Source organism: Photobacterium obscurum, from assembly GCF_026191635.1.
GTDB lineage: Bacteria > Pseudomonadota > Gammaproteobacteria > Enterobacterales > Vibrionaceae > Photobacterium > Photobacterium obscurum.
Map to the genome: position 1 here is coordinate 346030 of NZ_JAKRRW010000001.1, position 115343 is coordinate 461372.

At 48.1% G+C, this 115343-nt stretch carries 103 protein-coding genes, 1 tRNA gene, 1 pseudogene, 1 riboswitch and 1 other annotated feature (1 of these 107 running past the window's edge); of the genes and pseudogenes, 41 read left to right on the top strand and 64 right to left on the bottom strand.

Annotation, left to right across the window (positions count from 1 at the left end; genetic code table 11):
- From MD588_RS01485 to MD588_RS01520, 8 genes and pseudogenes are all read right to left on the bottom strand, one after another.
- Nucleotides 1–1664, bottom strand: partial view of a chemotaxis protein CheA gene (locus MD588_RS01485; protein ID WP_265694990.1) — the 5' portion only. The gene continues 562 nt to the left of window position 1, outside the view; only the first 1664 of its 2226 coding nucleotides appear in the window; the start codon lies at nucleotides 1662–1664; the stop codon falls past the left edge of the window.
- 67 nt (nucleotides 1665–1731) lie between these two features.
- Nucleotides 1732–2043, bottom strand: a complete 312-nt coding sequence (locus MD588_RS01490) for an STAS domain-containing protein (protein ID WP_265694991.1) — start codon at nucleotides 2041–2043, stop codon at nucleotides 1732–1734.
- 14 nt (nucleotides 2044–2057) lie between these two features.
- Nucleotides 2058–2426, bottom strand: a complete 369-nt coding sequence (locus MD588_RS01495) for a response regulator (RefSeq protein ID WP_265694992.1) — start codon at nucleotides 2424–2426, stop codon at nucleotides 2058–2060.
- Between the two features lie 348 nt (nucleotides 2427–2774).
- Nucleotides 2775–3068: pseudogene (locus MD588_RS26095) on the bottom strand (methyl-accepting chemotaxis protein); the annotation flags it as partial.
- A 1007-nt stretch (nucleotides 3069–4075) separates the two neighbouring features.
- Nucleotides 4076–4525, bottom strand: coding sequence for an L-alanine exporter AlaE (locus tag MD588_RS01505; protein WP_265694994.1), 450 nt, complete (start codon nucleotides 4523–4525; stop codon nucleotides 4076–4078).
- An 839-nt stretch (nucleotides 4526–5364) separates the two neighbouring features.
- Nucleotides 5365–7968, bottom strand: coding sequence for a hypothetical protein (locus tag MD588_RS01510; RefSeq protein WP_265694995.1), 2604 nt, complete (start codon nucleotides 7966–7968; stop codon nucleotides 5365–5367).
- A gap of 44 nt (nucleotides 7969–8012) precedes the next feature.
- Complete coding sequence (locus MD588_RS01515) at nucleotides 8013–9299, bottom strand: OmpP1/FadL family transporter (protein ID WP_265694996.1); 1287 nt, start codon at nucleotides 9297–9299, stop codon at nucleotides 8013–8015.
- Between the two features lie 577 nt (nucleotides 9300–9876).
- Nucleotides 9877–9964 (bottom strand) — tRNA-Ser (locus MD588_RS01520).
- A gap of 280 nt (nucleotides 9965–10244) precedes the next feature.
- Between MD588_RS01520 and MD588_RS01525 the strand changes: the two genes are divergently transcribed.
- Nucleotides 10245–10820 carry a UPF0149 family protein gene (locus MD588_RS01525; protein WP_265694997.1) on the top strand — a complete coding sequence of 192 codons (576 nt, stop codon included), beginning with the start codon at nucleotides 10245–10247 and terminating at the stop codon, nucleotides 10818–10820.
- A gap of 131 nt (nucleotides 10821–10951) precedes the next feature.
- Here the strand turns inward: MD588_RS01525 and MD588_RS01530 are convergent, their stop codons facing one another.
- The 19 genes from MD588_RS01530 to aspS form a co-directional block, all read right to left on the bottom strand.
- A complete protein-coding gene (locus tag MD588_RS01530) occupies nucleotides 10952–11806 on the bottom strand; it encodes a bile acid:sodium symporter family protein (RefSeq protein WP_265694998.1) in 855 nt (284 codons plus the stop codon).
- A 93-nt stretch (nucleotides 11807–11899) separates the two neighbouring features.
- On the bottom strand, nucleotides 11900–12961 hold the full coding sequence (gene nadA, locus MD588_RS01535) for a quinolinate synthase NadA (protein WP_265694999.1): 1062 nt from the start codon (nucleotides 12959–12961) through the stop codon (nucleotides 11900–11902).
- A 130-nt stretch (nucleotides 12962–13091) separates the two neighbouring features.
- Nucleotides 13092–13841 (bottom strand): tol-pal system protein YbgF, encoded by a 750-nt coding sequence (ybgF, locus tag MD588_RS01540; protein WP_265695000.1) that lies wholly within the window; start codon nucleotides 13839–13841, stop codon nucleotides 13092–13094.
- 16 nt (nucleotides 13842–13857) lie between these two features.
- Nucleotides 13858–14394 carry a peptidoglycan-associated lipoprotein Pal gene (gene pal / locus MD588_RS01545; RefSeq protein ID WP_265695001.1) on the bottom strand — a complete coding sequence of 179 codons (537 nt, stop codon included), beginning with the start codon at nucleotides 14392–14394 and terminating at the stop codon, nucleotides 13858–13860.
- A gap of 37 nt (nucleotides 14395–14431) precedes the next feature.
- Nucleotides 14432–15778, bottom strand: a complete 1347-nt coding sequence (gene tolB, locus MD588_RS01550) for a Tol-Pal system beta propeller repeat protein TolB (RefSeq protein WP_265695002.1) — start codon at nucleotides 15776–15778, stop codon at nucleotides 14432–14434.
- A 13-nt stretch (nucleotides 15779–15791) separates the two neighbouring features.
- Nucleotides 15792–16877 carry a cell envelope integrity protein TolA gene (gene tolA / locus MD588_RS01555; RefSeq protein WP_265695003.1) on the bottom strand — a complete coding sequence of 362 codons (1086 nt, stop codon included), beginning with the start codon at nucleotides 16875–16877 and terminating at the stop codon, nucleotides 15792–15794.
- A gap of 13 nt (nucleotides 16878–16890) precedes the next feature.
- A complete protein-coding gene (tolR, locus tag MD588_RS01560) occupies nucleotides 16891–17337 on the bottom strand; it encodes a protein TolR (protein WP_265695004.1) in 447 nt (148 codons plus the stop codon).
- A 6-nt stretch (nucleotides 17338–17343) separates the two neighbouring features.
- Nucleotides 17344–18030, bottom strand: a complete 687-nt coding sequence (gene tolQ, locus MD588_RS01565) for a protein TolQ (RefSeq protein ID WP_265695005.1) — start codon at nucleotides 18028–18030, stop codon at nucleotides 17344–17346.
- A complete protein-coding gene (ybgC, locus tag MD588_RS01570) occupies nucleotides 18027–18434 on the bottom strand; it encodes a tol-pal system-associated acyl-CoA thioesterase (RefSeq protein WP_265695006.1) in 408 nt (135 codons plus the stop codon). The genes tolQ and ybgC overlap by 4 nt, the downstream gene beginning before the upstream one ends.
- Before the next feature lie 301 nt (nucleotides 18435–18735).
- Nucleotides 18736–19041, bottom strand: coding sequence for a cyd operon protein YbgE (gene ybgE / locus MD588_RS01575; RefSeq protein ID WP_265695007.1), 306 nt, complete (start codon nucleotides 19039–19041; stop codon nucleotides 18736–18738).
- Nucleotides 19034–19144, bottom strand: coding sequence for a cytochrome bd-I oxidase subunit CydX (gene cydX, locus MD588_RS01580; RefSeq protein ID WP_265695008.1), 111 nt, complete (start codon nucleotides 19142–19144; stop codon nucleotides 19034–19036). Before cydX ends, ybgE begins: the two co-directional genes overlap by 8 nt.
- Nucleotides 19145–19155: 11 nt before the next feature.
- Nucleotides 19156–20292, bottom strand: a complete 1137-nt coding sequence (gene cydB, locus MD588_RS01585; RefSeq protein WP_265695009.1) for a cytochrome d ubiquinol oxidase subunit II — start codon at nucleotides 20290–20292, stop codon at nucleotides 19156–19158.
- A gap of 17 nt (nucleotides 20293–20309) precedes the next feature.
- Nucleotides 20310–21896, bottom strand: coding sequence for a cytochrome ubiquinol oxidase subunit I (gene cydA / locus MD588_RS01590; RefSeq protein WP_265695010.1), 1587 nt, complete (start codon nucleotides 21894–21896; stop codon nucleotides 20310–20312).
- A 1009-nt stretch (nucleotides 21897–22905) separates the two neighbouring features.
- Nucleotides 22906–23919, bottom strand: coding sequence for a Holliday junction branch migration DNA helicase RuvB (ruvB, locus tag MD588_RS01595; protein WP_265695011.1), 1014 nt, complete (start codon nucleotides 23917–23919; stop codon nucleotides 22906–22908).
- Nucleotides 23920–23931: 12 nt separating this feature from the next.
- On the bottom strand, nucleotides 23932–24552 hold the full coding sequence (ruvA, locus tag MD588_RS01600) for a Holliday junction branch migration protein RuvA (protein ID WP_265695012.1): 621 nt from the start codon (nucleotides 24550–24552) through the stop codon (nucleotides 23932–23934).
- A gap of 100 nt (nucleotides 24553–24652) precedes the next feature.
- Nucleotides 24653–26110 (bottom strand): methyl-accepting chemotaxis protein, encoded by a 1458-nt coding sequence (locus tag MD588_RS01605; RefSeq protein WP_265695013.1) that lies wholly within the window; start codon nucleotides 26108–26110, stop codon nucleotides 24653–24655.
- A 168-nt stretch (nucleotides 26111–26278) separates the two neighbouring features.
- Nucleotides 26279–26800: a crossover junction endodeoxyribonuclease RuvC gene (gene ruvC, locus MD588_RS01610; protein ID WP_265695014.1), complete on the bottom strand. Its 522-nt coding sequence runs from the start codon at nucleotides 26798–26800 to the stop codon at nucleotides 26279–26281.
- A 50-nt stretch (nucleotides 26801–26850) separates the two neighbouring features.
- Nucleotides 26851–27594: a YebC/PmpR family DNA-binding transcriptional regulator gene (locus MD588_RS01615; protein WP_265695015.1), complete on the bottom strand. Its 744-nt coding sequence runs from the start codon at nucleotides 27592–27594 to the stop codon at nucleotides 26851–26853.
- A gap of 104 nt (nucleotides 27595–27698) precedes the next feature.
- Nucleotides 27699–29483, bottom strand: a complete 1785-nt coding sequence (gene aspS / locus MD588_RS01620) for an aspartate--tRNA ligase (RefSeq protein WP_265695016.1) — start codon at nucleotides 29481–29483, stop codon at nucleotides 27699–27701.
- Nucleotides 29484–29801: 318 nt separating this feature from the next.
- Here aspS and MD588_RS01625 point away from each other — a divergent pair, with 318 nt between their 5' ends.
- The 9 genes from MD588_RS01625 (at nucleotide 29802) to MD588_RS01665 (ending at nucleotide 38894) form a co-directional block, all read left to right on the top strand.
- Entirely contained in the window at nucleotides 29802–30689 is an 888-nt protein-coding gene (locus MD588_RS01625; protein ID WP_265695017.1) for a DUF72 domain-containing protein, read from the top strand.
- Between the two features lie 206 nt (nucleotides 30690–30895).
- A complete protein-coding gene (gene cmoA, locus MD588_RS01630; protein ID WP_265695018.1) occupies nucleotides 30896–31624 on the top strand; it encodes a carboxy-S-adenosyl-L-methionine synthase CmoA in 729 nt (242 codons plus the stop codon).
- A gap of 16 nt (nucleotides 31625–31640) precedes the next feature.
- The gene (gene cmoB, locus MD588_RS01635) at nucleotides 31641–32615 is read left to right on the top strand and encodes a tRNA 5-methoxyuridine(34)/uridine 5-oxyacetic acid(34) synthase CmoB (protein WP_265695019.1); all 975 of its coding nucleotides are present in this window, start codon (nucleotides 31641–31643) and stop codon (nucleotides 32613–32615) included.
- A gap of 88 nt (nucleotides 32616–32703) precedes the next feature.
- A complete protein-coding gene (locus MD588_RS01640) occupies nucleotides 32704–33477 on the top strand; it encodes an ATP-dependent zinc protease family protein (protein ID WP_265695020.1) in 774 nt (257 codons plus the stop codon).
- 14 nt (nucleotides 33478–33491) lie between these two features.
- Nucleotides 33492–34997: an inactive transglutaminase family protein gene (locus MD588_RS01645; protein WP_265695021.1), complete on the top strand. Its 1506-nt coding sequence runs from the start codon at nucleotides 33492–33494 to the stop codon at nucleotides 34995–34997.
- Nucleotides 34998–35000: 3 nt separating this feature from the next.
- The gene (locus tag MD588_RS01650) at nucleotides 35001–35975 is read left to right on the top strand and encodes an alpha-L-glutamate ligase-like protein (RefSeq protein ID WP_265695022.1); all 975 of its coding nucleotides are present in this window, start codon (nucleotides 35001–35003) and stop codon (nucleotides 35973–35975) included.
- 112 nt (nucleotides 35976–36087) lie between these two features.
- The gene (locus MD588_RS01655; RefSeq protein ID WP_265695023.1) at nucleotides 36088–37242 is read left to right on the top strand and encodes a MalY/PatB family protein; all 1155 of its coding nucleotides are present in this window, start codon (nucleotides 36088–36090) and stop codon (nucleotides 37240–37242) included.
- An 81-nt stretch (nucleotides 37243–37323) separates the two neighbouring features.
- Nucleotides 37324–37833, top strand: a complete 510-nt coding sequence (locus MD588_RS01660) for a VC2046/SO_2500 family protein (protein ID WP_265695177.1) — start codon at nucleotides 37324–37326, stop codon at nucleotides 37831–37833.
- Nucleotides 37834–38204: 371 nt separating this feature from the next.
- Entirely contained in the window at nucleotides 38205–38894 is a 690-nt protein-coding gene (locus tag MD588_RS01665) for an SDR family oxidoreductase (RefSeq protein WP_265695024.1), read from the top strand.
- A gap of 98 nt (nucleotides 38895–38992) precedes the next feature.
- On the opposite strand, the gene adhE is transcribed toward MD588_RS01665, so the two are convergent.
- Entirely contained in the window at nucleotides 38993–41695 is a 2703-nt protein-coding gene (gene adhE, locus MD588_RS01670; protein WP_265695025.1) for a bifunctional acetaldehyde-CoA/alcohol dehydrogenase, read from the bottom strand.
- Nucleotides 41696–42416: 721 nt separating this feature from the next.
- Here adhE and MD588_RS01675 point away from each other — a divergent pair.
- Together MD588_RS01675 and MD588_RS01680 are read left to right on the top strand one after the other, a co-directional pair.
- Entirely contained in the window at nucleotides 42417–43055 is a 639-nt protein-coding gene (locus tag MD588_RS01675; protein WP_265695026.1) for a YchE family NAAT transporter, read from the top strand.
- 150 nt (nucleotides 43056–43205) lie between these two features.
- Nucleotides 43206–44024 carry an ion transporter gene (locus tag MD588_RS01680; RefSeq protein ID WP_265695027.1) on the top strand — a complete coding sequence of 273 codons (819 nt, stop codon included), beginning with the start codon at nucleotides 43206–43208 and terminating at the stop codon, nucleotides 44022–44024.
- Between the two features lie 106 nt (nucleotides 44025–44130).
- Here the strand turns inward: MD588_RS01680 and glpQ are convergent, their stop codons facing one another.
- Nucleotides 44131–45216 (bottom strand): glycerophosphodiester phosphodiesterase, encoded by a 1086-nt coding sequence (gene glpQ, locus MD588_RS01685; RefSeq protein ID WP_265695028.1) that lies wholly within the window; start codon nucleotides 45214–45216, stop codon nucleotides 44131–44133.
- Between the two features lie 433 nt (nucleotides 45217–45649).
- Between glpQ and MD588_RS01690 the strand changes: the two genes are divergently transcribed.
- Nucleotides 45650–48769, top strand: coding sequence for a cadherin repeat domain-containing protein (locus MD588_RS01690; protein WP_265695029.1), 3120 nt, complete (start codon nucleotides 45650–45652; stop codon nucleotides 48767–48769).
- A 232-nt stretch (nucleotides 48770–49001) separates the two neighbouring features.
- Here MD588_RS01690 and cysS read toward each other — a convergent pair whose 3' ends face one another.
- On the bottom strand, nucleotides 49002–50384 hold the full coding sequence (cysS, locus tag MD588_RS01695; RefSeq protein ID WP_265695030.1) for a cysteine--tRNA ligase: 1383 nt from the start codon (nucleotides 50382–50384) through the stop codon (nucleotides 49002–49004).
- Between the two features lie 361 nt (nucleotides 50385–50745).
- On the opposite strand from cysS, the gene MD588_RS01700 reads away from it, so the two are divergent.
- Complete coding sequence (locus MD588_RS01700) at nucleotides 50746–51243, top strand: peptidylprolyl isomerase (RefSeq protein ID WP_265695031.1); 498 nt, start codon at nucleotides 50746–50748, stop codon at nucleotides 51241–51243.
- A gap of 42 nt (nucleotides 51244–51285) precedes the next feature.
- Nucleotides 51286–52014 (top strand): UDP-2,3-diacylglucosamine diphosphatase, encoded by a 729-nt coding sequence (gene lpxH / locus MD588_RS01705; RefSeq protein ID WP_265695032.1) that lies wholly within the window; start codon nucleotides 51286–51288, stop codon nucleotides 52012–52014.
- 59 nt (nucleotides 52015–52073) lie between these two features.
- On the opposite strand, the gene MD588_RS01710 is transcribed toward lpxH, so the two are convergent.
- Nucleotides 52074–52967, bottom strand: a complete 894-nt coding sequence (locus MD588_RS01710) for a sulfite exporter TauE/SafE family protein (RefSeq protein ID WP_265695033.1) — start codon at nucleotides 52965–52967, stop codon at nucleotides 52074–52076.
- A 231-nt stretch (nucleotides 52968–53198) separates the two neighbouring features.
- Between MD588_RS01710 and MD588_RS01715 the strand changes: the two genes are divergently transcribed.
- From MD588_RS01715 to hisIE, 11 genes are all read left to right on the top strand, one after another.
- A complete protein-coding gene (locus tag MD588_RS01715; protein WP_265695034.1) occupies nucleotides 53199–54425 on the top strand; it encodes an EAL and HDOD domain-containing protein in 1227 nt (408 codons plus the stop codon).
- 3 nt (nucleotides 54426–54428) lie between these two features.
- Nucleotides 54429–54962 carry a YchJ family metal-binding protein gene (locus tag MD588_RS01720; protein ID WP_265695035.1) on the top strand — a complete coding sequence of 178 codons (534 nt, stop codon included), beginning with the start codon at nucleotides 54429–54431 and terminating at the stop codon, nucleotides 54960–54962.
- A gap of 212 nt (nucleotides 54963–55174) precedes the next feature.
- The gene (locus MD588_RS01725) at nucleotides 55175–55357 is read left to right on the top strand and encodes a hypothetical protein (RefSeq protein ID WP_265695036.1); all 183 of its coding nucleotides are present in this window, start codon (nucleotides 55175–55177) and stop codon (nucleotides 55355–55357) included.
- A gap of 281 nt (nucleotides 55358–55638) precedes the next feature.
- Nucleotides 55639–55777: a sequence feature (His leader region), on the top strand.
- A 37-nt stretch (nucleotides 55778–55814) separates the two neighbouring features.
- Nucleotides 55815–56711, top strand: coding sequence for an ATP phosphoribosyltransferase (hisG, locus tag MD588_RS01730; RefSeq protein WP_265695037.1), 897 nt, complete (start codon nucleotides 55815–55817; stop codon nucleotides 56709–56711).
- Nucleotides 56712–56715: 4 nt separating this feature from the next.
- A complete protein-coding gene (gene hisD / locus MD588_RS01735) occupies nucleotides 56716–58038 on the top strand; it encodes a histidinol dehydrogenase (protein ID WP_265695038.1) in 1323 nt (440 codons plus the stop codon).
- A 3-nt stretch (nucleotides 58039–58041) separates the two neighbouring features.
- Nucleotides 58042–59094 carry a histidinol-phosphate transaminase gene (gene hisC / locus MD588_RS01740; RefSeq protein WP_265695039.1) on the top strand — a complete coding sequence of 351 codons (1053 nt, stop codon included), beginning with the start codon at nucleotides 58042–58044 and terminating at the stop codon, nucleotides 59092–59094.
- Nucleotides 59095–59113: 19 nt separating this feature from the next.
- Nucleotides 59114–60199, top strand: coding sequence for a bifunctional histidinol-phosphatase/imidazoleglycerol-phosphate dehydratase HisB (gene hisB / locus MD588_RS01745; protein WP_265695040.1), 1086 nt, complete (start codon nucleotides 59114–59116; stop codon nucleotides 60197–60199).
- The gene (gene hisH, locus MD588_RS01750) at nucleotides 60199–60840 is read left to right on the top strand and encodes an imidazole glycerol phosphate synthase subunit HisH (protein ID WP_265695041.1); all 642 of its coding nucleotides are present in this window, start codon (nucleotides 60199–60201) and stop codon (nucleotides 60838–60840) included. Before hisB ends, hisH begins: the two co-directional genes overlap by 1 nt.
- A gap of 42 nt (nucleotides 60841–60882) precedes the next feature.
- A complete protein-coding gene (gene hisA, locus MD588_RS01755; protein ID WP_265695042.1) occupies nucleotides 60883–61617 on the top strand; it encodes a 1-(5-phosphoribosyl)-5-[(5-phosphoribosylamino)methylideneamino]imidazole-4-carboxamide isomerase in 735 nt (244 codons plus the stop codon).
- 19 nt (nucleotides 61618–61636) lie between these two features.
- Complete coding sequence (gene hisF, locus MD588_RS01760) at nucleotides 61637–62410, top strand: imidazole glycerol phosphate synthase subunit HisF (protein ID WP_265695043.1); 774 nt, start codon at nucleotides 61637–61639, stop codon at nucleotides 62408–62410.
- Nucleotides 62407–63033 carry a bifunctional phosphoribosyl-AMP cyclohydrolase/phosphoribosyl-ATP diphosphatase HisIE gene (hisIE, locus tag MD588_RS01765; protein WP_265695044.1) on the top strand — a complete coding sequence of 209 codons (627 nt, stop codon included), beginning with the start codon at nucleotides 62407–62409 and terminating at the stop codon, nucleotides 63031–63033. Before hisF ends, hisIE begins: the two co-directional genes overlap by 4 nt.
- 70 nt (nucleotides 63034–63103) lie before the next feature.
- On the opposite strand, the gene MD588_RS01770 is transcribed toward hisIE, so the two are convergent.
- Complete coding sequence (locus MD588_RS01770) at nucleotides 63104–63682, bottom strand: thymidine kinase (protein ID WP_265695045.1); 579 nt, start codon at nucleotides 63680–63682, stop codon at nucleotides 63104–63106.
- Nucleotides 63683–63840: 158 nt separating this feature from the next.
- Complete coding sequence (locus MD588_RS01775; RefSeq protein WP_265695046.1) at nucleotides 63841–65442, bottom strand: Na+/H+ antiporter NhaC family protein; 1602 nt, start codon at nucleotides 65440–65442, stop codon at nucleotides 63841–63843.
- A gap of 97 nt (nucleotides 65443–65539) precedes the next feature.
- Nucleotides 65540–65722, bottom strand: a riboswitch (Lysine riboswitch).
- Between the two features lie 371 nt (nucleotides 65723–66093).
- Between MD588_RS01775 and MD588_RS01780 the strand changes: the two genes are divergently transcribed.
- Nucleotides 66094–66489 carry an H-NS family histone-like protein gene (locus MD588_RS01780; protein WP_265695048.1) on the top strand — a complete coding sequence of 132 codons (396 nt, stop codon included), beginning with the start codon at nucleotides 66094–66096 and terminating at the stop codon, nucleotides 66487–66489.
- A 380-nt stretch (nucleotides 66490–66869) separates the two neighbouring features.
- Here the strand turns inward: MD588_RS01780 and MD588_RS01785 are convergent, their stop codons facing one another.
- Entirely contained in the window at nucleotides 66870–67841 is a 972-nt protein-coding gene (locus MD588_RS01785; protein ID WP_265695049.1) for a lytic murein transglycosylase, read from the bottom strand.
- Nucleotides 67842–67850: 9 nt separating this feature from the next.
- Nucleotides 67851–68132: a YcgL domain-containing protein gene (locus MD588_RS01790; RefSeq protein ID WP_265695179.1), complete on the bottom strand. Its 282-nt coding sequence runs from the start codon at nucleotides 68130–68132 to the stop codon at nucleotides 67851–67853.
- 223 nt (nucleotides 68133–68355) lie between these two features.
- Between MD588_RS01790 and minC the strand changes: the two genes are divergently transcribed.
- Genes minC through minE form a run of 3 tightly spaced genes read left to right on the top strand, consistent with a single transcriptional unit; the run spans nucleotide 68356 to nucleotide 70122 of the window.
- Nucleotides 68356–69018, top strand: coding sequence for a septum site-determining protein MinC (gene minC / locus MD588_RS01795; protein WP_265695050.1), 663 nt, complete (start codon nucleotides 68356–68358; stop codon nucleotides 69016–69018).
- A 21-nt stretch (nucleotides 69019–69039) separates the two neighbouring features.
- Complete coding sequence (minD, locus tag MD588_RS01800) at nucleotides 69040–69852, top strand: septum site-determining protein MinD (protein ID WP_265695051.1); 813 nt, start codon at nucleotides 69040–69042, stop codon at nucleotides 69850–69852.
- A 6-nt stretch (nucleotides 69853–69858) separates the two neighbouring features.
- A complete protein-coding gene (gene minE, locus MD588_RS01805; protein WP_265695052.1) occupies nucleotides 69859–70122 on the top strand; it encodes a cell division topological specificity factor MinE in 264 nt (87 codons plus the stop codon).
- 81 nt (nucleotides 70123–70203) lie between these two features.
- Here minE and rnd read toward each other — a convergent pair whose 3' ends face one another.
- From rnd to MD588_RS01845, 8 genes are all read right to left on the bottom strand, one after another.
- Nucleotides 70204–71325, bottom strand: a complete 1122-nt coding sequence (gene rnd, locus MD588_RS01810) for a ribonuclease D (protein WP_265695053.1) — start codon at nucleotides 71323–71325, stop codon at nucleotides 70204–70206.
- 129 nt (nucleotides 71326–71454) lie between these two features.
- Complete coding sequence (gene fadD / locus MD588_RS01815; protein ID WP_265695054.1) at nucleotides 71455–73140, bottom strand: long-chain-fatty-acid--CoA ligase FadD; 1686 nt, start codon at nucleotides 73138–73140, stop codon at nucleotides 71455–71457.
- Between the two features lie 124 nt (nucleotides 73141–73264).
- Nucleotides 73265–74182 carry an alpha/beta fold hydrolase gene (locus tag MD588_RS01820; RefSeq protein ID WP_265695055.1) on the bottom strand — a complete coding sequence of 306 codons (918 nt, stop codon included), beginning with the start codon at nucleotides 74180–74182 and terminating at the stop codon, nucleotides 73265–73267.
- 12 nt (nucleotides 74183–74194) lie between these two features.
- Nucleotides 74195–74749 (bottom strand): Slp family lipoprotein, encoded by a 555-nt coding sequence (locus tag MD588_RS01825; protein ID WP_265695056.1) that lies wholly within the window; start codon nucleotides 74747–74749, stop codon nucleotides 74195–74197.
- A gap of 55 nt (nucleotides 74750–74804) precedes the next feature.
- Complete coding sequence (locus tag MD588_RS01830) at nucleotides 74805–75086, bottom strand: hypothetical protein (RefSeq protein ID WP_265695057.1); 282 nt, start codon at nucleotides 75084–75086, stop codon at nucleotides 74805–74807.
- A gap of 127 nt (nucleotides 75087–75213) precedes the next feature.
- Nucleotides 75214–75915 (bottom strand): tRNA (adenosine(37)-N6)-threonylcarbamoyltransferase complex dimerization subunit type 1 TsaB, encoded by a 702-nt coding sequence (gene tsaB / locus MD588_RS01835; protein ID WP_265695058.1) that lies wholly within the window; start codon nucleotides 75913–75915, stop codon nucleotides 75214–75216.
- A 15-nt stretch (nucleotides 75916–75930) separates the two neighbouring features.
- Nucleotides 75931–77874 carry an ATP-dependent DNA helicase gene (locus tag MD588_RS01840; protein WP_265695059.1) on the bottom strand — a complete coding sequence of 648 codons (1944 nt, stop codon included), beginning with the start codon at nucleotides 77872–77874 and terminating at the stop codon, nucleotides 75931–75933.
- A gap of 108 nt (nucleotides 77875–77982) precedes the next feature.
- Nucleotides 77983–78429, bottom strand: a complete 447-nt coding sequence (locus MD588_RS01845; RefSeq protein ID WP_265695060.1) for a group I truncated hemoglobin — start codon at nucleotides 78427–78429, stop codon at nucleotides 77983–77985.
- Nucleotides 78430–78611: 182 nt separating this feature from the next.
- On the opposite strand from MD588_RS01845, the gene purU reads away from it, so the two are divergent.
- A complete protein-coding gene (gene purU, locus MD588_RS01850) occupies nucleotides 78612–79445 on the top strand; it encodes a formyltetrahydrofolate deformylase (RefSeq protein WP_265695061.1) in 834 nt (277 codons plus the stop codon).
- 115 nt (nucleotides 79446–79560) lie between these two features.
- Here the strand turns inward: purU and MD588_RS01855 are convergent, their stop codons facing one another.
- Nucleotides 79561–80142 (bottom strand): VOC family protein, encoded by a 582-nt coding sequence (locus MD588_RS01855; RefSeq protein WP_265695062.1) that lies wholly within the window; start codon nucleotides 80140–80142, stop codon nucleotides 79561–79563.
- Nucleotides 80143–80578: 436 nt separating this feature from the next.
- Between MD588_RS01855 and argS the strand changes: the two genes are divergently transcribed.
- Both argS and MD588_RS01865 read left to right on the top strand, forming a co-directional pair.
- Nucleotides 80579–82309: an arginine--tRNA ligase gene (argS, locus tag MD588_RS01860; protein WP_265695063.1), complete on the top strand. Its 1731-nt coding sequence runs from the start codon at nucleotides 80579–80581 to the stop codon at nucleotides 82307–82309.
- Nucleotides 82310–82499: 190 nt separating this feature from the next.
- Nucleotides 82500–83522 (top strand): GGDEF domain-containing protein, encoded by a 1023-nt coding sequence (locus tag MD588_RS01865; RefSeq protein WP_265695064.1) that lies wholly within the window; start codon nucleotides 82500–82502, stop codon nucleotides 83520–83522.
- A 116-nt stretch (nucleotides 83523–83638) separates the two neighbouring features.
- On the opposite strand, the gene MD588_RS01870 is transcribed toward MD588_RS01865, so the two are convergent.
- On the bottom strand, nucleotides 83639–84244 hold the full coding sequence (locus MD588_RS01870; RefSeq protein ID WP_265695065.1) for a DUF924 family protein: 606 nt from the start codon (nucleotides 84242–84244) through the stop codon (nucleotides 83639–83641).
- Nucleotides 84245–84484: 240 nt separating this feature from the next.
- Here MD588_RS01870 and MD588_RS01875 point away from each other — a divergent pair, with 240 nt between their 5' ends.
- Complete coding sequence (locus MD588_RS01875; protein ID WP_265695066.1) at nucleotides 84485–84913, top strand: HIT domain-containing protein; 429 nt, start codon at nucleotides 84485–84487, stop codon at nucleotides 84911–84913.
- 100 nt (nucleotides 84914–85013) lie between these two features.
- On the opposite strand, the gene MD588_RS01880 is transcribed toward MD588_RS01875, so the two are convergent.
- From MD588_RS01880 to znuA, 6 genes are all read right to left on the bottom strand, one after another.
- Nucleotides 85014–85256: a FeoC-like transcriptional regulator gene (locus MD588_RS01880; protein WP_265695067.1), complete on the bottom strand. Its 243-nt coding sequence runs from the start codon at nucleotides 85254–85256 to the stop codon at nucleotides 85014–85016.
- Nucleotides 85253–87526: a Fe(2+) transporter permease subunit FeoB gene (feoB, locus tag MD588_RS01885; RefSeq protein WP_265695068.1), complete on the bottom strand. Its 2274-nt coding sequence runs from the start codon at nucleotides 87524–87526 to the stop codon at nucleotides 85253–85255. Before feoB ends, MD588_RS01880 begins: the two co-directional genes overlap by 4 nt.
- Entirely contained in the window at nucleotides 87526–87753 is a 228-nt protein-coding gene (locus MD588_RS01890; protein WP_265695069.1) for a FeoA family protein, read from the bottom strand. The genes feoB and MD588_RS01890 overlap by 1 nt, the downstream gene beginning before the upstream one ends.
- A gap of 858 nt (nucleotides 87754–88611) precedes the next feature.
- A complete protein-coding gene (locus tag MD588_RS01895; protein WP_265695071.1) occupies nucleotides 88612–92454 on the bottom strand; it encodes a hybrid sensor histidine kinase/response regulator transcription factor in 3843 nt (1280 codons plus the stop codon).
- Between the two features lie 149 nt (nucleotides 92455–92603).
- Entirely contained in the window at nucleotides 92604–93959 is a 1356-nt protein-coding gene (gene mepM / locus MD588_RS01900) for a murein DD-endopeptidase MepM (protein WP_265695072.1), read from the bottom strand.
- Nucleotides 93960–93961: 2 nt separating this feature from the next.
- The gene (gene znuA / locus MD588_RS01905; protein WP_265695073.1) at nucleotides 93962–94855 is read right to left on the bottom strand and encodes a zinc ABC transporter substrate-binding protein ZnuA; all 894 of its coding nucleotides are present in this window, start codon (nucleotides 94853–94855) and stop codon (nucleotides 93962–93964) included.
- Between the two features lie 92 nt (nucleotides 94856–94947).
- On the opposite strand from znuA, the gene znuC reads away from it, so the two are divergent.
- Together znuC and znuB are read left to right on the top strand one after the other, a co-directional pair.
- Nucleotides 94948–95724 carry a zinc ABC transporter ATP-binding protein ZnuC gene (znuC, locus tag MD588_RS01910; protein WP_265695074.1) on the top strand — a complete coding sequence of 259 codons (777 nt, stop codon included), beginning with the start codon at nucleotides 94948–94950 and terminating at the stop codon, nucleotides 95722–95724.
- Entirely contained in the window at nucleotides 95717–96502 is a 786-nt protein-coding gene (gene znuB / locus MD588_RS01915) for a zinc ABC transporter permease subunit ZnuB (RefSeq protein ID WP_265695075.1), read from the top strand. Before znuC ends, znuB begins: the two co-directional genes overlap by 8 nt.
- 101 nt (nucleotides 96503–96603) lie before the next feature.
- Here znuB and MD588_RS01920 read toward each other — a convergent pair whose 3' ends face one another.
- From MD588_RS01920 to sdhC, 9 genes are all read right to left on the bottom strand, one after another.
- Nucleotides 96604–96915 carry a VF_A0006 family four-cysteine protein gene (locus tag MD588_RS01920; RefSeq protein ID WP_265695076.1) on the bottom strand — a complete coding sequence of 104 codons (312 nt, stop codon included), beginning with the start codon at nucleotides 96913–96915 and terminating at the stop codon, nucleotides 96604–96606.
- A gap of 98 nt (nucleotides 96916–97013) precedes the next feature.
- Complete coding sequence (gene sucD / locus MD588_RS01925) at nucleotides 97014–97886, bottom strand: succinate--CoA ligase subunit alpha (RefSeq protein ID WP_265695077.1); 873 nt, start codon at nucleotides 97884–97886, stop codon at nucleotides 97014–97016.
- On the bottom strand, nucleotides 97886–99052 hold the full coding sequence (sucC, locus tag MD588_RS01930; protein WP_265695078.1) for an ADP-forming succinate--CoA ligase subunit beta: 1167 nt from the start codon (nucleotides 99050–99052) through the stop codon (nucleotides 97886–97888). The genes sucD and sucC overlap by 1 nt, the downstream gene beginning before the upstream one ends.
- A gap of 134 nt (nucleotides 99053–99186) precedes the next feature.
- Entirely contained in the window at nucleotides 99187–100404 is a 1218-nt protein-coding gene (odhB, locus tag MD588_RS01935) for a 2-oxoglutarate dehydrogenase complex dihydrolipoyllysine-residue succinyltransferase (protein ID WP_265695079.1), read from the bottom strand.
- Between the two features lie 31 nt (nucleotides 100405–100435).
- On the bottom strand, nucleotides 100436–103246 hold the full coding sequence (gene sucA, locus MD588_RS01940) for a 2-oxoglutarate dehydrogenase E1 component (RefSeq protein ID WP_265695080.1): 2811 nt from the start codon (nucleotides 103244–103246) through the stop codon (nucleotides 100436–100438).
- A gap of 114 nt (nucleotides 103247–103360) precedes the next feature.
- Nucleotides 103361–104074 (bottom strand): succinate dehydrogenase iron-sulfur subunit, encoded by a 714-nt coding sequence (locus tag MD588_RS01945; RefSeq protein ID WP_265695081.1) that lies wholly within the window; start codon nucleotides 104072–104074, stop codon nucleotides 103361–103363.
- A gap of 15 nt (nucleotides 104075–104089) precedes the next feature.
- Nucleotides 104090–105856: a succinate dehydrogenase flavoprotein subunit gene (gene sdhA / locus MD588_RS01950; RefSeq protein ID WP_265695082.1), complete on the bottom strand. Its 1767-nt coding sequence runs from the start codon at nucleotides 105854–105856 to the stop codon at nucleotides 104090–104092.
- Complete coding sequence (gene sdhD, locus MD588_RS01955; RefSeq protein WP_265695084.1) at nucleotides 105857–106204, bottom strand: succinate dehydrogenase, hydrophobic membrane anchor protein; 348 nt, start codon at nucleotides 106202–106204, stop codon at nucleotides 105857–105859.
- On the bottom strand, nucleotides 106198–106578 hold the full coding sequence (sdhC, locus tag MD588_RS01960; protein ID WP_265695085.1) for a succinate dehydrogenase cytochrome b556 subunit: 381 nt from the start codon (nucleotides 106576–106578) through the stop codon (nucleotides 106198–106200). The genes sdhD and sdhC overlap by 7 nt, the downstream gene beginning before the upstream one ends.
- Nucleotides 106579–106987: 409 nt before the next feature.
- On the opposite strand from sdhC, the gene MD588_RS01965 reads away from it, so the two are divergent.
- Entirely contained in the window at nucleotides 106988–108277 is a 1290-nt protein-coding gene (locus MD588_RS01965; protein WP_265695086.1) for a citrate synthase, read from the top strand.
- A 127-nt stretch (nucleotides 108278–108404) separates the two neighbouring features.
- On the opposite strand, the gene MD588_RS01970 is transcribed toward MD588_RS01965, so the two are convergent.
- The gene (locus MD588_RS01970) at nucleotides 108405–109163 is read right to left on the bottom strand and encodes a Nif3-like dinuclear metal center hexameric protein (protein WP_265695087.1); all 759 of its coding nucleotides are present in this window, start codon (nucleotides 109161–109163) and stop codon (nucleotides 108405–108407) included.
- Nucleotides 109164–109359: 196 nt separating this feature from the next.
- On the bottom strand, nucleotides 109360–109566 hold the full coding sequence (locus MD588_RS01975; RefSeq protein ID WP_265695088.1) for a DUF2517 family protein: 207 nt from the start codon (nucleotides 109564–109566) through the stop codon (nucleotides 109360–109362).
- Between the two features lie 132 nt (nucleotides 109567–109698).
- Here MD588_RS01975 and MD588_RS01980 point away from each other — a divergent pair, with 132 nt between their 5' ends.
- On the top strand, nucleotides 109699–110493 hold the full coding sequence (locus MD588_RS01980; RefSeq protein WP_265695089.1) for a DUF1853 family protein: 795 nt from the start codon (nucleotides 109699–109701) through the stop codon (nucleotides 110491–110493).
- Between the two features lie 130 nt (nucleotides 110494–110623).
- Here MD588_RS01980 and pgm read toward each other — a convergent pair whose 3' ends face one another.
- Together pgm and seqA are read right to left on the bottom strand one after the other, a co-directional pair.
- Entirely contained in the window at nucleotides 110624–112270 is a 1647-nt protein-coding gene (gene pgm, locus MD588_RS01985; protein WP_265695090.1) for a phosphoglucomutase (alpha-D-glucose-1,6-bisphosphate-dependent), read from the bottom strand.
- A gap of 35 nt (nucleotides 112271–112305) precedes the next feature.
- Nucleotides 112306–112845 (bottom strand): replication initiation negative regulator SeqA, encoded by a 540-nt coding sequence (gene seqA / locus MD588_RS01990; RefSeq protein WP_265695180.1) that lies wholly within the window; start codon nucleotides 112843–112845, stop codon nucleotides 112306–112308.
- A gap of 102 nt (nucleotides 112846–112947) precedes the next feature.
- Between seqA and MD588_RS01995 the strand changes: the two genes are divergently transcribed.
- The 3 genes from MD588_RS01995 to fldA all read left to right on the top strand — a co-directional run bounded on the left by MD588_RS01995 (nucleotide 112948) and on the right by fldA (nucleotide 114832).
- Nucleotides 112948–113712 carry an alpha/beta fold hydrolase gene (locus tag MD588_RS01995; protein WP_265695091.1) on the top strand — a complete coding sequence of 255 codons (765 nt, stop codon included), beginning with the start codon at nucleotides 112948–112950 and terminating at the stop codon, nucleotides 113710–113712.
- 133 nt (nucleotides 113713–113845) lie between these two features.
- Nucleotides 113846–114067 (top strand): DUF2788 domain-containing protein, encoded by a 222-nt coding sequence (locus MD588_RS02000; protein ID WP_265695092.1) that lies wholly within the window; start codon nucleotides 113846–113848, stop codon nucleotides 114065–114067.
- Between the two features lie 237 nt (nucleotides 114068–114304).
- Nucleotides 114305–114832, top strand: coding sequence for a flavodoxin FldA (gene fldA / locus MD588_RS02005; protein WP_265695094.1), 528 nt, complete (start codon nucleotides 114305–114307; stop codon nucleotides 114830–114832).
- Nucleotides 114833–115343: the final 511 nt, after the last annotated feature.

Below are 115343 nucleotides of genomic sequence, written 5' to 3' on the forward strand. Positions count from 1 at the left end.
AGATCGCTCACTGACGTTTTGGTGGTTAAGCCAGCTTCCAAAATCAGCCTCAATACCTCTTTCTCGCTCAATTGCTGTTCGGCTTTGATTAGTCCATTCTCAATGGCTTTGGCCCTTACTTTTACCGGATCAATACCACCACCATCATCACCGACCTCGATCACAATGCTGCCTGAATCGTAATACGCCCGTAGTGTGATTGTGCCGGCCGGCTCCTTGCCTTTTTCCAGCCTCTCCTCTTTCGCTTCAATACCGTGATCAATCGCGTTCCGTACCAAGTGCATCAGGGGATCGTTAATTTTTTCCACTACGCCCTTATCGAGTTCGGTTTCCCCTCCCTCGATTTTCAATCGAATCTCTTTATCCAAGTCGCGACTGATCTCACGTACCACACGATGGAAGCGTTTAAAGGTGTCATCTATCGGGATCATTCTCAGGTGCAGCGACAACCCTCTGATCTCCTCCACCAGCAAGGAAACAACGGCACTCGACTCCACCAGTTCGGGGTTACCACTCCGCCGAGCCAGCAAGCTGGTATTCGCACCGGCAATCACCAGCTCGCCAACCAGATTAATCAGTTGATCCAGCTTTTGGGCATCAACCCGCAAGCTGCGGTTTTCCTGACGTTTCAGCTCCTTCGCCTTGGCCGGTTTACTGTTCGGAATAGCAGCAACAGGAGGGAGTGGCTGTTCCTCATTAGCTCCGATATTCCTCGCCGATTCCGGCTCAGTAGCTGGCATTACCGGCACAGTGGTCTGTTTTGCCATACCCTGCGCATCCGTGATCCGAGCCAGTTCATCTTGCGTCAGGGTACCGCACCACAACAGAGCCGAGCCAAGATCGACAGCTTCATCCTCAAGGTCATTCATTAACTGTACGTATTGCTGAAGCTTTCCATGGGGGGGAATTAAGTGTATCTGGCACTCGTCGGCAACAAACTCAAAGACTGACATGATAGTCGAATGATCTGCATCACTATCGAACTGAAGCTCCAGGCCGAGGTAACAGGACTCGGGATCCATTTCACTACTGTCGGGCAAGGTGTGAAGCAAGGAGACAAGTTCAACAACCTCCCCCAAAGAAGTCAGATAACGGAGAAAAGAGAGGGGATCCATACCATTTCGTAACACATCCTTACCAAAGCGTATCGAAAGGTGCCAGTAAGCATTGTCAACACCTGGGCCAGCCGATGTCTGGGCAAGCTCCTGGGAACCTTCGACATACGGCGTTACCGTATTTTCGGCAGAGGCTGCCCCAGCCTGATTCAACGGGCTCGTTGTCCCAGCTAACCGCACTAATAAGCCCTGCCCGCGTTGTTCCAGCTCCTGGGATCGTTCCGCCCTATCATTGCCTAGCTGTTCAATCAAGCTTTCAATATGATCTCGACAATCTAACAAGGTGGAAATCAGTCCATCATCACACAGTCGTTCACTGGCTCTGACCTGCTCCAGCACATTTTCCACGGTATGAGTAAAAGCGACGATGCCATCAAAGCCGAATAATCCGGCCGATCCCTTAATGGTATGAGCTGCCCGAAATACCAGATTAATCATCTCACTATTGTCTGGCGCAGCTTTTAGCTGGTTTAATGCCGATTCCATCTCCTGAAGCAAATCCAGGCTCTCGTCGACAAACATCGCCTGGGCATGTTCCATCTCTTCCATTTCCCCTCCTTGATACCAATCGGGCAACTATCCCAATTGGTATTAACCGGCAATGAAAAGCGGCTCACTATACGAGTTGCAAGTTAAGCTGCCTTTCGAGTCGCAACAAAGTAATCGCTTCCATGGCGGCCGTACTGGCACCGACAATAACAAACGCCCTGCCAGCCTTTGTCGCCTCTTGATGGCACAGCCATAACAGCTGCAAGCCTGCCGTATCCATTTCACTCACTTCTGTCAGATCAAGCGAGAGTAGTTGAGCGTCATGCAAGTAAGCCAGCAAACGAGGCTTTAACTCTGCAACACTATAAATAGACATTTCGCCGCTCAGGCTCAGCCTGCACTCAGGTCCTACCTGTTCCTGTGCAATGGTGATATCCATCCGTTGTCCTCACCTCAAGGTAAAATCAGTTTGGCCACCGCATCGAGCAACTGAGGAGGCTGAAACGGCTTCACAACCCATGCTTTAGCTCCCGCAGCTCTGCCTTCTTGTTTCTTATTATCCTGCGACTCAGTGGTCAGAATAATGATTGGCGTAAATTTATAACGAGGCATCTTCTTCACCTCTTTCACGAAGGAAATGCCATCCATTCTTGGCATATTGACGTCGGTAATGATCAAATTGAGTTTCTGACCGTCCAATTTATCAAGGCCATCAATACCATCTTTCGCTTCAATCACCTGATATCCGGCGCCCTTAAGGGCAATACCTACGACCTGGCGGATCGGAGCCGAGTCATCCAAGATCAAAATTGTTTTTGCCATAACACTCTCCGAGGTTTAAAAGAAAGTTATCTCGGTATCATGTGAGGAAGCATCGGCCGCCTCGTTTTTTTCATGATTAAGATGCTGTTCCTGAGCCACATAATCCTGCTTCATCTCATTGAGCCAGTTGGTGACATCAAGCCGGTGTGCTTCGTCATCATTATGCTGCGCTGACTCATAGCCAATGATCTCTGCCTGCAGCTTGTCCAGGTTCGTTTCTACTTGGGTCATAATTTGGCTGGCGCGATCCTGAAACTGCAAGGAGACGATGATGCCGGAGATTTCCTGCTGGATATCCCGGTTTTTATCCTGTAGCAGCGAGGTGGAATCACTCAGTTCGGAAGCCAACCGATTAAAGTTAGCCAGGATAGATTCAATATTGGTTACGGAAGCCGCTTCGGCCTTGGCATCTTGGTGTGCGCTCTGCTCTGCGATATTCACTGTATCGGCCATTGCCTGGTTGATCATCGAGACCTTGTCACGGATATGTTTGCCGGTTTCCCCGGATAGCTGCGACAATTTACGTACTTCACCAGCCACCACAGCAAACCCCCGCCCCTGATCACCGGCCCTCGCCGCCTCTATTGCTGCATTCAACGCCAGTAAGTTGGTCTGCTCAGCAATATTGGCGACATCTATAGCCATTTTGTCGAGCTCTTCGGTGTAACTGGCTAAGTGCCGAACCTGAGTCAACATCTTTTCTTTGGTCTCCATCGTAGAACGAAGCAGAGTAATGACTTGATTCAGGTTCTCTTCACTGTCGCTAAGCACTGCAATCACCCCATGCTGGCCGTTATCTTGCCCTGTCACATGCCGTGACTCTGTCACCGCCTGATCCAGTTCAGAAATAATCTCCGAAAAACGCTGCGATAAAGCCGTGATCTCGGTTTCAGTCTGTAGCCTTACTGTACATAGCTGCCGTTGCCATATCGGCAATACCTGCAGACAAAGCTCAACCAAGCGTGTCAATTGCTCTTGCATATGCTGCTGTTTACACTGGAATTCATCTTTTTGCTGCTCGCAGGCTTGCACCACAGCAGCCTCATGCCCGGATTGCAAAAATCGGGCTGCAAGATAGCCTGCAACAATCAAAACACCGCTAACAAAATAAGCGACTTGGCTTGCACGGTCTAAAAGCAGCAGCCCAACAGCTGCAACACACGTCAATCCGATCGGTACCCAAAAAAAACGGCTTTTTTCCATAAAGCCCCACTTCCCTGATAAAGAATGAATGCCCCTAAAGGGCTAATGAAGTATAGGCAGATGTAATTTGTGAAATTTCAATAATTTCTGAAATGAATAAGATATAGCTAAAAAATTTGACAAGCTTCAAACTATGCAATTATTCGAATATGATTTTTTTAATGTCATATATAGCAGAGTAAAATCTTATCACGCTTAATATTCAACCAGTCTCATATGATTTTATATGCCCTTCAATCTTTCTCTCTTTAATCACCAAACAACCTCAAGCGACAATATTCAGTGAGATATCAGCATGTCCGGTTCAAGAAAAAACAATAGGAACCACGAATCCTTTTCAACGACAGTTGACGAAAATGTGCCTACTGTCCTTACAGCCGCAAATAGCAAAAAGGCTCCCAACCGATTGGGAGCCTTTCAAATACTGGCAGTATTGACGGGGGGACTTAAGCCTGCTGGTAATAGCCCGGCACACGGAACATACGGCGGCATAAATCCAGAAACTGACCGTAAACTACCCCCAACATACCTGAAACAAAAGCATTACTGGTGACTGCTGTGATGATTTGATCTACATCGGCGCCCACAACCCATAAGATTGCTGCATATACCGGGGATTGAAACAACACATAGGCGACCATATCAGACAGCCCTTTCATCCAGCTGGTTGGCGACAGGCGGTGGCCTTGACGAATAACATAATCACGGAATACACCATATGGCCAGGCAATCGCAATATTAACTGGTATCGACAAGGTTCGCGATGCTAAAGACTGCTCAAATGTCATTCCCGACACGAACACCTCAATCAACATGCCGGTAATAAAACTGAAAATCACCATTGCAAAGGTGTCAGCCGCCGCATTTCGCACATTGAATTGACCTTTAACAGACATACCGCAAACCTCCAAAACCAGAAAATAAGGCCAGAAAAAAGAATATATTTAGATACTTTCACTGGCTAAATCACATATAGCCAGTTGATTTGCGTATTAGAACAGGTTTTAACCAAAATAAGACACCAAAGTTTAAATTAAATTGTAAATTTATAACTGGTTTTAGCGGTTAAACTGGAAGAATAAACTATCTAGGCGGCAGTGACGTGCCTCATGCTGGATTTACACTCAAGAACGCAGTGAAAAACACAAGTAAAACGGCAAGGATAGCGCTTATATCGGCCATTTAGCTTTAGGTAATAACCGAATTTGAATTAACAGGTAACAAAGAGGCGATTTTTATGCATAAAAGCCACTACAGCAGCCATGTGAAGCAAACACAATATACATATGTAAACAACTGAAATAAAACAATTAAACATACAAACAACCCATCAAAGAAAGCTCTAAACTATCACCGTAAAACTGGCAATTAAAACCACTTTTCCATCCACTTTAAAAGATATCTTCAATAAATTTATTGCTTATAGGCATAATCAAGAACATCAATGATAAAAGTCTACATAACTGGCTATTTTCACCCTCCATAAAATTGCTACAATAATTTAACCTATTGATTTTTAGCCACACAACACAACATTTCCAACACCAAAAAAACATACAAAAATGAAACATAATTACAGATTATCAATATTAATGAAGTCGAATCATCGCTCCCCTGATACGTATCTAGCCCAACGGTTTCCTTTGGGTATACGAAATGCCTAGCAATAACCCAAAAAGCCCCGGCAAATGGCCGAGGCTTTGAGCGGATTCCTGTCAGGAATTAGTGCTGGGTGTTACTTTTCAATGACAGTCAGATCCACCGGTGCAACACGATGAGAACCTGGAACATAAGCGCCATCAGTTAGGGTGTACTTCACAAAGGAGGCAGCCTGCACCGCCAGCTCAGTGGCTGCGCCATCGACCGAGCTATAGTCCGCATTTCCTTCCGTTTCCGAGCTCGTTAACGTGCCCGCTCCAATGTTATGGGTTCCGGTTAAAAAGCGCGTATATGAACGCTCTGTACTGTTAAGCGTATTCTTTAAACCATACGTTTCCTCCAGTGGTGTTGCCCCTGCCAGCGGAAACTCAGTAGTATTGAGAGAGAAATATGGCTTAAGTGAAGAACCGTTAAAGCAACCCAGCTCTTGAGTGGCAACTGAACCAGCCTCCATGCTAGCCGAGTTACAGACTTCATACGCTGTCTGGCCATCCAGCTCTACTTTAATTGGAACCGTTTGATCGCCTGTCGTCAGATAACTTCCCGGGATATCTTGTAATCCCGGCTGCTCAGAGATACTGCCGGTCACTGAAAATGACAAGATCGGCGTGTCTTGCAACGCATCGGCGTAGTTAAGCGGGTCAACCGTATCGACAACCGCCTGCATCAGATATTGGAACTCACTAAGGAACTCCGGCGATAATTGATCTGACTGCTGTTTATAGGCTTGCGGATTTTGCTCAGCGTATTCGCGGACCGCGGTCAAGTCTTGCTCAATACCCAGCTCCTTGGCCATCCGCAAGCGATACTCTGGCATCGCCTTGATAGCCGGCGGCACTTCACTATGGCCCAGCCATACCGAATTCATCAAAATCCCACCTATACCTCCACCGGGATTGGCAAGAATACTGCCGTTCAAGGCTTGGTCGCTACCTGCCACAATACCACTGAACGAAGCCCCGGCAATTGAGCCCATTGAATGGCCCATCACATAGACATTATCGGCGTCCAAAGGCTCAACCTGCTCTTGGCCTTCACTATCGACATAAGTCAGATCACCAACAGAAGCACGTAGGTTGATCAGGTCAGCAATACTCTGGCGCAGGTTGTCCCGCGATGTTAGCAATGCGTCGGCTTTCAGGAAGTTCTTAACATCAGCTTGCTCGTGCCCCGGGAACAAGCCTCGCAACGACTGGCTGACGTTGATGTCATAGCTTTCATCACCATCGATATCGACTGCCCGCGTGTTGTGAAGTGGGTGATCAATAGCAATCACTGCATAACCTTGGTTGGCCAGTTCAGCCTGAACAAAGTTATCCAGCAGTAGCATACCGCCATTGCCAAACTCTTTAGCGGCGGTGATCCCGTGCGAGAAGATAACCACCGGCCAACCGGCTTCCGGCATCGGATTTCGCTCACGATTCGGTAATACCACCTGAACCGCCAGTTCCTGCTCGCCTTGCGAAACTGGGGCCGGTTTCAGGCCTTCAGTAACATCCCATACACTATACAGCGATGGGCACTTTTCACTTGTGTAGCGGTAGCTCTCAAAGTAGCTTTCGTGTTCTGCAACCTTGATCCCATCAATCCCAAACCAGAACTCCGCTTCATCCTGGCTAGACAAGTCAGCCTGACAGTTGCTGGCGGTAATTTTATTCGAATCCGCGAGGTAATAAGGCAGCGTGATCGTGGCCTGTAATTTCCTCACACACTCGACAACGAAGCCGTCTCCGCGGTCAGTAACGCAGAAATTAGGGTCAATATCAGGGACACCAATGACGCCGCCAATGATCTTGCCAACAATCGTATCTAGCATTTCTGGCGGCAGTACGGCACCGGCCAGGTGGTTATCCGGTGACTCGGCAGATTGAAAACCAGCAGGTTGATGTCCACGCTTAGGCAGTAGATTTTTTAGCACTGCACCAATTTTCTGGGTCTTGAAACCGGCAATATACAGCACACTGTCAGGAGTAATGGACTCGTCATTAAGTTCGGTAAACAAGCCATCGACTTTTTCTTTATAGCTCGCTAGACGAGGGGTGCCTTGCGGCTCGTTTAGCAAAGACTCAAACGCAGGAGAGCGCTTGACCACCTCGCCTGCTGTCGACTTCAACCCCTTGGTAACCGCGAGTACATAGGCCGTGTTCCCAGCCAAAGGCTTTAGGGGAAGGATCTGTAGATGATTAAACTCAGTGACCCTTACGGTAAAGTCCTTGTCATAGCGAAGTTCAGAATAGCCCGGAAAAGGAAGCTGACGCTTGGCAAAAATTCGGATGCTTTCAGCAAAAGTATCGGTATCTAGCTGGCTGCCATCACCAGACATTGGAATAGTAAACGGTGCCGTCGTTGACCAGCCGCTGAGATCTTCCAACGAGCACTTGGTTCCATTAACGATGTTCTCTGGAAGCTCGTTGTCACTATCACTTTCGCCACAACCGTAAACCGTCAGCTTGGTATTTTCCGAGCCGTCCTCACCAATAAAATACAGATCATTGGGCATCGGAATATTTCTGTCATTGGCTATTTCTTTGGTATTTTCCAGGCCAAATGAAAACTGAAGATTCGCAGGCTGTAATTGCTTGCCATTGCCGTCACTGTCGTCATCCGATGAACCGCAGGCCACAAGGGCAGAAGCTGACAGCGCGATCAGCACTGCGTTCGATATTGTTTTTAGTTTCATAGCTATCTCTCTGTTCATACTCTGCTCTCAGGCAGAGCAAAGCATTACTTGAAGGTATAGGAGTACTGAATGGCGTAAATCATCGCGGTACAGTTGGTGGTTTTGAAGAACTTGCCTTCCTCTTCAATCACATCACCAGTTTCGCCTTCGAGGTAGGTCAAACCGAAATCGATATTATGCCGGTCGCGACGGTAGGACATACCAGCCGAATACCAAATCCGATCGGAGTCAGGAATACTGGCCGTGACATGTTTATCCGTTGGCGTTTCGTCAAAGGCAACACCGGAACGAATCGTCCAGTTGCCATTAATTTGGTAAGTGGCGCCGAGGGAGTAGCGGTTAGAATCTTTCCAACCCTCTTCCTTTTGCAGGCAGACTTTATCGTTTTCGCCTTTCGAGCTGCATTCGTTACCTTTCGAGGTGGCAAGAATTTCTTGGAATGAACTCCAGCCTGTACGCATCCAACTGTAGTGAACAGCAAACTGATCGGTCAGCTGATGATAACCTGATACCTCGAGGATCGATGGCAGATTAAGAGTCAGCTCACCATCGACGCCTTCGACGTAGTCCAATATATTATCTTCGGTATTGAGCTGAACCCCATTAAATTCCCCCTCCATATCGATATCAGAGGCTCCCGTATAGGCAATCCCCCAGCGGTGGTTGTCATTCAGCTTATATAGCGCACCCACTTTATAGCCAAAGCCAATACCGTTACCTTCAAGGTTGGCAAATACATCCGTTTCGCCACCTGTGACCATTTTGGCAATGCCAGAATGGCGATTGAGTTCAGCCTGCGCCAACAGCAAACTTGCACTCGCTCCAACAACGAACTGCTCGTTCAGCTCATAGGCCAGGCTGGTGTTGAGGTTAATCACGGTAACCGAGGTGTCACCGGCAATTGTTCCGAATTCCTCGTTCACCTCGTCACTGAATTCCGACGCAAGGCCAAAGTCAGCGTAGGAGCCAAAACCAATAGTGACCTTGTCATTAAGCGGATGACTTAAATAAAAGTTGGGAACAAAAGCTGGTGGCGCAGCTTCATCTTCAATCGCATCGACAAATTGGCCATTGCTGAACTCCATCTGAATATCGGGATCGATGTAAGCAAGGCCTGTCGTTATATTGGTTTCTTTTAACAAACTAAGCGAAGCGGGGTTTCGAGCCAGGGCCGCCGCATTATCAGCTATTGCGGCCTCACCAGAAAAGGCCCTCCCCAGCCCTGATGCTGAGTGCTCGACAATCTGAAATCCAGCTGCAGAAGCATTTCCACAGCCTCCACTTAGCACACCGGCTATTGCCACTGCTACGGCTAACTTATGCTTTTTCATTAAGACACCAACCCTAATCAACTGCTTCATTATTTCAGCTTGCCTTTTTGGCGATCTCCAATCGCTATGGCAAACCCGATTTGGCGCCAAATTTACAGAACGGCAACCCATATATCAACATACATGTTTGTAAATTGTTAAGTGGACAATTCCAACTACCATGGTTAACCCACTGTTTTAAAAGGAAAACACAACCATACCAATTGCAACTTTAAATCTTTTACTCTACTCCAAGGTAATGTTTTACAACAATTAAACGTACAAGGAACGGTAAAATACAAGTGCTTTAAATCTATAAATGAAAGAGAAAAACGGGCAGGCACAGAGCAGAAAAAATTTTGAAATCATCCGGTGATATTTACTGTCAAAGTCCGTAAATAGCTCAAGCAATCGCCAAATAGAGAACGGCCTATCGCCAATAGAGTGTGACTGAGCAGCTAGAAACATTTTCCAGTTGTACTAGGTAAGCGTACAGGGGGGGACTTTCAGGGAGCAGTGGAATGCACAGATATTGCTAACTTCTGTATGTCAGATACGAAAAAACCCGTCGAAATCGACGGGTTCTCTCTAAATTCGATGGCGGTGAGGGAGGGATTCGAACCCTCGATACGTTGCCGTATACACACTTTCCAGGCGTGCTCCTTCAGCCACTCGGACACCTCACCATCTGTTGTCTAGCACCGGCTTAGCCTGCGCATCAACGGAGCGTTACTATAGTGACCAAGACGCTTCTGGTCAATAAAAATCACCAAAACAGCAATCAAACGTTCAATATTACAGCGATATAGCTACTTAACTCGATAAAACACCTAGCTAAGCTGTGCAGAAGGATCCAGACTGATACAATAGCCGCATAGCTACTATTCTATCGATTCCTGTTAACGATTACGTTGCAACAGCCGTGTTGATATTAGCAAAACCCAATTACTGAACTGAGATTGAACTATGTCTTCACAATTGAGTGAGTTACTACAAAACCCGCAACTGGCCGATCAGTTATTATCTGAAGCGCAAACACGCGGCTTTGTTACTGCAATGGCCGCAGCCCCGCACCTGCTTGACCCTTCTGAGTGGCTGGCCTTCCTTTGGGGCGGTGACGAAACATCACCATTTGCAAGCCACGAAGAACTTGAGACTTATGCCAACGAAATCGTGAACATGTGGAACGAAACCCGCGAAGCATTGTTAACAGGCCAATGGCAGTGGCCTGAAGGCTGCGAGCTGGATGACAAAGAACTGGTGTCCGAACCTACCCGCCAACTCGCTGAAGGCGTTCTTCAAGGCTGGCAACTCGCTCGTGACGACTGGGAGACGATTATGCCAGAGGAAAGTGAAGACAATGCGCTACTTGGTGGCGTACTACTTTGCTTCAGCCTGCTTTATGATCCAGAAAATGCAATCGACGCCCTATCGCAAGAAGGCGCTGATGGTCTGGCCCAATTCGAAGAAATCTTTAGCTCAGTACCAACGATGCTGTGTGGCCTGACACTTCGCGCCAACGCCTTGGTACAAGACCAGTAACGCCTAGCCAAAGGCTGTGAAAGCAGTATATTTCACAGCCTTTGCTTTATTTACCCAAGTGACTTCAAGATAGGTTCCCTTAAGGCGAACCTAATGGGGTATATCGCTCTTGCTTGCAATAATGAATACTATCAGGCTCTGGCCAATTGACGTCGCTGGTAGATATAAATCATCGCAAACGCCGGTAGGTTCATCAGTAAACCATAAAGCAATGGTGTCAACGCCAATTCAGGACGTTGCATCTGGACGACAGCAACAAAGATTGCGGTCCCCGCATTCTGCACCCCCACCTCAATTGCCAGCGTCTTGACTAAGGCTGGATCTCCGCGCACGATTTTTGCGACCAAAACACCCAGCCACATACCGCTCAGGCACAAGCTTATCGCAGCAACTGACGCCACAGAAAATAGCTGATGGAACACGCCGGTATTTGCGGCTACGGTTACCATTACAGTCAGAAACAATGCCCCCAGCGCAGAGCGCCCAGCTAACCGGGAAAATCGTTCAAACCTCTCCCCTACAATCCAGTGCTTTACAGCCATCCCAATCAAGACTGGAAGAAGTGTGACGACAGCCAACTGTATAATTGCCGTTTGTAACGGGAAGATAAGCTGCGCGTCAGGAACCACCAGCGAGAGCATCAACGGCAGGCTAAAAGGAATGATCAAACTGCTTACAGCAGTCATGGTGATCGAAAGCGCCGAGTCACCGCCACACATATGGGATATCGCATTGGAAGAGGCCCCTCCGGGTGCAAGGGCCAGCAACCATAAGCCAATAGCTACGGGCTCAGGCAAGGCAAATAGCCATGTCATCAAAAAAGCAAGCAACGGGAGCCCAAGCAGCTGGGCACTCAGGCCAAGCAACACCCTCCCCGGAAATTGCGCCACCCGTTTAAAGTCCGCAACCGTCAGGGTAATCCCCACACAAAACATCATCCATGCGAGTGCAGCAGGTAAAGCCACCGTCAACATTGTCTGGCTCATTGTTCTAATCCAAATGAGTATAAAACCAAAGCAAATAAAAATGGCGACCTGCTGGTCGCCACTCACAATTCATCAACCTATCGACAAAATAGATTAAGCGTTACCTTTAACCTTCAGCTGCAGTGATGCCGCAAAATCAAGCATACGGTTCAAGGGGATCAAAGATTTCTCGCGTAGTGACTCGTCAACAAAAATTTCATGTTGTTCGCCACCTTCACGGAGAGCCTGCTCAATCGCTTTCAGACCATTCATTGCCATCCACGGACAGTGGGCGCAGCTACGGCAAGTTGCACCGGCACCGGCGGTCGGTGCTTCGATAAGCTCTTTCTCTGGCACCATCTGCTGCATCTTGAAGAAGATGCCTTTATCAGTTGCTACGATCAACTGCTTGTTCGGCAAGGTTTTTGCGGCTTTGATCAACTGGCTGGTCGAGCCAACAGCATCAGCTAAGGCGACAACACTTGCCGGGGATTCAGGGTGGACCAGAATAGCGGCATCCGGGTAGATATTCTTCATGTCCCGTAGTGCCTTGGCTGAAAACTCATCGTGGACAACACACTCGCCCTGCCACAACAGCATCTCTGCCCCCGTCTGTTTCTGGATATAAGAGCCAAGATGACGGTCAGGTCCCCAGATAATGTCTTTACCTTCACTATCTAGGTGCTCAACAATTTCCAGCGCAATACTGGATGTCACCACCCAATCGGCACGCGCTTTTACCGCTGCAGACGTATTGGCATACACGACGACGGTATGATCGGGGTGAGCATCACAAAATTCAGAAAACTTGTCTGCAGGACAGCCAAGATCCAGAGAGCACTCCGCTTCCAGCGTCGGCATTAGCACGCGCTTTTCGGGAGTCAGGATTTTTGCCGACTCGCCCATAAAGCGCACGCCACAAATCACTAAGGTTTTGGCGGGATGCTGGTTACCGAACTTGGCCATTTCCAAAGAATCACCGACAAAACCACCAGTCTCTTCCGCCAGTGCCTGGATTTCAGGATCGGTGTAGTAGTGAGCAACCAATACCGCGTCTTTTTCCTTTAACAGGGCGTGGATTTGCTCTTTGTATGCTTGTTGCTCTTCAGCAGTCAGTGGCATCGGTTTTGGTGGAAACGGGTATACCATTTCAGAGGGATCAAATGTTAGGCTCATCGTTCAGTTGCTCTATCAGCTCGTCCTTACTAATCCGGGCATTATACACCGCAAACGTTCAAATATACACGGATCAAAAAAGGCCGGAAATTCCGGCCTTTTCAATTACTGGCAAACCTTTAACCATCAACTATTTAAGCTGCTTGAGTTTTTTCTCTGCCTGACGCGAACTGGTTGACTCTGGGTAAGCCGAAATCACTTCTTGGTAAAATTTCTTGGCTTCGTCATTTTTCTTGCTACGCTCGGCAATGATACCGAGTTTCAACAAGGCATCAGCTCGCTTGTTCGAGTCTGTGACGCTGGCAACAGCCTTGAACTGCTCGGCGGCTTCCGTCAATTGATTCTGGGTAAAGAACAATTGGCCAAGCCAGTAATGGGCATTTGCCTTGTAGGCTGATTCTGGATAGGTCTTTAAGAACCCGGTGAAAGCGGTAATGGCTCCCGCGTAATCTTTCTCTTTTAGGATAAGATTAACGGCAGACTCATAGGCTTCGTTCTCGCTGACATTACTGGTATAGGTTTCGGTCGAGGACTTATCGGCAGCGGGCGCTTCGGCCTGCTTTGCCTGTGGCTGACGACTAAGTGCATCAACCTCGCGGTACAATTCACGCTGACGCTCAAGCATCTGACCGAGGTCATAGCTGTTGCGCTCAACGATTCCGCGGAGTTCATCCATTTCAGATGCCAGCATATCCAACTGACGCTGCATATCCAGCTGCACCTGATTTCGAGCCTCAATCATACGCTCCAATCGCTCAAGGCTATCGCCCTTCGCACTGCCACCGTTCAATTCGGTGACAGGAGCAGGTGCGGCGACCACCTGGGTCGCCGCACCAACCAGCAACATCAATGCGAGGCTTCGCATCTTGCTACTGCTCATAATGTTTACCTATTAATTAGTAAACTAGAACCGAACGACGGTTCTTAGCGTAATCAGCTTCAGTGTGGCCAAGAACCAGAGGCTTTTCCTCACCGTAGCTAACAATAGAAATCTGGCTTGCAGATACGCCTAGTGCCTGAAGGTACTTAGCAACTGCGTTTGCACGGCGCTCGCCTAGTGCGATGTTGTACTCAGGCGTACCACGCTCATCCGCGTGACCTTCAACAATTACGTTAACCGTCGTGTTATCACGCAGGTACTCAGCGTGTGCTGTTAGCATGTCCTGGTAATCCGGTTGGATTTCAGCGTTGTCAAACTTGAAGTAAATTGTTTGCTCTTGACGTAGCTCCTGGCTACGTAGCTCCTGCTCAGACAGTGCAGCAGAACCTGATTCTACTGGTGTTGCAACTGTAGTTTGCTCGGTAGTTGTACCTGTACCAGTAGTAGTTTCAGACGCCGCTGAGCTATCAGTGCTTTCTGTTGAGCTACATGCCGCAAGAGTGATCATTGGCAGCGCAATTGCCAGCCCCTTTAAAACTTTGTTCAGTTGCATTATTTTTTTCCTTTTATATCGCTAAATACGGTGAACGTTATAAGAACGGTCCCCAAGATGGAGCCCGTACCCGCCCGTTCGTCGCAGGTAATCGTGCCTTAAAGCGCCCGTCAATCGACACTAACGACAGCTCATTTGACTTGTTATTGACTGAGCTGTAAATCACCATACCGCCATTGGGTGCGATGCTTGGCGATTCATCCAAAAATGTCTTCGTTAAAATTTGAAGAGCTCCGGTTTTCAGATCTTGTTTGGCAATGTTATACCCAGAATCGGATCTGTGTACCATTACCAGGAACCGTCCATCTGGCGTCAATTGACCACCCAGGTTCTGACTTCCTTGCCAAGTCAGGCGATCAGTCGAACCGTCAGCTAAATTTACTCGATATATCTGAGGTTTACCACCTCTGTCTGAAGTAAAGATCATAGACTGACCATCTGGATCCCAAAAAGCCTCGGTATTGTTAGCTCTACCACGGGTAATTTGAGTCATTTTCTTGGTTTGAAGATCCTTCACATAGATCTGCAAACTGCCGCTTTTCGACAAAACCATGGCCAGCTTTTTGCCGTCAGGCGAAAAGCGCGGCGAACCATTGTGGCGTGGGAACGAGGCGATCATTTCACGGCTACCTTTGTAGATATCCATGATGAAAATCTGCGCCTGCTGGTTCTCGAAACTCACATAAGCCAGCTTGCTGCCGTCTGGCGACCAAGATGGCGACATCAATGGCTGTTGAGATTTCAATACCAATCGCTCGTTGTAACCATCGTAATCGGCAACGCGCAGCTGGTACGGATACTTAGCTTTATCATCGATAACCACATACGCAATACGAGTTAAAAAGGCTCCCTTTTCACCCGTTAGTTTTTCATAAACCACATCAGAAATTCGGTGTGCATACTGACGTAACCGACTTTCTTTTACCGTGGCGCGGTTATTTACCAAAAGATGATCTTTGGTCAGTACCAGCTCGCCGTTTTCCAATCCTCGGCTCTCACCGCTGGTGAGTTGACCACGAACCACATCGACCAGTTGGTAGTTGATCACATAGTTGCCATCAGCGTTCAGGCTTACCTTACCGGTCACCAGCGCATCCACTCCCAACGATGTCCAGGCGTTGTAGTCCACCTGATCTTCGCTATAAGGCGTTTGCGGCATCTTGCTTGTCGTCAGCGGGCTGAATTTACCACTACGTCGCAAGTCGGAGGCAATCACGGCTGAAAGGTCCGTCGGCATTTTGCCTTCGCCTTCCCACTGAAACGGCACCACACCAATAGGGCGAGCCGAATCAATACCTTCAGTGATCACCAACTCCAATTCAGCTCGTGCGATTTGACTAAAACTCAGAAGAGCAAGACACAAGCCCATTATCCAACGTTTCATAACAACTCCTTCATCATTGCGGGCTTACTATTAATCGAATATTGCGAAGCTTTTCGACCACAGCCGGGTCTTCCGGCATCGGGAACTGGCTCACTTTAACTACCGCAGCTTTCGCTGCTCGGCAAAGCGCGCCGTCTCCCCCATCATTCGACGCATCCAGTACGAGGCCATTGGCAGATAAGCGCATACGTATCAGACACTCTTTGCCAATGAACCCCTGATCCACCAGCAAGTTCTGCTGGATCATCTGAGTATAGATGGCACCATAACGCTGGGTTTCGTCAGCAATAAACTGGCCACGGGCACCGCCACGCTGCTCAGTTTCAGCTTCCAGACCCGCAAACATATCATTCAGCGCCGCTTCTTGCTGGCGTTGTAATTCACGGGCTTCGGCGGCTTTTCTTTCCGCTTCTTTACGGGCGGCTTCTGCCTTACGCGCTTCTTCCTCAGCTTTCTTCTTCGCGGCTATTTTGGCCTTACGCTCTTCCTCTGCTTTACGCGCTGCCGCCTCTGCCTGACGTTTGGCTTCTTCAGCCTTGCGCTTGGCTTCTTCGGCTTCACGTTTTTGAGCTAGTTGTTTTTTACGCTCAAGCTCAGCCTGACGCGCCGCTTCCTGCTTAGCTTTGCGCTCTGCTTCCGCTTTTGCTGCTTTTTCACGAGAGATCCGTGCCGCTTCATCCGCACGACGTTTCTCTTCTTCGGCTTTACGCTTTGCCGCGGCAACTTTCTTTTGTTCCGCCGCGACCCGCTTGCGTTCGACTTCAGCCGCACGGGCTTCTTTTTCGGCTTTGAGCTTATCGGCCTTTAACTGGCGCAGCCTATTCTCTTCCGCCTGACGCTGCTGTTCGAGTGCCTCGGCTTGCTGCTCAAGTCGCTTCAGCCGATCTTGCTCGGCCTTCTTGGCGGCATCACGCTGCTGTCGGATCTGTTTAGCTTGTTGGTTTACCAATGCGGGATCGACCACAACCGCTTTGATCATATTGCCTTGCGGTTTAGGCTTATTCATCGAGAAATCCGTTCCCCATAACAGTGCCGCTACCAGTAAACCATGAAGAAGTAACGAAATGATGATGGCAGCACTGTAATTGTTTTTTTTCATCCTGCTAGCCTGCCTACTGCTCTAAAGGTTCTGTCATAAGACCAACAGACCCCACTCCGGCCTGATTCAAGGCATCCAGCGTTTCGATAATATAAGCGTATGGCGCTCGGCCGTCGCCCCCCACCAATACTGTCGATTTAGGGTTAAGCTGCAGCTCTGCCCTTACGCGGGTCAATAAATCGTTCAGACGAAGGCCGCGAGTCATCTCACCATTGTCTACGCTCAGGCCAAGCCTGCCGTCTTGGTCTACTTCAACAATGATTGGTGCATTGCTGTTCTCATCACCGACCAGTTCAGCCGCTGTCTTGGCTGTCTGGGTTGACGGTAACTCAACATCCACCCCCTGGGTGACAAAGGGCGCAGTCACCATAAAGATGATCAACAGCACCAGCATTACATCGATATAGGGAACGACGTTGATCTCCGCGGTCATCTTGCGCTTTTTCGGTTGATAAGCCATGGCTTATTACTCCTGTGAAGCGGCAAATGCCTGACGGTGTAGAATGCTTGAGAACTCTTCCATAAAGGTTGCGTAAGTATGTTCCAGCTTAGAGACTTGGTTCGTTAGCTTGTTGTAGAACATCACGGCAGGAATCGCGGCAAACAGACCCATCGCCGTAGCGACCAGTGCTTCGGCAATACCCGGCGCAACCATCGCTAGCGTTGCCTGCTTAACGGCGCCCAAGGCAATAAAGGCATGCATGATACCCCAAACGGTACCGAACAGGCCGATATACGGGCTGATCGAACCAACGGTAGCAAGAAACGGCAGGTTAGTTTCCATATCATCGACTTCACGGGAAAGTGCTACGCGCATCGCTCGTCCCGTACCTTCCATCACCGCTTCTGGTACCTTGCCATTGCTACGGTGCAGGCGGGCAAACTCTTTGAAACCGGCATGGAAAATTTGCTCCGAACCTGTCAGATTATCTTTCCTAGCCTGTACTTCCTGATAAAGCTGGGACAAATCAATGCCTGACCAGAAACGGTCTTCGAAACGCTCAGCCTTGGCTGCCGCATTCGAAAGAACCTGGGAGCGCTTGATGATCATCGCCCAGGAAATGACAGACATACCCAGTAGAATTAGCATCACGATCTTTACCAGCAGGCTAGCCTGCAAAAAAAGATCTAAAATCGATAGTTCAGCAGTCACTTAGATATCTCCGACTTAATATTTTCTGGGATCTGAATAGGTTTCATGGTTTCAGGGTGAATACAGGCTACCTGAACAGTAGCTTTACACAAGGCTTGGCCGGCATTGTTAACTAAAACCTGACAAAATTCGATAGAGGCTCTGCGAATATTTTTCGGCCACGTTTTGACGACAAGCTGCTCATCGAGTCTGGCACCACGGTGGAAATCAATATCCATATGGCGAACCACAAAACTCACATGATCGGCAAACAATGCCTGTAAACTGACACCGCGGCTACGGAAGAGTTCCGTCCTAGCCCGCTCAAAAAATTTCAAGTAGTTGGCATGGTATACAATCCCACCAACATCCGTATCTTCGTAATATATCGTGATTGGCCATTCAAAGGCATTTTCTTCGGTCATCAATCATCCACACAATCACACTAGGCAGCACAAACCGCTGACCTGTCTTTCTTCTAGGGGCTTACTATACCGAAGTTGATAGGCATTATGAAATATCACATTTACTAACTCTCACAAAACCGTTGAATTTTTGACAGGCTTGTCATTTCGCGCCCCAAAAAAGTGAATAAACATTGCAATTGTATTCATGCTTATACCTAAAACTAATACCAAACTGAACAATAAAAAAACAGCCCACTACCGACAGGTAATAGGCTGTTTCAATATCATTTCGTGCCAGTTGCTATTTCAGCGATTGCTGTTAATAGAACAAGCGTAGCCACATAATATAAGACAGTATCGGCAATGCAAAATACGGGGTGAAAAACACCTGCCAGTACCAACGGTGCGGCACAAAACCAACACCGAAGATCATTGCTGTACATGTTGCCCATATTAGGGCTGGCGAGATTACAGGTCCAAATCCGCCAATCGCCTGAGCGAAGAGTGTGGGCTCCCAAACCACCAGTCCTGCAGCTGCCATTGACATGATAAGCGCAGCCATACGGAGCAAACCAAAGTCTACCAACTGGTGAACACGCTTCACCCAGAGATCGAGATTACTCACCGCTCTCTTTATCCATATTTTCTGTCGCTTCTAGCCACAGTGCGTTGATGATACCGAATGAGCAAGCTAGTAGCACACCCAGGATCCAAGCGAAATACCACATAGTTTGTCTCCTTAGTACAGTGAGTTCTTGTTGTCTTCGATATATTGGTTATCAAGACGGCCAAACATCTTGTAGTAACACCAAGAGGTGTACGCCAGGATAATTGGAACCATCACTGCGGCTACGCCTGTCATGATATTCAGAGTCAGCTCAGATGACGTCGCATCCCACATTGTCAGGCTATGGCTTGGAACCAAGCTTGAAGGCATGATGAACGGGAATAGCGCGAAACCAGCCGTCAGGATAACACCAGCCATCGTCAGGCTAGATGTGATGAACGCCAATGCACCACTGTTAGCGCGAGAAGCCAGTACCGTAAGCAGCGGCATAAACACAGCCAGCGCCGGAGCAATCCACAGTAGTGGGTACGCGTCAAAGTTAGCAAACAGTGCACCAGACTGGCGCATTACTTCTTTCGCCAGCGGGTTAGAAGGTGCGTCAGTGATAATTTCAGACGTAATCACGTAACCTTCGATGCTTTGAGCCCAAAAACCGGCAATCGCAAAGCACACCGCGGTACCGATAGAAGTAAGCATTGCCACACGACGCGCACGCTCGCGGATTGCATCAGAGGTTTTCATCTGCAGGTAAGCCGCACCCTGAGTTGTGATCATCAGAATGCTCACAATACCGCACAGAAGTGCGAACGGATTAAGCAGGCCGAAGAACGATCCTTTGTAAGTCGGGATCAATAGCTCACTGAGCTCGAACGGAACGCCCTGTAGCAGGTTGCCGAACGCCACACCGAAGATCACGGGTGGTACGAAACTACCAACAAAGATCGCCTTATCCCATGCTTCGCGCCATTTTGGATTTTCGATTTTCGAACGGTAGTCGAAACCGATCGGACGCAGCCACAATGCAGCCAGGGTGATAATCATAGCGAAGTAGAAGCCAGAAAACGCCGTTGCGTAAACTAATGGCCACGCCGCAAACAGTGCACCACCTGCCGTGATCAACCAAACTTGGTTACCGTCCCAGTGAGGAGCGATAGAGTTAATCATTACTCGACGTTCAGTGTCTGTCTTACCAATGATTTTTGACAGTACACCCACGCCCATATCGAAACCATCTGTGACTGCGAAACCGATGCAAAGCACACCGATCAGCACCCACCAGATGAATCGCAATACTTCATATTCAAACATTGCTTAGCTCTCCCTGATTATGCTTCAACCTGACGCGTTACCACGTTTTGTGGCGCATCGGTCGTTTCAAAGTGGTAGCGGCCAGTTTTCAGGCTACTAGGACCCAGACGAGCAAACTTGATCATCAGGTACATTTCAGCAATCAGGAACACTGTGTAAAGTGCGATAATTGCCAGCATTGAAGTAATAATGTCAGATGCAGCCAGGTTAGACGCTGCCATTGATACAGGCAGAATTTCACCTACAGCCCATGGTTGACGGCCATACTCGGCAACAAACCAACCCGCTTCAACAGCAATCCAAGGTAGTGGAATACCGTATAGCGCGGCTTTAAGAACCCACGGCTTCTCGGTGATCTTATGTCGGCAAGACTGAATGAATGCCGCACCGATAATACCCAGCATCAGGAAGCCACAGGCAACCATGATTCGGAAGCTCCAGAATAGCGGCCAGACGGTAGGAATAGAATCGTCAGCAGCCTTGGCAATATCCGCTTCAGTTGCATCAACCACATTGTCGGCATAAGGCTTAACCAGCAGGCCGTAACCCAAGTCATGCTTCACTTCGTCGAAAGCAGCAATGTTTTCAGGCGTTTTTTCACCCGCACGCAGCTTTTCAAGTAAGCCATAAGCAACCATACCGTTGCGGATACGCACTTCGTGCTCAGCCTTCAGATCACGCAGACCTGTTACTTCTGTATCGAAAGAACGTGTCGCGATAATACCCATCACATAAGGGATCTTGATCGCGTAGTCGGTTTCCATGGTTTCCTGATTTGGAATACCGAAAGCCGTAAATGCTGCAGGCGCTTCTTCTGTATGCCATTCAGCTTCAATTGCAGCCAGCTTAGTCTTCTGTACGTCACCTAGCTCATAGCCAGATTCGTCACCCAGAACAATAACAGACAGGATAGACGCCATACCGAATGCCGCAGCGATTGCAAAAGAGCGACGCGCGAACGGAATGTCACGACCTTTAAGCAAGTAATATGAACTGATACCCAGTACGAACATTGCACCGGTTACATAACCAGAAGCCACTGTGTGAACAAACTTCACCTGCGCGACAGGGTTAAGCACTACTTCAGCAAAGCTAACCATCTCCATACGCATAGTTTCAAAGTTGAACTCTGCACCCACCGGGTTTTGCATCCAGCCGTTTGCCACCAAAATCCACAACGCCGAGAAGTTAGAGCCAAGAGCAACCAACCAAGTGACAGTAAGGTGCTGACGCTTAGACAGGCGATCCCAGCCAAAAAAGAACAGGCCGACAAGGGTAGATTCAAGGAAGAAGGCAATCAGGGCTTCAATGGCCAGTGGCGCACCGAAGATATCACCTACATAGTGAGAGTAATATGCCCAGTTTGTACCAAACTGGAACTCCATGGTAAGACCCGTGGAGACACCAAGGGCAAAGTTAATCGCAAAAAGCTTACCCCAGAACTTGGTCATGTCCTTGTAGATTTGCTTTCCGGTCATTACATAAACGGACTCCATGATGGCAAGCAGGAACGCCATACCCAGAGTCAATGGGACGAACAAAAAGTGATACATCGCAGTTAATGCGAACTGTAACCGCGATAGTTCGACGATATCAGTGAACATTGAGAACTCCTTTTTTCGCCAGGCTGACTGGCGACAGTACTACACAGTGTACCGATGGTTGGGCTTAGCAAAATGTAGCCGACAAAACCGCTTATTAGGTCACCTTCCTGGCTGCCATTATTTTAATAATCAATGGCTTCCCTTCTATGTTGCGATTGTGTTCCAAACTGGTTAATTTGTTGTTAAGCTACAGCTAATAAAGTCATTGCTAATATTACTGATATTCCTCGCACGGCTCAATCTATTTATCGCACAATTTGCTTTGATAAATATCAATAAACACTGCTCAATTTTTATACACCTCGACATTGATTGATTTGGATCAACCTTGGTTGAAATACGTCATTTCCATCTTTAAAAAGAAAAAAACACGTTCTTTCATAACCGAGAAGCACGATTAATACCTCTTCACATTCTGTTTTAAATTGCCATATCATCTGCTTTTTTAAGTTAGAAAAAGCAGGGCTGTTTATTGGCATTGCATGACCACAAGCCGCATAAATAGCCATATTATGCGGATAATGCAGACTATTTTTATTGTCAGCACTATTTCATGCATTAGAAAAAGTAATCCCAAATAAAAATTTATATCGCTTTTGCCATAAAGAAAAACACCTATAATCAGCACCAGAAACAGATTAAGCCGCCCAGACAGTAAAAGTCGTCTTTTTGGCGGGTTGTATGCTGTTTCCCCAACCACCTGTTTTAAGATTGAGGAAGTAGTTATGGCTCGTATTTTTGAAAAAGTTATTGCTCTGTACCAACCAAGCTTCGCTGAGTTGTACAAAAACAATCTCTAATTAATGCTCAAAAACACCCCACTGATCGACGTGAAGTAACGTTGAAGATGAAACCGGGAGGGTAAATACTTTCTGTTTTGTCAACGTTATGTAAACGGTACAGGAAAATATTGAACGATTAGTGTGCTCTGGGAATAGCAAAATAAAAAACGAGGCCTTGGGCCTCGTTTTTTGTTACATCGTAGATACGTCTTTATTCCGGTTTATTATTACGACTCAGGAATATCCAAACCAAAGTGCAGATAGGCACGATGAGTCGCAATACGCCCTCTAGGAGTACGCTGCAAGAAGCCCTGCTGGATCAAATACGGTTCCAGCACGTCCTCAATAGTATCTTTCTCTTCACCGATTGCCGCAGCAAGGTTATCAAGCCCTACCGGGCCACCCATGAACTTATCAATAATTGCCATCAGCAACTTACGGTCCATGTAATCAAAGCCGCTGCTGTCTACGTCAAGCATGTCCAGTGCCTTTGCCGCCACATCAGGACAGATATGACCATTGCCCTTCACCTCGGCATAGTCGCGTACTCGGCGGAGCAGACGATTGGCGATACGCGGTGTACCACGAGCACGCATGGCGACTTCCATCGCCCCCTCTTCTTCCATTGACAGGCCTAGACAATTCGAACTTCGCTTGACGATATCTTTCAGATCGCCGACCTTGTAATACTCAAGGCGTTGTGTGATCCCGAAACGATCGCGCAGTGGTGAGGTCAGTGATCCGGCACGTGTCGTTGCGCCGATCAGGGTAAACGGCGGGAGGTCAATTTTAATCGAACGAGCTGCCGGCCCTTCACCGATCATAATGTCCAGCTGGTAGTCTTCCATTGCCGGATACAGGACTTCCTCCACCTGAGGGCTTAAACGGTGGATTTCATCGATAAACAGCACATCGTTTTCTTCAAGGTTAGTCAGCAATGCCGCCAGATCACCGGCTTTCTCCAGTACCGGCCCAGAGGTCGTACGAATACTTACCCCCATTTCATTGGCCACAATATTTGCCAACGTGGTTTTACCCAACCCTGGAGGGCCGAAAATCAACAAATGATCCAAGGCTTCATCACGCAACTTAGCCGCTTTAATAAAGATCTCCATCTGATCACGGACGTGATCCTGTCCCTGGTAGTCTTCCAGCAGCTTAGGCCGGATAGCGCGATCAATGATGTCGTCTTCACGGGATACAGGGAAATCATTGGATACCAGGCGATCTGCTTCAATCATCGAAATTACACCTTAAACCATTGAGCGCAGAGCATCGCGGATCATCGCTTCGCTGGTCATATCCGGCTGGGCCACCTGAGAAACCACTTTTGATGCCTGCTGAGGCTTATATCCCAGTGCAATCAGGGCACTAACAGCCTCATCTTCGGCACGGGCTGCTGAAGGAGCTTCAACCGCCGCATTTGATGCCGCGGTATCGGAAGCCGGTGTAAACAAGTCTCCCTCACCCCAGCCTTTAAGGCGATCTTTCATCTCAACCACGAGGCGCTCGGCCGTTTTCTTGCCAACACCCGGGATTTTAACCAGGGTCGTAATATCTTCGTTTTCGACACTCAGGACAAACTGACTGGCTGTCATTGCCGACAGGATTGCCAACCCCAGCTTAGGGCCAACACCATTGGCCTTGATCACTTCACGAAACAGTTCACGCTCGCTTTTCTTATTGAAGCCATACAACAGCTGGGCATCTTCACGAACGATAAAGTGGGTAGAGATCACCGCTTCCTGACCGACTTCCGGTAGTTCATAGAAACAACTCATCGGCATCTGCACTTCATAGCCAATACCACCCACTTCAAGTAATACTTCAGGCGGTTGTTTTTCTAAAATGGTTCCACGTAGTCGGCCAATCACAGCAACATCTCTTTATTGATTCACAAAATAGGCTTTAGGATAGTAAAGAGCTGGATATATATCCAGCTCTTTTTTAGCTTATCTTGGCGGCCTACCCGTATTAGCTCGCCCTGGCTGAAACCACAGCATTGAGGCTGTCAGCCAAAGCTTTGAGGGTTTCAACCTGCTCGGCCAGTTGCGCCCCCTGAGTAGCAACAGAATCTGAAACCCGATTAGTTTCCACTACGCCGTTGGCCACTTCACTGCTGGCGGTATTGAGCTCTTTCAGGGCATGAACCTGGTGGCTCATGATATCCGCCAGTTGATTCACATCCCCCGAAATACTGCCAACCTGCTCGATAATACTCGATAGCTCCATCGCACTAGCCTCTATCACCGTCTGCCCCTGCTGCACTTCCTGGCGACTTCTTTCCAGCAAGGCGCGGATCTCGACTGCCGAGCTATTACTTTTCGCCGACAACTCACGCACTTGATCGGCGACGACTGCAAACCCTCTTCCCTGCTCACCGGCGCGGGCAGCTTCAATGGCCGCATTCAATGCCAGCAGGTTCGTCTGCTCAGCCACCGAGGTGATCAACCCTGCTACTGACATAATCTCAGCATTACTACTAAGAATGCGGGCTATCGCATCGGTGGAGGCATTCAGCGAAGCCGAACTTTTTTCAGCCTGGCTCCGGATCACTTCGCTGCGGTTTTTAAGCTCGGTAACAAAGCGATCAGACTCGTCAATGCCCGATGTCATTTGCACCAGCTGCTGGCTCATCTCTTCTGCAGCACTGGCCTGTGACTCACAATTGAGGTTGAGGTGGTTAACCTGCTGATGCAAGTCACCCGATTGCAGTTCAAGCTGATCGGCGACCTGTGCCAGCTGACTGGCATTTTCGGTTGCCTGCCCCAAGACCGCAGCAAGCTGTTGCTCTCCCTGTTGGGCTTGGTCTGCAATTTGCTGACTTGACCGTTGCGCCAGCTCGGAGGCTTGAATAGCAGCTTGTCGCTGCTTCACGGTATACGCCTGGGCAATACCAATAACCACCAACGGCATGATGATCCCAGACCACGTTTCCACCACAACCGCCGAATCGTCCAATACCAGCACAGGGAACTCAAAACCAGAAAGGTGCTGATTTACCATCCATGCAGAGGCAAGCACCACAAAAACACTCCAAACCGACGCCATCACTGGTTTGCCTGCTAGGAAAAAAGCGATAATCAACAGAGGCATCCAGAAAGACTGGGTCGACACCACAATTCCGCCACTGTGATAAATGATATTCATTGCATGAGCAACCATACCGAAAAAACCAATATTCAAAGCCAAATCCGGTGCTCGCATAAAACGTAGAACGGTCCCAGCCATCAATTCGCAACCGACCAGCAGCAGTGATGTCATCACTAACAGGCTATGGTCATGACTAGACCATTTTATGAGGCTATATAGTCCGACAAAGAAAGACAGTAAGGTAAAAAAGAGGAGTGTATCAACATGGCGGGCTTGCTCTCCCTGCCAGCGATGTGATGAAGGCAAAAACAGAGTTCGCCAAATTGCCAATGGGGTCATTCTCAATATCCTTATCAACAGTTTTGTTAGTTATATGACCTCCGACCAATATATTCTATGACTCAATATATTAACAAAAGAAAAAAGCAGCCAATGGCTGCTTTTATGATCGAGCTATCACTATGCAACATTGTGAGTGTTAGTTATAAGCTACTGTTATACTAAACATTATCGATAGCGTCCCCGTCGAGCACCTCGTGCTTGACCGGCCATGGCGATCAATGTCTTGTGAGTATGAGCATGACAAATGGCTACCGCTAAAGCATCCGCGGCGTCCGCCTGCGGCTTGCCGGGCAGCTTCAATACCGAGCACACCATATGCTGTACCTGAGCTTTATCTGCCCCGCCACTGCCAACTACCGCCTGCTTAATTAAACGGGCGGCATACTCGCTCACCGGCAAGTCGGCATTTACCGCAGCAACTATCGCGCTGCCACGGGCCTGGCCTAGCTTCAAGGCAGAGCTGGCATTTTTGCCCATGAAAACTTCTTCGATGGCAAATGCATCAGGCTGAAATTGGGTGATAACTTCTGAGACTCCGGCATAAATTTGCTTAAGCCGGCCGGGGATATCATCGACAGAGGTACGGATACAGCCACTGCCGAGATATTCAAGGTTTCGCCCTACCTGCCGAATAACACCATAACCGGTGATCCGCGAGCCGGGGTCAATCCCTAAGATGACTGACATTCAGTCACGCTCCTTTGCAAGGAAGCTGCGCGAGCCTAGCTCTTACGAACTTATAGCTGAGCCGCAACCTCATCAGAGATGTCACCGTTATGGTAAACTTCCTGAACGTCATCCAGATCTTCTAGCGCATCAATAAGACGCAGCAACTTAGGTGCGGTAGCAGCATCTAGGTCAGCCTTCGTCGAAGGAACCAAGGTCACTTCAGCATTCGCAGCTTCAAAGCCTGCAGCATCCAACGCATCTTTTACTGCACCGAAGTCAGCCGGTGTCGTATAAACGTCGATCGAGCCATCATCGTTGGTCTCGACGTCATCAGCACCACCTTCCAGGGCCGCTTCCATCACTTCATCTTCATCAAGACCCGGCGCGTAAGAAATTACACCCTTCTTGTCGAACAGGTAGTTTACACTGCCGTCTGTACCTAGGTTACCACCGGCCTTGCTAAAGGCATGACGTACGCCAGAAACGGTACGGTTACGGTTGTCAGTCATACACTCAACCATAACAGCCGTCCCTGCCGGGCCGTAGCCTTCGTAGATAACGGTTTCGACGCCTTCATCGCCTTCACCACCAGCACCGCGGCTTACTGCGCGGTTAATGGTGTCGCGCGTCATGTTGTTAGACAGCGCTTTATCGACAGCCGCACGCAGACGCGGATTGTTTTCAGGTTCTGCGCCACCTTCTTTTGCCGCAACGACAATTTCACGGATCAGCTTGGTGAAAATCTTTCCGCGCTTGGCATCCTGTGCCGCTTTACGGTGTTTAATGTTGGCGAATTTACTATGACCTGCCATAACATGCTCCGTATTAGTAGCCTAAATGGCTTTTAGTTTCACAAAATAAATCTGGCCGGCCCTTACCGACAAAAGTGGCAAGGACCGGCCAGTAAACGAATCAATTATGCTTGGTTCGCTTCTTCTTTCTTCGCAACTGATACTGTCACTGCCAGCTCTTCCAGTGCAGCAGGGTTAGCTACACTTGGTGCGTCTGTCAGCAAGCACGATGCTGCTGTTGTTTTAGGGAATGCAATTACGTCACGAATATTGTCTGTACCACAAAGTAGCATCACTAGACGGTCAAGACCGAATGCCAGACCAGCGTGTGGCGGCGTACCGTACTTCAATGCTTCAAGTAGGAAACCGAACTTCGCTTTCTGCTCGTCTTCTTCAATACCCAGAAGACTGAATACTGCAGACTGCATTTCTGCACTGTGGATACGAACAGAACCACCACCCACTTCATAGCCATTGATAACCATGTCGTAGGCATTCGAGTTCACTGCCGCAGGGTTTGCTGCTAGCTCTTCAGGTGATACACCCAGTGGAGACGTGAACGGGTGGTGCATCGCGTGCAGGTTGCCTTCGTCGTCTTCTTCGAACATCGGGAAGTCAATCACCCATAACGGTGCCCATGCTTTCTTGTCTGTTAGCTCTAGGTCTTCGCCCAGCTTCAGACGAAGTGCACCCATCGCTTCTTCAACGATACGCTTCTTATCTGCACCAAATAGGATGATATCGCCAGACTGAGCTTCAGTACGGTCTAGAAGACCTGCAACCACATCTTCGTTCAGGAACTTAGCCACTGGAGACTGAATACCGTCGAAGCCCGCTTCGCGATCATTCACTTTCATCCATGCCAGGCCTTTCGCACCGTAGATACCAACAAACTTGCCATACTCGTCAATTTGCTTACGAGACAGAGAAGCACCACCAGGTACGCGGATCACAGCCACACGACCTTTCTCGTCGTTCGCCGGGCCAGAGAACACTTTGAAGTCAACATCTTTAACAAGATCAGCAACGTCAACCAGCTCAAGCGGGTTACGTAGGTCTGGCTTGTCAGAGCCGAAGCGACGCATTGCTTCAGAGAATTGCATGATTGGGAAAGTGCCCAAATCAACATTTAGCAGCTCTTTCCACATTTCAGTGATCATACGCTCAGTCACGCCACGAACTTGCTCTGCAGACATGAATGAAGTTTCGATATCGATCTGGGTGAATTCAGGCTGACGGTCAGCACGTAAGTCTTCATCACGGAAACATTTGACGATCTGGTAGTAACGGTCAAAACCAGACATCATCAGCAACTGCTTAAATAGCTGCGGTGATTGTGGAAGCGCGTAGAAGCTGCCTTTATGAACACGGCTTGGTACCAAGTAATCACGCGCACCTTCTGGTGTCGCTTTGGTTAATACCGGTGTTTCGATATCTAGGAACGCATTGTCATCAAGGAAACGGCGAACAAAGCTTGATGCTTTAGCACGCAGCTTGATGCGATCACTCATTTCAGGGCGACGTAGGTCTAGGTAGCGGAACTTCAGACGTTGCTCTTCGGTGTTAGTTTGGTTGAAGTCAAGCGGTAGCACGTCAGAACGGTTGATGATTTCTAGGCCTGTCGCCAGAATTTCAACTTCACCGGTTGCCATGTCTTTGTTTACTTGGCTTTCTGGACGAGCTCGCACTTCACCTGTCAGACGAATACAGAATTCATTGCGCAGTTGGTTCGCCACTTCGAATACATCTTTCATATCCGGATCAACGACTACCTGAACAATACCTTCACGATCTCGCATATCAACGAAGATTAGACCGCCTAAATCACGGCGACGGTTTACCCAGCCGCATAACTCTACTGTTTGCCCTGCTAGGGACTTGTTCAGGTGACCACAATATTGGGTGCGCATAAGAAATTCCCGATCTGTTTACTTAATCCTGTGAGCGATTTCAGCAAGCTTATGGTATTGCTCGCACAGGTTGACTCATCCCGACCGCAAATCGCTCAAAATTCATCCAAAACTGATGATTAGGTGTGGCCGAGAGACAAAAATAACGAGGTATTATAAAGCAAAAACGTTAATGTAGGAAAAGTCGAAGCCTGAAATCAAGCAAAAATCCCCTATTCTTTTGACTAATACCAACCAAACTATTCACAATAAAGCATTAACGCATTCTTGGATTCATTGAGCTCCGCTTAATTTTCAATCAAACAGATGGTTTAGATCATGCCGACACCTCCTGCCCGTCCATTACGTCTTGGCCTCGCCATGTGGTCACATAACCATTGGCAACAAAGCCTGTATGGTACCGGCTGCAAAACAGGAGAGCGGCTCGCCCGCTATGCAGAAGTGTTTGATACCGTCGAAGGCAATACAACCTTCTATGCAACGCCTGCTATCACCACCGTCAAGAAGTGGCACGGCGCGACACCGGATGATTTCCGCTTCACATTTAAGCTTCCATCTGCGATCACCCACCAGAACCAGTTGATGCATTGTGATCAGCTGCTAGCCGATTTTTTTACCGTGATGAGCCCGCTTGAGCAAAAGACCGGATTATGGAAAATTCAGCTACCGGCGCATTTCGGCCCCGACGCACTACCAGCACTTGAGAAGTTCCTTCGTAAACTGCCGCCCCACCTTACCTGCGGGGTTGAAGTTCGCCACCCGGCTTTCTTTGCCAAGGGAGATGAGGAAAAAGCACTGAACCGCTTACTGGTCGACAACCAGGCCAATCGCATCATCATGGACAGCCGGCCGGTATTCGCCGCTCCGCCAATCATCGAGGCGGTAATTGATGCCCACCAGAAAAAACCACACGTACCGGTTCATGCCATTGCCACTGCCGACAATCCGATGATCCGCTTTATTGGCCATCCAGACGACCTCAGCAACGATGCTTTCTTTGCTAATTGGCTCAAACGTCTGCCAGCCTGGCTGGCAGAAGGTAAGCAGCCTTACTTGTTCATCCATACACCGGATAACAACCACGCGCCCGAATTGGCAACTCGGCTTTATCAGCTGTTGCAGCAACAAGCTGAAAATGCGATTCGGCTGCCTGACATTAAACTGCCCCCCGCTCCGGAAGCTAGCCCGCAGTTTCAACTGCTTTAACTCACCCCGTGGTGCCAGCCCGGACAAAATAACTAATGGCAAATCGCTAAAGACAAATGGCCGTATTTTCTCTACAATACGCGACCTTTCAGGCGGTGATGGATCACCTTAGGTAGAAGAAAGCTGATTAAGCTCCCACACGGAAAAAACAGCTGATACCCCTTTATCAGGATCCCAGTTCTTTTTTATTTAAGAGGTTCGTGAGAATGGCAGGCCACGACAATATTTTTGCTGCGCCGATTGAAAAGCTTGGTGACTTTACGTTTGATGAACGTGTTGCTGAAGTTTTTCCAGATATGATTCAACGCTCTGTTCCGGGCTATAGCAACATCATTTCTGCAATTGGCATGTTAGCTGAGCGCTTTGCCAAACCACACTCAAAGATCTACGATCTGGGTTGCTCTCTGGGTGCGGCTACCCTATCGATGCGCCGCCATATCAACCAGGAAGGCTGCGAGATCATTGCAATTGATAACTCGGCGGCAATGGTCGAGCGATGCCGCCTGCATATCGATGCCTACCGTTCAGATACGCCGGTTTCGGTGGTTGAGGCTGATATTCGCGATGTTGAGATTAAAGATGCTTCAGTGGTAGTACTGAACTTTACGCTTCAGTTCCTGGCACCCGACGACCGCCGTACCCTGCTAGAAAGTATCTATGCCGGCCTGCGCCCTGGCGGTATTTTGATCCTTTCTGAAAAATACATTTTTGACGATGAGCGTTCCCATGAACTGCTGATCGACCTTCACCATGATTTCAAGCGTGCCAATGGCTACAGCGAGCTGGAAATCAGCCAAAAGCGCAGCGCAATTGAAAACGTGATGCGACCTGACAGTATTGAGACCCATAAGCAGCGCTTTGCCGATATCGGTTTTAGCAGCTCTGAAGTCTGGTTCCAATGCTTCAACTTCGGCTCAATGTTCGCCATAAAATAAGGTCTTTTGTTCCACTATGTTTAGTTTTTCTGAGTTTTATCAACTCATTGCCCAACACGAAACCCTACGTCCATGGCTTAATACCCTACCTAAGCAGTTAAGCGACTGGGAGGCTGCAGAGCATGGCGATATGGGCCGCTGGATGCGCGCACTCAAAAAGTTTCCGACCTATACGCCGGATATTATTGACCTAAAAAATGAAGTCAGTGTCCGCAACGAAGATGGCGTTGCCACAGGTGAGCAAAAGCGCCTTGAAAGCCTGTTACGCCTGCTGCACCCATGGCGTAAAGGGCCATATAACATGCACGGTATCCATATTAATACTGAGTGGCGTTCGGACTGGAAATGGGATCGCCTGTTACCGCATATCTCACCATTAAAAGGCCGCTCAGTATTAGATGTCGGCTGTGGTAACGGCTACCACATGTGGCGCATGCTGGGTGAAGGTGCAGAGCTTACGGTGGGAATCGACCCCTCTAACTTGTTCCTGATCCAGTTTGAGGCAATTCGCCGCCTGATGGGCCAAGATAATCGCGCCTTTTTGCTGCCATTGGGCATTGAGCAGCTTCCGGAGCTGAAGGCATTCGACACCGTATTTAGCATGGGTGTGCTGTATCACCGTCGCTCGCCTCTGGATCACATTATTCAGCTTAAAAACCAGCTACGCAAAGATGGTGAAGTGATTCTGGAAACTTTGGTGATTGACGGCGATGAAAATGACGTTTTAGTCCCGACCGGGCGCTACGCTCAAATGCACAATGTCTATTTCTTCCCTTCTGCAAAAGCGCTGAAAGTCTGGATGGAAAAATGCGGTTTTGTGGATGTGCGCATTGTTGATGAGTGTGTCACGACGACTGACGAGCAACGCTCGACCGACTGGATGACCAACAATTCACTACCTGAATACCTGAACCAGGAAGACCCGACAAAAACTATCGAAGGCTACCCTGCCCCTAAACGTGCCATCCTGATAGCCAGAAATCCTGACTAACCGCTGACAAGGGATGCTATGCGCATCCCTTTTTGTACGCTAAACTAGCGCAGTCTATAGAAAAATAAGAAGTACCCTGGGAGTCATAATGCTTCGCCGCTGTGTACCACTACTTACTTTTGTGGCCCTTTCCGGCTGCACACTCACACAATCCGATAATCACGAAAAGACGGTGAATGCCATCAATACGATGGAAGACCGCGTTAATTTCCAACTAGCCACCATGATTCAGCAAATTGATGAACAAAATGAATATATTGCGAATCTAGAAAAAGAACTCTCATCTATTTCAGAAGATCTGGCAAAAAACACACCAAATACCCATCCGGAACCAGAGTTAATGTCTGAGAAAGATGTGGCTCAGGCTCCAATTATCGAGCCTAAAATTGACACGACAGTTGCTCATGGCAAAGTAATTTTGGGTGAAGAAGAATGGGTTTGGCTAGACTCAATACAGTCGTTCTTCAAAGCAAGGATCGACACTGGTGCCACAACGTCATCGCTTAATGCTGTTGATATTCAGATGTTCGAACGTGACGGCAAAGAGTGGGCTCGCTTTAATCTGAACCACACTTCTGACGAAAACGCTGAAAAAGCCGACATTATTGAGGCGCCTGTCGTCCGCTGGGTGAAGGTGCGCCAATCCACATCAGACGTGGCTGAACGTCGTCCTGTGATTGAAGCTTGGGTCAAACTCGGGCAATTACATGAAAAAGCACAATTTACACTTGCCGATCGTAGCCAAATGACCTATCCAGTACTTTTAGGTCGCGAATTTTTCAAGGACATTGCATTGGTCGATGTCGGTAAACAATTTGTTCAGGGAATGAATGAACAAGAAATACAAAAAATTAATAATTAAGTGATGAGGATGTCATGACGTCAAGAATCCCGTTTTATTTTTTAATAACCTTGCTCGTCATAGCAGGGACCGCGCTAAGCATGTATCGCCATGATGTTTATGGCGTACCATGGACTCCTGGTGAAGAACGTGCGCTTTGGGAGCTAGAAGCGCGTATTGAATTCGATGCTATCGGCGACCCGGTGAAGGTCTCTATGGCTGCACCAGAAACCCAGAAAGGGTTTACGCTGATTGATGAGAGCACGTCATCACCTGGCTATGGTGTGGCACTGATTGATACCGATAAAGGCCGCCGTGCCGAGTGGTCAATCCGTGAAGCTACCGGTAAGCAAATCCTCTACTACAAAACTCAGATGCTGGTTGACGACCAGGCCAGTTATACCACTGAGCCTCCGAAAGGCGCAACGGTCTCTGTCAGCCTAGACAACCCGCAGCAGACGGCTGCCACTGCACTGCTATCCCAGGCCCGTAATTTGTCTTCTGACAATATCACGCTAACCCGCGAGCTCATTAAGCAGTTTAACGACAAAACGAGCCAGAATGCTTCGCTACTGCTTAACAACCTTAGCCGCGAACAAGCCATCATTAATTTGCTGTCGCTAGAAGGCATTCATGCTCGCATCGTCGGTGGATTATTCCTGGAAGATGGCCGCCGCCGTCAGAGCATTAATCCAATGGTCGAAGTCTGGGACGGTGAACAATGGCAGCTGTTTGATATCAAAACCGGCCAAGAAGGCAGACCTGATGATGTCTTGGTCTGGAACCAGCAAGGCCATTCGATGCTGGATGTCATCGGTGGTCGTAATTCCAACATCAGTTTCTCCATTATCGCCCAGGACATTACGCCACAGCAGGCGACTCGCGAGAAGGTACAGGCCGAGGATCTGCTGAACTTCTCTATCCACAGCCTGCCAGTTGAAGAACAAGCCATGTTCAAGACCATCATGCTGGTGCCTATTGGTGCCCTTGTCGTGGTCTTCCTTCGTATCATTGTTGGCCTGAAAACCTCAGGAACATTCATGCCCGTGCTGATTGCGGTGGCCTTTGTGCAAACCCAGTTAGTCACCGGTATTCTAGGCTTCTTGCTGATTGTTGGCACCGGTCTGGTTATCCGAAGTTACCTGTCGCGGCTCAACCTGCTGCTTGTTGCCCGGATATCCGCCGTGATCATCACCGTGATCATGATTATTTCGGTCTTTACCGTAGTAGCATTCAAGATCGGCTTAGTTGAAGGCTTGTCAATCACCTTCTTCCCGATGATCATCTTGTCATGGACTATCGAACGAATGTCTATCCTATGGGAAGAAGAAGGCGCTAAAGAAGTGCTTATCCAGGGTGGTGGTTCACTATTGACGGCGGTGTTGGTCTATCTGGCGATGACCAACGGCCTGGTCCGTCATCTGACCTTCAACTTCATTGGTATCCAGCTAGTGATCCTGGCGCTGATCCTAATGCTGGGTAACTACACAGGTTATCGTCTGAGTGAGCTTCGTCGCTTTAAACCACTTACGGAGGACTAAACGATGTCACTGTTTTCACAGTTTACTTCTCCGTTTAAGCTGCGTGAGCGCGGCATCATGGGCATGAATCAGCGCAACCATAGCTATATTGGCCGATATAACGATCGTAGCCTTTACCCGCTGGTTGATGACAAGCTAAAAACCAAGCGTATCGCTCAGCAAGCCGGGGCCACGGTACCCGAGCTGATCGGCGTCATTGATAGCCAGGTATACGTTAAGCGAATTCACGAGATGGTGAAAGACTGGCCCGGTTTTGTGATCAAACCGGCTCAGGGGTCGGGAGGCAAAGGTATCCTGGTAGTGGTCAAGCACAAAGATGGAGTGTATATCAAGCCGTCGGGTGCAGAGATGAACAAACAGGATGTCGAGCGTCACATCACCAATACCCTTGCCGGACTGTTCTCCCTGGGGGGAAAAAATGACGTCGCAATGGTGGAAAACCTGATCCAGTTTGATGATGTTTTCGATGGCTTCAGCTACGAGGGCGTGCCCGATGTCCGTGTTATCGTCTTCAAGGGCTATCCGGTGATGGCGATGATGCGTTGCTCGACAGCTGCCTCTGACGGTAAAGCCAACCTTCACCAGGGGGCTGTGGGCGTCGGGATAGATATTGCAACCGGTAAAGCCATTCGCGCAGTACAATTTGACCAACCGGTTGAACGCCACCCTGACACCGGCAGGCTGCTTAGCGAGCTTGCCGTGCCGAACTGGCACCGCCTGCTGACGCTTGCTTCAAGTGCCTGGGAAATGGCAGGGCTTGGCTATATGGGGACTGATATGGTCCTGGATCGAGAAAAAGGCCCAATGGTACTTGAGCTTAATGCCCGCCCAGGCTTAGCGATACAGACAGCCAACGGAGCTGGGCTCTTGCCCCGTTTGCATCATATCGAGAACCTTGGCACCCCTAACACACTACCGACTCCAGCAGAGCGGGTGGCTTATGCTGCCAAACAATTTGGCGTAAAGTCTTCGTTCTAGCTCCAGTACAGTAAAAAGCCCTGACAGCAGTGTCAGGGCTTTTTTATGCATGCTATAAATAGTGATACCAAACTGAATAATTGTCTGGCCTCATCACCTGAATGGAATCAAAATGACTGTGCACTCCCCTCACCCGCTATTTGAACAACACACCGATCGCACCCATAGCAACAGCATTAAATGGAACAAATACCAAGGCAGGGATATTCTGCCGATGTGGGTAGCTGACAGTGACTTCAAAGTACCTGATGTCATCACTGAAGCCCTGCACCAGCATGTTGATCACGGTATCTTTGGTTATGGCCATCCGCCGCCAAGATTGGCTGAACTGCTGGTTGAACGGATGCAGCAGCGTTATGACTGGAACATTGAACCTGACTGGATAGTCTATTTACCCGGCCTTGTTTGCGGGCTCAATTTGGCCGTCCGAGCCCTCACCGACGAAAATCAGGCCGTTCTCAGCCCCAAGCCCATCTATCCGCCTTTCACCTCGTCTGTCAAACTAGCCAACCGGACACTCAAGATTGCCCCCGTTTCACTGCAAGACAACCGCTGGCTGATAGATCTCGAACAAGCCGAAATCTCCCCCGAAACCAAGCTACTGCTGTTCTGTAATCCCCTTAATCCGGGAGGTACGGTCTATCGTCATGACGAGCTAACCGCCTTGCTCGCCTTTGCCGAGAAGCATGACTTATATATCTGTTCCGATGAAATTCACTGTGATTTAATTCTGGATAAAAACGCACGTCACATTCCGTTTGCCAGCCTGAACAACAGTGCCGCACAACGCTCTGTTACCCTTATCGCTCCCAGCAAAACCTTCAACATCGCAGGTCTTGGGGCTTCTATGGCGATCATTCCTAACCCGGTATTACGCCGTCGGTTTATCAAGAGCAAAGCTGGAATCGTACCTGATGTTAACGTGCTGGCCTATACTGCCGCCCAGGCAGCCTATGAGAGCGGGCAGCCTTGGCTCGACCAGCAATTGGCCTTTCTCCGCCAGCAAAGAGATAAGCTGGAGTCAGAAGTCAATGCCATGCCGTTCCTCAAGCTCCACCATATCGAAGCAACCTACTTAGCCTGGATTGACGCATCAGCACTTCCCGTGGCGAGTCCGTATAAATTCTTTGAGCAAGCCGGTGTCGGACTCTCTCCCGGTGCAGACTTTGGTAACGCCCGCTTTGTCCGATTAAATTTTGCCTGTTGCAGCAAGACACTGAATGAAGCACTACGAAGAATGCGCCTGGCTATTAAAAACCTCATATAACTTCGCAAAAAATTGCTAAAGTTCTAGCAGTTAGATCCGATAAAGAGGTACCAATAGCCAGAGCCTCTTTTCCAGATGCAAATGCAGATCCATACCTTAGACAAAGCGCGACTGATTAATGAAGTGCAGCTAGGTGATCACCTCAACCACGCGGTTGAAGGCGGACGCCGGGCTGACTTTGCATTAATGCTCGCGATGCTGTCTCCGGATCACCTGGAAACCATTCCGGTCGACGCCCTGCCAAAGCCAGGCAAAACCGAAGCGGAGCTCCGAGCGTATTTCGAGCTACAAGAACCACAGCCCCTGACCACTACCGAACAGTGCTACGAAAATGGTGCTGCACAGGCCGAAGTTTTTCATGATAGTGGCCTTGCTGATGTTCGCCTGCTCCATGGGCTACAGCCAACGGCACTTACCTTCCCGCCACAAGGTACCAAAGGCATGCCCGAGGATCTTTACCACAACCTTTCCGGTCATGAACGCCGTATGCTACCGCCGAAGGAAGATGCAACCATTCAAGCCTCCCCGCAGGATTTATACCTGTCACTAGTCCATGCAAAGCGCTTTGCCGAGATGTATCAAACCGCCTAATTAATTCAATTTGATATACAGAGTTAACTTCTCACCGATTACAGTATTCGATATTTCGTGACAACCATCATAGCTTTGTTATTTGTCAGCAGCACACTGCTCACAATTCACTAACATTTAGTGACGATTTGAAGCAAATTGGGCGCTTTTTCACAGTTAATCCAAGCCCAAGGCTTCACTATTAAAATATCTATTTCGTTTACTTGATGATCGATTTATCGGCTAGGTGCGTACCTTTGAGATTAAATGAATTTGGCAATAAATAACGCGACAACCTAACAAGACCAAATAACGATACTTTTACTTTCAAAGAATCCAGAAACGACTATCAGGCAGCGCACCATCCGCTACAAACGGGGGAAGAACGAGTCATGAATATCGCGCACTCTGTCATTGTAATAACTGCCGCTGGCAGCCCAATGGGCAAAGCGATTTCACTCCACTTCGCATCGCTAGGGGCCAAGCTGGCTCTTGTTGATATCGAAGCTGACCGCTTGCAGCAAACACAACAGGCCTGCCTGGCAGCGGGCGGGGACTCTCACCCCTTCTTGCTTGAAAACCAAGATGAAGCATCCATTGCCAGTTTGATCAATCAGGTCCACCAGTGCTTTGGAACAATTGATGTACTCATCAACTATTGGCTCGGCTCTGATCTGCCCACCTTGTTTAGCCCAGCTTCCGTCGATCAGTTCTGCCGCTCCATGTCAGAAGGTGCAACCCCCTTCTTTATTTTTGGCAAACAGGCAGCCAATTACATGCGGGAACATCATTGCGAAGGCGTCATTGTCAACTTGGCAGCGAATCTGATTAACACTCACCAGCCGATCAACAGCGGCTCAAAGGCTATGATCTCGGGGCTGACCCAAAGTTGGGCCAAAGAGCTAGCCGAGTTTAACATTCGGGTCGGAGGCGTCGTACCGTTAAGCTTTGAGCATGAAAGCGGTTCCCCGCAGAACAAATTACTCAGTCAGCCCCTTCAATATGAAATTGTCAGAAGTGCCGAGTATATCGTTGCCAATGACTATTTTAATGGCCGCATGATAGAGGCGGAGGTGGGGTAAGTGCAGGGGGGAGTTCTTGGATTCTAGGTTCTAGAAACCAAACATGAAAAAGCCCGCCAAGATGGCGGGCTTAAAAGTGCGCTAGCTATAACAAGTAATTATGCTTCAGCTTTTTCTTTTTTCGCTTTAGCTGGCTTTTCAGCAGCTACTGAGTTTTTCTCAGACTTCTTGATAACCGTTGTACCTTCGAAAGTCTCACCTTCAACGTAAGCTTTACCGTAGTAAGCCGCTGTCAGTACTTCTTTCAGCTCGCTGATTAGTGGGTAGCGAGGGTTCGCACCAGTACACTGGTCATCGAACGCTTCTACTGATAGCTCGTCTAGTTTCGCTAGGAAGTCAGACTCAGGAACACCTGCTGCCTGGATTGACAGTGGGATATCTAGGTCGCCCTTCAGCTCGTCTAGCCATGTTAGTAGACGCTCAATCTTCTGAGCAGTACGGTCACCAGCTTGGCTTAGGCCTAGGTGGTCAGCAACTTCAGCGTAACGACGACGTGCCTGAGGACGGTCGTACTGAGAGAATGCAGTCTGCTTAGTTGGGTTATCGTTAGCGTTGTAACGTACAACGTTAGAGATTAGTAGTGCGTTCGCCAGACCGTGTGGTAGGTGGAACTCAGCACCAATCTTGTGAGCCATTGAGTGACACACACCCAGGAAGGCATTCGCAAACGCGATACCCGCGATAGTTGCAGCGTTGTGTACTTTCTCACGAGCGATTGGGTCGTTAGCACCATTCGCATAGCTTGAAGGTAGGTATTCTTTAAGCATCTTAAGTGCCTGAAGAGCCTGACCGTCAGAGTATTCGTTAGCAAGAACAGAAACGTAAGCTTCTAGTGCGTGAGTTACTGCATCGTAACCACCGAATGCTGTTAGCGACTTAGGCATGTTCATAACCAGGTTCGCATCAACGATAGCCATTTGTGGTGTTAGCTCGTAGTCAGCTAGTGGGTACTTAGCACCAGTCTTGTCGTCGGTAACAACCGCGAAAGGAGTAACTTCAGAACCTGTACCAGATGTAGTAGTGATACATACCAGCTCAGCTTTCTGACCCATTTTAGGGAACTTGTAGATACGCTTACGGATGTCCATAAAGCGCATTGCCAGTTCTTCAAATGCTGTTTCTGGGTGCTCGTACATTACCCACATGATCTTCGCGGCATCCATTGGAGAACCACCACCAAGAGCAAGAATTACGTCAGGCTGGAAGCTCTTCATCGCTTCAGCACCTTTCTCAACAACAGATAGCGTTGGATCCGCTTCTACGTCGAAGAAAGTTTGAACTTCGATACCTTGAGCTTTAAGTAGTTTAACTACGTCATCAGCGTAACCGTTGTTGAATAGGAAACGGTCAGTAACTAGGAATGCACGCTTCTTACCTTCTAGGTCGCTCATTGCGATTGGAAGGCTACCACGACGGAAGTAGATAGATTTAGGTAGTTTGTGCCACAACATATTCTCAGCTCGCTTCGCTACTGTCTTCTTGTTGATAAGGTGCTTAGGACCTACGTTCTCAGAGATAGAGTTACCACCCCATGAACCACAACCAAGAGTTAGAGAAGGTGCTACGTTGAAGTTGTAAAGGTCACCGATACCACCGTGAGTAGTCGGGATGTTTACAAGAATACGTGCAGTTTTCAGCTTGTCACCGAAGTACTTGATACGGTCCTGGTTTACGTCTTGGTTTGTGTACAGGCCAGATGTGTGACCGATACCGCCAATCTCTACCATTGTTACCGCTTGCTCTACTGCGTTCTCGAAAGAAGACGCGCGGAACATACCCAGTGTTGGAGACAGTTTCTCGTGAGCAAACTCATCTTCGTACTTAACCTCAACACCTTCACCGATAAGGATCTTGGTATCAGCAGGTACTTTAACGCCAGCCATTTCAGCAATCTTAGTTGCTGGCTGACCAACGATATCTGCGTTTAGGTTACCGTTGATAAGCAGTACTTTACGTACTTTCTCAGCTTCAGACTTAGTTAGTACATAACCGTTGTGAGAGGCAAAACGCTCTTTCACTTCGTCATACACTTCGTCCATTACGATAACTGCCTGCTCAGAAGCACACACTACACCGTTATCGAATGTTTTAGACATAAGTACAGATGCTACCGCACGCTTAACGTCAGCTGTTTCATCGATAACAACAGGAACGTTACCCGCACCAACACCGATAGCTGGTTTACCTGAAGAGTAAGCCGCTTTAACCATACCCGGACCACCAGTCGCAAGGATAAGGTTGATGTCATCGTGCTTCATTAGGGCATTTGAAAGCTCAACAGAAGGCTGGTCAATCCAACCGATGATGTCTTTTGGTGCACCAGCAGCGATTGCAGCATCAAGAACTAGCTTAGCAGCGTCGTTAGTTGAGTTTTTAGCACGTGGGTGCGGCGAGAAGATGATCGCGTTACGTGTTTTAAGAGAAATAAGAGATTTGAAGATTGCAGTAGATGTTGGGTTCGTAGTTGGTACGATGCCGCAAATAATACCTACTGGCTCTGCGATAGTCATGGTACCGAACTCTTCGTTCTCTTCCAAAATACCGCAAGTTTGTTCGTCTTTGTATTTGTTGTAGATAAATTCTGAAGCGAAGTGGTTTTTAATAACCTTATCTTCAACAATACCCATACCAGATTCAGCTACAGCTTGTTGAGCTAGAGGGATACGCGCATTGTTCGCAGCTAGAGAAGCAGCACGGAAGATTTTGTCAACTTGCTCCTGAGAGAAAGTCGCAAACTCTTTCTGAGCAGCTTTGACGCGAGCAATCATTGCATCTAGTTCAGCCATATTTGTTACAGGCATAGTTAACTCCTAACTTAATATTGAAAACTTTTTAGTAAGGATACGTCTTAAATCCTTTCGGTTACCGGTATAAAGCACACCCTCTCTTTACATCCCGACAACACACACACTTAGTAAATTGCTTTCAAAACTGATTATATTATTTCACACCCTGAAAAAAATTGATTTAGATCACTTGTAACCCTATAGGAGTACTTTTTGTCAAAATCAGATCTCTCTCATGTAAAATCAAAGATTTAATCGTGCATTCTGCGAGCAGCACGCTTGCACTTTAAGCGAGATCGAGTTTCATAAGCATTTTCTGGCAACGAATATTACGTAACAAACCTACATTTTTGATCATATTTGGCGTGAACTGTGACTGTTATCACAAGAAAAATCAGTTCTGTTGCATAGTTTGTGGCACAGCAATTACCCAATAAGCGTAATACAAAGCCCTGTGGCTTTACAGTGCAATAACATACAATTCACCGATAATTATTAATAACAGTAGATATAACAATTTATCATTGGTTAAACGCTTTTCTTTAGCTTAAAGTAGCGCCGAATAACAGGCAGTTACATTAATAAATGCTTCACTGTACATATAACGAAAGTTTCACCAGGCGTCTATAACTGACAACTCACCAGAAACATTTTCGTTATACCTAGTACCTGTGGCTACCTGTTTATGAGGAGGAAGTTAGCTTCTTGTTTTTCACGTTTGTTAGATGACCCCGCAATGCAAACACTTGAACTTGCCATTTTCTTACAATTTTTTGTCGGCCTGATCGCTGCCGTCAACCCTGTCGGTATCATGCCAATCTTTGTTTCCCTCACCGGCCATATGAATGCCGAGGAAAGGAACAAGACAGCCTATACTGCGAATATTGCTGTCGCCGTTATTTTGACCGTCTCGCTATTGGCCGGACAATTCCTGCTGGATATATTCAGTATTTCGCTTGATTCATTCCGCGTCGCAGGTGGTTTGCTGCTGCTGACGATCGCCTTCTCGATGATGAGCGGTAAGCTGGGTGAAGATAAACAGAACAAGCAGGAAAAATCCGAATCGATCAGCCGCGAACAAATTGGTGTTGTTCCGCTAGCAATGCCACTAATGGCTGGCCCAGGTGCGATCAGCTCGACCATTGTCTACGGCTCCCGCTATCCGGGAATGGCCAGCACTCTGGGAATTGCAGCTACGATCCTTGCATTTGCCTTTTGCTGTTGGATGTTATTCCGAGCAGCGCCAATCATCGTGCGCTTTCTTGGCCAGACCGGCATCAACGTCATTACCCGTATTATGGGCCTGATCCTGGCAGCCTTAGGCATCGAGTTTATTGCCAATGGCCTTCGCGCATTGTTTCCCGGCCTGGCCTAATCCTCCAATAATCCACTGAAATAGTTCGACATAACCATAAAAGTACCTCTTCACGTCAATATGAAGAGGTACTGACTAGCTTCCACTGGCATCCCCTCCTATTGTTCATTATCCTTCAGGTTATTCGTCAACCTTGTAATTCAGGAATTTATGGTTACGCTCAATACACGGCAAAAACTGTATCAGGTGATATTTGGCACTCAGACCAAAGCAGGACAGTATTTTGATATCGTCTTGATTATCACCATCTTATGCTCAGAGCTGGTACTGATTCTGTCATCGGTAAGAGATGTTGAAACCCAATACTCCAACCTGCTGTTTGTCATGGAGTGGGTATTTACTATCCTGTTCACCATCGAGTACATACTGCGACTCTATTGCTCGCCCAAGCCTTGGGCCTATGCACGCAGCTTTTATGGTGTTATCGACCTTATCGCCATATTGCCTAGCTTTATTGCCTTTTTATTCCCCGGCTCAAATTACCTGCTAATTGTCCGCCTGATCCGGGTCATGCGTATTTTCCGGGTGCTGAAACTCACACGCTTCCTTAAAGATTCCAATATCCTGCTCCGCTCGCTGCTAATGGCACAACGCAAGATTCTTGTTTTCTTCAGTACGGTAGCAATCCTCGTCACTGTATTGGGCTCTCTGCTGTTTGTCATCGAAGGACCAGGAAACGGCTTTACCAGTATTCCGAAAAGTATCTACTGGGCAATTGTTACTATCACTACGGTCGGATATGGCGACATCATACCTCAAACAGATCTTGGCAAGGCGCTGGCGGCATTTACGATGCTGTTGGGCTACTCTATTCTTGCGGTGCCCACAGGGATTATTACCGCTGAAATAAGTCAGGAAATGAAGATACAGCGTGAGCTGTTGCGCTGCATCAACTGCGCCACAGGCGGTCATGAGACCGATGCCAATTTTTGTAGGCATTGCGGTGCGGAATTGCCAGAAAAGGTTTGATTCAGAACAGAATCAGAAGCTAACTACAAATTTATCGCAGAAAAAAAGCGGCACAAATAATTGTGCCGCTTTACCTAGCCAACTGGCGCTATTGCCAGTCATATTTTTATTGTGTTTTTTCTGATGACAGGAAACTTACCGCTCGATCAGGGAAGTCAGTAAAGACTCCATCGACATTGGCTGTGTTATAGAAAATATCTAGCATGTCGCTAAAATCATTGGCGTAAGCTGGAATGCGGCCAGTATCTGCGCGGAAAGTGTAAGGGTGTACTTGCATGCCTTGCTGGTGAGCCGCTTTCACCAAGCCTGTTAGCTTGATATTCCCTTTGGTTGACTTATCAGACACCACCATTGGTTTCCACGGGCCAACACCATCGGCGTATTGCGCGACTTTTTCCATCCCACCTTTGGCAAACATCCAATCATAGCTATATGGCTGAGCCTGTCCCTTACTGTCGTAAACCATGGTTTCGTTCCAGTCGGTGTATGCCAATAGCTGAACCAACTTCACATCCATCCCCATCGCGGGCATTAGTTCGTCATGAATACGCTTTAGCTCATTGAAATCGAAAGTCTGAAGATAGACGTTGCTTGCTTTTTCGGTATAACCGTACTCCTTGAGTACTTTCAGCACGGCTTTACTAATGTCCTTGCCTTCATGGCGGTGGAACCAAGGCGCTTTAATTTCAGGATAAATACCGATGTCATAACCCAGTGACTTGTTCAAGCCCTGGATCATTTCAATTTCCTCTTCGAAAGTCGGCACTTTAAAATCAGACTGCCACATTGGATAGCGCTCAGGGAAACCCTGAACTTGCTTGCCATCCTTAATGTTAAAGCCTTCCGTTACGCTAAGTTGCTTGATTTCAGCCAAAGTAAAATCAATGGCGTAATAACGACCATCCTTGCGAGCACGATCCGGGAACACCTGTGCCACATTGGTTACGCGATCAAGGTAGTGATCATGAAGTACCACTAACTTGTCGTCTTTGGTCATCACCACATCCTGCTCAATGTAATCCGGCTTCATGGCATAAGCCATCGCCTTGGCCGGCAGCGTATGTTCTGGCAAATAGCCAGAGGCGCCGCGATGCGCGACCACAATTTTATCGGAGTCAGGGGCAGGTTCAGCGAAGGTTGGAGATGCAAGCAAGGTGCTGCCAATTGCAGCGGCAAGCCATATTTTTTTCATTATTATCATCCTTAACAATGTGTGCTTTTCAATGGGGGGGGAACAAAGCACACCTGAGTTATACGTCGAGAAGCATAATAATGGTTATTGAACACTCTATTTAGATCTTTTGCTCTAATCGTGATCGCAAACGCTCGAATTTGAACATTTTCATTTCGAGTGGTGACATAAATTCCACTTTCAACATTCATACGAAACATACCTTCCCATATAAGCTCATCAAGTAAGCCTAATGACAGATAGCCTGATCCGGGCAACAGGCCTTAAGCAGCCAAAGCCTGGTTTGTAATATAAAAAAACCACCAAACGGAGGAAAAAACACCATTGTATTCGTAGATTTAATACTCTAAAATCGCAATCGCTTAATAATACACCGTACAACAAGTGTTTTTTCAAGGATGAGTCTCTTGTTGCTGCTATAAAGAGTCTACGCATGAACTATAAAAAAAATATTCTGGCTATCCTTGTCGGCACATCACTCATCCTATCTGGTTGCGGCGGCGGTGGTAGTGGGAGCTCAGAAAGCTCTCATACTCCAACAGCTAAACCCGGCAAACTTCAGCGCCACGCCCTTGAAGCCGAAGATATCAGCACAACCTACTATGAGAAAGACCATGACTGGCAGAGAGTCAACCCCAAGCTTGATCACCGTATAGGAACAACCGAGTTCACTATCATCGACAGCGAACCGCAAGGCATGGCATCGATTAACCCGGCAAGTGGCGAAATCACCGTATTCAAGCCTGGTACACTAACAGTCAGAGTCACAGACACCAGCACGGTATATGAAAATTCTGAGGCCACGTTTACCGTCATGGTCGACAAAGGAATCAACCACTCTCTTGAGGCCCAAAATAAAGAAATCGCGATTGAAACCAGCGATAAAGCTTTTATCACCGCCCGTAATAACAAAGGCAAGGCCACTTATACCGTTTCCGACGACAGCCGCCACCTATTAGAAATTGACCATAAAACAGGTCAACTCACCCCTCTCGCTGTCGGTACTGCTACTGTTATCATTACCGATGAAGGTAACGATAAATTTGCACCCGCAACAACGGAAGCGAAAGTGACCATCAAGGCGATCAATGCGTCAACATTAAGCTTTGCCCCGCTGTCTACCTCCTACTCACCGGGCCTTCTGCTGGAGCCATGGCGTGTCAGCGGGGACGAAGGCGCCGAGTACCGCTATAACATTTATTCCAACTCCGCCCCTGATGTACTGAGCATCGATGAAAACACCGGCCAGATGACGGTCAAAAAAGTGGGTAAAACCGTGATCGAAGTAACGGCAACCTACAATGATCACTACGATCGCGCATCGCAGACAGCTTACTTTGATGTCACTATCACCAAAGGTCAACGCATGGCCATTGAGGTTGAAAGCCAGACTTTCCCTTATGTGCCAGGTAAAATCATCCAGCCTAACGTCAGTCACCTGATTGGCAAGCCCCGATTTGAATTAGTCAACGAAGGGGATGTCGTCACCATCGACAAGACATCAGGCTACCCTAAAATCATCGGTGTCGGCTCTGTCTCTATCAATGCCATCGACGACAGCAACCCGAACTACTATCCTTCAAATTACCGCTTTAGCCTTATAGTAGAGAAAGGTGAGCATCCTGGCCTGAAAGCGAAGACGGTCATCCAGCGCACCTACAGCAAGGATCTCACCATTACTCCCCATATCACAGGGCAGTACGGCGATCTGTCGATCACCAGTACCTCGGCAAATGTTGCGATTTCAGACGACGAGAAAAGCGTTACCGTAATCAAAGCGGGGACAACGAACCTGAGTGTTACAGACTCTGGCGGCCAGCACTACCATCAGTCTTCGGCAGCCGCTGTGGTACTGGAGATTGCCCGTGCCATCCATCCGGACATGACAGTGAGCGGACTAACTACCGACTACAGCGACAACTGCTTTGCTATCGATAACTATATTGACGGAGCAGAAGGAGAAATTACCGTATCATCCAACAGTAATCCGGATGTAGCCGAGTTCAACCAGGAAAAACGCTGTATCAAACCGCTAAAACCTGGCTCGACCGACTTCACTCTCTATAGCCAGCAGAGCGACAACTACTTGGCTTCCGAAGTCAAGACCCTACCAGTGATCATTAACCAGGCCGGCACGACGCTGAAAACATCAGGGGATGTCTGGGGAACATTTGGTAGCGGCTCAATCAAGCTGCCTACCATCACTGGCAGCCACGGAGAGCTGACATATGAAATTGCTGAAAATGCCAACACAGATGTTGTCAGGCTCAGCGCCGACAGTGGGCCTATGCAGACTCTCAATGCCGGTACCACCCGTATCAAGGTGACCGACAGCGGCAACGAGCAATATCAAGCGGCAACCGCCTACTTCAACGTAACAGTCAAGCCTGCACTCAACACGCTCAATGTTTCCTACCCTAAGGATGAAGTCTTCGAACCAGGCAAGCGCCTCACTCCGGCCTTCACCGATCTGACCGATGACATGACAACAACTTTCGAGCTCACGACCAGTACGGGCGAGCCAGTCAAGCTGATCAATACCACAACTGGTGAGCTTGAAATCCAGTCTGCCGGTGAATACAGCCTGAAAGTAACCGCCGTATCGCGCAACTACCGGCAGGCAGAGCTGACTATCAAAGGTACAATCGCTAAAGCGCCACATCCGGGCATTGAGACTAAGCCTATCGAGATTGAATATTCTCCGTTGAAAACTTATCAGCTGGAGCTCGGCACGCCTGCAATCGGTCAGCGGGTATTTTCAGTGTCCGCTCAAGACAATGATCTGCTCATTGTCGATCCCAACAGCGGTAAGCTGACACTGCTTGGTTTTACTGAAAATAAAGCTCAATCAAAGGCAATAGTCCGAATCAGCGAAGAGGACGGCAATCAGAATTACGAACCGCTGCCCGCTGCGGCAGTACAGAACGTAATCATCAAGGCGCCGGGAGAAAACGTTTCGCACAAGGACATCACGATCGACCAAACCGGCAGCATTTTTGACAGCCGCCTGAACAGCACTGCTGACGATTATCGTTTCCGAAGCCTAAAAGAGACGAAAATCAACTTCGTCGGAACCAGAGTTGGAGCGGCTACCGACAAGCAATTAAACGAGTTGGGTGCCGGGGTCAACTTGATTATCGCGATGATCCCCGAAGGGGAAGAAGACACATACCATAACCGCAAACAGGTCATGCTCTATGTGCAGCGTTTTGACGGCTGTCCGGATAAATACAATCGAACTACGGTATCAAATGGTACAGCCGAGCCTGTCGCTATGGGCGATTACACCAGTTGTGGCGGCGAAGATACCAACCGTTTTCTGACCTTCACTGTTGTCAATGACCAATACCTCACACCCGGCAACTGGCAGGCTGTCACCCCGTTCGTGGTGTACCGCCAATCAGAGAGGCCATTCAAACCGACAGCCAAAGGCGGCTGCTACGAGGGAAGCAGAATGAATGGTAAAATTTACGATGACTGCTCAGAAGATGGCTTGGAAGAAACATCAATCATCAATGAATGGAACCGGGTTGATGTGAGAATCAGCAAATAAAACCTGAATCCAGCATATTAAAAAGCCAGTCAGATAGCTGACTGGCTTTTTTTTTGCTAATACCAAACTGAATAATGATCTGGTCTATCCGTGAGATTGAAAAGACTCAGATAATTGTTCAGTTTGGTAATACTGTTTCGCAAATCATGAAACAAATTGAGCATCCGCACATAAAAAAACCGGAGCCTAGGCTCCGGTTCTAAATAGCGGTTTTAAACTGCTGTTTAGTTGATTACTTACGGCGCCAAGTGGTTCCCTGAGGACCATCTTCAAGGATAATATCCATCGCCAGCAGCTTGTCACGAGCCGCATCGGCTGCCGCCCAATCTTTTGCAGCACGCGCATCCAAGCGCTGCTGGATCAGGGCCTCGATTTCAGCAACATCATCGCTCTCGCCGGCACCACCTTGCAGGAAGGCTTCAGGCTCTTGAGATAGCAGGCCAAGGATATCTGCCAGTTCACGCATGCGCGCACCAAGTGCAGAGGCCGCAGCAACATCGTCTGTTTTCAGTCGGTTGATTTCACGAGCCATGTCAAACAGCACAGAATAAGCTTCCGGCGTGTTGAAATCGTCATCCATCGCTTCTTTAAAGCGAGCAACAAATTCTTCGCCGCCTTCTGCCGCAACTTGGACATCAAGACCACGTAGTGATGTATATAGACGCTCAAGTGCAGAACGCGCCTGCTTCAGATTATCTTCGCTATAGTTCAGCTGACTGCGGTAGTGGCCAGACATTAGGAAGTAACGCACCGTTTCAGCATCGTAGTAGCCAAGTACGTCACGGATCGTGAAGAAGTTACCCAGTGATTTGGACATCTTCTCGCGATCAACCATCACCATGCCGCTGTGCATCCAGGTATTTACATACTGGGAACCCGTCGCGCAGCATGACTGAGCAATTTCATTTTCATGGTGCGGGAACTGTAGATCGGAACCACCGCCGTGAATATCGAAGTGATCACCCAGGATCGCCGAGTTCATCGCTGAACATTCGATGTGCCAGCCCGGACGACCTGCACCCCATGGTGATTCCCATGTCGGCTCACCAGGCTTAGACATTTTCCACAGCACAAAGTCCAGCGGGCTACGTTTAGCCGTCTCGATATCAACACGCGCACCGGCCTGCAGTTGTTCTAGGTCTTGCTTCGACAACTTACCGTATTCATCGAATTTACTAACTTCGAACATCACATCACCGTTATCGGCAACATATGCAAAACCACGTTCAATCAAGCGCTCACACATTGCAATGATTTCGGCAATGAAGTCTGTTGCACGTGGCTCGATATCAGGACGCTTCATACCCAGCGCATCAAAGTCCGCATGCATCTCGCCGATCAGACGCTCTGTCAGCGAGTCACAGCTTTCGCCGTTCTCAGCTGCACGCTTAATGATCTTATCGTCGATATCTGTGATGTTGCGAACAAATGTCAGATCGTAACCCGAATAACGCAGATAGCGAGAAACCACATCGAACGACACGAAGGTACGGCCATGGCCGATGTGACATAAATCGTAAATGGTAACCCCACAGACGTACATGCCTACTTTGCCAGGCTGGATGGGTGTAAATTCCTCTTTCTGTCTAGTGAGCGAGTTATAGATCTTTAACATGTCTCGTAGTTACTCATTTTATGGGGTTACTTAAGAGGAGTAATTACACCTCTTATGACAAATGAAGGCAAGAAAAAATGCGCTTAGACCACGGTTTCCGGCTGTTAAAACAGTGAAAACTACATTGAATGATGAGCCCCCTAACCTGCCAGATCCGTGAATTTCCGGGGTAGTACCAAATCTGTATCGTTCACCTATAGTTATACCAGACCGAATTTTTGTGGATTTGGCATCGGAACAGGTTAAATAATAGCCTTATTTCATCTTCCGCGGATAATGATGAGAGATCATGTTGACGCCTTTCCTTAGTCATATAAAATTCAGTATTTAAAGCAAAATACATCCATTAAAGGACAAGCTCATGGTAACGCTTCACACTACTTTTGGTGACATCAAAATTCAGCTAAACACAGAAAAAGCGCCTGAAACGTGTGCAAACTTCCTGCAGTACTGCCGTGACGATTTCTACAACGGCACACTATTCCACCGTGTAATCGATGGTTTCATGATCCAGGGTGGTGGTATGGCTTCTGGTATGGAAGAGAAAGAAACCCGTGCGCCAATCAAAAATGAAGCGAACAACGGCCTAAGCAACAAAGTGGGCACACTTGCAATGGCTCGTACAATGGAACCGCATTCTGCAAGTTCTCAGTTCTTCATCAATGTTAACGACAACAAATTCCTGGATTTCAAATCAGAGACACCTGATGGCTGGGGCTACTGCGTATTTGCAGAAGTGGTTGAAGGTATGGACGTTGTAAACAAAATCAAAGCTGTTTCTACTGGCAACTGGGGTTACGTTCACCAAGACGTACCTGTTGAAGAAGTTGTTATCAACAGCGTAACTATCGAAGAGTAATTCATACTCTCAGGGTGGTCTGACGGCCGCCCTCCCTTCCTTATGACAATACTGTTTATTTCTGATCTACACCTGAGTGCCGAACGAACTGACATCACCGATTGTTTTCTGACTTTTATGAAAGAAGAAACCAAGGGGATTGATGCGTTATATGTTCTGGGTGACCTATTTGAAATGTGGATTGGTGACGATGATGACTCTCCGTTCCACCAGCAAATCAAATCGGCCTTTAAACAACTGACGGATTCAGGCACTCCCTGCTATTTCATTCACGGTAACCGTGACTTTTTGGTTGGCAACCGCTTTAGTAAAGAAACCGGTGTTCAGCTATTACCGGAACACACTGTGGTTGATATTTACGGCACGCCAACACTTATCCTTCATGGTGATACCCTGTGTACCTTAGACGAAGCCTATCAGCGCTACCGAAAAAAAGTACACAATAAGTTTATTCAATGGCTTTTCTTCCGCCTGTCGTTAGCTTACCGCCAGAAAATCGGCAACAAGCTTCGCAGTAACAGCAGCGCAACCAACCAGGTGAAGCAGCAGGATGTGATGGACGTCACCCCTGATGAGGTGGTAAAAGTCATGTCGCAATATCAGGTGAAGGCGATGATCCACGGTCATACTCACCGCCCTGATGTGCACAGCCTCACTGTCGACAATCAGCCCGCGCGGCGAACGGTACTCGGTGATTGGTACGATCATGGGTCGGTATTGGTCTGCACGCCGGAGGGCTGTCGGCTGGAAACGAGAGAGTTTGCTCGCTAGCCAGGTAAATACAAGAAAGGTACGCCATGGCGTACCTTTTCTTTTTCATAGCTTACTTGTTAGGAGAGCACTTCGGCAGGCTGCGGCTCGACCCGCTCACTTGCCCAAGAGCGATACATGGTCAGCGAAGTATACAGCACCACTCCAATTACCAGCCAAGCCAATAACTGCAGATCCAACGACTTCACCAGATAAGCCGCAATAACAACTCCGATAGGGCCGGTGATTGCAACAATCAATGCTGCACGGCTATTGATACGGTTCAAGCGAATGAAGCTGCCTGCAGAGAAAAAACTCAAGAATGCACAAGAACACATCATGATCGGGAAAGCCGCCAGCGGATGCATCCCCAGTAGGTACACCATAGTCATACAAGGCGCATAAAGGCCAATACCGACGGTCATCAAAGCACCAAACAGGAAATTCCCGACAATGGCCACCCCCAGCTTCCAGCCACTTAAGCCCAGAGCCAAGCCGCCGAGCGGAAACAGCTCCAATTGACCGGCCAGCATTAAACTGGCAACAACCAACAGTGCAACGCACATCACCAGTCGAATCAGCTGACGATCCCAGCCCGAAACAAGCCGGGCCCCCACCGTCGCCCCCAGGCAGGCTGCCAGCACCATACTCACCAGGGTGGTAGCATCGACATCCACGGCAGTTAAGAAAATCAATGACTGCGCCACCGTTGCCATCACCGCCTGACAATTCAACGTTCCCGGAAGCAGTTTGTCGTCGACCAACTTAAATTGTTTATACCCTGCAGTCTTTATTGCAAAGCTACCTACCCCGAGGGTATCGCAAAAATTGGCAAAGCCACCAATAAAGCCGATAGGAATAATTTTAGTTTGCGCTTCCTGCGTACGGTTTTTACGCCATGCGTTCAATAACATGGCAATAAAAACGCCTCCACCTACAAGCAATCCAGCTTGTATGACTGTAAACACCGTCATTTACTGCACAAATATTTCATAAAAGGAGGCTATTATGTATTAACTAAGTGGATGATTCTATGTTCTTGGTCATTGTCTTAATTTGCTATCAGCGTCACTATGTGAAACCATCAGTATTTGTAATACTTCATGTGTGTGACGACTTGGATTCAAGCTCAGGCACAACTAACGGCTATCTCCAATGCAGAGATAGCGTATAGAACATAAAATCAATAACTTGTAACTTATTTCATGCACTCATATCTTGCTCGACAACCTGTTTTAAACAGAGAAAAAGCAACCGTTGGATACGAATTGCTATTTCGTGATGGACCAAGTAACTGCTTTCCGGATATTGGTGATGAACAAGCAACGAACCGTCTATTAGCTGATAATTTTTTCACTTCTGGTGCCACACAAGTCACCGCTGGCAAAAGGGCTTTCGTCAACTTTCCCTATAGCAGCCTGATTCAGCGGACCCCGCTGATGTTTCCCAGAAAAAGCTTCATTATTGAGATACTGGAAACCTGCGATCCCAGCGACGAACTGCTTGAGGCTGTGATTGAGTTAAATCAGAAGGGTTACACCCTGGCCCTGGATGATTTTATTCCCAGCGCCGTATGGAATCGTTTCCTGCCCTATATCCACATTATAAAATTTGATATTCGCACGACGCCGATTTCCAAAGCCAGCTTTTTCATTCGGCACCATAAAGACAAAGCCAATAAGCTCCTTTTTCTTGCCGAAAAAGTTGAAAGCCAGGAAGAATTCATCGCAGCCTATGATGCAGGATTTGACCTGTTCCAAGGTTTTTTCTTTAGCCTGCCCGAAATGATGCAGCGTAAGACCCTGACCCCCTGTGGCCTGACGACACTACGTCTATATCAGGAGATCAGCCAGGAGAATGTTAACTTTGATAAAGTCGAAACGATCATCGCAAATGATGTTTCTTTGTCTTACAAGTTGCTTCGCCATGTCAACAACATGACATCAAGCCGGGCCAAACCAATCTCTTCTTTCAAACAGGCACTAGTCTATCTCGGTGAAGAACAACTACGGCGGTTTATTACCTTTGTCGCTACATCACATGCCACCGAAAAAAAGCCACGGGCGCTGTACAGCCTTTCGTTACAACGCGCTCATTTCTGTGAGCAGCTGAGTGCTTTAGTAACGCCGCCAGTTGTCGGCAACCAAGCATTCCTCACTGGTTTATTTTCACTCCTGGGCTCATTGCTTGACCAACCGATTGAAGATTTAATCAACGTGCTGCCGCTGAGTGACGAAATTCAGCAGGCACTGGTACATCAAACGGGTACCCTTGGCAGCCTGCTCAAGTTGAGCATGGCCTATGACAAGGCGCAGTGGCAAGACGTCAGCCAAATCAGCCAGCAATTGGGCATCAAAGAATCAAACGTTGCAGATCTTTATCTAGAGTCTTTAAAATGGGCCTCTTATTTTGATAAAACAGCGACAGAGTAACTCATGCCTACCCCGACTCAATTATGCCCCTGCGGAAGCCAAAAAGAGCTGGCAAACTGCTGCCAGCCGATTCACCAAGTGCCAACTCGAGCCCAGCACCCAGAACAATTGATGCGCGCCCGATACAGCGCTCATGTGCTGGGTCTTGTTGACTTCGTTGTGGCGACCTATCACCCGAGCTGCGAGGCAGAACAGTACCGCGAAGCCATTGCCGACTCTGTCCATTCCCAGTGGCTCGGACTTGAGGTGATCAGCAGCGAAATTGCTGACAACGGCGAGGGATTTGTCGAGTTCAAAGCCTATTACCAAGATGGCGAAGAGGAGTTTTGCCTCCACGAGCGTTCACGCTTCTTGCGCGAGCCCGCGGGCAACGAAATGCAGTGGTATTATATTGATGGTGAGTACCCCCATCAGCCAAATGAAGTGCCAGAAGCTACGGTTTCAGTCTCCACCGTTCCAGCCGTCAGTGACAAAGTAGGAAGAAACGATCCCTGTCCTTGCGGAAGCGGCAAAAAATATAAAAAGTGCTGCGGTTAATAACCGTCTTTTATGAGGCCCGAACTATCGGGCTTCCCTTCCTCTGCGCCCACTCTCCCAGCTCTCAAGTTGTTTCATTTTCTTAACCAGCTCTTGGGAACAGCATCACACCCTGCCCAATAATACGGACAGTGTGAACAAAAAACACTCAACTCGCTGCATTCATTGTCGATAAATTAACCACAAACCTTTTTATGCAACGAGACAATGACATGATCAATCCAAACAACAATCTGCCGTTGACCGCTCATAAACAGCTAAAAAAAGTCACTCAGGCATCATTGATTGCTGAACGAAAGCAAAAAGTCGACGCCAAAAGCGAAGAGAAAAAAGATCCGCCAGAAGAGCAATCCAAAAAACGGCCACCCAAAGGCCTCCTTGATATTTATGTCTAGTTCCTTGCCACATAAATTTCGATGAGTTCAGCGGATAAGAATATGATAACAAAATGTTACCCCTGAGTTTTCCCGCCCCAGAAAACTCAGGGGCACGTGCTTGGTTTGCCACCAGTCCCGAGCAATTTGCCTATATTTCGTTTACCGCATTTTCATAAATGAATATTTCGTTAAAAATCCTGTTGCAAAATTAAATCAGCTTGGTTAGTGTGAATAGCAAGCAACGAGTTAATAACGATTTAGACAGAGTAAATAATTATGCGTATCAAAATGGTAAACCTACATCACCATCATCATCCTGACTAGTCTTTCGGGAGGATACGCCTCACTCTGGAAGACGGATAAAAAACTCTTCCAGTGGTCAATAGTAATTACAGAATTTAGACCCTCGGAAGAATTAACTTCCGAGGGTTTTTTCGTTTTCAGGCTATAAAAATCGAATACAGGGAATATCACGATGCAGACACAACGACTACGAATTGCGATTCAAAAGAAAGGACGTCTGAGCAAAGAATGCCAGGACCTATTCAAACGATGCGGCATTAAGTTCAATCTAATGGGTGAGCGTCTGGTCGTGCACTCGGAAAATATGCCTATCGACCTGTTACTGGTACGCGATGATGATATTCCGGGGCTGATCATGGATGGTGTTGTCGATTTAGGCGTGATTGGTGAAAACGAACTGGAGGAGGTCAGCCTTGAGCGTGCCGCACTTGGTGAGCCATCTGAATATACTAAACTCCGCCGCCTTGACTTTGGTGGATGTCGCCTGTCGATTGCCATCGATAAAGACGAACAATACAACGGACCACAAGATCTTCAGGGCAAGCGTATCGCAACAACCTATCCGCAACTGGTTAAACGCTACATGGATGAGCAAGGTGTGCAGTTCAGCCCGTGTATGTTAAACGGCTCAGTAGAGGTCGCTCCCCGTGCTGGCCTTGCCGATGCTATTTGTGATCTCGTTTCGACCGGTGCCACCCTTGAAGCAAACGGCCTAAAAGAAGTCGAGGTCATTCTTCGCTCGAAGGCCGTACTCATCCAGCGTACGGGTGAATTCAGCGAAGACAAACAGGCTCTGATTGAGCGTATCCTGACTCGTATGCAGGGCGTCATCCAGGCCAAAGAATCAAAGTACATCATGCTTCACGCTCCAACAGAGTGCCTAGAGAAAATCACAGCTCTGCTCCCAGGTGCTGAAGACCCGACAGTACTGCCGCTGGCTGCCGACAAAAGCCGTGTTGCCGTTCACCTCGTTAGCTCGGAAAACCTATTTTGGGAAACCATGGAACAACTCAAAGAGCTGGGTGCAAGCTCAATCCTTGTCCTGCCAATTGAAAAGATGATGGAGTAAGGCGATGAAAACGGTTGTGTGGCAGTCCTTAAGCGAAAATCAGCAGGAATCCCTGCTTCAGCGCCCGGCAATTACCGAAGGTGCCAATATTACGGCGATAGTCTCCGAGGTGATCGCTAATGTCCGTCAGAACGGCGATGATGCGCTCCTGGAGCTGACCGAGAAGTTCGACAAAGTACGTCCTGACACCATCAAAGTTAGCCAGGACGACGTGGAAGCTGCATCAAGCCGCCTAAGTAACAAGATGAAGCAGGCATTGCAGCAAGCTTATGACAATATTGCGACCTTCCACAAAGCGCAAAAGCAAGAAACACTACGAGTTGAAACCCAGCCAGGCGTCATTTGCGAACAAGTGACGCGACCAATTAACTCTGTCGGCCTTTATATCCCAGGCGGAAGTGCCCCACTGCCATCAACGGTACTGATGCTCGGTGTACCGGCACAAATCGCAGGCTGCCGCCAGGTGGTGTTATGTTCACCACCGCCGATTGCCGATGAAATCCTGTATGTTGCCCAGTTATGCGGAATCAATGAAATCTATAATGTCGGTGGAGCCCAGGCCGTTGCAGCCATGGCCTATGGCACGGAATCCGTTCTAAAAGTCGATAAAATATTCGGCCCTGGCAATGCCTTTGTCACCGAGGCCAAACGTCAGGTCAGCAACGACTTTCGCGGTTCGGCCATCGACATGCCGGCAGGCCCGTCGGAAGTACTGGTTATCGCCGATAGCACCGCCGATCCCGACTTTATTGCCGCCGATCTGTTAAGCCAGGCTGAGCACGGGCCGGACTCTCAAGTTGTTCTGCTTACGCCTGAGCCAAGCCTTGCCGATCGCGTGGCCGATGCTATCCAGAAACAACTGGCAGAACTGCCACGTGCCGATATTGCCCGTCAGGCCCTGGGCTCCAGTTTGCTGGTTGTCGCCGATACCCTTACCCAGTGCGTTTCGATCTCCAACCACTATGGTCCCGAGCACCTGATAGTACAGACAAGAAACCCGCGTGAGCTGGTATCACAGCTAGATAACGCCGGTTCAATCTTCTTAGGTAACTGGTCTCCGGAATCCGTCGGAGATTATGCGTCCGGCACCAACCACGTACTGCCGACTTACGGCTATACTCGAACGTATTCCAGCTTGGGACTGGCTGACTTTACCAAACGTATGACGGTCCAGGAACTGAGCGCTACAGGCTTACAGCAACTGGCCCCGACGGTTGTTACTATGGCCGAAGCTGAAGGACTTGATGCTCACAAACGTGCCGTCACAATCCGGATGGAAAAGCTTCAAGCCCAACAAACCGATCCGGCTGCGACAAAGGAGGTCTAGATCATGGCAATAACCAAACTAGCGCGTAAGAAAGTTCGAGAAATGACCCCCTACCAGTCAGCTCGCCGTCTCGGTGGCAGTGGTGATATCTGGCTTAATGCCAATGAATCCCCATTTGCCAATGAATACAATATCAAATGTGACCGCCTCAATCGCTACAGTACCTGCCAGCCACAAGAGCTGATTCAAGCCTATGCTGACTATGCCGGGGTATCGGCGGAACAAGTGCTGACGTCTCGCGGCGCCGATGAGGGGATCGAGTTATTGATCCGTGCTTTTTGCGAACCGAAGCAAGACAGTATCCTTTACTGTCCGCCGACTTACGGTATGTATGCCATCAGCGCAGAAACCTTTGACGTTGACACCAAAACGGTACCGCTGACTGCTGACTGGCAGTTGGATTTACCGGCCATTCGAGACAACCTCGATTCCGTGAAGCTGGTTTTTGTCTGTAGCCCGAACAACCCGACCGGTAACCTGATTAAGCGCCGAGATTTAGAAGCGTTGCTGGATATGACAGCCGGTAAGGCTTTGGTGGTGGTTGACGAAGCCTATATCGATTTCTGCCCTGAGGCATCAACCGTTGATCTGCTCAGCCAGTATCCGAACCTGGTCATTCTACGTACGCTGTCTAAGGCTTTTGCTCTGGCTGGGCTTCGCTGCGGTTTCACCCTCGCAAATCAAGAAATCATTAAACTGTTGCTCAAAGTTATCGCTCCCTACCCGGTGCCAGTACCGGTTACCGATATTGCCGTTCAGGCCCTTTCCCCGGCGGGGCTAGCCAAAACCAAATTTCAGGTACTTGATCTCAGCGCCAACCGTGCCTACCTACAAGCCGGGTTGAGCATGCTGGAGGGAGTAACGGTATTTGATGGTTACGGCAACTACCTGCTGGTGAAATTTCCGGATGCCGAAGGCCTATTTAATACACTATGGGATCACGGCATCATTCTTCGCCGCTCCCCGGTCGAGAACTGCATCCGGATTAGTGTCGGCAACCGCGATGAATGCGAAAAAACACTGGCCTTCATCCGCGAGCAACTGAACCAGAATTAACTGATAAAGGAAGAGTACTGTGAGCAAGGAAAAGATTTTATTTATCGATCGTGACGGCACCCTAATTGTTGAGCCTCCTATTGATTTTCAGGTCGATCGCTTAGACAAACTTAAACTCGAACCTTTTGTGATCCCAGCGCTATTACAACTGCAAGAGGCTGGCTATAAGCTGGTTATGATCACCAACCAAGATGGCCTCGGCACCGACAGCTACCCACAAGCTGACTTTGACGCACCGCACAATATGATGATGGAGATCTTCGAATCACAGGGGGTGAAATTTGACGATGTCCTCATTTGTCCACACTTTGATGACGAAGACTGCACCTGCCGTAAACCTAAACTTGGCCTTGTTAAAGGCTACCTTCAGCAGGGACGGGTTGATTTCAAAACCTCAGCAGTGATCGGTGACCGCCCAACGGATCTGCAGTTAGCTGAAAATATGGCTATTCGAGGTATTCGGTACAACCCGCAGCCTGTTGATGAAAAAAGCATGAACTGGAAGCAGATCGTTAAAGATCTGACAACCAGGCCGAGGATCGCCGAAGTGGTTCGTACCACCAAGGAAACCGACATCCGAGTAAAGGTAAACCTTGATGAATCCGGCAGCAATAAAATTGAAACCGGGCTGGGTTTTTTTGATCACATGCTGGATCAAATCGCCACTCACGGCGGCTTCCGTATGGAGCTCACCGTCAAGGGAGATTTGCACATTGATGACCACCATAGTATTGAAGATACCGCCCTGGCACTTGGCCAAGCACTGAAGGAAGCCCTAGGGGACAAGCGTGGGATTGGCCGCTTTGGCTTTAGCCTGCCAATGGATGAGTGCCTGGCGCAGTGTGCGCTGGATCTATCCGGTCGCCCTTACCTGAAATTCGATGCGAAGTTCGGTCGTGAGCAAGTCGGCGATCTATCAACAGAAATGATATCGCACTTCTTCCGTTCACTAACCGACACCCTGGCCTGTACCCTGCATCTTTCTTCGAGCGGCGATAACGATCACCACATTGTCGAGAGCCTGTTCAAGGCCTTTGGTCGTACACTTCGCCAGGCCATTCAGGTCGAAGGCACCGAATTACCGAGCAGTAAGGGAGTCCTGTAATGGCCAGCGAGAACCAGAAGGTCGTCATTATTGATACGGGCTGCGCCAACGTATCTTCCGTACGCTTTGCAATCGAGCGCCTGGGTTATACCGTCACAGTCAGCAAAGAACCCAACATTGTACTGGCTGCCGACAAGCTATTTTTACCCGGTGTCGGCACCGCTAGCGAGGCGATGAAAAACCTCCGGGAGCGCAACTTGGTCGAACTCGTCAAGCAGGTTGACAAACCGCTGCTGGGAATTTGCCTCGGGATGCAACTACTGGGTGAGTTGTCAGAAGAGCAAGGTCAAAGCGGCACAGAACTGGTGCCTTGCCTTGGCCTGTGCAATGCACCAATCAAAAAGCTGGAGACTGGATCGCTGCCATTGCCGCATATGGGCTGGAATACCGTTACACCCGCCGAGGGACACCCTCTATTTAAAGGGATCCCCGCAGGTAGCTACTTCTATTTCGTTCACAGCTATGCCATGCCCGTATCGGAGCAAGCAGCTGCTCAAGGCGGCTACACCATCGCCAGCTGTGAATATGGCCAGCCATTTACGGCGGCGGTACAAAGCAGAAATTATTATGGGGTGCAATTTCACCCGGAGCGTTCCAGCAAAGCCGGCGCGCAGCTGATCAAAAACTTTTTAGAAATGTGACTGATAAATTCAGTGAGTTAAAACACATCAAAAGGACTTAGGATGATTATTCCCGCTCTCGATTTAATTAATGGTCAGGTTGTCCGCCTCTTTCAGGGGGATTACGGCCAAGTCACAGAATACAAAGTAGACCCAGCAGAACAGTTCAAACTGTATAACCAAGCAGGTGCTGACTGGCTGCACTTGGTTGATCTCACTGGCGCCAAAGACACCTCTGCACGCCAGCTGGATCTCATCAGTCAGCTGCTCGCCAGTACACCGGCCAATATCCAGATCGGCGGCGGCGTCCGCAGCGAAAAGGATGTCGCCGATCTGTTAGCCGCCGGTGCCCAGCGCGTCGTGATTGGCTCAACAGCGGTAAAACAGCCAGAATTGGTAAAAAGCTGGATGGAAAAATACGGTCCGGAGCACATTGTGCTAGCACTCGATGTCAATATTGATGAAGGCGGTAACCGTAAGGTGGCGATCTCTGGCTGGCAGGAAGATTCCGGCGTCAGTATTGAAGACCTGTTAGATGACTTTCTCACTGTTGGCTTAAAGCACGTACTCTGTACAGACATTTCACGCGATGGCACGTTGGCAGGCTCTAACGTCGAGTTGTATGTCGATCTTTGTGCCCAGTATCCGCAAGTCCAGTTCCAGTCTTCAGGGGGAATTGGAGGCCTGAAGGATATCGAAGCCCTCAAGGGCAGCGGTGTCGCGGGTGTGATAGTCGGCCGTGCGCTACTTGACGGTAAGTTTACCGCGGAACAAGCCTTCCAATGCTGGAACAGCTAACAAGCAAGGAGTAATGACTATGCTAGCAAGACGAATCGTTCCTTGCTTAGATGTGCGGGACGGGCAAGTGGTAAAAGGCGTGCAGTTCCGCAATCACGAAATCATTGGGGATATCGTGCCACTGGCCAAACGCTATGCCGAGGAAGGTGCCGATGAATTGGTTTTCTACGATATCACCGCCTCAAGCGATGGCCGTGTTGTCGATAAAAGCTGGGTTGCCCGTGTGGCCGAAGTGATTGATATCCCATTCTGTGTAGCCGGTGGCATAAAGTCAGCCGATGATGCCAGCAAGATCCTGCAGTTTGGGGCCGACAAGGTCTCTATCAACTCTCCGGCTCTTGCCAACCCTGCCCTGATCACCGAGCTGGCCGATAAATTTGGCGTACAGTGTATCGTCGTCGGTATCGACTCCTATTTCGATGCCGACACCGGCAAATACCAGGTTTATCAGTTTACCGGTGACGAAGCTCGTACCAAGGCGACGCAGTGGGAAACCCGTGACTGGGTGCAAGAAGTACAGAAACGAGGGGCCGGTGAAATCGTTCTAAATATGATGAACCAGGATGGCGTTCGCAATGGTTACGATCTTAAGCAGCTAAACATGGTGCGCGAGGTCTGCCATGTTCCTCTTATTGCTTCTGGTGGGGCCGGTGAAATGGTCCACTTCGCCGATGCTTTCAACAAAGCAGATGTAGACGGTGCTCTAGCCGCCTCCGTCTTCCACAAGCAAATTATCAATATCGGTGAACTTAAGCAGTATTTGAAACAACAGGATGTGGAGATCCGACTATGAGCCTAGTAACAAGTATTAATTGGGAAAAAGTAGACGGATTGGTGCCGGCGATTGTTCAGGACAACACCAGCGGCCAGGTACTGATGCTAGGCTACATGAATGATGAAGCCCTCAACAAAACGCTGGAAACCAAGCAAGTCACCTTCTGGTCACGCACCAAAAACCGACTGTGGACCAAAGGGGAAACGTCTGGCAACGTTCTGCAGCTAAAAAGCATCAAACTAGACTGCGATCAAGATACGCTGCTTGTGAAGGTTAATCCTATCGGCCCAACCTGCCATTTGGGTACCACGACCTGTTTTGACTGTGACGCCGCAAGCGAAGGTCAGGATGAGCAACCTGCTTTGGTGTTTCTTCATCAACTTGAGCAGATCCTGGCTGCTCGTAAAGATGCCGATCCAGAATCCTCCTATACAGCCAGCCTCTACGCACGCGGGACTAAACGTATTTCGCAGAAAGTGGGCGAAGAAGGCGTTGAAGTCGCGCTTGCGGCAACGTCGGGTGACAAGGCGGAGCTAGTCTGTGAATCTGCAGATTTAATCTATCACTTAATCGTATTACTCCAGGATCAGGGCTTATCCCTATCCGAAGTCACCGCCAAGCTACAAGAACGTCATAAATAAACCAGTAGAAACCAAAAAGCCTGAGTGAATCCACTCAGGCTTTTTATTATCCGTCGAGTTAGTGCGTTTATTAACGTCCTAATGCTTCTTTATAGTGCTTGCGGCAAACAGAAACATAACGATCATTACCACCAATTTCCACCTGATCACCATCCGCTATTGCTCGGCCGGTTGCATCTTGACGGATCACCATATTTGCCTTGCGACCACAGTGACAAATCGTTTTTAACTCAACTAATTTGTCAGCCCATGAAAGCAGGTATTTGCTACCTTCAAACAGCTCGCCACGAAAATCACTGCGCAGTCCGTAGCACAATACAGGAATATGCAATTTATCCACGACTTCAGTTAATTGATATACTTGTTCTTTGGTTAAGAATTGGCACTCGTCAATCAACACACAATCAATTTTATCGGTTGCACACATGTCCTGAAGCTTGCGATAAAGATCATCTTTCGCATTAAATAGCTCAGCGTCTTCTTGTAGACCAATACGTGAGCTCACCTTTCCCTTGCCATATCGATCATCAATCGCAGCGGTAAAAATTACCGGCGTCATACCACGTTCCCGATAGTTAAAAGATGACTGTAGTAAAGTCGTCGACTTACCCGCATTCATAGCCGAGTAATAGAAATACATCTGGGCCATAAGGCTCCCCGTCAAAGCGCAAAAAAACTGCCGAAATGCTACAGAAAATGTGTAGCAATTGAAAGTGTATATACCCGGTAAAGAGAGACCAAAGGCACAATAAAAAAGCCTGCAATTAGATTGCAGGCTTTGCTCTCAAAAAGTGAGTTTACGGGCAATTAACTTTTCATTTTCGCTGCCACTGTTGCAGGGCGACGTGCCAGCCAAAGCAACAGAATACAGACCAAAATAAAGGTGATTAGCGCGGCCATGAAAGCAACAGCTACCGAGCTTGTCAGACCGAGTACCAAGAAGCCAATTGTCGATACAAAAGCAACAGCTACCGCATATGGAAGCTGAGTCGATACGTGATCAATATGGTGACAACGTGCCCCCGTCGAAGACAGAATTGTCGTATCAGAAATCGGTGAGCAATGATCACCAAATACAGAACCGGCCAGTACCGCGCCCAGCATTGGTAGCATCAGAGCAATATCTGTCGCGGCGGCCAGGTCGCCCGCGATTGGCAGCATAATACCGAACGTGCCCCAAGAGGTACCAGTTGAGAACGCCATCAGGCCTGCAAGCAAGAACAGGATTGCAGGTAGCAGCATCGAGTTAATATTACCCTGTACTAGAGTAGACAAGTACTTACCTGTTGCCATATCGCTGATCACGCTACCGATGCTCCAGGCAAACAGCAGGATTAGAATCGCACCAAACATAGACTTGGCACCAATCCACAATGTCTGCGCGATATCAGCCATAGGAAGACGCTGGCGCATTACAGGGATCATCGCTGCTAGCAAGCCAACAAGGCCACCATAAACCAGTGACATGCCAACATCAGTATTCTCGAACGCACCCAGAATATTGAAAGCAATGCCTTCCGCAGAAAGAGCCTGGTAACCCGTGAACAGCATAAAAAAGAAGGTAGAGAAGATCAGAGCAACAATCGGCATCACTAGATCTGCAACGCGGCCGTTCTCACTTTCTTCAATTTCCAGCTCATCATTCAGATCTTTCGCTAAGCTGTCATCATCGCCTTCATCGAAGCCGCGACCATGACTTGCCTGCATTTCATGCTTCTTCATCGCGCCAATATCCAATTGGAACCAGGCCACAACAAATACCATTAATAGCGCAAATACCGCATAGAAGTTCATTGGCGCTAGCTGAAGGAAGGCACTAAGCGCTGAATATTCAGTCACGCCATGCGAAACCAAAATACCACCAATTAAAGTGATAATGTAGGCTCCCCAACTTGAAGCGGGCATCAATACACACATTGGCGCGGCGGTTGAATCTAGAATATAGGCCAGCTTGGCACGAGATACATAAAAACGGTCAGTTACCGGACGTGAAATTGAACCAACAGCCAGACTATTAAAATAGTCATCAACGAAGATAAATACGCCTAAAAAAGCCGCCAGCAACTTTGCGCCGCGTTTGCTTTTGATTTTTGTTTGTGCCCACTCAGCAAAAGCACGGGTACCGCCAGAAAGTGTCAATAGTGCCGTTGTCATTCCCAATAATATAAGGAAAGCAACAATACTCATGTTCCAACTATTGATGGCACCATCGTCAATAAACAATCCCTTAACGGTAGTACCCACATAATTCGCGGTCGCACCAAGAGAAAAGTCTGTTAGCAGCAATGAGCCAAGAAGAACACCGACGCCTAATGAAACTAACACGCGACGTGTCAGAATAGCTAAACCTAATGCCACTAGCGGGGGCAAAAGTGAAATGGATGAATGGGAAAAATCTACAATATTCATGATCTCTATTACAACCGATCCTGGTTGGAGATCTACTGCTGAACACGAACTCTAATCGTGAAGGAAGAGTATTAGGAAAGGTTGAACCCTTTTCCGACCCCACAGTAGCGCTCCATAGTTAATGTAATTATATACTATGGCAGTGTTGACCCTATTCGGTGACAACCCCAGCAAGAAGGAATGATAGGCCTTACTTACTTCGGCATTGGCTCCTTTCACAGACCATCAAAGGAATCACCCTCCAGTCGCTACTAATAGACAATGCGCCTCTACCCTTAGTCAAGGAATGGCTAATTCTACGGGATAGGATTTCATTTGCAACAAGTTACGATGAAATAATTAACAGAAATAGTGAATAATCTTGCTCAACTGTCGAAAAAGTAAACAAAATATTCGGTACATTATGCGTAGCCATATGAAATAGCAGGCATTAATTTAATCCGTATAGTGATATTGTATCCTGATTAATTTTACGTAATGCAGGGATTACAATTTATTACAAACGAGAATTTTCGAACCTAATTAGAAAAAATTTAATTACAGCAGGGATATTTTATTTGGCATCAGGCTATTAAAAGTATTATTATTGCAATTATTGATTTTTGACTGCTATTATTATTTAAATAGTTTTAGGCCAACAGGAAATTAAAAATGTCTGATGCAATGAAAGCGCTGTTAAACCTTCGTAGCCTTCGCGCTCTTTCTCGTGAATATACTCTTGAACAACTTCAGGAAGCTCTAGAAAAACTACAAACTGTTGTTACTGAGCGTGAAGAATCTGAAGCTGAAGAGCGTGCAAAAGAAACAGAGCGTAACGAAAAGCTGGCTCAATACCGTGAAATGCTACTAGCTGACGGCATCGACCCAGAAGAATTACTAGCAAGCCTGAACAAAGCGCCAAAAGCTAAGCGTGCAGCACGTCCAGCAAAATATAAATTTATCGATGAAAACGGCGAAGAAAAAACATGGACTGGCCAAGGTCGTACTCCAAGCGCACTGAAAAAAGCGCTTGATGAAGGCAAGTCTCTTGACGATTTCGAGATTTAATTATTGCTGAATATAAGCTGAATAGAGCCTGGTTTAATTACCGGGCTTTTTTATATCTGATATCCAATCATCATAAGCCTAGTCAAATCCCCCTCTAACCATTCATATACGAATAGGTAAAAACAAAGCTGGAAACCCACACTACCTATAAAGAGGTATAGCCATAACCTCTCAACTCACGCAGTTATTACAACTATCAATTTATTCCTCTAACGAATATAACCACAAAATAAAATAAATAATATCAATGACTTACAATTACCCGTATGTTATAGCTTATAGGAAAAATAAACCGATAGGTTTGTATTTATAATTTCAATGAAGTTCTCGACTGCAAAAAAAACCAGACAATAAAGTCTGGCTTTTTATTTTAAAAATCATTATCGAATTCTGTCTGCAAGATGGCTAACAGCAAGTGCAAAATAATGCGATCGATTCCACTTCAACAGGGCCTGATAATTCCCATATATCAAGTATGCTCGTCCATGATTATCATCTGGTTGTATAAGCCAGGCTTGTATGTCCACGTTAGGTAATGATTGCCCATTCAACTTTCTGACACCTAGCTTCTGCCATTCAGCCAAAGATCGGCCTTTTTCCTTTTCCACACCAAATAGACTGTCATTTACATTGGAGGGTAATTTTACTTGCCTGCCCCAAGTATATTCATCATCCCACCCCGACTTGCTTAAGTAATTAGCCGCAGAGGCGAATACATCAGCCTCAGTTTTCCAGATATCTTTCCGGCCATCATTATTGCCATCAACAGCAAAAGTTAAAAACGAAGTCGGCATAAATTGCGGCTGTCCCATTGCCCCGGCCCATGAACCTTTCATATCTTTGGGAGCAATGTGACCTTCATCCAAAATTTCCAAAGCTGCCATTACCTGCTTACGGAAAAATGCCTCACGACGTCCTTCGTAAGCCAGTGTCGATAGCGCTTCAATGACATTGTAATTTCCCATCAGACGACCAAAATTACTTTCAACGCCCCACAGTGCAACAATAAACCTTGGCTGAACACCAAACTGCTTTCCGATTTTATCCAGGGCAGTTTTATGCTCCCTATATAACTGGTTCGCTTGTTTTACTTTCCAATCCGGGACAGCTTTAGGTATATATTCATCCAGTGTCAGTTTTTTTTCTGGCTGATTTTTGTCAGCCTTAACTGCACGCTCTGTAAATTTAATACCTTCAAACGCAGAGTTGATGATCGACTCTGAAATTCCTTTTTCACGGGCTTCGACTTTTAGCCCGAGTACATACTCGTCAAAACCTTCATCAGCAGCAAAAGCCGTTGACGAAATCCCTAAACCTAAGGCCACGAGGGCCGATATCAATCGCTTACGCATAGTTACCCTTTACGAATTCTTTTCGGCTTTGTCTGCCTTGTACTTTTCAAGCAAATTCGTCACTGGCGGTGGAACCTGTAAGTAGTAACCCGCAGTTCCTAATGCCTCTTTTACCTTCTCAACATCAGCCAGTGCCAATTTACGTCCGTTATCCAACCTCAACACCATTACAAACTGAGGAGTGCCAAATGTCGCCATTAAACTCTCAGGTACCTCTGAAAAGTCGTCTTTATTGTTGATATATAAATATGTATTTTCTTTTTTAGGGCTTTTGTAAATTGCACAAAACATCAAAAATAGCCTGTAAGTTAAAGCTTTCACCTAATTCAGACCGCAATATTGCGAAATCATTCCCTGCAACAACCACCATGAGGCTATGCAGATGAGACGGCTGTCTGAATTTCCAACGCTAAAGCAAGGATAGCTTGCTGTGATAGTGTTTGGAATATAACATGCAAGTACCTATGTGATAACGTACCCGAACGACTAATTAAACTACAGTCAGTCAATATATATGACAAAATCAGCAGAACTAAAAGGGAGCTCATTTACGCTCTCAGCCCTGCATCTCGTTGATGGGGACATTGAAAAGGCTACTGACTTCTTGAAAGAGAAAGTCAATCAGGCGCCTAACTTCTTCGCAGCTGCACCTGTGGTTATCGATATAAGCCAAGCCGGTGATAGCATCGACTTCAATACGCTGAAAGCAGGCGTCCAAAACGCTGGCATGATCCCTGTAGGGATCAGCGGCTGCAAAGATACTCACCGTCAAACTCAGGCAAAACACGCCGGTTTTGCGATCATGAACGCGGCAAGGCAAGTCAAGGCGTCAGAGCCCGTCATGGAGCCGACCAAAATCATTCGTACCCCTGTCCGTTCTGGCCAGCAAATTTATGCCAAAAACTGTGATTTGGTCATCATGAACCATGTAAGTGCAGGGGCCGAAATTATTGCTGATGGCTGTATCCATATTTACGGTACGATGCGTGGCCGGGCAATCGCCGGTGCCAGTGGCCAGTCCCAAGCCAGAATTTTTTGTCAAAATTTACAATCTGAACTAATTTCCATTGCAGGTAACTACTGGCTAAGTGATAAAATTCAGGATGAATTCTGGGGTAAAGGTGTCGTTATCTCACTTGCTGAAAATAATTTAAACATAGAGCATCTGGCTTTATAACGTTTGATAAGGAATTTATAGATGGCACGTATTATCGTTGTTACCTCGGGGAAAGGTGGCGTTGGTAAAACAACATCCAGTGCAGCTATTGCATCTGGACTCGCCTTAAGCGGTAAAAAGACCGCTGTCATTGATTTTGATATTGGCCTGCGTAACCTTGACCTAATCATGGGTTGCGAGCGTCGTGTAGTATATGACTTTGTTAATGTTATCAATGGAGAAGCAAATCTTAATCAAGCCATGATTAAGGATAAGCGCGTTGATAACCTGTACGTCTTACCTGCATCACAGACGCGGGACAAAGATGCGCTAAGTCGTGAGGGAGTTGAGCGCGTACTAAATGACCTCGATGGTATGGGTTTCGAGTTCATCATTTGTGACTCGCCGGCAGGTATTGAAACAGGTGCCTTAATGGCACTGTATTTTGCCGATGAAGCAATTGTAACCACTAACCCAGAAGTTTCGTCTGTACGAGACTCTGACCGCATTCTAGGTATTCTTGACTCTAAGTCCCGCCGTGCTGAAAATGCCGAGGAGCCAGTCAAGACACATCTTCTTCTTACTCGTTACAACCCGGCTCGCGTTACTCTAGGTGAGATGTTGAGCGTTGTTGATGTCGAAGAGATTCTGCATATTCCATTGTTGGGCGTTATCCCAGAAAGCCAAGCGGTGCTTAACGCTTCAAATAAGGGCGAGCCAGTAATTTTCGATAAAGAATCTGATGCGGGTATTGCCTACGAAGATACGGTTGGCCGTTTATTAGGCGAGGAGCGCCCATTCCGTTTTCTAGAGGAAGAGAAAAAAGGCTTCCTAAAACGTCTATTTGGAGGCTAATTCACTATGGCATTGCTTGAGTTCTTCCGCCCCAAAAAACCGACGACAGCGAGTGTGGCGAAAGAAAGGCTGCAAATCATCGTTGCCGAGAGGCGTACTGCCAATCAAGGTACGCCAAGCTACCTGCCTCAACTTAAGCAGGATATTCTGGAAGTGATCCGCAAATATGTGGAAATAAGCCCAGAACAAGTGACCGTGAACCTCGACCAGAAAGAAGAAGATCTATCTGTTCTAGAGCTCAATGTCACTCTGCCAGACGAAGAAAAATAATTTTTGGCCAGAATAAAAAGGCCCCGGTTGAAAAACCGGGGCTTTTTCTTATTCAGATATAGCTAATTGGCAATAAAGCGACTACCTATCGAGTAACGGCAACACGCGTTCTTCAAATAGCCCCTTTCGCCAGGTCTTTAGCATATCAGGAAGATCATCTGTTGGCCTTTGCTTCTTCCAAGCCCATGAGATCAGCTGGTTAACCTGCTTTTTAGAAGCCAGAAATTCCGGAGCAAGCCCTGTTTCGGCCTCAACTTTGCTGACTTCATCCTTTATGCGTTTCACCAGTTGCTTATAGCCAGCCAGATCAACAAGACGAACAATTTTTTCAGGATACTGCTGAGGCGGCATATTTTCGACATCATAGACCAACTTCAGAAGACGGTTGCCGTGACGCTGAATTTCCATATTGTCGAAGCCTTCTTTGGCCATCACCGCCTTGGACTTGATGTTATAGCGTGCGAGTTTCCACAAGTGCAGCTCTTTCACCACAAAATTCAAGGCCAAATCACGCTTGCGGGCTTCAAGTACCCGCCATTTGGCGACCTTCTGCAAGACGGCAAGCTGCTGAGGCTCTAGCTGCCAGGCATTCTTCATATCAAGGTATGCCTTATCAGGATCTGTCTGTTTGGTACGCTTAAGCATTAATGCAGCACACTCCTGCTCCAATGCTTCCATCCAACCTTTATCTTCTACTTGCACCAGCAACTTCTGATACAAAGGAAGTAGATAGAAAACATCCGCGGCAGCGTAGTCCAGCTGTTTGGCCGTCAAAGGACGAGCCATCCAGTTGGTTCTTGCTTCACCTTTGTCCAACTCGATACCAAGGTAGTCATTAACCAATGTGCCAAAACCAGCCGAGACCCCGTAGCCAAGAAACGACGCCATAACCTGGGTGTCGATCATGGGAACAGGCAAGCATCCTGCGTAGTGCTGGAACACTTCAAGATCCTCACCGCACGCATGCAATACTTTTGTCACGGACTGATCGCGTAGCAGCGCCCAGAGAGGCTCCAAGTCATCAATCTCAAGTGGATCAATAAGTGCCAGGCTGTCTCCATCAAACAACTGGATCAAGCCCAGCTTCGGATAAAGCGTCCGAGTGCGGACAAACTCCGTATCAAGCATAACTGCCGTTTTAGTACGGGCATGCTCACATACGGCTTCTAGGCGATCCGTTGTTGTTACGATTTCAAAATTCACAGCAAACCTTTAATTGTAATCAGTTACCTGATGATAGCTAACCGAAAGAAAGTGCCGGCATAATAGCCGGCACTCGAAATTAGTATATACCCAAGTTACTTGAGAATAATTATATCCTGAATTAACAAGTTATGCTTCTTGTGCCTGCTTGTCAGATTCTTCGCGTAACGCACGGCGCAAAATTTTTCCGACATTGGTCTTTGGCAACTCGTCGCGGAACTCAACCACCTTCGGTACTTTATAACCCGTTAGGTGCTCGCGGCAGTGCATTAACAACTCATCACGAGTCAGGCTTGGATCACGTTTCACTACGCAAATTTTAACGACTTCACCAGAAACTTCATGAGGCAAGCCAATCGCAGCAACTTCCATTACTTTGCTGTTCAACGCAACAACATCTTCAATTTCGTTCGGATAGACATTAAAACCCGAGACCAAAATCATATCTTTTTTACGGTCAACAATATGCAGGAAGCCCTCGTCATCAAAGCGCACAATATCACCGGTAGACAACCAGCCATCTTCAGAAAGCACCTCTTTGGTTGCCTCCGAGCGCTGCCAGTAACCCTGCATAACCTGAGGGCCACGTACCTGTAGCTCACCAGCCTGATCATTACCGACAACATTACCTTCATCATCAACCATCCGTACTTCCGTTGACGGTACTGGCAGGCCAATTGAACCATTATAGTCAACAAGATCATACGGGTATGCTGCCACTAGCGGGGAGCATTCCGTCAAGCCATATCCTTCCAACAGGTAGTTGCTCGTTATCTGTTTCCACTTTTCAGCCACTGCACGCTGGACAGCCATACCACCACCAACAGACAGGCGAAGGTTGCTAAAGTCCAGTTCGTGGAAATCTTCGTTGTTCACAAGTGCATTGAACAAGGTATTTACCCCAGTGATCGCCGTGAACGGGTACCGCTGAAGCTCTTTAACAAACGTCGGAATATCTCGCGGGTTGGTGATCAACAGGTTACGGCCGCCCATTTCGATAAACAGCAGGCAGTTCACAGTCAGTGCAAATACATGGTATAGCGGCAGCGCCGTTACAATAAGCTCACGGCCTTCAGTTAGTACTGGGCCGTATGCACCTTTGGCCTGCATCACGTTAGCCAGCATATTGCGGTGGCTCAGAATCGCGCCTTTCGCGACCCCGGTCGTTCCTCCGGTATACTGAAGGAATGCGGTATCGTCACCTGACATAAACGGCTTAACATACTGCATACGACGGCCCTTACGCAGTGCCGCCCGCATTGATGTTGCATGAGGAAGGTGGTACTTAGGCACCATTTTCTTGATGTATTTCACGACGAAGTTCACTACCGTTCCCTTCGGACGAGAAAGCTGATCACCAAGGCTTGTCAGAACAACATGCTGAACACCGGTGTTCTTGACCACGGTCTCAAGAGTATGTGCAAAGTTAGATACGATAACAATGGCTTTCGCACCAGAATCGTTTAGCTGATGTTCCAACTCGCGAGGGGTATAAAGCGGGTTAACGTTAACCACAATACAGCCTGCACGAAGAATACCGAACAAAGCAATCGGGTATTGCAGTAGGTTCGGCATCATAACGGCTACACGGTCGCCTTTTTTCAGCTTCAGTTCATTTTGCAGATAAGCGGCAAAAGCACGGCTGCGCTCTTCCAACTTACGGAAGGTCATTACCTGTCCCATATTGATAAATGCTGTCTGATCCGCGTATTTCTGTACAGATTGCTCAAACATTTCAACCAGCGACGGATATTGATCCGGGTTGATTTCTGCCGGTACATCTTCCGGATAGCGGTTAAGCCAAACCTTACCCACTTTGCACTCTCCTTATTTTTTTAAGCGTAGACGCCAAAACTTGCTGTAGGGGAATAATAAAAACAACTGTTTATAGCCGCCATTACAGCACAATTAACAAACAATTAACAACTGATTAGACCAGTTATTTGAATTTTTCAATGAACATCCTAATGTGCTCACAGACAGCCTGCGGACTTTCAATGTGGCAATGGTGGCCACCCTCAATCTCGACCTGGGTACTATGCTGCAGCCAACCGCTCCCCGACTCTGGTTGCTTAAGGCTACGAAACCCAGTTCGACCAAGAATCGATAGTACTGGGCATTGGATCTGCGATGTCAACGCCTGCGCCTGCTCTCTTGCCATTCTATAGAGTGAATCACAACGCAGACGATTATCGTGCCGCCAGTACCAACAGCGGCCGTCATGGTATGTCGCTCGCTCTACCAGCGGCTGTAGTTGCTGAGCTGTCAACTGATTCACGCTACAACGTAAATCCAGCGCATCCTGAAAGGAGGCCATGCTTCGAGTCGCTCGTCGTACCGCCCGCTGACGATAGCGCTGCCGACTGTCAATACCGTCACGAAGCCGCTGCACAGCATTGCCGGTCGGCTCAGATAGCGGTGAACCTCCCTCTATCTGTACCAAGCCTGTCACTTTGTCTGGAAATGCTGCTGCATAACAACCAGCTACCAGCGCGCCCAATGAGTGACCGACCAAAATCACATCGCTCATGGGAATTAACGTCATTAGCTGGTTGAGATCATCGATATAATCCACAAAGTGGTAGTAATTGTCCTTGCTGCGCGGTTCAGAGTGGCCATGACCCGGCCAGTCAATCGCAATCAAGTCATATTGATCTGCCAACAGAGGAAACAGTGCGTCAAAGCTAGCGGCATTATCTTGCCAACCATGCAAAAAAACGACTACCGGCTTTTGACCATCCAAATAAGACAAAGGTGCCGATGCTTTTACCACCCCACCTTGATGCTGAAATGAGCACATCCCCGCCAGCTTTATCTCTGCTAGCTGAAAATACGTGCAGTACATTACACTCGACACAGAACTCTCAATCTATTTGGTTACCCGTTGCGTAACCTCACCCCGAGTAAAACCGACACCATAGCTCATAAACGAACAGCGGGTACCAATACAATCTTGATAACGGCTGAAATCATCAATTCTGATTTCCTGCTTAACTTGCCAAAGCTGGCTTCCCGAAACCTTTACAACAGGGAACAAATAATCGAACTCTCCCACGGTACCTTGCTCGCTGCCGTCTATCCTTCCGACAACGGTAAGCAGACGACCAGGCCGATACTCTAAGGGTTCAATAAAACCTGGAACATACCCAACAAAGCGCCCTTGTGGTTTCGCATCAAGCTTAGGCCTGCCATCACTAGTTAACGGCAGGCTGACAATCTCAATTCGGGTTCGTTGCTTTTCATTGTCAATCGCAGCAATGATGCCGCCAATCCGAACTTCCTGCCCCTGAACCTGCTCTGGATCATCGGCAATTAGCATATAGTCGGTGATTGGGGTCTCAGATTGGGTATATAAGCTTTCCGGCACGCTGGCGCAGCCTACCATAAAGACCATTATCAGCCCAAGAAATAGCTTCCTAACCATCAGATACTCCTAGACAATTGCTCAATATCCGCCCAACTTTCCTGTTAGGGTATATTCAGACATAAACATCAACACCGACCAGAGAAGACAACTCATCCTTACGATTTTGGTACATTACCCCCATATAAGAGTCCATCGCCTGACGGTTTCTGCCCTCTGGCTGATCATATTGGATCTTGGCATGGGCATCTTGAATCAACTCGGGATCACGAACAGATTTCGCCACCGCTTTCGCAACAACCGTGGTCTGCGGTGTATCTGGTGCCGTTGCAGGTTTGTTTACCCGAGGCTTTTGTGGCGAGTGTATCGAAGGCGTTAAGCGCTGAATTGAGACCATGATGATATACCTATCGGGGTAAAGAGCAGCTTCTAAGCCCTGTAGCAGGCTGCAGAAGAATCAAGCTCTAACTCTTCCTGGAAACCAGCCCACGTTCTGCTTACCGCTCAACCGTGGGCCTTATAATTTATTCCCGGCCAGGTAGCTTCTTCCAAGTTACCGTATCACGAAGGTATACAGGGCTGGCATGTTCGGCAGCAACCGCTTCGCCTCGAGCCAGAGCAAACTTGGCTAGGTGAGCCATGTCTTGGGAGTCAGGATATAGAACTGTCCCTTTTTCCATTTTGACCTTCAACTGTGCAAGAGGTTCAGCATAACTTTCCCAACCTGTACCGGCTGTTAACCAAATGCCGTTATCTGCGTTGAACTGCTCAATCAGTGCGTCAGGCTGGATAACTAACTCGTTACCGACAACCTGCCAGTCACCATCAACCTGACGCTGATACTGCCCCCAGTATATTTCGCCCATGCGCGCGTCGATCGCCGTCAGAACTTGTTCTGACTGGTGTACTCGGTAAGTCCCCTGAGCCATTGCCGCCAGTGTTGAAATGCCCAACATTGGCAAGTCAGCACCAAATGCCAAGCCTTGAGCGATACCGATGCCGATACGGACACCAGTAAAGCTTCCCGGCCCACGACCGAATGCCAACGCATCCAACTGGTTGAGTTTCAATCCACCTTCCGCCAATACAGTATCAACCATAGGTAGGATCTTAGTAGTGTGTTCACGCGGGGCATACTCGCAACGTGAAATAACATCATCGCCTACGATTAAGGCAACGGAACAGTTTTCGGTCGCAGTATCTACTGCAAGAATTTTGGTGCTCATTCAAGCCTCTGAATGCTAATCGTCACAATGAACAGTACTTTTAGCACCATTCACCGAAGACAAAAACTGCCCAACACCGTTAACATCCCGCGTACGCGGAATGGGTGGCAGGCTTCTTAAAAATACAGCGCCATACGGACGCGTTACCAAACGATTATCGCAAATGACCAGCACGCCCTTATCCTGCTTATCACGAATAAGGCGCCCAACCCCCTGCTTCAGGGTGATCACGGCATCGGGTATCTGAACTTGCGAAAACGGATCCCCGCCACGCAGACGACAGTCCTCAATCCGCGCTTTCAGCAACGGATCATCTGGTGCTGTAAAAGGTAATTTGTCGATGATAACACAGCTAAGGGCCTGTCCTCTAACATCAACGCCTTCCCAGAATGCCCCTGTCGCAACCAGCAGAGCATTACCTCGTTCAAGATATTCAGCCAGCAATTTCTGCTTGGTGGTTTCCCCCTGAACCAGTACCGGCAGATCCAACACTGCGCGGAACCCTTCGGCGAGTTCTCTGACCATCTGGTGCGAGGTACAAAGGAAAAAACAGCGGCCGTTATTTCCTTCAATGACAGGCGTAAGCATTTCCACCAGCCGATCTGCTATCCCAAAGCTATTCGGTTCAGGCAGAAAGCGGGGGACACAGAGCAAAGCCTGCTGCTGATAGTCAAAAGGGCTTTCCAGAGAAAACTGCTGCTTGGGCTGTAACCCTAGCCGATGGCTAAAGTGACTGAAATCATCATCAACGGCCAGTGTTGCAGAGGTAAAAATCCACGCTCCTGGCTGCAGCTGCATCTGCTCATGGAATTTTTCAGCTACAGACAATGGGGTAATGTTGAGGCTGAAATGACGCGGCGTGCATTCATACCAATAGGAATAGCCAGTAATCGATGTATCACACAATCTTGCCAAGCGCCCTTTCAGCAGGGTAGCCCGCTCGAAAGCCGTATCAAGCAACTGACTTCGCCCCAGCGCCAACTTAAGCACCTCGTGGGTTAAATCAAGGGCATCATTCAGCCGAGTGAGCTCGCGCTGAATAGCCGGGCTCTTTACTGCATCACGCCAATTTCCGCGAAAGCCAGGCTCGCCGAGTACAATACGCAGATCCGACGCAGCCTGTGTCAGGCGATCCGCCGTCTTTTGCAACTGGCGCATATCTTTCGCTTCGGTGCGATAGCCAATCTCGACGTCTTTTGCCAATTCCTGTATCTGACGACTCGACAGGCTCTGACCAAAATACTGACTGGCAATATCCGGCATCTGATGGGCTTCATCAAAAATAAACACTTCAGCTTCTGGGATCAGTTCACCGAAGCCTGTCTCCTTAATCGCCAGATCAGCCAGAAACAAATGGTGGTTAACCACGACCACATCGGCTTCCATGGCTTTACGGCGCGCCTTAACCACAAAGCAATCCTCATAGGACGGGCACTCGCGCCCCAGGCAATTATCATTGCTTGAGGTGATCATCGGGATCACCGGACTATCTTCTGCGATCGTTTCGCACTCACCAAGATCACCAGACTTAGTGGTCGAAGACCAACTGCGAATTTTCACCAGTTGGCTGAGCAAAGTAGGATCAACATGGGTACCGTGGCTTTCGGTGATCTGTCGGCTCAAGCGGTCAAGGCAAAGGTAATTAGCCCGGCCTTTGAGTAGTGATACTCGCCCGGCAAAACCCAACGCATCCGCCATTAACGGCAGATCACGGTGGAAGAGCTGCTCTTGAAGGTTCTTTGAGCCAGTACTGATAATGGTTTTTTTACCACTGACCAAGGCAGGTACCAGGTAGGCAAATGTCTTACCGGTACCTGTACCTGCTTCAACCACCAGTTGAGTTTGTTCACGGATGGCGTCATCAACCGCTTGCGCCATATCGATCTGCGGCTGGCGAGCCTGGAAACCGGGTATGGCTTTATCGAGTGCACCACCTGAGGCGAAAAACTTGGCTATCATTCAGAAACTTTTATTGGTTATTTATACAGTAAAAGACTGACCATTATGCCAAGTTTGCCTGCCTGCGACTATGGTTATTTACCGGTTCTCCGCTCGCAATAGCAACCGTTAAGGGGCGGTAACAATTTCTGCTTTCGTCGAACCGACAATCGTCATCAACTCTTGCTGCTCTGTTTCCGCCACACCATGCTTATCCAGCACACTTTTAAACAATACCACCATTTGCTGCCAATCTTTCTCAGTAATATTCAAGTGGGAATGAGCATCTTTCATGGTCCGCCCATGGTACTTACATGGGCCTCCGGTGACCTGACATACCATCGCCGTGACATGGTATTTAAGGTAGGCTGACGGTACCACTTTCCTCGCCGCATCAATCGCAGGATTAGCATTAAGGGTATCATCAACCACAATCACATCAATGAAATCACTGACGACAACCGAAATTGGCTGTAGCCCTCCCAGCCGGCTGTACAGCGACTTGGTATCCCGCTCATGACTGTCAGCATAGGCAAACCCAGTACCGGATACCAACATGATAAAAAAGAGAGCCATAGATAAAAACTTCAACCTTTGTGACAACATATCTCTCACCTCGAAGCACAGATTATTGATTAGATTTCTATACGTATTGCAACTATCACCAGTACTGATCCGTATTTTTGTTTTGACCCTGAAATAAATACGCGGTAATAAATAGGAGAAATTGGAATTAATAGTGTAGTTCAAGGAAGACCATGGAAAAGAAAACCCTGCTAACCGATTGCCCCGATGCCATCGGCCTGATTTCGAAAATCACCAACATTTGCTATAAGCACCAGCTAAATATCGTGCATAACAATGAGTTTGTTGATAATACCAATAGCCAATTTTTTATGCGCACCGAGTTAGAGGGCTACTTCAACGATGAGACCTTCTTGGCCGATCTTGATCATGCCCTTCCTTCCGGCAGTCACCGTAACCTCGTCAGTTCTGACCGTAAACGGATTATTATTATGGTCACCAAGGAAGCTCACTGCCTCGGGGATATTCTGGTCAAGGCCTTTGATGGCACGCTAGATATCGAGATTGCCGCAGTTGTCGGCAACTACGATCACCTGGCCCCACTGGTCGAAAAGTTTGATATTCCGTTCCACCACATTTGCCATGAGGGGCTAAGCCGCGAAGAACACGAAGCTAAAATGCTTGCTGCCGTGCAACAATACAGCCCTGATTACGTGGTATTAGCCAAATACATGCGGATCCTGACGCCTGATTTTGTTGCTCAGTTCCCGCACACAATCATCAATATCCACCACAGCTTCCTGCCGGCCTTTATCGGTGCCAAACCGTATCAGCAGGCCTTTGAGCGCGGTGTAAAGATCATCGGTGCCACTGCCCACTTTGTTACCAACGATTTAGATGAGGGCCCGATTATCACCCAGAATGTGATCCCTGTAGACCACAACTTCAGTGCTGCCGATATGGCTCGCTCCGGCCGTGATGTCGAAAAATCCGTGCTGAGCAAGGCGCTGGGCCTAGTGGTCGATGATAAGGTCTTTGTTCATGGTAACAGGACGGTGATTTTGTAGAACGGTTCTATGGTTCTAAATACATAAGGCCATATCCACAATAAAATAAAGCGCGGTATCTTCTACGACCGCGCTTTTCCCTGGACCTAGGGCCACAGGGCAGCTCTATCCGCTTCTATTCTTCGCTCTCTATCACATCCTTCAGCGAGCACGGATGTAGCTTGATGCACACCCCTGCTTTTTTGAATGCATAGGTCGGGTTTGGCAGGCGCTCTTTCTCACCCGATGGTGAGCTGGCTTTTACCTTGATGCCTTTATCTGCCAGGTTATCCCAAGGTAGTTGAGGAAAAGCCTCATCCAAAACCGCTTTCAGATCTTCGGTATTATTCGCCTGGGCAGGAATAACAAACTCAATGTGTTCCCATCCTTGTTGCGGGTAAGCCTTGCTGCCCGGATAAGGCAATTCCAATGCTTCTATCGTCCAGCTGCCGAGCCGTAACGGCTGCTCAAAGCCAATAACAATGATCGGGCGGCCATTGATCTCATTATTCGACCACTCCACGCCATAATCCAGCCAGGCCTTATGTAATGCTTCAGCCATTTCACGGTCATTTACCCGCAGCGCAATATGATCAGCCTGATAACTCGACAACGAAACGTTCAACTCTGTCGCCAGTGCTTCAATTCGTTGTAAGAATGCGGGCAGTTGTGCCAGCATTTGCTCGGGATGAAGGCCGGCATCAGTCAGCTTCTGCATGTTTTTTCTCCAGTTATTTAGGCTAAGGGAAACGAACGCATAATTATCCATAGTTTTAAGACGATAGAAACCCCATCTAAAGGCGACGACAAGCCTTGTTGCTGCTTGATTTGTGCATAATTTTCACGTTCTATCCATAACGAAAAAAAAATCGCACACAATGCTCATTTCGGGTTGCCAAAACACCTAACTTTGTGGGTATTATTAAGGCAATGCAATGTACGTATTCAAGATATCACCTCTTAATCAAGAGCGTGTCCCGTCAAAAATACTCACGTGATTCTTATCAGCATTAATTGTTCATAAATTAATGCCGCCAACTTTCGTGACTATTTTTGACGGTTTTTGCTTATAGCAACTCTTGAATACCGTAACCTTTTTGCCTCGCTAGTACACCTTCACTATTAGCGTAACAAATGATTTAAAGGATAAGCGTGTGAACATTCAAGCACTAATTAACGATAAAGTATCTCAGGCGTTAGAAGCCGCTGGCGCACCGGCAGGCAGTCCTGCAGCCGTTCGCCAGTCAGCGAAAGCGCAGTTTGGTGACTACCAGGCTAACGGTGTAATGGGCGTTGCTAAAAAACTAGGCACCAACCCTCGCGAATTCGCACAGAAAGTTATCGAGGTGCTGGATCTTGACGGTATCGCAGAAAAAGTAGAGATCGCAGGCCCTGGTTTCATCAACATCTTCCTTTGCAAAACTTGGCTAGCCGAGCGTGCTGAAGCGGCATTGACTGACGAACGCCTTGGTGTAACAAAAGAAGAACAAAAAACCATCGTTGTTGACTACTCTGCACCAAACGTTGCAAAAGAAATGCACGTTGGTCACCTGCGCTCAACCATCATTGGTGACGCCGTTGTTCGTACCCTTGAGCATCTAGGCCACAAAGTGGTTCGTGCCAACCATATCGGCGACTGGGGTACTCAGTTCGGTATGCTTATCGCTAACCTTGAGCGTGTTCAACAAGAGTCTGGCGAAGTTTCAATGGAACTATCAGATCTTGAAGCGTTCTATCGCGAATCTAAGAAGCTGTACGACGAAGACGAAGAATTCGCAAAACGTGCACGTAACTACGTAGTTAAGCTACAGAGTGGCGACGAGTACTGTGCAGAAATGTGGAAGAAGCTTGTTGACGTTACAATGGTTCAGAACCAGCGTAACTACGACCGCCTAAACGTATCACTAACCCGTGATAATGTAATGGGTGAGTCAATGTACAACGATATGCTGCCAGGTATTGTTGCAGACCTGAAAGAAAAAGGCCTGGCGGTTGAAGATGATGGCGCGCAGGTTGTATTCCTTGATGAATACAAGAACAAAGATGGCGAGCCTATGGGTGTTATCATCCAGAAGCGCGATGGCGGCTTCCTATACACAACCACCGATATTGCTTGTGCTAAATACCGTTACGAGCAGCTAGGCGCTGACCGTGTGCTTTACTTCATCGATTCACGTCAGCACCAGCACCTAATGCAGGCATGGACTATCGTTCGCAAAGCTGGCTATGTTCCTGAAGAAGTAACGCTAGAGCACCACGCATTCGGCATGATGCTAGGCAAAGATGGCCGTCCATTCAAGACCCGTGCTGGCGGTACCGTTCGCCTTGCTGACCTGCTAGATGAAGCTGAAGAGCGCGCGGCGAAGCTAATCGAAGATAAAAACCCTGAGCTTGCTGCAGCAGAGAAAGAAAACATCGCGAAAACAGTAGCGATGGCGGCGGTTAAGTACGCGGATCTTTCTAAGCACCGTACTACCGACTACATCTTTGACTGGGACAACATGCTGGCATTCGAGGGTAACACTGCACCATACATGCAGTATGCGTACACTCGTGTTGCTTCTATCTTCAAGCGTGCTGGCGTTGAGCAAGCCGACCTGACTCACCCTGTTGTGATCAACGAAGAAAAAGAACAGGCGCTACTATCTAGTCTGCTTCAGTTCGAAGAAGCGGTACAGACTGTTGCTCGCGAAGGTCACCCACACGTAATGTGTAGCTACCTATTTGAGCTGGCAGGTAAGTTCTCTAGCTTCTACGAAGCATGCCCGATTCTTAACGCAGAAGAAGAAGTTAAGCAGAGCCGTCTGAAGCTTGCACTTCTAACTGCGAAGACAATCAAACAGGGCTTGGATCTTCTAGGTATCGAGACGCTTGAACGCATGTAATACTTTGCTATTTCATTATAAGAAATAACGAATTTCAGACTAAAAATTCAAAGCCTTCTAAGGTATCCTTAGAAGGCTTTTTTATACCTATAAAAATACCGAACTATCACGGCGTTAAGCAATAATTCAAATACAATTCACGCCGTAGTCAATTGGCTTACGTATTTGCGACAAGAATGGAATTCAAGTTATGAGCAAAGACAGCTTTGTGGAATCGACGGAAACGTTGAAAAAAACGGTTCCCCTGATGATCAAACACAAAGTCCCCACAACACCGACCAACTATGCACTCTGGTATACCTATGCCACTCAGCAGGACCCGCAACTCAACCTCGCTATTGACCAGGGAATAGAAGCTCTAGGTGGCCTCTGTACCCCGACTCTGTGTGAGAGCCTGTACCAGGAGCATTTGGCCAGTGAAACCGACAAGGATATGATCCAACTCAAGCAGAGCTTGACGGCGATGATGCAAGAGCTATCACATACCATGTCAGATACCCTTTCTAATGCTGAAACCTTCCAGGGAGCGCTCAGTAAGACTTTCAACAAACTCGAAACCGGTGAGCGAGAGGGAATATCGTTAGAGGAGACGATGACGTTAGTCCGTGATTTAATCCGGGAGTCCCGTCAGATCCAACAGGCAACAGGTACCTTTAAAGGACAGCTCAACAATGCACAGCAAGAAATCACGGCATTACGTGAAGCATTGAATGAAAGCCAGAAAGAAGCCAATGAAGACGCACTTACTCAGCTGCTAAACCGACGAGCCTTTGAGCGTGACATTGAAAGCTACGAGAAAAACAAGGTTCCATTTAGCTTGATAATGCTCGATATCGACAAATTCAAAGACTTTAACGACAATTATGGCCACTTACTCGGTGATCAGGTATTAAAAGTTGTTGCCCGCCGACTTATCGCATGCTGCCAAGATTATGCCCAACCTTATCGTTTTGGTGGTGAGGAGTTTGTTGTTATGTTGCCGCAAAAATCCATGCCTTCAGCTCGTCAGCTGGCAGAAACCGTACGCCGAGCCGTCGAAAAAATTTCGGTATTAGACAAAAAATCTGGCCAGCGTATTAATTCTATCACCGCTTCGTTTGGCGTCGCCTCCAGGCAGGAAAACGAGAGCTGCAGCCAAGTGCTTGAGCGTGCTGATAGTTTCTTGAATAAAGCCAAGCATCTTGGTCGAAACCGAGTGCTTCCGGTCAACTAAATTCCCCAGCCTACAGCGACATTAAAATACGAAGCGCAGATAAGCGCTTGAACGAATAAAAGCCACCGTTTCACGATACGAAACGGTGGCTCTAGCATATGGGGTTTGGTAGCACGCTACTGACCAAATCGTTGGCCGCCACCATGCAACCAGTCAAGCTCTTCCTGTGTCGATAAACGCCCATGAACCGCATTCCGATGCGGAAAACGCCCAAAGCGTTTTACCACATCATGATGACTAACAGCGTATTGATAGAAGCCTTCAAAAATCACCGCATGGGCAGGCGAGACTGACTGGCGTAAACGGTCAAAGCGAAATACGCACTCTTCTTGATCTTCGACGGTTTCTGAATGCTCAAGCGGCAAGTAAAAAAACACTCTCTCAATCGGGCTTAACTGTTCATCCTGATTATTGGCAAGACCGCGCTTACAGATAGCAAGTGCCAACGAATCATAGCGGAAAGCGGCACTCAGTCCTCGATAAATATTACGGGTAAACTGATCCAGCAGCACAATCAATGCAAGTGAGCCCTGTGGCTCCTCTGCCCAGTGGCTAAGCTCTCCCCGCCCGGCTTGGCTAACCAAGGACTGAAAACGCTCGGCGATTAGCTTATCCGTGCTCTCACCACCCTGAAACCATAATGCATTCCTGTCGGTGACCGTTACTTCTTCACCCAACTCCCCAAACCAAAAATCCAAAACTTCCTGATATTCCGCTACCATATACACCTCCCCCAACCGGTACTGCAAACTCAAAGAGCACGCTATTACTGCAATTGTTCACTGAATTTGTCTTAACTCGATGAACAATGCTGGCCTTTATATCTGTTGGTATTACCATGACGGTATTGAACAAAAACTGTTTATCCCACAGTGATATTGCCAGCATACCGCAGCCTAAACTGATAACGATGAACAATGTTCCAGCATGTGAGCCGCACAATACATTTAAGGAATACGACAATGCATTTTACACTCCATCCGAGATTAGCAGCAGATACGACCATTTTAGGTGACTTACCACTCTGCCGCGTATTGCTGTCAAAAGAGGCATTAGGGCCGTGGCTGATCCTGGTGCCACGAAAAGATAACCTAACCGAAATTCATCACCTGCCCCAGGACGAACAATTTCAGCTGATGCGAGAATCAAGTGCGGTTGCTGCACTCCTGGAAACAGACTACCAGGCAGACAAAATCAATGTCGGCGCCCTTGGTAACCTGGTTCCGCAACTACATATTCACCACATCGCCCGCTTTCAATCAGATATTGCCTGGCCTGGGCCAGTTTGGGGCAAAACCGACGGTACCCAGCGCGAAGACGCTGTCCAACAAGCCCTTGCAGAAGAGCTTCGTGCCGAGCTTGCCACTATTGATGGTTTTATACCAAGTTAAATAACGGTTCTACTTATCCAGATAGGTATTACCCCGCTAAGTTAATCGCTACAAAAAAGGCAGCCATTTGGCTGCCTTTGCTTCGTATTGCTTTATCCTATCAGCGTATCACAGTGACTGACAACTCATCGGCCTGTAGCCAGCGGTACCAGACCTCTTGTGCGCTCTGACAGCAAGACTCACTGTCACAACCCACCAGCTCTTTGCCCACAGTACCTTTGCGAATCCAGATATCCAGCATCGCATCGACACCATCCTCGCTCATGCCAAAGTGGTTCGCCAGACTTTTCCGGCTGACACGTCGCTGCTGTTCAATATACTGTTTTAGCTGCTGAAGGATCATACTAGAGCCAACTCTTCCTGTTGCTTCTGCCCCTGGCGTTTGAATGCCACGTATAGGCCAACGTTAATCAGCACAAAGAAGGCTATCCACGCCATGCTTGTTACGGGGTGATCGGTAAAGTGCGCCGCCTGATAGAAAATCGTCGCAAACGTATATGCCAACAGCATCGTCCACGCAGCAATAAATACCGAGAACTTCTGGCCAAACTCACGAACGTAGGCACCCATCGCAGCTGCACAAGGCGTATATAGCAAGATGAAGATCAAGTAAGCCATCGCAGCAGCAGAGCTAACAAAATGCGCCTGAATATTGCCAAACACAGAAGTGTCTACTTCCTGATCTTCGGCAACAGCCTCAAGATCTGTCAGCTCACCCACTTCAAGACCCAGGGGATCCGAGTAGCTCAGGTCGGCAAGGTTGGCAGGGATCGACTCTACCGCTTCCTGCAGACTTGCCAGTAGATCGTACTCAGCATCTTCTCCCTCAGAAGGGGCATACAGGCTATTCAAAGTACCAACTACCGCCTCTTTAGCGAAAATACCCGTAATAATACCCACTGTTGCAGGCCAGTTGTCTTCCTTAACACCAATCGGTGACAGTACCGGAGTAACAACCTGTGCCGCTTTTGACAGAACAGACTTATGAGTATCTTCATTACCGAATGTACCGTCAGTACCCAATGAATTGAAGAAGCTTAGAATCGCGACTACCACAACGATTGTTTTACCGGCACCGAGAACAAATCGCTTCAGCTTCTGCCAGGTTTTGATACCCACATTACGCATCGTCGGGAATTCGTAATCAGGCATCTCCATAATGAAGCTATCGCTCTTGCCCGGATATAGCGTGTTTCGTAGGATAAGTCCGGTCATAACGGCTGCCGCAATACCCAGAAGGTAAAGCGCAAATACAACGTTCTGGCCGCTCTGCGGGAAAAAGGCTGCAGCAAACAACGCATAAACTGGAAGACGAGCACCACATGACATAAACGGCGCCATTGCTGCTGCCAGTTTACGCTCGCGTTCTTGCTCAAGGGTACGCGTGGCCATAATAGCAGGCACGTTACAGCCGAAGCCAAGCACCAATGGTACAAACGCCTTGCCCGGCAGGCCAACCTTCTGCATTACTTTATCCAGAACAAACGCAGCACGCGCCATATAGCCGGAGCTTTCAAGTACGGCAAGGAACAAGTACAGGCAAGCGATAACAGGGATAAAGGTCGCAACCGTTTGGATACCGCCACCAATACCATCGGCAATAACCGTGACTAGCCAAACCGGTAAGTGATCATCAAGCAGATAGTGACCACCATCGACCAAAATTGCACCGACACCAATATCAAAGAAGTCGATAAATGCACTACCGATATTAATCGAGAACATAAACATCAGGTACATCACAACGAAAAAGAATGGAATACCAAATGCGCGGTGTAATAGCACTGAGTCAATTTTATCGCTGATACTGCGGCTTAGCTTACCTTCTTGACGGCGGACATTCTGGCAGAGCTTATGTAGGTAGGTATAACGGACATCTGCTACCTGAATATCAGGGTCAACGTCCACTAGTAACTTGTTACGAACATTGCAGGCTTGGCTTTTATCCGAATCTGACAGGCCGTTAATCACCAGTGTATCGTTTTCCAATACCCGAATTGCCTGCGAACGAGCTTTGAGCTGCTCATCAGAGAACAAGCCTTGTAACTCGGTAACTGCTGCCTCAAAACGCTCACCGTAGTTCAGCGCCAGCTCACCAACAGCAACGCCTTGCGCCAACATTTTGTGCAGCTTGGCTTTAAACTCGGTAACTTGCTTAAGGTTGTTTGCCGAAAGACACATCACCGGGCAGCCCAGTGCCTTTTCAAGTGCTTTCACATCCAGCACCTGGCGCTGACGTGCCAGTACATCCATTTTGTTCAGGACAACAACCATCGGACGGCCAAGTTCGCGCAGCTGCAACGTCATATACAGGCTACGCTCCAGGCAGGAAGCGTCAACCACGTTAATGATGACATCTGCAGGCATCGTCAAAATAGCACGGGAGGCGATGGCCTCATCAAGGCTGTTGGCGTCGTTCGCACTGTCAAGGTTATAGATCCCAGGCAAATCCGTTAACGCAAAATCGTCACCAGCGCACTGATAGTTACCGGTTTTCTTTTCTACAGTAACACCTGCCCAGTTACCGACTTGCTGTTTCGCTCCGGTCAGGCCATTAAAGAGTGTGGTTTTACCACTGTTAGGGTTGCCGACTGTAAGGATGTTGTATTGCATTAGCGTACCTCCACGTTGATGTTGGCTGCTATTTGCTTACGCATTGCAATGTCGACACCACGCACACGAACCTGAAGCGGATCACCTAGTGGTGCCAATCGAACAACGGTGACCTGAGTCTCTGGTAATAATCCCATGACCATTAACTTTTTGCGGGTTGCAGAAGGAAGTTCGGACATATCTGTCACGACTCCATTTTCGCCGCACGACAACTCTGACAGTTTCATTTTAAACCGACACCTTAATAAGAATAATTAGCATTTATACTAGCAATATTACAGATTGAAACAATATTCGTATTGTTTTAAATCAAAAAAACCACTCCAACTGTAGGCTTATTAAGCAAATTTGCCCCCAAACGACTTCAATCAGATTGATTTAAAAAGGGAGCTATATGTTCAGCTCAAGAAAAATCATGCCTGGAGTTGTTGAACCTTTTTAACGTGATTTGACACGAAAATAGGCTTTCGCAACTACTTCCAAGCAAAGAACGCCTGTTTTTAACGTAGAGCCACGATGCCTTCAAATCAGTACCCAGCCTACATGGCCTGACATACCAGCCCAGCTGAAACAAGCATCTTGACGTCATCTGGAGGTATGCGTTGCGGAATACATATTCGGTGCAGTATGGAAAAACAACTTTGACGTTTTTGACAAGTCCGTCAAACCGTATATAAATTCATACCTTTCAAGCAGTTAGTCAAGTTGGCGTATATCTATAACTTGCTGGCGCAGATCTAATAACAGAAACAAAGCCAAAACGTTATATTGCTTCCAGCAAGAGGCCACTGGCCCAGTGATATTCCAAAGGCAATATGGCGACCGTCATATTGCCGGCAGCAAGCGAAGGTGCCATTGGCACCCGTGATATGGCCTAATAAGCCATATCACGCTTTTTTTGTTACCCTTCTTTCGCGACAGACCTTTTTTGCCAAAGTAGTAAAACCTCTCCCTATGGCCGATAAGACCAACACAGTACTTATACCAATTAGCATAAAATTCGAAACTCGTATTTATACTGATTGGTATTAGGCAAGTTTGGGATTATAGGGAACAACTGGAGTCTGCGTGTGCAGAACCAAAGATTAGAGTGAGGGCTGAGCCTGATATTTAGCCGCATACTGAGATGGGGTAATGCCAAAGTGCGCTTTAAAGCGTGTACTAAAATAAGACGGCTCATTAAAGCCACACGAGAGTGCGACATCGGAAATACGATCACCCTGCTTGAGCATCAGTTTCGCCTGCTCAAAACGGAACTGAACAACATAGTCTTTAAACAACATCCCAAACTCTTGCTTAAATTTACGCTGTAAGCTTCGCTCGGACATATATAGCGCTTTTGCTGCTGCAGCCGTACCAAAGTCAGCATGGTGAAAATGGTCTTCGACCAAAACCATAACATTCTTGCGCCACAAGGAAAGGGGCTCCGACGTAGATAAAACAGTTTCGCCGTTAGCTTCGAACGATGAAAACGGAGGCTGTTCGCCATTCAATAAAAATGAAAGACGCGCAAGCAATGTATCAGGCGCAATGGGCTTACTTAAAATCAAATCAATCTCAGCTTCACTAACAAGGGCATCGATGTCGAAATTGTCCTCAACCATTAAAACAAAGCGCATCCAACGCAAAGACGGATCATCATGAAGTCGCTCCCGAACTTGCCGTCCCTGCAGCCCCGGTAAGTCGATGTCACACAACATCAAATCAGGCCGGTTTTGTTTGGCAAGAAGCACAGCTTCATAACCGTCCTTTGCAACTGCGATAGAAAACTCCTGCTGCAGCAAGAGTTTTAGACATGAAACAAATTCAGAATCGGTTGAAGCAACAATCACCGACGGTAGGCTACTTCGTGGCTCGCCAGTTTTTTCGCTGTGCTTGGTTGTGGCCTCGACTTCGCGATAAAGCGGTAAGGTCAGAATAAATTCACTCCCTACCCCCTGATAGCTAATCACCGATATATCACCATCATATCGCTCAACCAGTTCTTTAACCGTACTCAAGCCAAGGCCGAACCCCATCTCCAGATTAAAGTTCGCATCTTCCTTAAAATAACCATCAAAGATATTTTTCCGAATATCCTCCGACATCCCCTTCCCGGTATCACTGACCGAGATCACTAGTTTCTGGCCTCGGTGCTTAACGCCCACCGTAATACAACCACTCCTAGCCGTATACTTAAGTGCATTCGACAGTAGGTTTCCAATCATGATTTCAAGGTGATAGGGAGCCATTTTCACACTCAGCCCGCAGGTGTCATCTTCAAGACATAAGATGATCTCTTTGCGCTCCGCTTCCATCTGCCAACTCTGGCATGATGCCTGAATAATTGGGCTGACAAGTTGCTCACAAAGCTTATCTGGCTCAACAAAAGCCAATGCATCCCGGTTTAGCAGTTGCTCGGCCAGGTGCAAAGAACGCTCTACATTTCTCACAACCAAATCAAGCTGTTCTTTCTCTTCTCTTTGGCTGGTTTCAAGCATTTTTTTTACAGGGCCAAGAATAAGCACCAGCGGAGTACGCAGCTCATGAGAAAGCTGTGCCATAAAATTCTGACGTACTTGCAATATACGCTGCATCTGCTTGTTGCTGGCATATAGTTGTTTTTTCTGTAACTCGATTTTGGCTGTTTTCCTAAACACCGCCTGCTTCAGGTGAAGGTTTTGTTGGTTTTCTCCCCGAGCTCGCCAGGTCACGATAACAAAAATCAACACGGCCACTGCAATCACAATTGCGCTCAGCAGCCAGTAAGATAAATACCACGGCCTGAGTACACGAAACGGATAAGCAGTTGTCTGCTGAGAGCGGGCTGAGTTCAATAAATCCAGTCGCAACTCCAGCTTATAATCTCCAGGCCCTAAAGTATCAATAAATAATTGGGTTCCATTAAGGCGACGCCACTCACTTTCATCCGCCCCCAACAAACGATACTGCATCTTTCTTTGTCCGGTAAATGGCAGCACGCCAACCCCAAAGCTGATAGATGCCCCAAACGGTATAGTCAGTAACTGCTCGCTGGCTCCTGCTAGTTGCCTCAACTGATGATCAACTCTGACTTCACTAATAACTATCGTGGAAAAATGCATATCAGAGTTGAGCAGCTTACTTGGCGTGACTTCCAATATACCTTCGCGCCCGCCAAATAGCAGGGTTCCTGAATTTAACGTCTCGCAGGCCTGTGAGTAGAACTCTTTTTCTACGACTCCAACAGGAGGAGAAAAATGCTGTTTCAGCTCCGCCGGAAAATTATAGTAAGACAGCCCTTTACTGGAGCCGACCCAAACGCCACTGCTGTCGCCAGCTACGCAATACGGGGTGGCATGATCTCCCATGAGCTTGATAAATCGCAGCTGCAACGGGTCTAAATTCGGCGCAAGTTGCAGGCTATGGTTATTCACAATCCATAGCTGGGTCATGCGGTCTTCATAAAGATCAAGTACCCCACCTTGATTGGCAGTCTGCTCAACCATATGTAACAGCCCGGCCTCATACTGGTATAAGGCATAATCCGTTCCCACCCAGACATTATTCTCGCTGTCTTCATATAATGCTGTAACGGCTTCCTCACCACTGGGATCTTGCAGCCAGTGACTGCCGAAAGAAATAAGCTCTTCCGAATCAGGCCAATAGCGATAAAGCCGTGACGGCATACCAATCCAGACAGAATTGTAACGGTCTACCATCAAGCTAATGATAGGCTTATCTTGGAACAAGGCCGGTATCGCAACCGGAGACCAATCATTGTGTAGTCGGGAATAAACCTTCAAGCCAGACTCCGTAGCAAGCCATAGCAAACCATCACGATAAGCAAGATGGTTAACGACGCCGAGAGAAGGAGTATGACTGACAATATCTAGGTTTTCGGCTAACTCAATCGTCCCCTTATCTGTAGCCAGCCATATACTGCCACCATTCAGCTGGATGACATCATTGATCTGGCTGGCCTGAATTGTGCCTTGGTCCAAGCCATAACGAAGCCGCTTGAACAATGCCGTCGTCGTCGGAAAATAATTAACCCCATTATTCGTGGCTATCCACAGTGCCCCCTCTTCATCACGGAGCAACCCCTTAATACGATCACCATCAATCGAAAAAACATCATTGCGAAGCGCACGGAAGTGCTTTAGTTCAAAAGATTGCAAGTCGATAAGGTTGAGCCCTTGCTTTGTTCCAACCCAAAGCCCCATATCAGTTTCCGTAATACTTGAAACAAACTGGTGACTAATCTGCGCACTGTGAAGAGAGTGAAATGGACGCACATCGCGTGACAGGTATAACCCATTTAGAGTACCAAACCATAACTGCTGGTTACTGTCTTCAAATACCGCCGTGACCCTTTGTTCAGGGTACACCCGGGGCTCGAGCAGCTGGCGCCCTCGGAACTCGTAAGCACCTAGCTCACCAGCGATAAAAATAGATTCTCCTGCCGTAAAAAGCCCCGTCAGGGTAAAGGGTTCCGGAAAGGCAAAAAACTCTGGTTGCAGCTTATAATCCTGTACAGCATAAAGGCCGTGACGATTTGCAAACCAAGCTTCTTGTCCTAATTGAACCACAAACTGGAACGGCTCCTGGCTTATATTGAGCGGAATAAGCTGCGTCGTGGCGGGAGAGTAGGCGAATGCCTGACCATCCTTCACTAGCCATACAGTCTGGCCTACCATCACGGCATCCGTCACACCGGAAATCTTGTCTCCAGCACCATCAACAGCATTGTTAAGTCGCTGCCCATCATAAAAAATAAGCTCACCGTGAACGTCAACAAACCAAAGCCCACTGTTGACGTTACTAATAATTTTTTCTGCTGCAACAAGGCTCCCCTGCTCCTGGTGGGGCAAGGGATAAAACACATAGTTAGCGCCTGCAACGGCAGTGGCAATACCACCGTTAAACAGCGCCAACAGACCAAAAAACAGAAAGAGGGCTTTAATCATATTGACCAGGAACTATTTACAGCATATCCCTGTACGGATTTTAATACGTTCAGCTCATCATTATGCAATATGCAACTATCGAATATAAGTGTGATTTTATAAAATGTGGATTAGTCCATAAAAAAAGCGCACCTTAGTGCGCTTTTTCATTAACCCGGCATCACTGCCAGTAGTTTCTGTCTCTCATCGCTAGCAAGTTGAGTAAAACGTCCTCGCTGTTTCGATGATATTGGCTCGGCCTGAGGCAAGGGAACCTTCATGGCATTCACCGCACGGTTCTTTTTGATCAGCTCATAATGAAGGTGTGGCCCGGTCGAGCGGCCCGTATTGCCACTTAATGCAATACGTTGCCCCATGGTGACCTTATCCCCTACCTTCACCAGCAACCGGTGCAAGTGCAGGTAACGAGTCATATATTCACGACCGTGCTTAATAACCACATAGTTACCGGCAAGTGGGTGCTTTCTGGCTTTAACAACGACGCCATCACCCGCAGCAAGAACCGGTGTACCGATTGGTGTGGCAAAATCAGTGCCATTATGAGGCGATATACGTCCGGTAACGGGGTGCTTACGTCTCGGGTTAAATGACGAACTAATACGGTAACGCTTGGCCAATGGAATTCGGCGTAGGGCACGATTTAAACTCTTGCCACCTTCATCATAAAACTGCCCATCTTCATGGCGCATCACAAAGACTTCACGATGACCACTCAAGTAATACAGGGCTTTCACATCACCACGAGTCACCGCTTTGCCATCAATAAACTCGCGCTCAACGGATACCGCGAATCGGTCCCCTTTACGAGCTTCGCGTCCAAAATCAAAACGCCACTGCAACGCCTGAACCAAAGTCTGGATCTGGCTCGGCGTCAGTCCCGCAGAGCGTGCTGACTGATAAAAACTGCCTGAGATCCGACCGGTTAGCATCACCGGCTTGATCACGCCGTTTTCTTCAAGTTTTTTGTACTGGTAACCTTGCTCAGTCAGGGTATAGCTATCCATCACTTTGGCATTGCGCCTAATAGTGAACTCTTTGACTCGCCCTTCTTCAGTCACCGACCACTCGATCATCTGACCGACACCGAGTTTCTGAATCGACTTGTTTACCTTGATTAGGCGATACATGTCATTCAGCGGCAATGCATACTGCGAGAAGATCACTCCCAATGTCTCGCCAGAAGCGACCTTGTGAGTGTGGGCAACATCGACCACTTCTTCCAGTTGTTGCTCCAACTCATCTTTCGGCACCTGAAATTCAGGATCCTCAGGATCAAGCACCGCACCCAACGGCTCACTATTTTGCTCTGACAACACATCAAGATCACCAATAGGGATCTCGACATCAACACGCTCGCTGCTCTGAAAGGTGGATGCCTGCTTAATCGGAGTAGATGGCTGCCACATCATGGCAGCCACGACAAGCAATGAAGTTGAGGCTAAAGCAATCCGGTGCTGGCGAGGCAGTTGTTTTATTGTTAAGGCCGCAACCTTGAGTATTTTCATTATTATTTAAGACAGTTGGTAAAACTTTGCCCCAATTCATGTAAAAATCGGACATAACCGCCCTTATCCTCGGCAATCTCCGTCGCCATCGGATCAAGGGTTCCAATATTGACCTCTGTACCACTAACCACGCTCTTCACAACTGCCGGAGAAAATTGAGGCTCGCTGAATACGCATTGTGCCTGCTTTTCTTGTAGGGCCCGACGAATAGTGACTAAGGTCTTCGCGCCCGGACGACGATCTGGATCTACCGTAAAGTGCCCGAGGTTATTCAATCCGAACTGTTCCTCAAAATAGCCGTAACCATCATGAAAAACATAGTAGCCGCGCTCGGCTAGTGGTGTGAGGTCCTTGTTCAGATCCTTGATGGCTTTTTCCACTCCAGAGACGAACTGCAAAAGGTTATCTTCATATCTATTTTTATGCAATGGATCGAGCTGAATAAGCCTCTCAGAAATCACATTTGCGGCTTGAATCGCCTGCTTTGGACCAAGCCAGAGATGCGGGTCAATCCCATCGTGGCTATGGTTGTGATCACTGTGATTGATCTCAACACCGTCCTCGTAATGGCGGAAAGCAATAGAATGCTGTTCAGTTAGAGCTAAACTGTTCTTACTTTCGGCTAGCACCTTGGTCAGAAACATTTCCAGCTCAGGGCCAACCCAAATAACTAAATCCGCATCTCGCAGTTTTTTTACATCTGACGGACGAAGTGCATAATCATGCGGCGATGATCCTACTGGCAACAGTGTTTCACTTTCGGCAGCTCCTGCTGTTAGCTCCTGTACGATCAGGTTAAGCGGCTTTACCGTTGTCACCACCTTAAACTCACTGGCAGAAAGGCAGGATGAAAATAATAGTGCAACAAAAGAGCTGCAAAGGAAGAAGCGGCGCATAATGATTTCCGGAATAATTATTAATTACAAACGAGAATTGAGATGTTATATTATAACATCTCACTTTGGCAAATACCTTGAAGCACTCTTTTATGACAACCTTAGTTGAATTACAGACTGTTACCGTAACTTTTTCGGAACGACACGTGCTGGATCAAGTGTCACTCAAGCTTGAGCGGGGACAAATCACGACGTTGATTGGTCCAAATGGCGCAGGCAAATCGACACTTGTGAAAGTTATTACCGGTCTACGCAAGCCAACAACAGGAAAGGTTATTCGCCAGAAAGGACTCAGGATCGGCTATGTACCGCAGAAACTACAACTAAACTCATCACTGCCACTGAGTGTCGATCGCTTCATGCGGCTAGCTGGGCGCTATTCCAATGCCGACAGAGTTGAAGCACTTAAAATGGTAAACGGTGCCCACCTCCATCACAGCAATATGCACTCACTATCTGGCGGAGAGATGCAGCGTGTGCTGCTTGCTCGAGCCCTGCTCCAGCACCCTGATCTACTGGTGCTTGACGAGCCTGTCCAAGGCGTTGACGTCAACGGCCAACTCGAACTGTACAGCTTGATCCAGTCACTCCGCGATAAGCTCAACTGTGCTATTTTGATGGTGTCGCACGATTTACATCTGGTAATGGCAAAAACAGATAACGTGATCTGCCTGCATCATCATGTGTGCTGCTCCGGCGCGCCAGAAGCAATCACCAGCCATCCGTCCTATGTTGCCTTGTTTGGTAGCCAGCAAAGTGAACAGTTAGCACTATATCACCACCACCATAACCACGAACACGATCTTGCAGGTAGCCCGATCGGCCCCTGCCAGCACCACCAAGAGCAACAAGAGAGTCACAATGCTTGAGTTTATTCTGCCTGCCCTGATTGCAGGCATCGGCATCGCTGTATTAGCCGGGCCTTTAGGCTCTTTTGTCGTCTGGCGAAAAATGGCCTATTTCGGCGATACACTTTCCCATGCCTCATTGCTAGGTATTGCCCTGGGCTTTCTATTTAATATCAACCTTAATTTGGCCCTAGTGATATGTTGTTTGGCACTGGCCGTGATTTTGGTTAGCCTGCAAAAACAAAAATATGTCGCGACCGATACCCTACTGGGTATTCTCGCCCACAGCGCCTTGTCCCTTGGCTTGGTCGCGGTAAGCTTCCTCGACCATGTCCGTATCGACCTGATGGCCTACCTGTTCGGCGATCTCCTCGCGGTAACAACCATCGATCTGCTGTGGATCTACGGTGGTGGAATCATTGTGATGGGCTTGCTGATCGCCTTGTGGCGCCCGCTGCTATCAATGACGATCAACGAAGAGCTCGCCCAGGTTGAAGGGGTGAATGTCGATTTAATGCGATTACTGCTGATGCTGATGGTCGGCCTAGTGATTGCGGTGGCAATGAAGTTTGTCGGCGCCCTGATTATCACGTCGCTGCTGATCATTCCGGCAGCAACGGCCCGACGCTTTGCCCCAAGCCCAGAAGTAATGGCTGGGCTGGCTTCGCTGATCGGCTCGGTGGCCGTGGTTCTCGGCTTAGCCATGTCATGGCATTATGATACCCCTGCAGGCCCTTCTGTCGTGGTGGCCGCTGCCGCCATGTTTATGCTCAGCCAGTTCAAGCGCACAGAGGCCTAAGGCCAATTTATCCAAAAGATATGATCTATAAATAGGTTGCCATGTCTTACGAAGCCAGCTGGAATTTCCCGCTGGCTTTTTGTTTGAATGGGTTATATTAATCACCAAAACAAACTACGATGTTTATCATTACAGACACGCTTAATCTGCAGAGTGATCTCAGGTTTCTTCGCATCCGGCATGTAGTCCAGCAAACACTGAAAGTAAGCTTGATCTTTCTCTGACAACATAAAGTTATCAATATACAGGCGATGACAAGCATAGGTCATCAGGTTGGCAGCTAGCGCATCTTCCGTACCGGAAACATGCTCGAGAATACAATCTTCATATCCAACCTTGTCTTCTTTGGCCACCTGCTGGAAGCTGACTATCAGAATAATGATACCAACTACACCTACCGCCTTACGCTTCATTTTCGCCTCATTAATACCAATCAGCCTCGGTGTTTTATGTATTCTAGAACGAAAAAACCCGCCATTGGCGGGTTTTCATTATAATTCAGCGAGCTTAATTACCAGCCCGTAACTTCGCGTAGTGCCTTACCGATATCAGCCAGACTCTTCACGGTTTTAACACCTGCAGATTCCAGTGCCAGGAATTTATCTTCAGCGGTACCTTTACCACCAGAGATAATCGCACCTGCATGGCCCATACGCTTGCCCGGAGGAGCGGTAACACCCGCGATGTAGGAAACGACAGGCTTAGTGACATGCTCTTTAATGTAGGCCGCCGCTTCTTCTTCTGCGGTGCCACCAATTTCACCAATCATGACGATAGCTTCAGTCGCAGGATCTTTCTCGAACATCTCCAGGACATCGATAAAGTTTGCGCCAGGAATTGGGTCGCCACCGATACCAACACAGGTTGACTGACCGAAACCTTCATCCGTCGTCTGCTTAACCGCTTCATAGGTCAGCGTTCCTGAACGCGAAACAATACCTACCTTACCGGCTTTGTGAATATGGCCAGGCATAATACCGATCTTACACTCATCAGGAGTAATTACCCCTGGGCAGTTAGGGCCAATCATACGTACGCCAGCTTCATCAAGGCGAACCTTAACATCCAACATATCAAGCGTTGGGATACCTTCGGTGATAGTCACAATCAACTCAATACCCGCATCGATCGCTTCAAGAATCGCATCTTTACAGAAAGGAGCCGGAACATAGATAACTGTTGCCGTCGCACCTGTTGCTTCAACTGCTTCACGTACCGTATTGAATACCGGCAGGCCAAGATGTGTTGTACCGCCTTTGCCCGGTGATACGCCACCGACCATTTGTGTTCCGTACTCAATGGCTTGCTCAGAGTGGAAAGTCCCCTGCCCACCAGTGAAGCCCTGACAAATGACTTTGGTATCTTTATTAATTAAAACTGACATTACTTACCCTCCGCTGCAGCAACTACTTTTTCCGCTGCTTCAGTAAGGGAAGTCGCAGCAATAATATTCAGACCACTTTCAGCAAGCTTTTCAGCACCTAGCTTGGCATTGTTGCCTTCAAGGCGAACAACCACCGGTACTTCAACACCGACTTCAGCAATAGCACCAATGATGCCTTCAGCAATGAGATCACAACGAACGATACCACCGAAGATATTGACCAGAACAGCTTTGACGTTGCTGTCAGAAAGAATAATCTTGAATGCTTCGGTTACACGCTCTTTCGTCGCACCACCGCCCACATCAAGGAAGTTAGCAGGCTGGCCACCGTGTAGGTTAACGATATCCATCGTCCCCATCGCCAGGCCAGCACCATTAACCATACAACCGATATTACCGTCTAGTGCCACGTAGTTCAGCTCCCACTGCGCGGCATGTGCTTCACGCTCATCTTCCTGGGAAGGATCGTGCATCTCACGTAGCTTAGGCTGGCGGTACATGGCGTTCGAATCAATGTTAATTTTTCCATCAAGGCAAAGTAGGTTGTCATCGCCAGTGATCACTAGAGGATTGATTTCAAGCAGCGCCAGATCATAGTCAGCAAACATGTTGCCAAGACCCAGGAAGATTTTAGTGAACTGCTTAATTTGATCGCCTTTTAGGCCAAGCTTGAATGCCAACTCACGACCTTGGTACGGCTGAGGGCCGACCAGCGGATCAATAGCAGCTTTATGGATAAGTTCCGGCGTTTCTTCCGCTACTTTCTCGATTTCAACACCACCTTCAGTCGATGCCATGAAAACAATACGACGGGTACCACGGTCAACGACAGCGCCCAGGTACAGTTCGTTCGCAATGTTAGAGGCTTCTTCAACCAAAATTTTCGTTACTGGCTGGCCATTGGCATCTGTCTGGTAGGTGACCAGATTTTTGCCAAGCCACTTCTGAGCGAATTCTTTAATGCCTTCTTTGGTATCATGTAGTTCCACACCGCCCGCTTTACCACGGCCGCCAGCGTGAACCTGACATTTAACAACCCACTTATCACCACTAATTTTTCCAGCAGCTTCAGCCGCCTCTTGTGGTGTATCACAAGCATAACCTTCTGGAACTGGCAGACCGTATTCAGCAAATAGCTGTTTTGCCTGGTATTCGTGCAGATTCATGATGTTCTATCCGTTTTCATATCCCTTTGGGACTTGTTATATCCATCTGAAATACTCTCGGGTATTTCTTCGTCAATGATACCTGAAACCAGAATCAAGCCGGACGTCGAGCCTGCCCGGCTTGGCTTTAGGTATTAAACGTCTAGTAGCAGACGTGTTGGGTCTTCTAGAAGTTCTTTAATTGTTACCAGATAACCGACAGACTCACGGCCGTCCACCAAACGGTGATCGTACGACAGAGCCAGGTACATCATCGGCAAGACTTCAACCTTACCATCCACAGCCATCGGGCGGTCCTGGATCTTATGCATACCCAGAATAGCCGCTTGTGGCGGGTTGATAATCGGTGTCGACATCAGCGAGCCGAATACGCCACCGTTGGTGATAGTAAAGTTACCGCCTGTTAGCTCATCAACCGTCAGCTTGCCGTCACGGCCTTTGATTGCCAGTTCACGAATGCCTTTCTCGATTTCAGCCAGGCTCAACTTGTCGCAGTCACGTAGTACTGGGGTCACCAAGCCTCGCGGCGTCGATACTGCAATGCTCACATCGAAGAAGTTGTGGTAAACGATATCGTCACCGTCAATCGACGCATTCACTTCTGGATAGCGTTTCAGTGCTTCAACCACCGCTTTAACGTAGAAAGACATAAAGCCCAGGCGAATACCATGGCGCTCTTCGAAAATGTCCTTGTACTGCTTACGCAGATCCATGATTGGCTTCATGTTGACTTCGTTGAACGTTGTCAGCATTGCCGTGCTGTTTTTGGCTTCCAGCAGGCGCTCTGCCACACGCTTGCGCAGACGTGTCATTGGCACACGTTTTTCACTACGATGAGCAAGAGGGGCTTCAATCTTCGCTTCAACAGCAGGTGCAACTGGAGCAGGCGCAGGCTTGCCTTCTTTGACGAACGCTTCAACGTCTTCGCGAGTGATACGGCCACCGACTCCGGTCCCTTTCACATCTGACGCTTTAATGCTGTGCTCGCCCAAAAGGCGGCGCACTGCCGGGCTAAGTGCTTCAGTCGTCTCTTCACCCAGCGCAGCGGTACTGCGTTTATTCGGTGAAGCCTCGGCTTCAGCAGGTACATCTGCAGTCGGTTCACCGGCAACGGCACCCGCTTTAATCTTACCAATCAACTGCTTAGTTAAAACAGTCGTACCTTCTTCTTCAACGATGGCTTCTAGAACGCCATCTTCCGGTGCAGGAACTTCCAGCACCACTTTGTCTGTTTCGATATCAACCAGAACTTCATCACGTGTAACTGTATCACCCGGCTGTTTGTGCCAAGTAGCCACTGTTGCATCAGCAACTGATTCAGGTAAATCGGGAACCAGAATTTCGATTGTCATATCGGCTTTGTCCTTTTTGTTCCAGTTCTTATTAATCTATTGTTAGCGCTGTTTCGATTAGCGCTTTCTGTTGTTTCAAGTGAACCGACATGTAACCTACAGCCGGTGAAGCAGATGCTGGACGACCCGCATAGTTCAGCTCAGCGCCTTTCGGCAGGGCAGAACGGAAGTTATGCTGGCTGGAATACCAAGCGCCTTGGTTTTGCGGCTCTTCTTGGCACCAAATGAAATCAGCAACATGCTGATAATCGGCCAAAGCAGCTTCAACATCTTCTTTAGGGAATGGATATAGCTGTTCGATACGAACAATAGCAACATCAGTCTGCTCGTTTTTGCGGCGCTGCTCGAGAAGATCGTAGTAAACCTTACCTGAACAGAACACCACGCGCTTGACTTGGCTCGGGTCCAAATCATCGATTTCAGGGATCGCTGGCTGGAAATTGCCGCTTGCCAGCTCATCCATCGTCGATACACACAGTGGATGGCGCAATAGAGACTTAGGTGACATCACAATCAACGGACGGCGCATCGGGCGAAGCACCTGACGGCGGATCATGTGATAAACCTGAGCCGGTGTCGATGGAATGATGACCTGCATATTCTGCTCGGCACAAAGTTGCAAGTAGCGCTCCAGGCGGGCTGATGAGTGTTCAGGCCCCTGCCCTTCATAACCATGTGGAAGCAGCATGGTCAGGCCACACATCCGGCCCCACTTCTGCTCACCAGAGCTGATGAACTGGTCGATCACGACCTGGGCACCGTTGGCAAAGTCACCAAACTGTGCTTCCCAAATCGTCAGACCACCGGGCTCAGCCGTCGCGTAGCCATATTCAAAAGCCAGCACCGCTTCTTCTGACAGCACCGAGTCAAAGACCTGGAAGGTGCCTTGCTTGTCATGAATATTGGCCAGCGGGATATAGGTACTCGCATCATTTTGGTTATGCAAAACCGCGTGACGATGGAAGAATGTACCGCGGCCGGAATCCTGCCCGGTAATACGGATGCGGTTGCCCTCATCCACCAAGGTCGCGTAGGCAAGCGTTTCGGCCATCCCCCAGTCAACAGGCTTATCACCCACAATCATTGACTGACGGTCGTTGTAAAGCTTCTGAACCCGACTTTGCAGCTTATGGCTTTCCGGGAACTGGCAAACACGCTGAGCAAGATCATTAAGGCGAGAAGCATCAATCGTATTCGGCCACTCAACGGTCCAGTCATGCCCCAGATACGGTGCCCAATCGACAGAGTGCAGCTTCATAGGACGCCATTCTTTCACCACGCACTCACCACGATCCAGCGCATCACGGTACTCGTTGATCAGCGACGTTGCCGTCTCCAAGTCAACGGTCTGGTTATCAGTCAGGGCATCGGCATAAATTTTACGCGGAGTCGGATGCTTTTTGATCTTCTGGTACATCAACGGCTGGGTTGCATTCGGCTCATCGGCCTCATTGTGACCGTGACGACGGTAACACACCAGATCAATAACCACATCGCGTTTGAAGGTATTACGGAAGTCCAGCGCGATACGCGTAACAAACGCAACCGCTTCTGGATCATCGGCGTTAACATGGAAAATTGGCGACTGAACCATTTTCGCGATATCGGTACAGTACTGAGTAGAGCGGGTATCATTCGGGTTTGACGTAGTGAAACCAATCTGGTTGTTGACCACAATACGTATCGTACCGCCCACACGGTAACCGCGCGACTGTGACATATTGAAGGTTTCAGCAACCACACCCTGACCAGCAATTGCGGAGTCACCATGGATGGTGATCGGGAGTACCTGAGATCCATCTTTGTCGCCAAGGCGATCCTGACGGGCACGGACTGAGCCCACAACCACTGGGTTGACGATTTCCAGGTGTGATGGGTTGAATGCCAATGCTAAATGCACATCACCCCCAGGCGTTGCAAAGTCAGCCGAGAAGCCCTGGTGATATTTCACATCACCGGTACCCCAGCTTTCACCATGCTTGCCGGCGAACTCGTCAAATAGGTCCTGTGGTTTCTTGCCCAGTACGTTGACCAGCATATTCAGGCGGCCGCGGTGTGCCATACCAATGACAACCTCGCGAGCGCCGTTAGTGCCGGCATAACGGATCAATTCTTTGACCATCGGGATAAGCGCGTCACCACCTTCCAAAGAAAAACGCTTGGCGCCTGGGAACTTAGCCCCAAGATAGCGCTCCAAACCTTCGGCAGCGGTTAGCTCATCAAGGAAAGTTAGCTTTTCTTCTTTGGAAAACGCACCCTGACCAACCACCGATTCCAACCGCTGCTGAATCCAGCGTTTTTCTTCGGTATCAGTAATGTGCATATATTCAGCACCAATTGAACCACAATAGGTTTTCTTTAGTGCGTCATAGATTTCAGACAACTTCATGGTTTCTTTGCCAATAGCAAACGAACCCACGTTAAAGCTCTCGTTAAAATCATCCGCAGTTAGATTATGGTACTCAGGATCAAGATCAGGCACTCGTTCCTGCTGCCATAATTCTAACGGGTCTAAGTTCGCATGCTGATGACCACGGAAACGGTATGCATTGATAATCTGCAATACCTTAACCTGTTTTGCATCAACATCTGGATCGCTGACGGTAGCACTTAGATAGGTTGTTTCTTTAGCCAAACGTCGGAAATAATCACGAACTCGCGAGTGCGGCTGCTCAACAGCTGTTTCACTCACAACAGGCAAATCACTAAATACATGACGCCATTCTTCGTCAACTAATTCTGGGTCGCTAAGATACAACTCGTAGAGGTCTTCTACATAAGTTGCATTGGCGCCAGCCAGGTGTGAAGACTCAAGCCAAGCCTTCATAACGCCGTTCTGCATTGTTTTCCCTTAACCACTAGTTATCGCCATTTGCGCCGGTCTCATCATGGCCGGGCTTTAAGGCTGGCTTCAGATAGCGAAACAGGAAGCCAGCATATCGATAATTCGACTTAATTATACCGCGCGTTTTAGCAACATTGATTTAATGTGGCCAATCGCTTTTGTTGGATTTAATCCCTTAGGACAAACATTTACACAGTTCATGATGCCATGGCAACGAAAAACACTAAAAGCGTCGTCAAGATCGGATAATCGTTCATCTGTTGCAGTATCACGACTATCAATTAGCCAACGGTACGCAGCAAGCAAACCAGCAGGTCCGATAAATTTATCCGGGTTCCACCAGAACGACGGACAAGAGGTTGAACAGCAGGCACACATAATACACTCGTACAGACCATCCAAATGGGCACGGTCTTCCGGTGACTGCAGGTTCTCTCTTGCAGGCGGCAGAGCATCATCATCAATCAGGAACGGTTTCACTTTGGCGTAGTTAGTATAGAACTGATCCATATCGATGATCAGGTCACGAATAACCGGCAGACCGGGTAACGGTCGGATCACTATGGTCTTTTCGCCCATTAATGCTGACAGCGGAGTAATGCATGCCAGGCCATTTGTCCCATTCATATTGATACCGTCTGAGCCACATACACCTTCACGGCATGAGCGACGGAACGCCAGGGTCGGGTCTTGCTCTTTCAGCAAAATTAACGCATCGAGCACCATCATGTCAGAACCTTCAGGTACTTCCAGGGTATAGCCCTTCATATGCGGTGCGTTATCTACATCAGGATTGTAGCGGTAAATCGAGAAATTCAGTTTCATCTTTCATCCCTCCCCTTAGTAAGTACGTGCTTTAGGCGGGAACGCCTCACGATGAACTGGTGACATATTTACATCACGCTTCGACATTTCTTCTGTCTCAGGGTTGTAAATTGAGTGACATAGCCAGTTTTCATCATCACGCTCAGGGAAGTCGAAACGCGCATGAGCGCCACGGCTTTCAGTACGGAAGTTGGCAGCAACAGCTGTCGCGTATGCCGTTTCCATCAAGTTATCGAGTTCCAAACATTCGATGCGCTGCGTATTAAATTCAGTTGAAGTATCGTCCAGACGCGCTTCTTTCAAACGCTCACGGATAACTTTCAACTCTTCCAGCCCTGTTGCCATCGCTTCACCTTCACGGAATACCGAGAAGTTATTCTGCATACACGACTGAAGATCCTTGCGGATTTGAACCGGGTCTTCGCCTTTCTGAGTATTGTTCCAGCGATTCACACGCTCAAGCGAAGCTTCAATGTCAGAGTCTGTTGCCGGGCGTGCCTCTGCCTGTGCCGCCAGTGTCTCACCAAGGTGCAGGCCAGTTGCACGACCAAATACCACGAGGTCGAGCAGCGAGTTACCACCGAGGCGGTTTGCACCGTGTACCGATACCGAGGCAATTTCACCGCAGGCAAACAAACCTTGGACTTCAACATCCTGGCCTGCACTGTCTTGTTTCAGTGCTTGCCCCGAGACCTGAGTCGGAACACCACCCATCATGTAGTGACAAGTCGGAATGACCGGGATTGGTTCTTTAACCGGGTCAATATGGGCGAACGTACGAGATAGCTCACAGATACCCGGCAGACGGGACTCCAGTACATCTTTGCCAAGGTGATCCAGTTTTAGTTTGATATGAGGTCCCCAAGGGCCATCACAGCCACGTCCCTCACGAATTTCTACCATCATCGAACGGGCAACCACGTCACGACCGGCAAGATCTTTGGCGTTAGGTGCATAGCGCTCCATGAAGCGCTCACCATCTTTGTTCAGCAGGTAGCCACCTTCACCACGGCACCCTTCGGTTACCAGAACCCCAGCGCCGGCAATTCCCGTCGGGTGGAACTGCCACATTTCGATATCCTGCATCGGTACACCAGCACGAAGTGCCATACCAACACCATCACCGGTGTTGATGTGGGCATTCGTCGTAGAAGCATAGATACGCCCTGCACCGCCGGTAGCCAGAATCGTTGCCTTCGACTTGAAGTAGCAGATCTCACCCGTTTCCATACAAAGGGCGGTACAGCCAAGGATGGCGCCATCTTGGTTTTTCACCAAATCCAGTGCATACCACTCAGAGAAGATCGTCGTTTTATGTTTAATATTTTGCTGGTACAGAGTATGCAAAAGCGCATGGCCGGTACGGTCAGCGGCCGCTGCGGTACGAGCCGCCTGCTCGCCACCAAACTCTTTGGACTGGCCACCAAATGGGCGCTGATAAATTGAACCGTTATCAAAACGAGAAAACGGCAGCCCCATTTTTTCTAGTTCAATAACTGACTTAGGCCCGTTCTGACACATATATTCAATGGCATTCTGATCACCAATGTAGTCAGAACCTTTGACAGTATCGTACATATGCCACTGCCAGTTATCCGGGTGTGAATTACCCAGTGCTACGGTAATCCCGCCCTGCGCCGACACAGTATGTGAACGAGTAGGGAATACTTTAGATAGCAAAGCACATTTAAGACCTTGCTCAGAAATTTGTAGTGCGGCGCGCATACCTGCACCACCAGCACCGATTACTACGGCATCAAACTCACGAACTGCAATGCTCACTTACGCACCCCACACAATGAAGAAACCTGAAAACAGGTAGACAAAAAGTACAGCCACAACACCAAACTGGATACCTGCTCGTAATGCGGCAGGTTTAATGTAGTCGGTTAGCACTTGCCATAGGCCAATCCAGGCATGGATCAAAATTGATAGCAGTGCCAGCATAGTGAACACCTTGGTGCTTAACTTACCGAAGAAAGCCGTCCAAGTTTCATAGCTCAGTTCAGGGCCAAAGGTGAGAAATCCGACCATATAAATGGTGTAAAGTGTTAAAATGATTGCAGTTGCGCGAATCAGAATGAAATCGTGTATACCATTACGGCCGATTGTCGATACGTTATTTACCATACTAGGCCTCCAGCGAAGACAGCTAGAACCGCTACGATAGCAAAGCTCACTTTGGTGCTCACAATGCCGGATTCCATTTCTTCAAAATATCCCATATCCATCATTAGATGACGCACGCCCAGCACAATGTGATAGAACAATGCAGTCAGTACACCCCACAAAACAAATTTCACGAAGAAGCTGTCAACAATGCTGGCAGCACTTGCGAAACCTTCAGGGGAAGAAAGGGAAAGGCCTAATAACCAAAGTAGGATTGCAACAGAAACAAACGTTATCACGCCGGAAACGCGATGTAGGATTGACGCAATCGCCGTCAGCGGAAAGCGAATCGTCTGTAGGTCGAGGTTGACAGGTCTTGGCTTATTTACTTTCACGGTGTTTGCCCACTCAGCTCCATTGAAGCATTTTATTTTTATAGAACTCTCCGATTCGCTTAAGCCAGACGAACAAGCGTAACATCCTCGTAACCTTTGGTTGCAATTATGTTTTAACGGGGACCTAAAACAAAATCGAACCTAAGTGACTAATATTGTTGATAACTTAAGCATTTGTTTCTGGCGGTCGCAGAACCAGAGACCTGCGGCGAGTATACGCCTCGTAACAATCAAATACAAACCCAGTTACATGACCTCTAACACGGTTTGAGAATTTTGCACGCTTTTACCCAAAGTTATTAACAAGCGCACACAAAGAGGCACAAAAATTGACAAATGACGCGCCGAACGGTACAACAAATGCACATCCGCTTTGGATTAGGATTATAAAAAAGCAAAGGAGATTGTTATGGCAGACATGAAAGCTACTCTTCACATCGAAGGGGAAGCACCAGTCGAACTGCCGATTATCGGGGGCTCGCAAGGGCCAGATGTAATTGATGTGCGCAAGCTTGGCGCTAACGGTTACTTTACATTCGACCCTGGTTTTCTAGCCACAGCATCATGTGAATCTCAAATTACTTACATTGATGGCGATAAAGGTATCCTGCTTCACCGTGGTTACCCTATCGACCAATTAGCAAATAATGCTGATTATTTGGAAGTTTGTTACATTCTTCTGTACGGCGAAGTCCCAACCCGTGAGCAGTACGAAACATTCCGTACCACTGTTACTCGCCACACTATGGTCCATGAACAGATTGCTAGCTTCTTCCATGGCTTCCGCCGTGACGCTCACCCTATGGCTGTAATGTGTGGTGTCGTTGGTGCACTAGCGGCGTTCTATCATGATTCTCTGGATATCAATAATGATACCCACCGTGAGATCACGGCATTCCGTTTATTGTCAAAAATGCCGACGCTGGCAGCAATGTGTTACAAATATTCAATTGGCCAGCCTTTCATCTTCCCTCGCAATGATCTGGATTATGCAGAGAACTTCCTGCATATGATGTTTGCAACGCCTTGTGAAGAATATGAAGTTAGCCCTGTCGTGGCACGCGCGATGGATAAGATCTTTACGCTGCACGCTGACCACGAACAAAATGCATCAACGTCGACCGTTCGTCTAGCAGGCTCTTCTGGTGCCAATCCATTTGCCTGTATCGCCGCTGGTATCGCTTCACTTTGGGGCCCGGCACACGGTGGTGCCAACGAAGCATGCTTAAAGATGCTGGAAGAAATCGGCAGTGTCGAAAAAATCCCAGAGTTTGTAGCACGTGCCAAAGACAAAGATGACCCATTCCGTCTAATGGGCTTTGGTCACCGTGTTTACAAAAACTATGACCCACGTGCAACCGTGATGCGTGAAGCATGTCATGAAGTGCTTGAAGAGCTTAATATTCAGGATCCACTGCTTGATGTAGCAATGGAGCTTGAGCGTATTGCCCTTTCTGACGAGTACTTCATCGATAAGAAACTGTACCCTAATGTTGATTTCTACTCAGGCATCATCCTGAAGGCAATTGGTATTCCAGTTTCAATGTTCACGGTGATCTTTGCCATGTCACGGACTATCGGCTGGATTGCTCACTGGAACGAAATGCACAATGATCCAGGCAACCGTATTGGCCGTCCTCGCCAGCTGTATACCGGTTACACACAACGTGAGTTCAGCCCGATCCACGAGCGTGAATAATAGGATCTAGGCAGAAAGTAAAAAGGTTGAGCAGAAATGCTCAACCTTTTGTTTTATTAATGGAAATAATACCTATTCCATTTATTATCTAACCACAGAGCAGATAATTTGTGGGTTTGGCATAAAACTATACTGGATTGTCGATATCAATGAAGGAGACATCCAAACCATGTTCGTCGACTAACCACTCGCCCAGAGATTTGATCCCGTAACGCTCGGTGGCATGGTGGCCTGCGCTGAAATAGTGGATCCCAAGCTCTCGAGCAGTATGAACGGTGCGTTCAGAGATCTCGCCGGAAATAAACGCATCCAGGCCTTTCTGAGCAGCCAGCTCAATAAAATCCTGGCCGCCACCCGTACACCAGCCAATAGTTTTAATTTCTGCCGGCGCATTGTCGCCGATATGCAGCGGCTCGCGATGAAGGGCGATTGACAGGCGTGATGCCAAATCCTCACCCGTTAACGGTTGTTCAAACTGACCATATACCGAGACCGATTGAGGATTACCTTCTTCCATCCCCCCCAGCACTTCTATTTCAAGTAGTTCAGCCAACCTGGCATTATTACCGAGCTCAGGGTGAACATCCAATGGCAAGTGGTAGGCATAAAGGTTGATACCGTTTTCGATCAGGGCCTTGATACGGCGAAATTTCATGCCTCGAATTTCCGCAGGCTCACCTTTCCAAAAGAAGCCATGGTGAACCAGAATCGCATCAGCCTGCTCTTCAATTGCACGCTCAATCAATGCCTGGCATGCCGTGACACCAGTGATGACTCTTTTTACTTCTGATTTACCTTCAACCTGCAGGCCGTTTGGGCAGTAGTCTTTAATCAGGTGCGGACTCAGCAGCTGATTTAGCACAGCTTCTAGTTTTAAGTTATTCATTAGCGCTCCTTTTTACCAACCGGCACAGTAAACGCTCTTTGGCGAAAGGCTAAGCCCGGTCGGTTTTACAGATAACACTATTCTATACCAACTGCCTATGGCAAACGGAACAATAATCTTATACCAAGCTGAATAACTATCTGGCCTATCAGAGAGATTGATAAAGCTCAGAGACACGGTACTGGCTAGCGCAAGCTCAATATAATTGCTGTGCACCACGCTCCGACTCTTCCAGCCAGACTGGCTTAGTGCTAGTTTTTAACCAATAGCGGTGCAAATAGCTGTAAAGTCGCGAGCGGGTAGAGTTGGGAGTAAAGACCATAACGGGGAAAGTACTTACGCCGACAAGTACCACAAAAGTGCGGCGCAGATAAATGTACCACTGGGGATAAGGGGTATACATGTCGCCTCCTCAAACTGCCTGGAAAAACGGGTCTTATCTCCCAACAATGTATGAAATGCCATTAGGCTAAACTACCTAATTTTGCCCGTTTCTTAGGCTTAATCATTATAAATACTAGGGTTTTATAGCTACATGTCACTCATTTACAACCAAACAACAGCAAATGAACATGCACGCAACACGGCGGGTGCGGTTTTGCATCTTCCTCCCCTACTCACCGGCCACCCTTTTATCGCCGACCAGTGCTGGCTTGATGCTTTCCGCGCTGGTGCCAAACTACCTGAAAACCTTAACTATCAGGGCGGGAAGCGCCTGGGCTTTTATTATCAATGGCTCTGGCAGCAACTGATCCTCAACCACCCCGATTACGAATTGCTCGGCGAAGAGCTCCAGCTAACGGTCGACAAAAAAACGCTTGGTGCCATCGACTTTCTGGTCAAAAACCTACAAACCGAGCAAATAGAACACTGGGAAGTCGCTATCAAGTTTTATCTCGCCTATGAGCATAGCTGGCCAGGCCCTAATGCAAGAGATAACCTAGATAAAAAGGCGAAACGAATGCTCACCCATCAGCTCATGCTATCGAGCCATCCCGCCTATAAAGCAACCCTAGAGCAACAATATGGCCGGCCCGATGTCAGACGGCTAATCATGCAGGGGCGTCTATTCTATCCGGCACATGCTGGTGATTCTGGTTCAGATATTGAACTAAACCCCGATGCGGCCAAAGGACTGTGGTGCTACTCGCAACAGGCACAAACCCTGGATCTACGTCGTATCGCCAAGCCGGAGTGGATTGCCCCTCCCAGTTTTGAATCGCTGAAACAAGAACCGCCATTGACAGCAGTTACCAACCCGACGATGGCCGTCGCACCGGATAACCAGATCTGGTTTGTGATGCCAGAAAAATGGCCCCACGAAAAGTAATTCCTAGAGGTTACCATTCAGGTGATTGCGTCAATAAATCAAATACTTCTACAAGTCGGTATCAATCACAGGCATAAAAAAACGCCCGGCAAAGCGGGCGTTTCACGACAGTATATCCTGTCAGCCTGAATTATAGGCCAGCGTCGGCAAATACCTTGCTCACGATTTCCTGTGCTTCTTTCTCAATCAGAGCAAGGTGCTCCTTGCCCTTGAAGCTTTCACAGTAAATCTTGTAAATATCTTCGGTACCAGACGGACGCGCAGCAAACCAGCCGTTTTCAGTCGTCACTTTAAGACCACCGATCGCAGCACCGTTTCCAGGCGCATGAGTCAAGCGGGCAGTAATGGCATCGCCAGCCAACGTTTCAGCGGCAACCATTTCAGGAGACAGCTTGCTCAAAATGGCTTTCTGCTCACCGTTAGCAACAGCCTGCAGACGGTTATACTCTGAAGCGCCGTGCTTAGCAGCCAGCTCTTCATAGTACTGCTGTGGATTCTTACCTGTGACAGCGGTAATCTCAGCAGCCAACAGACATAGCAGGATTCCGTCTTTGTCGGTAGACCATGGCGTACCGTCCATGCGCAGGAATGATGCCCCCGCACTTTCTTCGCCGCCAAAGCCTAGCTTGCCAGAATACAAACCGTCAACGAACCACTTGAAGCCAACAGGCACTTCACATAATTCGCGGCCTAGATCCGCCACAACACGGTCGATCAGAGCACTGGATACCAGCGTCTTACCGACGGCAACATTCTGGCTCCAATCTGGACGATGACGGTACAAGTAATCAATACATACAGCCAGGAAGTGGTTCGGGTTCATCAGACCAGCAGGCGTTACGATACCGTGACGATCGTAATCTGGGTCATTACCGAATGCCAAGTCATAGTTGTCTTTATGTGCCAGCAGGCCAGCCATCGCGTAAGGTGACGAACAGTCCATGCGAACCACGCCGTCTTTATCTAGCGACATAAAACGGAACGACGGATCAATTGACTCGTCAACCAGTGTCAGGTCAAGTCCATAATGGTTAGCGATTTGGCGCCAGTATTCAATGCCGGAGCCACCTAATGGATCGACACCAATTTTTAGGTTCGCTTTCTGGATCGCTGCCATATCGATAACATTAACCAAGTCATCAACATATGGAGCAACCAGCTCTTGCTCAACGACCAACTCGCTCGCAAACGCCTGCTCAATCGATACTCGCTTAACGTCAACCATGCCATTGGCGATGATTTCGTTGGCGCGCTTTTCGATAGCCGTCGTCAACTCACCTTCGGCCGGACCACCATGTACAGGGTTGTACTTGATGCCGCCATCCTGAGGTGGGTTATGGGAAGGTGTGATCACAATGCCATCGGCCTTATCGGCATTGGCTTTGTTGTGACATAGAATAGCGTGGGAAACCCCCGGAGTCGGAGTATAACCACGGCCTTCCTGAATCACCACTTTAACATTGTTAGCCACCAGCACTTCGAGCGTTGAAGTAAAAGCTGGCTCAGACAATGCGTGTGTGTCTTTACCGAGGAATAGTGGGCCAGTTACACCGTTTGCAGCACGGACTTCCGCAACTGCCTGGGCAATCGCCCAAATATGGTGCTGGTTGAATGTTCCCTTATCAGCCGTACCACGGTGACCAGAAGTACCAAAGGCTACTTGCTGCTGTGGTTCTGAAGCACTCGGCTCGATCAGGAAATAATTTGCCACTAACGCTGGGATGTTATGCATATCTTCTTGCTGGGCACGCTGCCCAGCACGAGGATGGATCGCCATTAACTTATCCTTGTAAAAATGAGGCGTAAAGCCAGTTAAATTTCACCGCAAACTTTATCGATGATATCTGCACCGAAGTTCATTTTGCCCATCAACTGCTCAACCATCTGTCGTTTACGATCAGTATTGGTATTCGTGATTACCCAGAAAGGAGTCTCTGGGATAGCTTTCGGCTTCGTCGTTTTACCACTTGCCAACAGTGTCTCTTCACTTTCCGCAAAATAGACGCGTGTACGACCTTTGATTGCCGCGGCTTCTGTGAAGCCTTCCGGATCGATACGATAAAGCGAGGACAGGACCATCATGAATCGGCCGATCGCTTTTTCCTGAACGGCAAATTCATCAGAAATAAGCAAAGATCGCATTTCTTTCACGCGATCGATTGTTGCCACGTTACCCGCATCTTTACTAACCACGATACCTTTCGGACGAACCGGCATAACAACTTCTTGCTGTTGTACCTCATCTGGCATCATAAGCAGGCGGCGCAAAATATCAGATGCGCTTTCACCAATATGCTGGGTTTGACTAGCAATATAACGATATAGCTCTTCGTCTACCTCAATACTCTTCATCGTAGTGTTCATTATCGTTCCGTTTGAAAATCACCGTGAGATTATAACGTGATCCGAGGTTATACTCTACGGTAAAGCGTTATCAACAAGAGAAAATAGTCAGTGAATCTTCATTATCAAGTAGACGGCCAAGGCGAAGCGATCATTTTGATCCATGGTCTTTTTGGCAGCGCCGACAATCTGGGGTTGCTCGCCAGATCCTTGAAAGATAAATACAAAGTGATCAGTCTGGATCTTCGAAACCATGGTCGTTCACCGCATTCAGACACGTTTACCTATCGCGATATGGCTGCCGATGTCCTCAAGGTCATTGACCAATGTGACATCGAGCGCTTCTCTCTGATCGGTCATTCTATGGGCGGAAAAGTCGCCATGGCAATGACCGAATTGGCCGCCGACAGATTCAACCACCTAGTCGTACTGGATATGGCACCGGTTCATTACCATGTTCACCGCCACCAGAATGTCTTTGCCGGTTTGCAGGAAGTCGCCAGACACACCGTTGGCAAACGCAGCGAAGCAGAGTTCTTTCTGGCTCAGCATATTGTTGAGCCGGGCGTGCGGCAGTTTTTACTCAAGTCATTTGCGAAAACAGACAACGGCTACAATTGGCGCTTCAATGTTGACGGCCTGATCGCCAATTACAATACCATCATGGGCTGGCAGGAAGTGTCCCCATTCAGCGGCAATACCCTCTTCATCAAGGGACAGGAATCAGAGTATATTCTGCCGGAACACCGAGAAGCCATTGCCAAGCAGTTCCCTCGCGCCAAAGCACATATGGTGGCAAATACCGGGCACTGGCTGCACGCGGAGAAGCCAGAGACGGTAAACCGTATTATTCTGAACTTCTTACAGTCAGCGTAAGGCCTGTTTATCTTTTAGCGTCACAGCAAGAAAAGCGATGAAAAATCAACAGGCGCGATACCGTTAACAGGCGCCTATTGTCTGTGTTATAGTGCGCGCCTAGCTCGGCTACGACTGCTGTAAGGAGACAGGAATGTTTTATGAGCACATGGAGCTGCTTGAATCAATTGGGCTGGACTTACTGTTTGCCGCGATTTTTTTCTTTATTGGCATGGCCATCAAAGATGTTCTTAAGCAGGGTAATGTGCCACCATTTGGTCGTAAAATTGTCTGGCTTGTCTTATTCCTTGGCTGCGCAGGCTTTATCACAAAAGGTCTGATCCAGCTCAGTTGGGAAGGTGCCGGCATAGGCTAAGATTTCATACAAGCAGCTAGCCGAAACAGTCATAACTCCCTGTGCCTGATAACGCGCAGAGAGAAACAAAGTTGACGTCAGGTATGCTCATGTAACGAGCAGCTGATGTTCAGTGGTTCTATTTCGACTTTCGAAACAGTATTTACTGAAGCTCAGGGCCCATGTCCTGAACAGATTTATGTATATCGTTATCATCACTGATAGCGGTCAACAACTAATATACGGGTAATCTCTACTATGGCGAGTGTAGGACTCTTCTTTGGTAGCGACACAGGTAACACAGAAGCTGTCGCTAAAATGATCCAGAAACAACTAGGCAAAAATCTGGTTGAAGTAAAAGATATCGCTAAAAGCAGCAAAGAAGATATCGACAATTTCGATCTGCTACTACTAGGTATCCCTACCTGGTACTACGGTGAAGCACAATGTGACTGGGATGACTTCTTCCCGGAATTAGAAAACATCGACTTTTCTACCAAGCTTGTTGCTATCTTCGGCTGTGGCGACCAAGAAGATTACGCTGAGTACTTCTGTGATGCGATGGGCACAGTACGTGAGATCGTTGAAGGCCGCGGCGCAACTATCGTTGGTCACTTCTCTACCGAAGGCTTCGAGTTTGAAGCATCAAAAGCCCTAGTTGATGACAACCACTTTGTTGGCCTATGCATCGACGAAGACCGCCAGCCAGAATTGACTGAAGAGCGTGTCGAAAATTGGGTTAAGCAAATCTACGAAGAAATGTGCCTGGCTGAACTGGCAGACTAATTTCTTCCGCTATGAAAAACGCGCCACTGGGCGCGTTTTTTAATCGCAACAAACAGTAAAGCTCCAGCCTGCGTACAATGACTCACAACTCCCCCCTTCTATTTCCAACCTGAATCCCCCAAACAAAACACCATTAAAATCAATATGGTTGCATATTAAATCGTTATCCGTTTCAAGCAACTTTTGTATTGCGAATTATTAGCATTTGCACCCCATCGATGTAACGTCTTTCAAAGCGACACAATTTGGTTGCCTTCTAAAAACTGTGGCAGTGTCTAGCGCAAAATATAGCGTTATCGCCGCTTCCCCTACTAAACAACATGCATAGGCAATCATAAAGTGACCTCACTTTGTTTCATCTGGCGTTACTGGCACAAGGTGCACAAGCTACATTTTTCTAACAAACCTGTAAACTAAAGAAAAGTTACATATCAGCTAGATTCATCGCTTTTTAAGGTTTATTGTTATCTTGTCGTCACTTATAATAAATAGATATGAGAAAGACTACCGC

What these genes read in the sequence shown, in the direction of transcription:
- MD588_RS01490 (WP_265694991.1), bottom strand. Translation starts at nt 2,043, where the DNA reads ATGGATATCACCATTGCACAGGAACAGGTAGGACCTGAGTGCAGGCTG.
- MD588_RS01495 (WP_265694992.1), bottom strand. Translation starts at nt 2,426, where the DNA reads ATGGCAAAAACAATTTTGATCTTGGATGACTCGGCTCCGATCCGCCAG.
- MD588_RS01505 (WP_265694994.1), bottom strand. Translation starts at nt 4,525, where the DNA reads ATGTCTGTTAAAGGTCAATTCAATGTGCGAAATGCGGCGGCTGACACC.
- MD588_RS01510 (WP_265694995.1), bottom strand. Translation starts at nt 7,968, where the DNA reads ATGAAACTAAAAACAATATCGAACGCAGTGCTGATCGCGCTGTCAGCT.
- MD588_RS01515 (WP_265694996.1), bottom strand. Translation starts at nt 9,299, where the DNA reads ATGAAAAAGCATAAGTTAGCCGTAGCAGTGGCAATAGCCGGTGTGCTA.
- MD588_RS01525 (WP_265694997.1), top strand. Translation starts at nt 10,245, where the DNA reads ATGTCTTCACAATTGAGTGAGTTACTACAAAACCCGCAACTGGCCGAT.
- MD588_RS01530 (WP_265694998.1), bottom strand. Translation starts at nt 11,806, where the DNA reads ATGAGCCAGACAATGTTGACGGTGGCTTTACCTGCTGCACTCGCATGG.
- nadA (WP_265694999.1), bottom strand. Translation starts at nt 12,961, where the DNA reads ATGAGCCTAACATTTGATCCCTCTGAAATGGTATACCCGTTTCCACCA.
- ybgF (WP_265695000.1), bottom strand. Translation starts at nt 13,841, where the DNA reads ATGAGCAGTAGCAAGATGCGAAGCCTCGCATTGATGTTGCTGGTTGGT.
- pal (WP_265695001.1), bottom strand. Translation starts at nt 14,394, where the DNA reads ATGCAACTGAACAAAGTTTTAAAGGGGCTGGCAATTGCGCTGCCAATG.
- tolB (WP_265695002.1), bottom strand. Translation starts at nt 15,778, where the DNA reads ATGAAACGTTGGATAATGGGCTTGTGTCTTGCTCTTCTGAGTTTTAGT.
- tolA (WP_265695003.1), bottom strand. Translation starts at nt 16,877, where the DNA reads ATGAAAAAAAACAATTACAGTGCTGCCATCATCATTTCGTTACTTCTT.
- tolR (WP_265695004.1), bottom strand. Translation starts at nt 17,337, where the DNA reads ATGGCTTATCAACCGAAAAAGCGCAAGATGACCGCGGAGATCAACGTC.
- ybgC (WP_265695006.1), bottom strand. Translation starts at nt 18,434, where the DNA reads ATGACCGAAGAAAATGCCTTTGAATGGCCAATCACGATATATTACGAA.
- cydX (WP_265695008.1), bottom strand. Translation starts at nt 19,144, where the DNA reads ATGTGGTATTTCGCTTGGATCCTGGGTGTGCTACTAGCTTGCTCATTC.
- cydB (WP_265695009.1), bottom strand. Translation starts at nt 20,292, where the DNA reads ATGTTTGAATATGAAGTATTGCGATTCATCTGGTGGGTGCTGATCGGT.
- cydA (WP_265695010.1), bottom strand. Translation starts at nt 21,896, where the DNA reads ATGTTCACTGATATCGTCGAACTATCGCGGTTACAGTTCGCATTAACT.
- ruvB (WP_265695011.1), bottom strand. Translation starts at nt 23,919, where the DNA reads ATGATTGAAGCAGATCGCCTGGTATCCAATGATTTCCCTGTATCCCGT.
- MD588_RS01605 (WP_265695013.1), bottom strand. Translation starts at nt 26,110, where the DNA reads ATGACCCCATTGGCAATTTGGCGAACTCTGTTTTTGCCTTCATCACAT.
- ruvC (WP_265695014.1), bottom strand. Translation starts at nt 26,800, where the DNA reads ATGTCAGTCATCTTAGGGATTGACCCCGGCTCGCGGATCACCGGTTAT.
- MD588_RS01615 (WP_265695015.1), bottom strand. Translation starts at nt 27,594, where the DNA reads ATGGCAGGTCATAGTAAATTCGCCAACATTAAACACCGTAAAGCGGCA.
- aspS (WP_265695016.1), bottom strand. Translation starts at nt 29,483, where the DNA reads ATGCGCACCCAATATTGTGGTCACCTGAACAAGTCCCTAGCAGGGCAA.
- MD588_RS01625 (WP_265695017.1), top strand. Translation starts at nt 29,802, where the DNA reads ATGCCGACACCTCCTGCCCGTCCATTACGTCTTGGCCTCGCCATGTGG.
- cmoA (WP_265695018.1), top strand. Translation starts at nt 30,896, where the DNA reads ATGGCAGGCCACGACAATATTTTTGCTGCGCCGATTGAAAAGCTTGGT.
- cmoB (WP_265695019.1), top strand. Translation starts at nt 31,641, where the DNA reads ATGTTTAGTTTTTCTGAGTTTTATCAACTCATTGCCCAACACGAAACC.
- MD588_RS01640 (WP_265695020.1), top strand. Translation starts at nt 32,704, where the DNA reads ATGCTTCGCCGCTGTGTACCACTACTTACTTTTGTGGCCCTTTCCGGC.
- MD588_RS01645 (WP_265695021.1), top strand. Translation starts at nt 33,492, where the DNA reads ATGACGTCAAGAATCCCGTTTTATTTTTTAATAACCTTGCTCGTCATA.
- MD588_RS01650 (WP_265695022.1), top strand. Translation starts at nt 35,001, where the DNA reads ATGTCACTGTTTTCACAGTTTACTTCTCCGTTTAAGCTGCGTGAGCGC.
- MD588_RS01655 (WP_265695023.1), top strand. Translation starts at nt 36,088, where the DNA reads ATGACTGTGCACTCCCCTCACCCGCTATTTGAACAACACACCGATCGC.
- MD588_RS01660 (WP_265695177.1), top strand. Translation starts at nt 37,324, where the DNA reads ATGCAGATCCATACCTTAGACAAAGCGCGACTGATTAATGAAGTGCAG.
- MD588_RS01665 (WP_265695024.1), top strand. Translation starts at nt 38,205, where the DNA reads ATGAATATCGCGCACTCTGTCATTGTAATAACTGCCGCTGGCAGCCCA.
- adhE (WP_265695025.1), bottom strand. Translation starts at nt 41,695, where the DNA reads ATGCCTGTAACAAATATGGCTGAACTAGATGCAATGATTGCTCGCGTC.
- MD588_RS01675 (WP_265695026.1), top strand. Translation starts at nt 42,417, where the DNA reads ATGCAAACACTTGAACTTGCCATTTTCTTACAATTTTTTGTCGGCCTG.
- MD588_RS01680 (WP_265695027.1), top strand. Translation starts at nt 43,206, where the DNA reads ATGGTTACGCTCAATACACGGCAAAAACTGTATCAGGTGATATTTGGC.
- glpQ (WP_265695028.1), bottom strand. Translation starts at nt 45,216, where the DNA reads ATGAAAAAAATATGGCTTGCCGCTGCAATTGGCAGCACCTTGCTTGCA.
- MD588_RS01690 (WP_265695029.1), top strand. Translation starts at nt 45,650, where the DNA reads ATGAACTATAAAAAAAATATTCTGGCTATCCTTGTCGGCACATCACTC.
- cysS (WP_265695030.1), bottom strand. Translation starts at nt 50,384, where the DNA reads ATGTTAAAGATCTATAACTCGCTCACTAGACAGAAAGAGGAATTTACA.
- MD588_RS01700 (WP_265695031.1), top strand. Translation starts at nt 50,746, where the DNA reads ATGGTAACGCTTCACACTACTTTTGGTGACATCAAAATTCAGCTAAAC.
- lpxH (WP_265695032.1), top strand. Translation starts at nt 51,286, where the DNA reads ATGACAATACTGTTTATTTCTGATCTACACCTGAGTGCCGAACGAACT.
- MD588_RS01710 (WP_265695033.1), bottom strand. Translation starts at nt 52,967, where the DNA reads ATGACGGTGTTTACAGTCATACAAGCTGGATTGCTTGTAGGTGGAGGC.
- MD588_RS01715 (WP_265695034.1), top strand. Translation starts at nt 53,199, where the DNA reads ATGCACTCATATCTTGCTCGACAACCTGTTTTAAACAGAGAAAAAGCA.
- MD588_RS01720 (WP_265695035.1), top strand. Translation starts at nt 54,429, where the DNA reads ATGCCTACCCCGACTCAATTATGCCCCTGCGGAAGCCAAAAAGAGCTG.
- MD588_RS01725 (WP_265695036.1), top strand. Translation starts at nt 55,175, where the DNA reads ATGATCAATCCAAACAACAATCTGCCGTTGACCGCTCATAAACAGCTA.
- hisG (WP_265695037.1), top strand. Translation starts at nt 55,815, where the DNA reads ATGCAGACACAACGACTACGAATTGCGATTCAAAAGAAAGGACGTCTG.
- hisD (WP_265695038.1), top strand. Translation starts at nt 56,716, where the DNA reads ATGAAAACGGTTGTGTGGCAGTCCTTAAGCGAAAATCAGCAGGAATCC.
- hisC (WP_265695039.1), top strand. Translation starts at nt 58,042, where the DNA reads ATGGCAATAACCAAACTAGCGCGTAAGAAAGTTCGAGAAATGACCCCC.
- hisH (WP_265695041.1), top strand. Translation starts at nt 60,199, where the DNA reads ATGGCCAGCGAGAACCAGAAGGTCGTCATTATTGATACGGGCTGCGCC.
- hisA (WP_265695042.1), top strand. Translation starts at nt 60,883, where the DNA reads ATGATTATTCCCGCTCTCGATTTAATTAATGGTCAGGTTGTCCGCCTC.
- hisF (WP_265695043.1), top strand. Translation starts at nt 61,637, where the DNA reads ATGCTAGCAAGACGAATCGTTCCTTGCTTAGATGTGCGGGACGGGCAA.
- hisIE (WP_265695044.1), top strand. Translation starts at nt 62,407, where the DNA reads ATGAGCCTAGTAACAAGTATTAATTGGGAAAAAGTAGACGGATTGGTG.
- MD588_RS01770 (WP_265695045.1), bottom strand. Translation starts at nt 63,682, where the DNA reads ATGGCCCAGATGTATTTCTATTACTCGGCTATGAATGCGGGTAAGTCG.
- MD588_RS01775 (WP_265695046.1), bottom strand. Translation starts at nt 65,442, where the DNA reads ATGAATATTGTAGATTTTTCCCATTCATCCATTTCACTTTTGCCCCCG.
- MD588_RS01780 (WP_265695048.1), top strand. Translation starts at nt 66,094, where the DNA reads ATGTCTGATGCAATGAAAGCGCTGTTAAACCTTCGTAGCCTTCGCGCT.
- MD588_RS01785 (WP_265695049.1), bottom strand. Translation starts at nt 67,841, where the DNA reads ATGCGTAAGCGATTGATATCGGCCCTCGTGGCCTTAGGTTTAGGGATT.
- MD588_RS01790 (WP_265695179.1), bottom strand. Translation starts at nt 68,132, where the DNA reads ATGTTTTGTGCAATTTACAAAAGCCCTAAAAAAGAAAATACATATTTA.
- minC (WP_265695050.1), top strand. Translation starts at nt 68,356, where the DNA reads ATGACAAAATCAGCAGAACTAAAAGGGAGCTCATTTACGCTCTCAGCC.
- minD (WP_265695051.1), top strand. Translation starts at nt 69,040, where the DNA reads ATGGCACGTATTATCGTTGTTACCTCGGGGAAAGGTGGCGTTGGTAAA.
- minE (WP_265695052.1), top strand. Translation starts at nt 69,859, where the DNA reads ATGGCATTGCTTGAGTTCTTCCGCCCCAAAAAACCGACGACAGCGAGT.
- MD588_RS01825 (WP_265695056.1), bottom strand. Translation starts at nt 74,749, where the DNA reads ATGGTTAGGAAGCTATTTCTTGGGCTGATAATGGTCTTTATGGTAGGC.
- MD588_RS01830 (WP_265695057.1), bottom strand. Translation starts at nt 75,086, where the DNA reads ATGGTCTCAATTCAGCGCTTAACGCCTTCGATACACTCGCCACAAAAG.
- tsaB (WP_265695058.1), bottom strand. Translation starts at nt 75,915, where the DNA reads ATGAGCACCAAAATTCTTGCAGTAGATACTGCGACCGAAAACTGTTCC.
- MD588_RS01840 (WP_265695059.1), bottom strand. Translation starts at nt 77,874, where the DNA reads ATGATAGCCAAGTTTTTCGCCTCAGGTGGTGCACTCGATAAAGCCATA.
- MD588_RS01845 (WP_265695060.1), bottom strand. Translation starts at nt 78,429, where the DNA reads ATGGCTCTCTTTTTTATCATGTTGGTATCCGGTACTGGGTTTGCCTAT.
- purU (WP_265695061.1), top strand. Translation starts at nt 78,612, where the DNA reads ATGGAAAAGAAAACCCTGCTAACCGATTGCCCCGATGCCATCGGCCTG.
- MD588_RS01855 (WP_265695062.1), bottom strand. Translation starts at nt 80,142, where the DNA reads ATGCAGAAGCTGACTGATGCCGGCCTTCATCCCGAGCAAATGCTGGCA.
- MD588_RS01865 (WP_265695064.1), top strand. Translation starts at nt 82,500, where the DNA reads ATGAGCAAAGACAGCTTTGTGGAATCGACGGAAACGTTGAAAAAAACG.
- MD588_RS01870 (WP_265695065.1), bottom strand. Translation starts at nt 84,244, where the DNA reads ATGGTAGCGGAATATCAGGAAGTTTTGGATTTTTGGTTTGGGGAGTTG.
- MD588_RS01875 (WP_265695066.1), top strand. Translation starts at nt 84,485, where the DNA reads ATGCATTTTACACTCCATCCGAGATTAGCAGCAGATACGACCATTTTA.
- MD588_RS01880 (WP_265695067.1), bottom strand. Translation starts at nt 85,256, where the DNA reads ATGATCCTTCAGCAGCTAAAACAGTATATTGAACAGCAGCGACGTGTC.
- feoB (WP_265695068.1), bottom strand. Translation starts at nt 87,526, where the DNA reads ATGCAATACAACATCCTTACAGTCGGCAACCCTAACAGTGGTAAAACC.
- MD588_RS01890 (WP_265695069.1), bottom strand. Translation starts at nt 87,753, where the DNA reads ATGAAACTGTCAGAGTTGTCGTGCGGCGAAAATGGAGTCGTGACAGAT.
- MD588_RS01895 (WP_265695071.1), bottom strand. Translation starts at nt 92,454, where the DNA reads ATGATTAAAGCCCTCTTTCTGTTTTTTGGTCTGTTGGCGCTGTTTAAC.
- mepM (WP_265695072.1), bottom strand. Translation starts at nt 93,959, where the DNA reads ATGAAAATACTCAAGGTTGCGGCCTTAACAATAAAACAACTGCCTCGC.
- znuA (WP_265695073.1), bottom strand. Translation starts at nt 94,855, where the DNA reads ATGCGCCGCTTCTTCCTTTGCAGCTCTTTTGTTGCACTATTATTTTCA.
- znuC (WP_265695074.1), top strand. Translation starts at nt 94,948, where the DNA reads ATGACAACCTTAGTTGAATTACAGACTGTTACCGTAACTTTTTCGGAA.
- znuB (WP_265695075.1), top strand. Translation starts at nt 95,717, where the DNA reads ATGCTTGAGTTTATTCTGCCTGCCCTGATTGCAGGCATCGGCATCGCT.
- MD588_RS01920 (WP_265695076.1), bottom strand. Translation starts at nt 96,915, where the DNA reads ATGAAGCGTAAGGCGGTAGGTGTAGTTGGTATCATTATTCTGATAGTC.
- sucD (WP_265695077.1), bottom strand. Translation starts at nt 97,886, where the DNA reads ATGTCAGTTTTAATTAATAAAGATACCAAAGTCATTTGTCAGGGCTTC.
- sucC (WP_265695078.1), bottom strand. Translation starts at nt 99,052, where the DNA reads ATGAATCTGCACGAATACCAGGCAAAACAGCTATTTGCTGAATACGGT.
- odhB (WP_265695079.1), bottom strand. Translation starts at nt 100,404, where the DNA reads ATGACAATCGAAATTCTGGTTCCCGATTTACCTGAATCAGTTGCTGAT.
- sucA (WP_265695080.1), bottom strand. Translation starts at nt 103,246, where the DNA reads ATGCAGAACGGCGTTATGAAGGCTTGGCTTGAGTCTTCACACCTGGCT.
- MD588_RS01945 (WP_265695081.1), bottom strand. Translation starts at nt 104,074, where the DNA reads ATGAAACTGAATTTCTCGATTTACCGCTACAATCCTGATGTAGATAAC.
- sdhD (WP_265695084.1), bottom strand. Translation starts at nt 106,204, where the DNA reads ATGGTAAATAACGTATCGACAATCGGCCGTAATGGTATACACGATTTC.
- MD588_RS01965 (WP_265695086.1), top strand. Translation starts at nt 106,988, where the DNA reads ATGGCAGACATGAAAGCTACTCTTCACATCGAAGGGGAAGCACCAGTC.
- MD588_RS01970 (WP_265695087.1), bottom strand. Translation starts at nt 109,163, where the DNA reads ATGAATAACTTAAAACTAGAAGCTGTGCTAAATCAGCTGCTGAGTCCG.
- MD588_RS01975 (WP_265695088.1), bottom strand. Translation starts at nt 109,566, where the DNA reads ATGTATACCCCTTATCCCCAGTGGTACATTTATCTGCGCCGCACTTTT.
- MD588_RS01980 (WP_265695089.1), top strand. Translation starts at nt 109,699, where the DNA reads ATGTCACTCATTTACAACCAAACAACAGCAAATGAACATGCACGCAAC.
- pgm (WP_265695090.1), bottom strand. Translation starts at nt 112,270, where the DNA reads ATGGCGATCCATCCTCGTGCTGGGCAGCGTGCCCAGCAAGAAGATATG.
- seqA (WP_265695180.1), bottom strand. Translation starts at nt 112,845, where the DNA reads ATGAAGAGTATTGAGGTAGACGAAGAGCTATATCGTTATATTGCTAGT.
- MD588_RS02000 (WP_265695092.1), top strand. Translation starts at nt 113,846, where the DNA reads ATGTTTTATGAGCACATGGAGCTGCTTGAATCAATTGGGCTGGACTTA.
- fldA (WP_265695094.1), top strand. Translation starts at nt 114,305, where the DNA reads ATGGCGAGTGTAGGACTCTTCTTTGGTAGCGACACAGGTAACACAGAA.